Raw genomic sequence first — 111738 nt, forward strand, 5'->3', positions numbered from 1 at the left:
CGAACCATTGAGGCCTGTGATAGTGGGTCCTGGCTCCAGTGCGCAATTGCGCACCAGGCCAGGACGACAGGGTCAGCTCGCCTCCGCCAGCAGCGACAATTGCCGCGGCTGCGGCTCGGTCTGGGTCTGGTCGGTGAGGTGGGTCGGATAGGCGCCGGTAAAGCAGTGATCCGAGAATTTCGGATTGGCCGGGTCGCGGCCGGGTTCGCCCATGGCGCGGTACATGCCGTCGATCGAGAGGAAGGCGAGCGAGTCGGCGCCGATGATCTCGCGCATCTCATCCAGCGAATGCGTCGCCGCCAGGAGGCCGCCGCGGTCGGGCAGGTCGATGCCGTAATAATCGGGATAGAGGATCGGCGGCGAGGCGAGGCGGAAATGCACTTCCTTGGCGCCGGCATCGCGCATCATGCGCACGATCTTCCTTGAGGTGGTGCCGCGCACCAGCGAATCGTCGATCAGGATGATGCGCTTGCCTTCGATCGCGGCGCGGTTGGCCGAATGCTTCATGCGCACGCCGGATTCGCGGATCGCCTGCGTCGGCTGGATGAAGGTGCGGCCGACATAGTGATTGCGGATGATGCCGAGCTCGAACGGCACGCCGGAATGCTGGCTGTAGCCGACCGCGGCAGGCACGCCGGAATCGGGTACCGGCACGACGACGTCGACCGGCACATGGCTCTCGCGCGCGAGCTGCGCGCCAAAGGCCTTGCGCACCTCGTAGACCGAGCGGCCGTGGACGATGGAATCCGGACGGGAGAAGTAGATGTATTCGAAGATGCAGGGGCGCGGCGCGATCGGCGGGAACGGCTTGTGGATGTCCATGCCGTTCTCGTCGAACACGATGACTTCGCCGGCCTCGATGTCGCGGACGAAGCGCGCGCCGATGATGTCGAGCGCGCAGGTCTCCGACGTCAGGATCGGACAGCCGTCGAGATCGCCGAGCACCAGCGGGCGGATGCCGCGCGGGTCGCGGGCACCGATCAGCTTCTTGTTGGTCAGCGACACCAGCGCATAGGCGCCTTCGATCTCGCGCAGCGCGTCGACATAGCGCTCGATGAAGCGGCTGCGCCTGGAGCGTGCGACCAGGTGCAGGATCACCTCGGTGTCGGTGGTCGACTGCATCATCGCGCCGTTCTTCACGAGCTCGCGCCGCAGCGTCAGGCCGTTGGTGAGATTGCCGTTATGGGCCACCGCGAGGCCGCCGGCATTGAGCTCGGCGAACAGCGGCTGGACGTTGCGCAGGATGGTGGCGCCGGTGGTGGAATAGCGGACATGGCCGACTGCGACAGTGCCGGGCAGGCGGTCGATCACCTCGCGGCGGGAAAAGGTATCGCCGACGAGGCCGAGGCGGCGTTCGGAATGAAAGCGGTTGCCGTCGTAGGAGACGATGCCGGCGGCTTCCTGGCCGCGGTGCTGAAGGGCGTGGAGGCCGAGCGCCGTGATGGCGGCGGCGTCCGGGTGTCCGTAGATGCCGAATACGCCGCACTCCTCGCGCAGCGTATCCCCTTCCAGATCGTCCTGAAGCTCCAGCGCGGCCGGGCTCAAGCCGGCCTTTGGATCGAGATCACGCTGGGCGTCCTGATCAGGGTTTCGCATCTCGTCCGCGCCTCTCTGTTGGGGCTAAATCAACGCGCCGCAGGTTTCTCGATCAGCTTTTTCAGGCTGTCACGAGCCGGTTTGCTGTATCCGTCGCCACTGCCCGAAGGCTGCTGCTCGGAATCAGTTTGCTCTTCATCTGGTTTGTTTTTCTTGAATCTCTTCAAGATGGTGTTCTCGGGGTCATCCGGCAAGAGGGCCATCAGCCAATCCCCGGTTCCCTGGAGCACCACGCGGGATTTCGCCCCCGCGACCCAGTCCGGGCGCTGCTTGTCCGGCACCAGCCAGGTGAAGAACAGGAAGGCGACCACGACGATCAAGAGCCCGCGGGCCAGCCCGAACAGGAAGCCGAGGGTGCGGTCCAGCGCGCCGATCCGCGAGTCCAGGATCATGTCGGAGATCCGGACCGTGATCACGGAGACCACGACCAGGGTACCGACGAACACACCGGCGACCACCACCACGCTCGCGACCGTGTCGTTGTTGAAGTAGGTTTTTGCGGTCGGCAGCAGCTTCGAGAACGAGTACAGCGTCACGACCGCCGCCGCGCCCCAAGCCGCGATCGACAGGATTTCACGCATAAAGCCCCGGACCATCGCGAGCAGGCCCGAGATCAGCATCACACCGAGCAGGATCAGGTCGAGGAGGGTAATCGGCATCGGCTGGTCTGGTCCGCTCGTACTCTCAAAGGTGCTCGGCGAATCGGTGTTTGGCCGCCGCCCTAACAGAAGGGCAGACGGCGCTCCCGGCAAGGCCGTAACCACGCAATCCCGTGCTGCTTTTGTGACGGCTGTATAGCGGTGGGGGCGGGGGACGTCACCTCCACCTAACCCTCTCCACGGCGGAATCTTGGCGGTGTGGCATTTTTCTCCGCGGGCGCGCTCGATTCGCCCCGGCGAGAGCCGCGAGCGGCTATTTCCGCCACCAGGGTCGTCAGGCTGTTGATGGCGTTGAGCGAGAGCCCGGCGTCGCCGCCGACTTCGCCCCGGGCCGATTCGGGCAGCACGGCGTGCTGGAAGCCGAGTTTGGCCGCTTCCTTCAGACGGGCCGGGGTCTGCGCCACCGGGCGGACCACGCCGGAGAGCGATATCTCGCCGAAATAGACCGCATCGGTCGGTAACTGCGCATTAACCAGAGACGACACCAGCGCGGCTGCGGCGGCGAGATCGGCGGCCGGCTCGTGGATGCGCAGGCCGCCTGCCACGTTCAGATAGACGTCGTGGCCGGACAGCTTGACCCCGCAATGGGCCTCCAGCACCGCGAGCACCATCGAGAGCCGGCTTGGATCCCAGCCGACCACGGCCCGGCGCGGGGTGCCGAGCGAGGTCGGCGCCACCAGCGCCTGCAATTCAACCAGGAGCGGCCTTGTGCCCTCGATCCCCGCGAACACCGCGGTACCCGGCGTGCCGAGGTCGCGCTCCGACAGGAACAGCTCCGACGGGTTGGTGACTTCGCGCAGGCCAAGGCCCGTCATCTCGAACACGCCGATCTCGTCGGTCGGGCCGAAACGGTTCTTCACGGCGCGCAGGATGCGGAATTGCTGCGAGCCTTCGCCCTCGAAAGACAGCACCGCATCGACCATGTGCTCGACCACGCGGGGGCCGGCGATCTGGCCGTCCTTGGTGACGTGGCCGACCAGGATGATGGCCGCGCCGGTCTTCTTGGCGAACCGGATCAGGGCCTGCGCCGAGGCGCGCACCTGCGTCACCGTGCCGGGGGCCGATTCCACCGTGTCGGTCCACATCGTCTGGATCGAGTCGATCACGATCAGCCGGGGGACGGCGCCTTCCGACAGCGTCGAGACGATGTCTTCCACCGACGTCTCGGCGGCCAGTTGCACTGGCGCATCCGACAGCCCGAGCCGCTCGGCGCGCAGGCGTACCTGGGCGATGGCCTCTTCGCCCGAGATGTAGACAATGCGATGTCCGGCGCGCGCCATCAGGCTCGTCGCCTGCGTCAGCAGCGTCGATTTGCCGATGCCGGGATCGCCGCCGACGAGCAACACCGAGCCGCGGACAAAGCCGCCACCGGTGACGCGGTCGAGCTCGGTCATGCCCGAGGACAGGCGAGGCGCGTCCTGGGTTTTTCCGGACAGGCTCTCCAGCGCAAACGTCCGTCCCTTGCGCTTGGAGCGGATCGACACCGGCACGCTGCCGGTCGTGTCCTCCTCGGCGAGCGTATTCCACTCGCCGCAGGACTCGCACTTGCCCTGCCAGCGGTTATAGGCCGCGCCGCAGTTCTGGCAGACGAAGGAAAGCGTGTTCTTGGCCATGGGAAAGGGATTCGAGGAGCTCGGATTTGCTGATAGCACGGAATGGAAGGTCGTGAGGGGATCACCAGCGCCTCACTTATTGCAATTCATCGCGACATCCGCGTTGGGGCCCCGGCGCCAGGAACGCCGCTTCCAATCCGGCGCCCAATATCGGAATTGGAGGCACTCATGCGACATTCAATTGTTGCAGCTGCCGTTGTGCGACCTGTCAGAAGTCGCGATGGCACAAAGATGGCAGGCGGGCTTCCTCGATATGCAGCATACCGCAAGACTGGCTCCCGACAAGGACGGGATCTGCAGCGTGCGCCGGCGATAGCGGTGTTCCAGCGTACTTGCTCTATGTCTTCACATCGAGACGCCTGCGAATGTCCCGCAGAAACCGGGTGAGCCCCTCATCGGCCGTCGTGCCGTCAGGCGCGCCGACGGTGGTGATGCCCCAGTTCGCCAACACCGCCTCCTGCACCGGGTTGGGCTGAGACACGAATGCGAATGATCTTGGTCGGTCCTGGCGGTGCCCCGATTCCTCCCATGTCTGCCAAATGCGGTGCAGCAGGAGGCGGATGTTCGGATCCGACATGCTGTAGCCGATGAACAGGAGCGTGCTTGCCAGGGCGTCGGCGCGAAACCGGACATCAAGCGGAGAATTGAACGCGAGCCGATTGAGGAAATCGGTCTCGGTCAGGACAAGCGAGGTATCATCGTCGAAGTCGCCATGAAATTTGATGATATGCGTAACGCCGGCGGTCGCGCTCGCAATCTCCTTTGCGTTGCTAATCTTGGCATAGGGCTTTCCCAGGACATCGAACGCGGTCTCGAGATTGCGGTCGTAGTTCGTCGTATAAACCGTTGGAAAATCGAGCTCGACGATCAGCTTATGGAGCTTCGAGGCTGCGATCTTCCCCGGATCGACCCGCCAGTTGCGGTCCAACCAGCTCCGAAGTGGACCAATGCCGCCGCGCTTCAGCCGGTAATACTCCGCCAGTGTCTGATAGCCGCCATGCATCCCCTCGATGACGTCGCGTTCGAGACCAAGATCATCCAGCAGATGGTCGATAAGGGATTGCCAGGATGGCAGGCCAACGGCCATCGAGACTCCTGCGCCGACGAACAAAATGGCGCGGCGCTGCCGTATCGCGGCGGCCAGAATGTCCTGAGGCGGCCCCTGCTGATCTGCAAGCCCTGTCGGCTGTTCGTCCATTAATCTTGAATGATCGGATGATAAGAGAGTTCCTAACGGCCATTCGCCGCCCGAGCCAAGCGCCATTACGTCTGCGTCGCGGTCCAGAGCATCGAGAGGCCGGCTGCGATCATGATCGCATCCATCACCATGCGGAACATCTCGGGTTTCAGGTGCATGACGAAGCGCTTGGCGACGAAAGCGCCGGCCATGAGCGACGAACCTGCGATCAGGCCCTTGATGAAGACATCCTGCGTCAGCGCGCCGAAACGTTCGAAGGTCACGGACTTCGCGAAATAGAGGCCGAGCGAGGCGGCAGCCTCGGTTGCGAGGAATGCGCCCTTGCTCAGGCCATAGAAAAGGAACAGCGGCACGCTGAGCGGGCCAGTCGAGACCACGATGCCGGTGAGATAGCCGATGATTGCGCCGCCGATGGCGAGATGCCAGAGATTGGCCTTGAGGTGGTGGCGCGCCAGCCAGTGCCGCACCGGCACCATCGCGATCAGGAAGATGCCGATGGCGAGATCGACCGCATGGGAGGGCAGCGCCAGCAGCGTGCGCGCGCCGAGCACGGCGGCCGGAATCCCCGTCACCGAATAGGCCGCGCAGGCCCGCCAGTCGACCTCGCGCCACCAGGCAAGAATGCGCGAAAAGTTCGCCATGACGGAAGCCACGGCCATGATCGGCACGGCTTCCTTCGGCCCATAGGCATAGACCAGCACCGGCATCAGCATGATCGACGAGCCCGTGCCGACGATGCCCGAGATGGTGCCGGCGACGAGGCCGACGGTGAGAACGAACAGGAAGGCCAAGGGAGTAGGGGGCAAGTCTTCGATGATAGTATCGTGCCGGTGTTTTGCCCGCCAAGTCAAACCGCACTCGCGGACATGCGTAAGGTATTGATTCGACTACGGTCGTCTACTGTGCATGGGGTTGTTTTTCATATTTTGGATTGTCGGCTGGCCGGGGGCCGCAGCGCATTTTGAGCGCGCAGGGCGGCGGCGCGCACTGCTGACAGCATGTTGGCAGCAGCCACCGGCTACGACCACCTCCTGACAAAAGTGGAGGGTGCGAGTCATGCCAATTGAGGCAAGCTGTCATTGCGGTGAGACCGTGTTCGAGGTGACGGAGGCGCCGGCGAGCGTGACACGCTGCACCTGCTCGCTCTGCGCCAAGCGGGGCGCGCTGTGGGCCTATTACAAGCCGGCGCAGTTCCGCCTGCTGTCGCCGCCAGAGAACGTCGCGACTTATCTCTGGGGCAGCCGCACCGTCAAACATCATTTCTGTGCAAGCTGCGGCTGCGGCACCTATTCGGAGTCGCCGGACTGGTCGACCGGCAAGCCCGATTTCGACAATCCCAAAATCGGCGTCAACGCGCGCCTGTTCGACGATTTCGATCTGGATGCGGTGCCGGTGAATGTGATCGATGGCAAGAATTTGTGGTGAGCGCGGTCACCGCAGCACCACCCACGCCGGCGCGTGATCGCTGGCGCCGTCCTCGCCGCGGACCGTCTTGTCGACGCCGGCTTTGGCCAGGCGCGAGACGAGGGCAGGGCTGAGCAGGAGATGATCGAGCCGCAGGCCCGCATCGCGCGGCCAGCGGTTTCGCTTGTAGTCCCAGAAAGTGTAGATGCGCTGGTCCGGATTGAGCTCACGGATCGCGTCGCACCAGCCTTGCGCGACGAGCGAGGCGTAGGCCGCGCGGCTCTTTGGCTGGATCAGAGCATCATTGTCCCATGACCGGGTTGGATAGATGTCGATCGCGGTCGGCGCGACGTTGTAGTCGCCAGCGAGCACCACAGGCAGATCCTGCCTGACGAAGGTTTTGGCGTGGCGCTTGAGACGCGCGAACCAATCGAGCTTGTCGTCGAATTTCGGCCCCGGCTGCGGGTTGCCGTTGGGCAGATAGATGCTGGTGACGATGATGCCGCGCACCGCGGCCTCGATGTAGCGTGCTTCGTGATCGCCAGGCTTTCCCGGCAACCGGTCGCGCGTCAGCACGGGCTCGGCGTTACGGGCGAGGATGGCGACGCCGTTCCAGGTCTTTTGTCCACGCCAGACTGCGCCATAGCCGGCCTTCTCGATCGCCGCCGCCGGAAATTCGCCATCACTTGCCTTCAACTCCTGGAGCGCGACGACATCGGGCTTTGCTGCGCGCATCCATGCCAGCAGATTGGGCAGGCGGCGGTTGATGTTGTTGATGTTGAATGTCGCAATCTTCATGTAGAGCTGACCGCCTCGCACGTTCCGACACCGGAGAGACAATGTCCAAGTTGAACTTTGCCGCTATCGCATTTGCCGTCGCTTTCTCCGGGGCCGCTTTTGCACAATCGGCCGATCCGCGCGGCGCGTGCAAGGCGGACTACGACAAATTCTGTGCCGGCCTGGCACCGGGCGGCGGCATCCTCGCCTGCCTCAACGGCAAGCGCGACCAGCTCAGCGCGACCTGCAAGGCGGCGCTGGACAGCAGGAAAAAGAAGTAAGCGGTGAGCTTCTAGCTCGGCAGCGGCGGCGGGCTTGCCGGCTGCTCGGCCGGCGGGGAAGATGACTGCTCGGCCGCCTGCACGGCAACCGGCCGCTCCAGCGGCTCCACCACATTGCCACCCTTGTAGATGCGTGCGTAGCGGCGGCCGAGGCTGGTCAGCACCTCGTAGCCGATCGTGCCGAAGTGATGCGCGAGCTCGTCGACGGTGATGCCGTCGCCGAGCAGCGTCACCAAATGGCCGCGCCGTGCCGCGTTCGGCGGCAGATCGGTGATGTCGATCGCGATCAGGTCCATGGACACGCGGCCCGCAACGGGGCAGCGCCTGCCCGCGACGATCACCTCGGCGCCGCGGGTGCCGTCATTGGAGCTGGCGGCGCGGAAATAGCCGTCGGCATAACCGACCGCGATGATCGCGAGCTTGGTCGGCCGCCGCGCCGTCCATGTGCCGCCATAGCCGACGCCCTCGCCACGCTCGACATTGCGGGTCTGCACGATCCGCGCCTTCAGGTCCACGACCGGCTGCATCGGATTGTCAGCCTCCGGCGTCGGGTTGACGCCGTAGAGCGCAGCGCCGGGCCGTACCAGATCGAACTGGAACGGCGCACCGAGGAAGATGCCGGAGGAATTGGCGAGGGCCGCCGGTACGCCGGAGAATTCGCTGGCGATGCCGCGGAAAGCCGCAAGCTGCTTGGCGTTGACGGGGCTGTTGAGCTGCTCGGCCGAGACCAGATGGCTCATCACCAGCGTGATGCCGTGATCGCCAGCGTTGATGCGGGGGATGATCGCCTGCGCTTCCGCAAGCGTCAGGCCGAGCCGGTTCATGCCGGTGTCGATGTGGATCGCAGCTCCTCCGGACCATCCGGTGCGGCGGCAGAACACGTCCCACTCGGCGAGCTCGTTGAGATCGCCGATCACCGGGCGGCAGTTGATTTTTGCATAATGCTCGCCGGTGTTCTGGAAGTAGCCGCCGAGCACGTAGATCGCGGCTTCCGGCGCTGCTGCGCGTGCGGAGCGGGCCTCCTCGATCGTGGCGACGAAGAAGGTCTTGCAGCCGGCCTTGTTCAGCGCGCGTGCGACCTGCTCGGTGCCACAGCCATAGGCGTTGGCCTTGATCACCGCCGAGCATTCGGCAGGCACCGCCGTCTTCTCGAGCTTGCGCCAGTTGGCGATGATGGCGTCGAGATCGACGGTGAGCACGCCGCCATAGGCTGCGAGCGCGGCAGCCTGATTGGCCTCCGCGGAGAGAAGGCCGGTTTGTGGAATCATTTTCGGGTCGGACGCCATTGTCATGGCGCCGTTTTACGCAAGAGCCCGGCGTGGTTCAACCCAGGGAACCTGCCAAGGGACCTAGTACTCGCTGCGGTCCGGCAATTGGCTCCCCTCGGCGAGATCGCCGAAACGGGTGACCATAGAATCGAATTGTAATGGAACAGTGCCGGTTGGACCGTGACGCTGTTTGCCGATGATGACTTCGGCCTTACCTAGCGCACGATCCATCTCCATCTGCCACTTGTGATGCTCTTCGGTGCCAAGGTTCGGCTGCTTCATAGCCAGGTAGTACTCTTCGCGGTACACGAACAGCACGACGTCGGCGTCCTGCTCGATCGAGCCGGATTCACGCAGGTCCGAGAGCTGTGGCCGCTTGTCTTCGCGGGATTCGACCTGACGCGAGAGCTGCGACAGCGCGATGATGGGGACGCTGAGCTCCTTGGCCAGAGCTTTTAGGCTGGTCGTGATCTCCGTGATTTCCTGCACGCGATTTTCGCTCCGCTTGCCCGAGCCGGACAGCAGCTGGATGTAGTCGATCACGATGAGATCGAGGCCCTTCTGCCGCTTCAGCCGGCGCGCCCGCGCCATCAGCTGCGCGATCGACAGACCGCCGGTCTCATCGACGTAGAACGGCAGCGACTGCAGCTCGACCGAAACTTCGCGGATCTTCTCGAATTCGACATCCGAAATGCCGCCGCGGCGGATGTGGGAGGACGGAATGCCGCTCCTTTCGGCCAAAATACGGGTGGCAAGCTGATCAGCCGACATTTCGCAGGAGAAGAAACCAACGACGCCCCCGTTGGCGGCCTTCATGGTGCCGTCGGCCTGGAGTTCCGGAACATAGGCCTGGGCGACATTGTAGGCGATATTGGTCGCAAGCGAGGTCTTGCCCATGCCGGGACGGCCCGCCACGATGATGAGGTCGGAGTGCTGCAAGCCGCCCATCTTGGTGTCGAGGTCGCGCAACCCCGTCGAGATGCCGGACAGCTTGCCGTCACGCTGGAATGCTTTCGCCGCGAGATCGACCGCGACCGTCAGCGCCTGCGAGAACTTCTGGAAGCCGCCGTCATATCGGCCGGACTCGGCGAGCTCGTAGAGGCGGCGCTCGGCGTCCTCGATCTGCGCCCGCGGCGCGAAGTCGACCGGGGCGTCATAGGCGACATTGACCATGTCCTCGCCGATGCCGATCAGGTCGCGCCGTAGCGCCAGGTCGTAGATGGTGCGGCCGTAGTCCTGGGCGTTGATGATCGTGGTTGCTTCGGCGGCGAGGCGCGCCAGATACTGCCCGATGGTCATGCCGCCGACGTCGGTATCGGCAGGCAGAAAGGTTTTCAGCGTGACGGGCGTCGCGATCTTGCCCATCCGGATCAGGCTGCTGGCGGTCTCGAAGATTGTCTGGTGCAGCGGCTCGAAATAGTGCTTCGGCTCCAGGAAGTCGGAGACGCGATAGAAGGCGTCGTTGTTGACCAGGATCGCGCCCAAAAGGCTCTGTTCCGCCTCGATATTATGCGGCGCGCTCCGGTAGGCCGGAGTTCCGGCATCGGGCGCGAGTTTGAGGACGTTCGAATCAGTCAGGGCCATGGTCAGACGTGCTTAACAATTTTTTTGGGCGGAGGCGGGGCGGCGATAAAGCGCCGACTGCGGCGGAAGCGGAAGCGAAAGCTCACCGCTATCAACCGCTCAGTTAAAATGGTGGATGACTAGTGGTCGCAGCATGCGCGGCGCTTGACGGATTTTCGTGGAATTCGCCGGGGCTGCACTGGCCGCTGCCCAGCCACGGAAAAATCCGGATTAGGTGAACCTTATGTGTCGGCGCGCCGACCTACCAGAAGCGCGCGCAACTCGGGCGCGCTGGTGGCTTTTGGCGCGGGTTCAGACCAGCAGGAGGTAGACCAGCGCAATCAAGGCCGCGCCGACGCCGGTGGCGATCAGCGCGTAATCGGTGCGGAGGTCGTCCTGCACGTCGAATGAGGTTTGTCTCTCTTTGCTCATGGCGACGGTCTAGGCCAGGGCCGACCAGACTTATGTGAAACAGATCACATCTCTCCGGATTCTTTCGGGGGTTACGACCGGAACACGCAGGCGGGCAGAGGGTTGTTCCGCGGACACTCGCTGTCAGGGAGACGAGGGCAAGGCGATGCGGCCAGAACGGCAGCACCAGATGTGGCGCAGCGAGGCGGGCAGCCGGCTTTGGCTGTCGGGGCTGATCGCCGCCATGGAGCAGGCCGCGCGGCCCGAAATCCGGCGCGAGCCAGTCGAAACCGAAACCCTCGCGCGGCTGCGGGCGCATCTGGCTGCCCCGGCCGCCTTCCGGCTTTTCCCGGTCTCGCGCTGGCGTCATTAGGACCTATAGGACCTATTCACCCGCCAGCTTCAACCTGGGCTTGGCGTCGCCCTCGATGGCGCGCAGCCGGGCTTCTTCACGCGTAATGTAGTCGCGCGTCATCGGGATCACACCCTGCCGCCTGGTGAGCTGGATCTGGAAGTTCATCATGCCCTGCTTGCGGAATGTCATCTCGCTGGCCGCAAGATAGAACTCCCACATCAGTGCGAAACGCTCGTCGTAGAGCTGCACAGCCTCCTCGCGCCGCGCCATGAACCGGTCCCGCCAAGCCTTCAGCGTCTCTGCATAGTGCAGTCGCAGGATCTCGATGTCGCAGATCAACAACCCCGCACGTTCGATCGCCGGGAGGACCTCCGACAGCGCGGGGATGTAGCCGCCAGGGAAGATGTATTTTGCGATCCAGGGATTGGTCGAGTCCGGGCCTTGCGAACGGCCGATCGAGTGCAGCAGCATGACGCCGTCCTCGGCCAGGAGCTCGGCGCAGCGCTTGAAGTATGCGTCGTAGAAACTGGCGCCGACATGCTCGAGCATGCCGACCGAGACGATGCGGTCGAACCGCCCATCGACGTCGCGATAATCCTGGAGCAGGAATTTGGCCGATCCGGCCAGCCCCTTTTCGGCGGCTCGCGCATTGGCGACCTGCAGCTGCTCGGTCGACAGCGTGACGCCCGTGACGTCGCCGCCCGTAATCTCGGCGAGATAGAGGCCGAGGCCGCCCCAGCCCGAGCCGATATCGAGCACGCGGTGGCCGGGTCTGACGAGGAGCTTTGCTGCGATGTGACGCTTCTTGGCGAGCTGCGCGTCGTCGAGCGAGGTCTCCGGCGCCTCGAAATAGGCGCAGCTATATTGCCTGTCGGCGTCGAGGAAGAGCGAATAGAGCCGGCCGTCGAGATCGTAGTGGTGCGCAACATTTCTGCGGGAGCGCGAGGGCGGATTGAATTGCTTCAGGTGCCGCGTCAGATAGCGAAGGTGCCACCAGGGTTTTGCCCACTGCGGCAATAGGTCGGGTTGATCGAGCAGGATCGCGAGTGCATCGGCTATGCTGCCGCGCTCGACGACGAACTCGCCGTCCATGTAGGCTTCGCCAAGCCCAAGCTCGGGATTGACGAGGATCTTGCGTTGCGCATCCGCGGTGGCGAAGCGGACTTCCACCGGCTCTCCGGTACCGTCGCCAACGGTAAACTTCCAACCGCTCGCGCAGGTCACCGTCATCGATCCGCGGCGGATAAATTGAGACAGGAATTTAAGCAACAAACGGTTCATGGACTCCTTCCTCTCGAGCGAACCCGAAAGACACGACTAATCCGGCCTCCACATATTTGACGCCAAGGCGCCCGGTCGGTTCCTATGCGTTTGCATCTAAATCTAGGCGCTGTGTGTTTTCCCGCCATTGCGTTGTGTTCAAAGCCGATATTCCAAAATGGACAATCACATCCTTGCGCGACGAGCCTGCTTCCATTCGCAGCTCAATCCGCTAAAAGGTGACCCGCCGCCGCACCCGATGGCGGCTGCACCCCTCGGATTTCAATGGAGATAATGGGAATGTCGAGCCGAGCGCTCAGCCTCGCAACGGTATTGCTTCTGATCGGCTTCGGCGCGGCCGATGCCGTTCTTGCGCAGGCGACGAACCTCGAGGCCGGCAAGGCTCCATCCCAGCTCTTCGGGCAGACCTGCAATGCCTGCCACAAGAGTCCGAGGGGGCTGTTGAAGACGGTAGCGCCGGGCTCGCTGCCCGGTTTCCTGCGTCAGCACTACACGACCAGCTCCGACATGGCCGGGGTGCTCGCCGCCTACCTCGTCTCCAACGGCGCCACCGACACGCGCTATCAGTCCAAGGACGGCAAGGACAAAAAGGACGGCGCCAAGGAGAGGGAAGCTGCAACCAATCCGGCACAGTCTCCTGAACATCAGGGCCGTCGCTCGCGGTCCCAGGAGGCTGCCAAACCGGAGGGTGAGGGTGCAGCTCCGGCGCCCGAGGGTCGCCAGAAGCGCGTGGCGCGGCCGAACGAGGAGGCCGCAAAGGATGGCGCCAAACCCGAAGGCCAGGCCACCAACGAACAATCGCCCGAAGGCCGCAAGGCCAAGCGGCTGAGCAAGCGCGGCAAGTCGGAGACCGAAGAAGCGCCGAAGACCGGTACCGCTGCGCCGTCGTCGGGCGAGCCCAAGCCTGAAACCGCGAAGGTCGATTCCGGTCGTGACGAGTCCAAGCCGGACAGCGGCAAGGCGACTGAGAAGGCGACCGAGAAACCGGCCGAGGTGAAGCCGGAAAGCGCCAGGGTCGAACCGAGCGGCAGCGAGGCTCCGGCGCTGCGGTCGGACCCGGTGCCGGCCGTGACGCCGGCTCCGCCAGCGGCTGCCGCGAAACCGGCCGAGCCGGCTGCGCCCAAACCCGCGGACGCGGCTGCTTCCAAGCCAGCCGAGCCTGCCACCAACAGCAGCGCTGAACCGGCGGCCAAGCCGCCGGAGCCGCCACCGTCTGCAACTGCTGCAGCCCCGGCGCCGCCCGAGTCCTCCGGCCCCCCGACTCCCCCGATTTCGCGCTAGGCCCAATCTTCTGATCGGTTACGGAGACCTCATCATTGCGGCCTCCGCATCGTCTTGACCGATATTAGAGTGTTGCTCTAGAGTAATGCTCTAGGAGGTGCTGATGTCGGCTGGCGTGCGTGACGGACTATTGGCGGCAGGGCTTGCGGTGTTCGATCGCGTCGGCTTCGAAGGCGCGACGGTCGCGGCGATCCGGGCTCGGGCGCGCGCCTCCAACGGCAGCTTCTTTCATGCCTTCGGGTCGAAGAAGGAGCTGGCGGGTGCGCTGCTCCTGGAGGTGCTGCAGCACTATCATGCCGCGATGCTGGCTGCGCTCGATCCCGCGCCCGATGCGGGGCAAGGGATCGATCGCCTGATCCGTGCCCATCTCGATTGGGTCGTCACCAGCCGGCGCGAGGCGCGCTATCTATTCGAAATCTCGCGCAGCGAATGGAGCGAGGACGTCCGCGACGCCCAGCGCGCGCAGAATGCGCGCCTTGCCGAAGGCATCGAGCGCTGGCGCCGGCCGCTGGTTGAGCGCGGCGACCTGCTGTCCATGGCGCCGGTGATGTTTATCAGCCAACTCATAGGCCCGGCGCAGATCTTCTGCCGCGCGTTCCTCTCAGGACGCGATCGCGCCGATCCACGCAGCGAGGCCGACACGTTGATCGCTTGCGCCATCCGTGCGCTGCGGCCGCCCGAACGCATCAAGAAATAGGGAGTTGCGTTATGAGCAACGAAGCCGACCCCGAATTCGCAGCCGTCGCCGAGCGCATCCACGCCAATGTCGGTCGGCAGGGTTTTATGAACCTGGTCGGTGCCGAGCTGTCCGAACTGTCGCGCGGTGCCTGCACGATTGCCGTGGAGCGCCGGCCGGAGCTGCTGCAGCAGCACGGTTTCTTCCATGGCGGCGTCACCGCGTTCCTGGTCGACAATGCCACGACGATCGCGGCGGCGACCTCGCGCGGCCAGCCGGCGCTGACGGCGGAGTACAAGCTGAATCTTTTGTCGCCGGCGATCGGGGAAAAGCTGATCTGCCGGGCGAGGGTGATCAAGCCGGGCCGTCAGGTCTCTGTGGTCGCGGCCGACGTGTTCTGCGTCAGCGACGGTATCGAGAAGCATACCGCAACGGCGCTCGCCTCGATCGCGATGCTGAACGAGGACGTTGCCGCCAAAACGAAAAGCCCGGCCGCTTGAAACGGCCGGGCTGATCCATCTCTGTCGTCGTTGCCGGGCTTGACCCGGCAATCCATCTTCTTGAGCAGGACTCTTTTGATGGATGCGCGGGTCAAGCCCGCGCATGACGAGGCGTATTTACTTCTCGGTCTCTTCCGCAGCCGACGCCGGCTCGACGTCCTCCTGCTGGGCTTCCGGATCGAAGAATTCGCCGGCGGCGGCGATCGCCTCGGCGGCAGCATCGCGATCTTCGTTGCGGGTCGAGATGTCCTCGCCGCGGTTGATGCGCTCGGCCTCGTCCTGGCTGCGCGCAACCGTTACGGTGACCTCAACCTCGACTTCGGGGTGAACGGCGACGATGATGGCGTGCTTGCCGATGGATTTGATCGGCGCGTCGAGCTGCACCTGCGGGCGCTCCAGCGCAACGCCGTCGGCTTCGAAGGCCGTGACCACGTCGCGCACCGTGACCGAGCCGAACAGCTGGCCGGCTTCCGAGGCCTGACGGATCACGATGATGTTCTTGCCCTGGATCTTCTCTGCGACCTTGGACGCTTCGCCCTTGCTCTGGAGGTTGCGGGCCTCGAGCTCGGCTTTCATGCCGTCGTACTTGGCGCGGTTATCGGCGGTGGCGCGCAGCGCCTTGCCACGCTTGAGCAGGAAATTGCGGGCGTAGCCGTCGCGAACCTTCACGACTTCGCCCATGTGGCCGAGCTTGTTGACGCGTTCCAGCAAAATGACTTCCATATTCGTTCTCCTTTGAAGTGCTCTGAGTTTCAGTTTTCGGGGTCGGACTTAAGAGGTTGGCAGCGGCGGCGGCTGCCGGTTGCGCAGAAAGCGTTGGCGGAAGCCAAACACGGCATCCGCCAAGCCCAGGATCACCATCGCGATGACCGGCCAGCCGAATACGACGACGACGGCGTAGGTCGAGCCGAGCCAGAAAGTGCGACTCTTCAGCGCGAGAGTCAGCGTATGCAGCACGGCGAAGCCGGTCAGCGCGTAAGCCATCATCAGCGCCGCCGTCGCGATCTGCGCGATGATCGCGAGCAGCCCGCCGGTGAAGCAGAAGGCGAGCGCGACGCAGAGCGCCGCGAGCGTCATCGGCGGCAGTTCGGCCGTCATCATGTCCGGCCAGGGACGGCGCAGCCGGCCCGACGTTGCCGTGACCTTGGCCGAGAGCCAGAGATTGAGGGTGAGCGTCATCATGGCGACGATGGTGGCGCCGGCCGGCGCGATGCGGACCAGCGCGTCGACGAACGGGCCGGCCTCGCTTGCGGCCTGCGGATCGGTGGTGCTTAGGACGCGCATCAGGCCGCGCCGCAGCGTGCCAAGGATGCTGTCGGCATCGGTGCCAAGCGTGAGCAGCGCTGCGATGGTCGTCAACGTGGCGAAGCCTGCGATCCACAGCAGGATGCGTCCGACCGGATACCACTCTATCTCGGGCGCGGCCGGCGGCTCGGTGGCGGGAGGTGTGGCGCTGGCCACGTGCCGGCCAAGCAACACCAGATGGCCGAGCCACCAGGCCGGCAGCGCGACGGTGACAGCGAAGGCAATGCAGTAGGGCAGGCCAAACAGGGCGCCAAGACCGAGCGCAGCCGCGATCCCGCCCAGGCTCGCGCAAAGCGGTCCCCAGCCGATCGAGGCCACCATCAGCGGCAGCGGTGCGAGATAGAACAGGACGAGCGAGATCAACGCGCCCGAAACGATCGAGGCGAACATCAGGGCCGACGCAGCGCCGGCGATCAGGGCTATCAGTCCAAAGGCCATCATCAGCTGTCCCGCTCCTTCCGAGCGGTTAGAGGCATCTCGCCCCAACCATCGGCGACCGGACGACCCGGAAGCCTTATGAGTTCAGAAATTGACGATCGGCGGCGTGTCGCCGCCGATCGTATTGGTCTTAGCGAATGACGTAGGGCAGCAGACCCAGGAACCGCGCGCGCTTGATAGCGCGGGCGAGCTCACGCTGCTTCTTCGCGGACACCGCGGTGATGCGGCTCGGCACGATCTTGCCGCGCTCGGAGACGTAACGCATCAACAGCTTGGAGTCCTTGTAGTCGATCTTCGGAGCATTCGCGCCCGTGAACGGGCAGCTCTTGCGGCGACGGAAAAACGGACGGCGTGCACCAGCTTCAGCCATTGATCTTACTCCGCATCCGTCGTGGTTTCAGCTTCGTCGCGCGGACGGCGCGGGCCGCGGTCACCGCGGAAGCCGCCTTCGCGGTCGCCACGGAAGCCGCCTTCACGCTCGCCGCGGAAGCCGCCGCCACGGTCGTCACGCTCGCGATCGCGGTCGGCCTTGCGCATCATCGCCGACGGGCCTTCCTCGAGTTCCTCGACGCGGACGCTGAGATAGCGGATCACGTCTTCGCTGATGCGCTCCTGGCGCTCGACCTCAGCGATCGCCGCGGACGGCGCGTCGATGTTGAGCAGCACGAAATGCGCCTTGCGGTTCTTGCTCATGCGGTAGGTGAGGGAGCGTACGCCCCAATTCTCGGTCTTGGTGATCTTGCCGCCGAGACCTTCGACAATGCCGGTCATCTGTGCGGTCAGCTCTTCGACCTGCTGCGTGCTCGCGTCCTGTCGCGCGAGAAAAACATGCTCATAAAGAGGCATGGACGTCCTTTCCTCATGTTGGCGCATCGCCCGGCGTCAAGCCCTTAAGAGACCTTCGGAAAGGACTCTGGGATTAAGCTCAGAAGGCGGAAACACGGGACGACGGGCCGACTGGCCCTGCCACACCAAAATCACGAATGATTTGCTGAGACCGTCCGTTCAGCTCCCGGCCGGGGTCTGCGGATGACGCGCTTTATACGGCTTTTGGCCGGCTTGGCAAGGTTGCAGGGCCAGGTTTCAGCCCGAATGGTCATTGTGGGGGTCTTGGGATCGAACGGCTTGATTTATTTGTTTGTATATCATACAAGTAAATCAAGGGAGGACCATGATGGCGAAAAGGTCGGTTGAGGCGCCATTTGAGGCAGCGGCAGGCGATCCCAAGCATGCGGCGCGGGCGACGCGGTCCGCCGGCCGAAAAATGCGTTCGCTGCTGCTCGACGCGGCGAGCCCTCTGTTCAAGGAACGGGGAGTATCCGGCGCCTCGATCGCCGACATCGCGACCGCCGCCAACGCATTCCCGAGCCAGATCACCTATTATTTCCGCACCAAGGAGGCGCTGTTCGTCGAATGCGCCTGCCGCGATCTCCTGTACCTGGCACGCGCGACCGAGCAGGCGGCGCTGAAGGCGCGTTCGCCGCAGGAGTATACGCACGCGCTCGCTGAGACGGTGACGGCGAGCGATTCGATCGCCTTCTTCGCCGAGGCGCTGACGCTGACACGGCGGCGCCAGGATCTGGCGCCACTGGTCGAGCGCACCATCGAACGCCTGCACGCCGAAGGGACACGCGCCTATGCGAGCCAGGTCGCTCGCCACGGCTGGCGTTCCCTGCGTGCACCCGATGAGAGCTCGCGCAGGTTCTGGGCCATCGCCGTCGGCGTCATCCTCGAAGGCTACGCCATGGGCCGCTCGCCTGACGAACTCTGCGGCGAGATGCTGCGCGCGCTCGGCGAGCAGGCGAAATCCACGGGCGAGACCGCGCGCCTGCGCCTCGTCGACGACCGCGACCCATCAACCACTTCGGATGAGGAGAATTAGGCCATGACCGCGCTTCGCATGCGGGCTCGCGACTTCCTGACCGAGGATCAACTCATCGACGTGCGTCAGCGCGTCACGTGGAAGGGTATTGCGCTGATCGCCCATGCCTGGGGGTTGATCATCGGCGCGATCGCGCTGGTCGCATGGTGGCCCAATCCGCTGACTTATCTGCTCGCGGTCGGGATCGTCGGCTCGCGTCAGCTCGGGCTCGCGATCCTCATGCATGACGGCGCGCATGGATGCCTGTCGGCCGACGAGAGGACCAACCTGACGCTGAGCCAGTGGTTCTGCGCCTATCCGATCTTCGCGGAGACACGCGCCTACCGGCGCTATCATCTGCAGCATCATGCGCGTACTCAACAGGAGGACGATCCCGACCTCGTGCTGTCGGCGCCGTTCCCGATCACGAAGCTGAGCTACCGCCGCAAGTTCATCCGCGACATCACCGGGCAGACCGGCTATCAGCAGCGCAAGGCGCAACTGCTCAACGCACTCGGTCGGAAGGACTGGCCGTGGCGGCAGCGTGCCGCGCATTTTTGGGAGAAGCTCGGACCCCAATGCATCTTCAACGCCATCCTGTTCGCCGCGCTGACGGCGGCGGGTGTGTGGTGGGCCTATCCGCTGCTATGGCTGGTGCCGCTTCTGACCTGGATGATGGTCATCACCCGCATCCGCAACATCGCCGAACATGCCGTCGTCCCCGACAGCAGCGATCCCCTGCGCAACACCCGCACCACCCACGCCAATTTTCTCGAGCGCCTGTTCATCGCGCCTTACTACGTGAACTATCACCTCGAGCATCATCTGCTGTTCTACGTCCCCTGCTACAATTTGCCGAAAGTCCACCGCCTGCTCAGCGAGAGCCGGCACGCCGGCCGCATGGAGGTGCAGCCGGGTTACGCCGCGGTGCTGCGGCTCGCGACCGCAAAGCCGAACCGCGACGACCGGCCGGGACAATTGGCGAGCAGTGCGCGCCGTGCGCGGGCGGGTGCCGAGGTCGGTGCAGATCAGAAGGCGGGAGGATTTTGAAAGGCCGCATCCCCGGTTGAATGCCGGTCCAAGGTTCCCATCTTGGCTTGACATCGCCGCCCCGGACAGTGTCTACGGCCCCCTTTGAGGCATGATCCGGAACCATAGCCTAGGCCGCGCGTAGTCGGCTGCCGGTTCGCGCGGGCATCATGCTCGACAAGCAGGGAGCGCCGATGACGGCAGCATTCACGTTTCCGGGGCAGGGTTCCCAGGCCATTGGCATGGGCAAGGCTCTGGCAGATGCCTTCCCAATGGCGCGCGCCGTGTTCGACGAGGTCGATTCGGCGCTGGGGGAGAGGCTGACGTCGACCATCTGGGATGGTCCGGCCGAAGCCCTCCAGCTCACCGAAAACGCCCAGCCGGCGCTGATGGCGGTGTCCATGGCGACCCTGCGCGTGCTGGAGGCGGAAGCCGGTTTTTCCGTGGGACGGGACGCAGCCTTCGTCGCAGGCCACTCGCTCGGTGAATATTCGGCGTTGGCTGCGGCTGGCAGCCTGACCATTTCCGACACCGCGCGCCTCCTTCGCACCCGCGGTCTCACAATGCAGAAGGCCGTGCCCGTCGGTATTGGCGCGATGGCCGCGCTGCTCGGCCTCGACTACGAAGCGGCCGTGGAGGTCGCCAACGAGGCGGCACAGGGCCAGGTCTGCCAGGCCGCCAACGACAATGGCGGCGGGCAGGTGGTGGTCTCTGGCGACAAGGTGGCGGTCGATCGCGCCGTCGACATCGCCAAGGCCAAGGGCGCCAAGCGGGCGATGTTGCTGCCGGTGTCCGCGCCGTTCCATTGCAAACTGATGCAGCCCGCGGCGGACGCCATGGCGGAGGCGCTGTCCAAGGTCACCATCAAGGCGCCGGCGGCGCCGCTGGTATCAAACGTATTGGCGAGCGCCATTACCGATCCCGACGAGATCCGCCGCCGCCTGGTGGAGCAGGTCACCGGAACGGTGCGCTGGCGCGAATCGGTTGCCTATATGGCAGGGCAGGGCGTCACCCGTTTCTTCGAGATCGGCGCGGGCAAGGTGCTGACCGGTCTGGTCAAGCGCATCGCGGACGGTGCCGTCGGTGTCGCCGTCGGCGGGCCGAACGACATCGCCGCCGCCAAGGATGCATTGGCCGCTGCGAAGCAGGCCTAAAAGTTTGTGCACGATCTTTCCGGAAATCCGCTGCACACTTTTCCGGATCGTGCTTTGAAGGAGTTATCGATGTTCGATCTGACTGGCAGGAAGGCGCTCGTCACCGGAGCGACCGGCGGCATCGGCGGCGCGATTGCGCAGGCGCTGCACGCGCAGGGCGCCACAATTGCCATTTCGGGGACGCGGAAAGAAGTGCTGGATGAGCTTGCAGGCAAGCTCGGCGAGCGCACCCACGTTTTGCCTTGCAATCTCTCCAAGGCCGACGAGGTCGAGGCGTTGGTGCCCGCCGCGGAAGCGGCGATGGGGCAGGTCGACATCCTCGTCGCCAATGCCGGCATCACGCGCGATAATCTGTTCGTCCAGCTCCGCGACGAGGATTGGGAAGAGGTCATCAATGTCAACCTGACCTCGACCTTCCGCCTGGCACGCGCTGCCACGAAATTGATGATGCGCAAGCGCTTCGGCCGCATCATCGCAATTACCTCGGTCGTCGGCGTCACCGGCAATCCGGGGCAGGGCAACTACACTGCGTCAAAGGCGGGCCTGATCGGCATGATCAAGACGCTCGGCGCCGAATACGCCAAGCGCGGCGTCACCGCGAACTGCATCGCGCCCGGCTTCATCAAGACGCCGATGACGGATGCGCTCAACGACAAGCAGCGCGAAACGATTCTGACCAAGGTTCCGGCTGCCCGACTCGGCACTCCCGAGGATATCGCGGCGGCTGCCGTTTACCTGAGTTCGAACGAAGCGGCCTACGTCACCGGCCAGACAATCCACGTCAATGGCGGCATGGCCATGATTTGAAGGCTCGTTCCGCGCCTGGGAAGGGGGCGGTGCGGGATACGGCAAACGGCCGTTTCCGAAGGAAAATGAGGCTTGTAGTCAAGGCAATTGAAGTATGATAACCGGACCTTCAACGGATGGGCAAAGAACGCCATTGCAGGTTTTTGAAACCCTGTATATTGGCGATGCGGAGCCTTGGCCGTCGTTCGCCGGGCCCCGCTTCGGTTAGGATGGGGTCAATCAAAGTTCGTAAGCGAAGGCAATAAACGACCACGACGGCTCGTATCGTCCCGGGGGGTCGGGTCTACAGGGAACAACACGAGGTTAAAGCAATGAGTGACATTGGCGAACGGGTTAAGAAGATCGTGGTCGAACACCTTGGTGTTGAACCCGAGAAGGTTGTCGACGCTGCGAGCTTCATCGACGACCTCGGCGCCGACAGTCTGGACACCGTCGAACTGGTGATGGCGTTCGAAGAGGAATTCGGTTGCGAGATTCCGGACGACGCCGCGGAAACGATTCTCACCGTCGGCGACGCCACGAAGTTTCTCGAGAAGAACGCAAAGAGCTAAGCTCTTTAATTTCGCGGGGACAACATTGAAACCGGACGGGCCGCCTACCGGCGGTCAGCCGGTTTCTTGTTATCGGCCGTGAATCTTTCGAAGCGGAGTTTTCGGATATGAGGCGGGTTGTCGTCACGGGCCTCGGCATGGTGTCGCCACTCGGCTGTGGCGTCGAGCCGACCTGGAAGCGCATCCTCGACGGCGAAAGCGGGGCGCGCAAGATCGAGAGCTTCGACGTCTCCGATCTTCAGACCAGGATCGCCTGCACCGTGGTGCGCGGCGACGGTTCGAACGACAGCTTCAATCCCGATCTCTGGATGGAGCCGAAGGACCAGCGCAAGGTCGACGACTTCATCATTTTCGGCATGGCCGCTGCGGGCCAGGCGCTCGACGATGCCAACTGGCATCCCGAGACCGAAGAGGACAAATGCGCGACCGGTACCATGATCGGTTCCGGCATCGGTGGCCTGAACGGCATCGCCGATACTGCGGTCCTGTTGAAGGAACGCGGGCCGCGCCGGGTGTCGCCGTTCTTCATTCCGGGCCGCCTGATCAATCTCGCCTCCGGCTATGTCTCGATCAAGCATGGGCTGAAGGGGCCGAACCATTCGGTGGTCACGGCCTGTTCGACCGGCGCGCATGCGGTCGGCGACGCCGCGCGTCTGATTGCGCTGGGCGATGCCGACGTCATGGTCGCCGGCGGCGCGGAATCGCCAATCGGCCGCATCGGTATTGCCGGCTTCAACGCCGCGCGCGCGCTGTCGACCGGCTTCAACGAAACGCCCGAAAAGGCCTCGCGTCCGTACGACAAGGAGCGCGACGGCTTCGTGATGGGCGAGGGCGCCGGTGTCCTGGTCCTGGAAGAACTCGAGCATGCCCGGCGTCGTGGCGCGAAGATCTATGCCGAGGTGATCGGCTACGGCCTGTCCGGCGATGCCTATCACATTACCTCGCCTTCGCCCGATGGCGACGGCGGCTACCGCAGCATGGTGGCCGCGCTGAAGCGCGCCGGCCTCTCGCCGTCCGATCTCGACTACATCAACGCGCATGGCACCTCGACGCCGCTCGGTGACGAGATCGAACTCGGTGCGGTCGAACGGCTGCTCGGCAATGCCGCTTCCAGAGTCGCGATGTCCTCGACCAAATCATCGACCGGTCATCTTCTTGGCGCGGCCGGTGCGATCGAGGCGATCTTCGCCATCCTCGCGATTCGCGATAATGTCGTCCCGCCGACTATCAATCTGGACAACCCCTCGGTCGAAACTGCGATCGATCTCGTACCGCACACGGCGAAGAAGCGTGAGGTCAATGTCGTATTGTCGAATTCTTTTGGTTTTGGCGGTACCAACGCGTCGGTGATCTTCCGCCGCTTGGCCAGTTAGCTTGCGTTTGAACCGAATCCACCGATTTGCCGCATTCGGCGATAGTCATACATGTGGGCGCGTGCATTTGGCTGGACAAACGATTGTCGGGCCGCATTTGAACCGGCAGGATTCAGGTTGCTTCGATGAGTGAAAGGCCGCCCATTTCGCCCCGGAGTCCGCGGGCAGCGCTCGAGCCCGAGCAGGTCCCGCCGCCGCCAAAGCGATCGGACCGGGCGCGCAATCCCTTCGTGATCGTCGGCAACGCGATCATCACACTGCTGCTGATCGCCATGATCGGTGCGGGCGGCGTGTATTATTACGGCCGGCAGGTGCTTGAGGCCGCAGGTCCCCTCAAGGAAGACAAGATCGTCAACATTCCCCAGCGCGCGGGCAAGCGCGACATCGCCGAAACCCTGAACCGGGAAGGCGTGACGGACGTCAATCCGTGGGTGTTCATCGCCAGCGTGGCAGCGCTGAAGGCGAGTTCGGACCTGAAGCCCGGCGAATATTCGTTCCAGAAGAACGCGTCCTTGCGCGACGTCATCGGCACCATCGTCGAGGGCAAGGTGGTGCAGCACGCCGTCACGATTCCCGAAGGCCTGACCTCCGAGCAGATCGTGGCGCGGCTTTCCGACAACGACATCTTCATCGGCAGCGTGCGCGAGCTGCCGCGCGAGGGCACGCTGCTGCCGGAGACCTACAAGTTCCCGCGTGGGACCCCGCGCGAGCAGGTGGTCCAGCGCATGCAGCAGGCGCACAAGCGCGTGCTGGCCGAGATCTGGGAGCGTCGCAGCCAGGACATTCCGGTCAAGACTCCGGAGCAACTGGTGACGCTGGCCTCGATCGTCGAGAAGGAGACCGGCAAGCCGGATGAGCGCAGCCGTGTCGCCGCCGTGTTCGTCAATCGCCTGAAGCAGAGGATCAAGCTGCAGTCCGATCCCACGATCATCTACGGCATCGTCGGCGGCAAGGGCACGCTAGGCCGCCCGATCAAGCGGAGCGAGATCACGCAGCCCTCGCCCTACAACACCTATGTGATCGAAGGATTGCCGCCGGGTCCGATCTCCAATCCCGGCCGCGCCTCGCTGGAAGCCACCGCCAATCCGGCCCGCACCCGCGATCTCTATTTCGTCGCCGACGGTACCGGCGGGCACGCCTTCACCGAGACCTACGATGCGCACCAGAAGAACGTCGCCAAGCTGCGCGCGATGGAGAAGCAGATCCAGAACGACACGGTCGAGCCGGCCGATGATGCGCAGCCCCCGGCCGCCGCGCCGCCCGCCGCCGCCGATACGCCCACCGCGACCACGCCGGCGCGGCCCAATCAGCAGAAAAAGCCGCCGGCGCGGCCTGCCAATCCGGCTCCTGCCCGGCAAGGCGCCGTGCAGCCGTCGCCGCCGGTGGTCCAGCGCTAGCGGCCGCCCTGACCTGCGGTCTAGCGGATTCCACTTTCCTGCAAAAAAGTCTTAAGATTCGCGTGCCCTGATGGCCTCGCGAATCTCATTTGTCCGGAGAAACTGACCCGATGGCGCTGTCGTCCATGACCGGCTTTGCCCGAAGCCACGGCGCTAGCGGGCCGTATACGTTCGAATGGGAATTGAAGTCGGTCAACGCCAAGGGCTTTGACCTGCGGGTGCGGTTGCCGCAGGGGTTCGACGAGCTCGAAGCCCACGCCAAGAAGCGCGCCGGCGAGGTGCTGTCGCGCGGCACCGTCTATGCCAATCTCACCGTCAAGCGCACCAACGCGGCCGCCTCGGTCCGCGTCAACGAGGACGTGCTCAACGCCGTCCTGAAGGCCGCCGCGGTGATCGCCGGCAAGGTCGATGCGGTGGCGCCGAGCGTCGACGGCCTGCTCGCCATCAAGGGCGTGATCGAGGTCGCCGAGCCCGAGGGCGACGAGGACGAGGACAAGGCCGCGCGCCTCGCCGCAGCGGACGCCTTCGACAAGGCGCTCGCCGAGCTCGTCGAGATGCGCAGGCGCGAGGGCACCTCGCTCGGGCAGATCCTGACCCAGCGGGTCGACGAGGTCGAGCAACTGGCGAGAAAGGCCGAGGCCGCGCCCGGACGCAAGCCGGAGACGATCAAGGCCAGACTCGCCGAGCAGATCGCGGCATTGCTCGATACGTCGGACCGTTTCGATTCCGACCGCCTGATGCAGGAAGCGATCCTGATCGCGACCAGGGCCGACATCCGCGAGGAACTCGATCGCATCGCCTCCCATATCGCCCAGGCGCGCGAGCTGATCGGCAAGGGCGGCCCGGTCGGGCGCAAGCTCGACTTCCTGGCGCAGGAGTTTCACCGCGAGGTCAACACCTGTTGCTCGAAGTCCAACGATATCGAGCTGACCAATACGGGGCTCGCCATGAAGAACGTGGTCGAGCAGTTCCGCGAGCAGGTCCAGAACCTGGAGTGATCGATGACGACGGGGCATGGTACTGACGGTGTCGAGCGGCGCGGGCTGATGTTCGTGCTGTCCTCGCCGTCGGGCGCGGGCAAGACGACGCTGTCGCGTCTCCTCATCGAACGCATGCCCGGCTTGAGAATGTCGGTCTCGGCGACCACGCGGGCGATGCGGCCCGGTGAGGTCGATGGCAAGGATTATCTGTTCGTCGACAAGGCGCGGTTCGAGCAGATGGTCACGGGCGACGAGCTGCTAGAATGGGCGACCGTGTTCGATAACCGTTACGGCACGCCGCGCGCTCCGGTCGAGGCCGCGCTGTCGGCGGGGCAGGACGTCCTGTTCGACATCGACTGGCAGGGCACGCAGCAGCTGCGCGAGAAGGCGCGCGCCGACGTCGTCAGCGTGTTCATCCTGCCGCCGTCAGCCGGCGATCTCGAGAAGCGGCTGCATTCGCGTGCGCAGGATTCCGACGAGGTGATCCGCAACCGCATGAGCCGCGCCAGCCACGAGATGAGCCACTGGGCCGAGTACGACTACATCGTCATCAACCACGACATCGACGAAGCCTTCGCCGAGGTGCAGTCGATCCTGAAGGCCGAGCGCCTCAAGCGCGAGCGGCGGACTGGCCTCGTGGGCTTCGTGCGAAGTCTGCAAAGCCAGCTTCAGGCGTAGGCCGCGACAGCCGCGGCCCTTGCTTCGCCAGCCGTTCCAGCATCGTCGTGATGACGTCGATATCGACCGCATCCTCATCGCGCGAATTTTCAGCGTGATCGGCCGGCTCTTCGTCATGGGGATGGTTGGCCGCAAGCTGTAGCGCCGATGCTTCGATCTCGAACTCCCCGTCGAATGCCTCGATCTCGGCCTCGTCAGGTTCTGCTGCTTTGGCCGGGGAGGAGGCAAGTGAGGAGACAAGGGCGGACGGTTGGTGCGCCGCCACGACAATACCGATCTCGTCGGCGAACGCTGCGAGTGTTGCAGCCTGGGGACGTCGTTGTTGGGGACGCGTGGCATCGAAATCCACCGGACGTGGCTGCGCGCGCGGTGTCGCATTGAGCCAGGGGGCGCGGCTGCCGCGCTGATCCTGCGGCTCCCAATCGTTCCAGTTCACGCGGCGGTGGTCACCCGCCTGGACGCGGACGCGTCCGCCGGCGAAGCGGTAGACGACGCTGGCGAGCAGGCCTGCGAGCGCCAGCGCGCCGCCGACGACGAGCAGGAGCGTCTGGAGCGAGCCGGTCGGCTTGTCGGCGGGCGCATCGGCCGCGGCGGGCGCCACTGGAGCAGCGGATTTTGCCGGCTTGGCGCTCGGCGGGGCCGCGGCCGTTGCGGGTGGGGCCACCGGTTGCGGCGCGGGCGAGGCGGAGGCGTCCGGCCAACGCGCAGCGACGGCAGGCTGTTGCGCATTGCTGTCATTGGCGCTCGGAGATGGAGGCGCAGCCGACGGTGCGATCACCGCGGGCTGAGCGGGCGCGCTCTGCGGCGCCAGATATTCGGCGCGCGCGTTCTGCACTGAATACGGCTGCGTCGTTGCTGAATTATTCGCGTCGGGTGTTTCTGTCGAGTTCTGCGCGATCTGTGCGGTGGCCTTATCGGTGTCCTTGCCGCTTTCGGCGCGCAGGTACCAGCATTGCCGCTTGGTGCTGCGATCGAGGCGATAGTGCCAATGCTGTCCTTGCGGCGCGGTGCTCTTCGGCGAAGCGAGGCAGTCGCTCGCGGCGTTTGCAGCGCTCGACGCGCTCGGCGCGTTCTGCGACACGGCGGCCAGCGGCGCGCCGGCAACGATGCTGGCGACAAGTGTTGATATGAACTTGGCGGATCGGTTGCCCATCCTGGTCTCCCGGTAACGCATAACGCAACGCTCTAGCTTCCCTTTCTCGTCAAAGAGTTGGGTGGCAATGAGCCGCAAATCCGGAGAGGATGTGGCCTGAATCGGGCCCGCGGCGCGTTCGTTCCGCCGCGAAATAAGGCTTTTTTGGCGCGTTGTGCTTTGCCCGACGCCTCGCGGCAAGGCCAACCTCGACCTCCGCACGTCATTCCGGGGAGCGCGCAAGCGCGAGCCCGGAATCCATTGCGCCGCAGAATACGCAGCCCGAATCCCGATGGTCAAATTCGCAATACCGCTGACCAGTTGCTGGCAGGAGCTTGACTCCCGCCATCCCGACCTCTAATAGATTTCGGACTAACTGGTCCATAAAAATGGCGCGACTGAGAGAATTCGACTACGAGCAGGTGCTGGACGGCGCGCTTGGGTTATTTTGGCGCGACGGCTATGAGGCAACTTCGTTGGACGGAATGCTTGGCGAGGTGGGGCTGAGCAAGAGCAGCTTTTACGGCGCGTTCGGCAGCAAGCATGACATGCTGCTGGCGGCGCTCGACCGCTACATCGAGACCGTGCTGCAGGCCAACATCGAAGACCTGCGGCGCGGATCTCCGCGCGCGGCGATCGTGCGGCACTTTGATAAGATTCTTGGCTTTCAGCCGGTCTCGAAGACCTGCTTCCTTCAGGTTTGCGCTGTTGAACTGGCGGCGCACGACCAACTCGTCAGGATGCGGGTTCGCCGCGGTGTCGAACTGCTCGAGGAGGCTTTTCGCGACGCCATTGCGCGCGGGCAGGCGGCCGGCGAATTTGCCGCAGACGGCGATGCGCGCGCATTCGCGACGTTTCTGGTGGCGAACGGTTACGGCCTGCAGATGCTCGGGCGAGCTAATCTCGCGGCTCATTCGAGAAAGAAAACCCTGAGCATCATCCTCAAGGCGCTGGAATAAATTTTTTGCTTCAATGTGGACCATTTCGTCCACAATAACGGGGAAAGCCATGGCGACCGATAGTTTCACTGCCAAGCAGCGTTGGGTGCTAGCCCTGACCGCAGGCGCATCATTCATCGCCGTCATGGACGGCATGGTGGTCACGACCGCGCTGGATACGATCCGTCTCAGTCTTTCCGCGCCCTTGTCGGCTCTGCATTGGACGATGACAGCCTACAGTTTGAGCTTTGCCGCACTGCTGATGGCCGGCGCCGCACTGGGCGATCGTTTCGGGCGCCGGTCCATGTTCATTTGCGCGCTCGGACTGTTCGCCCTCGCGTCGGTCGGCTGCGCGGCAGCGCCAACGATCGGCTGGCTGATCGCTGCGCGCACCTTGCAGGGCGCCGCGTCCGCCTTGCTCGTACCAGTAGCCATGACGCTGCTCGGGACGACTGTGACACCGGCTCAGCGGCCGCGCGCGATGGGACTGTTCAGCAGTCTTACCGGCCTTGCCGTGCTGTCCGGGCCCGTGATCGGCGGCCTCCTGGTCGATAGCCTCGGTTGGCGCTGGGTGTTCTGGATCAATGTGCCGCTCTGCGCCGCGACCGCGTTTCTGGCGAGATGGCGCATCGATAACGCCGACCGCATCACCTCTCAGATCGATTGGCGCGGCGTCGCGTTGCTGACGGCGGCGATGACGGCGCTGGTCTGGGGCCTGTCGCAAGGCAACGGGTCAGGCTGGTCGAGTCCGGCGGTGGTAGCGGCGTTCGCAATCGGAGCGGCGGCGGGTCTTTTGTTCTTCGCCTCGCAGCGCAACGTTCCGCACGCGCTGGTGCCGAGCCGCTTGCTTGGATCGGGCCAATTCCGGGCCGGCAATGCGGTGTGCCTGCTGATGTTCATGAGCATGATGGGCACTCTGATTTTCATGGCGCAGTATTTCGAGATCGCCGAACAGGCGAGTGCCTCAGGTGCCGGCTGGCGAATGATGCCCTGGACCGTATCGCTGTTCGCCGTCGCGCCGCTTGGCGGCATTGCGGCGGGCCGCCTCGGAGAAAGGGCCCCGGCGATGGCGGGCCTCATTCTGCAAAGCGCCGCGCTGGTGTGGATGTCGCTGCTCTCGAGCGGAGCTTATCCCTACGGCGCCTGGATCGCGCCGCTGGTCCTGGCCGGGGTCGGCATCTCCATGGCAATGCCGGCGGTGCAGAGCGCCGTGCTCGGCGCCGTCAGTCCCGCCGACATGGGCAAGGCGTCGGGCGTCTACAACACGATGAGACAGTTGGGGTGGGCGTGCGGCGCGGCGGCCGCGGTCGCTGTGTTCAGCGGCTTCGGAAATCTCGCGACCGCAAAGGCCATGGGCGCCGGCTATTCCTCAGTCCTCCTATGGACCGCAGCATTATCGGCGATAGCGGCAATCCTGTCGTGGAGCTTGCCGAGCGCCGCCCGGACCGACTCCAAAGCATCCGCCGTGATCGCCGCTTCCGCTGCGAGCGATCTGAAGCAGCCAATCGAAACCGCTTGATCCCACTTGAAGCGACAAAGATGCCGCGTTGGCATTCAGCAGGAGAAATCAAACATGATGATCGATCGACGAACCATCGGAGCAACGCCGGCCGCTGCCGGCGCGGTGCCGGGCCAAGCAGCGGAAGACAGCCGCGAGAGCAATAAGCGAACGGTGCTGGCATTTTACGAAACCGCATTGAATCGGTCCGATTTCGATGAAGCGGCGGTACATTTCGGGCCGCACTACATTCAGCACAATCCCATGATCAAGGACGGCATCGGGGGTTTCCGCTCGTTCCTGCAGGATCTCAAGGCGCAATTTCCCGAGCTCCGCAGCGAAATCAAGCGCGTCTTCGCCGATGGCGATTACGTGATCCTCCACGTTCACGCCAGGCGCACGCCCGAGGAACTGGGCCTGGCGATCGTCGATATTTTTCGTCTCGAGCACGGCAAGATCGTCGAGCACTGGGATGTCCGCCAGCCGCTCACCGAGACGTCCGCAAACACCAATGGCATGTTCTAACCCGCGGCTCTCATGGAGTTCGAGTGGCAGCGGCGCCCAAAGACAGACAATCGAAGGCGAGATACCATGGAACAATGGCTTGTTCGAACCAAAGCGGACGGCGAACAGATCGAGGCGTCGCTAGAGCACGCAACCGTCGACATCGAACCGGGCGTCAGCCTTCATTATGTCGTCGCTGGCGGCGGGCCTCGCACCGTTGTCTTGCTGCACGGCTTTCCCCAGACCTGGTGGGCCTGGCACCGCACGATACCGCAACTTGTCGATGCAGGCTTTCGGGTTGTAGCTCCCGACTATCGCGGCGCCGGCCGTTCTTCGAAGCCGCTTTCCGGCTACGACAAGCGCACCATGGCGAGCGACATCCATCGGCTGCTCCATGAGCATCTCCAGCTTGCGGAACCGGTCGCGCTGGTAGGGCACGATGTTGGTCTCATGGTGGCGTATGCCTATGCCCAGTCCTATCGCGACGACGTCACTCATCTAGTCGCCGTCGATGCGCCGCTGCCGGGAACGGCCATCTTCGATCAGTTACGGGCCAACCCGCGGAACTGGCAGTTCTCTTTTCACAACGTCCGGGATCTTCCCGAATTTCTGGTTTCGGGCAAAGAGCGCGAATACCTGCAGTGGTTCTTCAATTTCCGGATGTCCAATCCGGCCGCCATTACCGATGCCGACTTTCAGGCTTATCTTACAGCATACACGATGCCCGGCGCGATGCGTGCGGCGTTCGAACTTTATCGGGCGTTCGATCAGGATACCAAAGATAACCGCGACTTCATTGCGGCCAACGGAATGCTGACGATTCCGGTTCTTATCGCGGTTGGAGAGACCAGTCCCACCGCGCCGTTGGTGCGCGGGATGATCGAAGAAGTCGCTAGCGCGACAACGGTGCTTGCGGTCGCCGGCGCCGGGCACTGGATCGCCGAGGAGAACCCGCACGCCTTTGCCGCCGGACTGATCGAGTTTCTGGGCAGGACCAATAATTACGAGCGCACCACGTCGCAGAGCCACGAGGACACTCTTGAGGAGTCCCAGCTTTCAGCAGCACTGGCAATCTAGAAGGCTCCTCAGGCTTCATGGAGCTTTTTTGCATTATAGCTTGCCCCGTCGGCGGTACGATCCGGGAGCGAGACCAAACTCCTTTTTGAAGGCATGGGCGAACGCAAACTCCGATGAATATCCGACCCGACCGCAGATGTCGGCGATGGGGGCGTCCGTCTCGCGCAACCAACGCGCCGCGATCGTCATCCGCCACCAGGTGACATAGGTGACCGGCGGTTGGCCAAGGAGCTCGGCGAAACGGCGGGCGAAGCTTGATCGCGACATGCCGGCTATCTCGGCCATGGCTTCCAGGGTCCAACGGCGTTCAGGGCACTCATGGACATGCTGAAGCACGGCCATTGTGCGGGGATCGTTGAGCGCCGCGGTCCAGCCTGTACGTGTGCCCTCGATCCGCTGTCCTGCGATCCAGTTGCGAAGGATGTAGATCAGGAGGAGCTCAACGATGGCCGCAATGGCAGCGGTCGAACCCGTCCAGTCGTGCTCAAGTTCCGCGCCCAAGAGCTCGATGGCCGATCGCAGCTCAGGGTGGCTCCCGACACGCGAGACTATTCGGAATACATCTGGCAACTCGAGCAGGAGCGGGTGCAACCGAGCCCGATCGAAAAGGTATGCGCCGCACAGCAAAACGGTCGAGGCGGTCGCGTGCGACGCAAGGCCTGAGTTGGGCGCCGAGCTATTCCGAGCTCGCGCGTCAGCCAGCGGCAGCGCAGCGTCTATCAGGGGCGTCGAGAGCTGATCGGCAAGCGCGTGGGTGCAACCGCGCGACAGGAAGACCAGATCACCCGCATTGAGAAGGAAGGGTTCGCCCTCCGGCGGATGGAGCCAGCAGCTTCCCTGAAGAACGATATGGAATCCAGCGGCTGCGCTGCTTGGGAAGCGCCAGCCGAAAGGCGTTGCGTGCGCCACGCGGCGCGAGTGCGGCGCCCCGACACGCATTGCCGCCATTACATCGGTGAGTACGTCCATCGCCGCGTTGGACACTCCACATTGGGATGATCACGTATAGATTCGCCGCTTCTACGCATTGATCATCCAGAGACGAGCGTCGAACATGCAGTCCCTTGTGTCAAGTGGCGCCGACGATGGAGGAGTGCGAGCAATGAGGATCGGGGTGGTCGGGGCAAATGGCTTCCAGGGTGCGATGACTGTGGCTGAGCTCATTCGGCAGGGGATTGAGCCCGTGCTGATCGGGCGTGACCCAAACCGGCTGGCGGCGACAGCTGCCGGGTTGGGGCTTACAACCGCCCAGCAACGGATCGCGGACATCGAAGACGGGGAAGCGCTGATCCGCGCGTTCAGCGGCTGCGCCGCCGTGATCAACGCGGCGGGACCGTTCACCAGTCGCGGCGCCAGAGTGGTGGAGGCCGCGGTGGCGGCGCGGTGCCACTATGTCGACACCTCGGGAGAGCAGCTCTACATCAAACACATCTTCGATGCCTTCAGCGGCAAGGCGAAGGAAGCTGGCGTCGCTGCGATACCGGCTACGACGGACGGCGGGGCACTGGGCGACCTCATGGCAGCGCTGCTCTCCCGCGATCTCGGCAAGATGGACGAGCTCTTCGTCGCCCATCGTATCAGAGGCGGAGGCATGCCCTCGCGGGGCACCCTGCGCTCGGCCGTCGAGACGAAGGACCTCATCGCCCGCGGCGGCCTGACCTATGTTGACGGGGACTGGTGCTCGGATGTCCCGCTTGCGCGCCCCTCGTTCCGCTTTCCCGGCGATGCGGAGGACACCGCGGTGTTGGCGTTCCCGTTGCCGGAGGTCGTTAGCGTGCCGCGGCATGTGCGCGTTCAGCGAATCTCCGGCGTAACTGAGGCCGCCTTAGGCGAGAGGCTTTCCATCCCGATGCCGATGGAGGCGATCGACCAAATGCAGCAAGGGCCCTCCGCCGAACAGCGCGCCGCGCAGGAGTTCATGATTGTTCTCGAGGGTACGACGGCTGATGGGCGGTCGCGTCGGGGCGTGGTTGAAGGCACGGACACCTATGATACGACGGCCATCATTTCCGTTGAATTCGCTCGGCGGCTCGCGAGCGGGCCGTCCCAAGCCGGCGTCTTGACGCCAGCCCAGAGTTTTGAGCCTGAGGACGTGCTGAGGTCGCTCGCGCCGCGAGGCGTCCGGTGGCGATCCGGGTGAGGACAATATTTTTACATGTCACCGGCGTCCCAATGCGGAACCCGGCTTGGGTCCAATTCCGAATCAAGGCACGGGCGACCAGACATGCATCGCGCCGCCAAGCCTGTCTGATTTTCCTGCGCCTCAGTTCTTGAGCACGATGCGGCCGACCACCTTGCCTGCGCGCAGCTCGTCGATCCATTTCTGGACGTCGCCCATCGGCTCTTCGCGCATCGGCGTCGGCTTGATCTTGCCGGCGCGGGCGAGTGCCATCAGCTCTTGAGCCTCGGTGAGCGTGCCGACCATGAAGCCTTCGATGGTCATGCGCTTGTAGACCCATTGCACCATCGGCAGCGTGAACTGGCCGCCCATCAGCCCGGACACCACGATCTTGCCGCCGCGCGCGGCGACCGCGACCGCAAACGCCATCGACTTCTCGTTACCGGCGAAATCGACGATCTCGTCAAAACCGCCGTCGGTCTCCTTGAGAATGCGCTTGATCACGTCGGGCTCGGCCGGGTCGTAGGCACTGGCTGCGCCGTTCTTCAGGGCGGTGTCGCGCGCGGCCGGGCTGAGATCGGCGACCGTGATCGGCTGCTTGAACATGGCTTGTGCGAACGACAGGCCCATCATGCCGACGCCGCCGAGGCCGATCAGCAGCAGGTTGCGCTGGCGCGGACGATCGACCAGACGCTTGAGTGCGCCGTAAGCCGTCACGCCGGAGCACATCAAGGTCGCGGCCTGGTTGACGGGCAGGGGATCGTAGTCGAGCAGATATTTCGCATCGGGCACCAGCACGTGGCTGGCGAAGCCGCCATCGATCGAGACGCCGAGGAAGCGCTGCTTGGCGCAGAGATTCTCGTCGCCATTCTTGCAGTCACGGCACTGACCGCAGCCGATCCAGGGAAACACCGCTTTCTTGGCGCCGACGAGGCTATGCGGCACATCGGGGCCGACTTCGTCGACGACGCCCGCGATCTCGTGGCCGAGCGTGAAGGGCAGCGACATGCCGCGCGTGGTGTCGAGCTTCTTGCCGCCGCCGAGATCGGCATAGCCGTCCTGGATGTGCAGGTCGGAATGGCAGAGGCCGCAGCGCTCGATGCGCACCAGCACTTCCGTGCCCTGCGGCTTGGGCGTGTCGATGATGGTCTCGCACAGCGGCGCATCGAACTTGACCAGGGACTGGCGACGCATCAACGCCATATTTCTTCCTCCGAAATTTCCTCTAAAGCGCTATGCGCTTTAGCTCATTGTTTGAGCATGATCTCTTTCGGAAAACCGCTTCACACTTTTCCGGATCATGCTTCTTCGCTGCGTATATCCGCCAATTCACGCGCCATGGCAACAAAGCCGGAGATCGGGATGGTCTCCGCGCGCCGCGTCGCATCGACGCCGGCCGCCGCCGCAAGTCGCGCCGGATCCGCTTGAAGCGATTTCAGGCTCTGCCGCAGCATCTTGCGGCGTTGGCCGAAGGCGGCGGCCGCGACCTGTTCGAGCAGCCGGCGATCGCAGGCAAGCGGGTTTGCGCGCGGCACCAGGCGCACCACGGAGGAGGTGACCTTCGGCGGCGGCACGAAGGCGGACGGCGCGATGTCGAACAGGATCTTGGTTTCCGCGCGCCAGTTGGCGAGCACGCCGAGCCGGCCATAAGCCTCGTCGGTCTCGCGCGCCACGATGCGCTCGCCGACCTCGCGCTGAAACATCAAGACCATCATCTCGTACCACGGCGGCCATGGCTCGGCCGTGAGCCAACCGATCAGGAGCTGGGTCGCGATGTTGTAGGGCAGGTTGGCGACGATCTTGGCCTTGCCGCCGTCCAGCAGCGGGCGCGGGTCGAAGGTCATGGCGTCGCCATGCACGATATCCAGCCGGCCGGGATAGCGTGCGGAAATATCCTGCAAGGCGGGGATCGCGCGTTCGTCATGCTCGATCGCGATGACGCGCCTGGCGCCGAGCGCGAGCAGGGCGCGCGTCAGCCCGCCCGGGCCGGGGCCGATCTCGACGATGGTGGACTCGTCCAGCGGCGCCGCCGCGCGCGCGATGCGCGCGGTGAGATTGAGGTCGAGCAGGAAGTTCTGGCCCAGCGATTTGCGGGCCGACAACGCGTGCTGGCGAATGACCTCGCGAAGCGGCGGGAGGTCGTCGATCGCGCTCATCAACTTGTCGTCGCCGTCATGCGGCTCGCAAGCTGGAGCGCCGCGATCAGGCTGGCAGGGCTCGCCTTGCCGCTGCCTGCGATGTCGAACGCGGTGCCGTGGTCGGGCGAGGTGCGGATGAAGGGCAGGCCGAGCGTGACGTTGACCGCGTCGTCGAAGGCGACCGTCTTGATCGGGATCAGGGCCTGATCGTGATACATGCAGACCGCGCAGTCATAGGTGTCTCGCGCAGCTTCGTGGAACATCGTATCGGCCGGCAAAGGTCCCCTGGCCTCGATGCCGTCGTTGCGCAGCGCCTTGAGCGCCGGCGCGATGATGGTCTGCTCCTCGTGTCCGAGCGAGCCGTCCTCGCCGGCATGCGGATTGAGGCCGGAGATCGCGATCCGCGGCCGGGCGATGCCGAAGCGGGATTTCAGCTCGGTGGCGACGATGTGCACGGTCGAGACGATCAGATCGCTCGTGAGCTGGCTCAGCGCCTCGCGCAGCGAGACGTGGATGGTCACCGGCACCACGGCGAGTCGCGGCGACCACAGCATCATCACCGGCTGCGGCGCACAGCCGTCTTGCGCGGCAAGCTCGGCGAGGAATTCGGTGTGGCCGGGATGGCGGAAGCCTGCGCGATAGAGCACGCTCTTGGCGATCGGATTGGTGACGACGGCGCCGGCGCGCCCGTCGCGGACATCGGCGACCGCCTGGCGGATCGAGGCGAGCGCGGCCGGCGCGCTCGAGGCGTCGGGCTTGCCGGGTTCGGCCGTCGCGGTCTCGCCGGTCGCAACCACGGGCAGGGCGTCGGCGAAGGCGGCCGCAGCCTCGTGCGCGCTCACCTCGGCAATGCTTATGCCGGCGCCGAGCGCCTTGGCGCGCCGCGCGATCGTGCCCTTGTCGCCGAGCAGATAGAAGGCGGGCAGGTTCAATTCACGGCGCCTGAGCCAGGCTGCGATCGTGATGTCGGGGCCGATGCCGGCGGGCTCTCCCAGGGTCAGGGCGAGGGGCTTTGCGGAAGGCTCTACGGAAGGCTCTGCGAAGGGCTTGGCCATCAGCGGTTGCGATATTCGATCATCGCCGCCTTGCGGATCTCGTCGAGATAGGCCTTTTGGGTCTTCTCGTATTTCTCGGTGTACATCTTCTCGCGCACCTCGCGCTTCTTCGGCGTGTCGATCATGGTCGGCTTGCGCGAACAGAGCACGACCATTTCGATACCCGCCTTGGTCACCTCGGGCGCGGTCAGATGGCCGATCGGGGTGTCGTCCAGCACCTTGCGCAGGGCGTCGGGCAGCTCCGCGCTGGTCTTGGTGACGGCTTCGCGGATGGTGGCGTTCGGCGTCGAGCGGAACAGCGAATTGGCTTCCTCGCAGCTCGCAATGCGCGAGCGATAGGTTTCGGCCTCCTTCTGGCGCGTCTCCAGGAAGGCCGGGGACGATCCGCGCGGCATGATCAGCACGATCGGCTGCATCTTGTATTCGGTGCCTTCGACCTGGAGCTTCTGTCCGGTCTCGGCCTCCACAGCCGCGGCGACGTCACGCTCGCCGACCTGGAGGCGCTCCTTGTAGCGGCCGCGCACGAGGCTGGTCCAAACCATCTCGGACTTCATGCGGCTTTTCAGGGTATCAGGGCGGACGCCCTTGCTCTCGAGTGACTTGGTGAGCTGCTCCGGCGTCAGGCGCAGGCGCTGCGCCATTCCGGCGTAGGATTGGTCGATATCGGCGACACCAGGATCGACGCCGTATTTCTTGCCTTCCTTGATCTTGATCTTGTCGTTGATCAGCTCGTTGATGACGTCCTGCCGGCTCGGAGTCTTCTGCGTCGTCAACTGGTCGAGCTTGGAGCGCTGGTCGATGTCGAAATCGGTGATGGGATCGCCGTTGACCATGACGACGATGTTCTGCGCCCGCGCCGGCGTGCCGATCAGAATCAAGGCAGCGAAGACGAGAAGGAGGCGCAGGGCAGGTAATGGATTCGTCATGGTTGTCGCTCGCATGTCAGCCGCGGTGAACCTGCGATCGGGAATACGCGGCCGTCACTTCAAACCGTTCACTGGATACCGCTGGCGGAACTGCTGCTCGCCGACGTGGTCGCCAGCGTTCGCAGCCCGATCTGGAACATGAACGCGTGGCTCAAGACGGGCGGTGTCGAGCCCGCGGAATAGGTATACGAAGTTACATAGTTCGCCGCCAGCACGAAGCAATCGTCGACATAGCCGGCGCCGAGCACATATTGGTTGATCTTGTTGGCCTCGAGGTCCCAGCGCGCTGACCCCGTGACCACCCAATTGGTCGCGACCTTCAGCGACCCGCTGGTCAGGATGCCCGCACGACGGGTCAGATAGCCGAGCTCCGGCTGCGCCGCGTAATTGCCGTACATCATACTGACCGACCAGCGATTGAAGTTGGCGCGGCCTTCCGCCTCGAAGCGCTGAACGTTCAAGGTCTGCTCGTCCATGCGGGAGCGGACGCTGAACGTATAGGTGCTGTTGGGCGAGTAGCTGGCGCTCGCGACGTAGTCGGAACGCGGCTTGTCCAGGCCGGTATCAAGACCGGTATTGATGGAGTCCTGGACCGCATAGGAGTTCATGCCGAACAGCTGGTAGGACTGGCCGAACAGCACCTTGACGGCGCCGCCCCTGTCGAACTGCGTGGTGGCCTGCACGCCGACATTGGCGCGGCCGCCGCCCTCGACGCGGTCGTAACCGGAGAACTTGTCGACGCTGAACAGGTTCGAGGTGTCGAACACCATGCTCTGCGCATCCTCGTTCGGAAGCTTGCCGGCATAGGTCTCGTTCGGCCGGATGATGATCTGCGCGATCGGCTCGATGGTGGTCGAGCCCCAGGGCTGAACGTTGATGAAAGGATAGCGGTATTCGAGACCGACAGTCGGCATCAGGCGGAACGCCTGGGTGTCGCCGACGGGCAGGTAGTTCGACACGCCCGGCTGGTTGGAGACCGAGGAGTTGATGGCGTCGGCGCGCAGAATCGCGAACGGCGTCCATATCTCGCCGAACGGATCGGTGAAGGACTTGCGCCACTGCGCTTCCGCGCTCAGGCGGGTGTAGGTGCCGGGGAAGCCGCGCAGCAGGCACTGCGACGGCGTGCGCGCGAGCGGGTCGGCCGACGCCGTCGTGCACAGGCTGTTGGTGTTGGCGAGCGTCGTGGTCGGATCGAACGCCGCGCTGTCACGCGACAGGTTCACGAAATTGGTCTTGTAGCTGAACTCGCCGCCGAACACCGGATAGTTGAGGACGTTCGAATAGTCGATCACGGGGTAGACGACCGGCACCTGGCTCTGGTTGCCCGAGAAGCTCAGCCAATACATCGTGCGCGCGTCGAAGAAGCTGCGATTGCCGACGCCGGTCAGATAAAGCTGCGACAGCGCATCCGTCGGCAGGCTCAGGAACGATCCGAGCGGATCGCGGTAGGCCGACAAGCGGTAATCCGACATGAAATAATAGTCGGAGAGCAGGACGCCGTCCCAGCCCCAGACCCATTTATCGTTGAGCGCGAACTGGCCCTTGGTTTCGACGCCGCCACGGAATTGGCGCTCGCCCGGCAGGCCGGCGAACTTGCTGGGGTCAAGCTGGTCGATGCCGTAAACGCGGATCTGATAGGCGCCGTCCATCAGACGCTGGCGGAACTCGGCCTGCAGCAGCACGCCCTGCTTGGACGTGATACGCGGGCTGAAGGTCGCGTCCATATCGGGCGCGATCGCCCAGTAGAACGGGACTTCTAGGCCGTAACCGAACGCCGAGTACGAGGTGAAGCCCGGCATCAGGAAACCGGTCTTGCGCTTCACGGTCGGGTCGGGCGTCGAGAAGTAGGGCATATAGGCCAGCGGCACGCCGAAGAATTCGAGCTGGGCGGTCTCGAAGTACAGCATCTTTTCCTGCTGGTCGTGGATGATGCGGGCACCCTTGACCTGCCACAGCGGCGGCTTCTTCGGATCGTCCCTGCACGGCGCGCAGGCCGTATAGACGCCATTCTCGAACACCGTGTAGTTGCCGCTGGAACGGTCGGCGCGGCTCGCGGCCATGCGGGTCTGGTCGGCAGTATCCACGCGCAGCGAATCGACGAAACCGTCGCGGTAGTCGTCGGAGAGATCCATGATCTCGGCATAGGTGATCTTGCCGTCGGCATCCGTCATGCGGATGTTGCCTTCGGCATGCAGGCGCTTGGTCTTCTGGTCGTAGATGACCCTGTCGGCCTCGACGCTGGTGCCGTTGTAGAACAGCTGGACGTTACCGACCGCGGAGACGCGCGAGTTGTTGTAGTCGTAGTCGACCTCGGTCGCCTGCACCAGCATCTGGTTGTCGTTGGCGACCTTCGGCGGCTTCGGACGCGGCGGCAGCGGATTGTAGGTGAAGCTCTGCGCGCCGACCGGCGTCACGGCGGCAACGCCGATCAGACCGCCGAGCGATGCCGCGGCGACGATGGCCAGCAGGAGCCTGCGGATGGACAAGCCGCACCCGTTCGCGCGCACCACGGTGCGCCGCGTCAAACGAGACACGGGTCCTTGGCGGACGGCCGTCACTATCCGTCCTCCTGATACAGCAAGGCCAAAAAGCCGGTGAGGCCGCCCACCACTGCGGGCAACCACGCCGCAGCGATCGGATGCATCAACTCAGCCTTGCTCAAGTCTTCAGTCACTTTCGACAGAACGTAGAGCAGAAAGCCTGCGCCCACGCCACTCAAAACCATCTTCTGTACGCCGCCCATCCGGAAGAAGCGCAACGACACGGATGCCGCCAGCATCACCATCGCTGCGAGCAAAAACGGCTGCGCCAGAAGCTTGTGATACTGGAGTCGATATCCGGCTGTCGCGAAGCCCGAGCTCTCGGAGGAGCGGATGTAGCTCGGTAGTTGCCAAAAGGACACAGTCTCGGGTGTGGAAAAGCTGTTGCGGACCTGTGCCTCGGTCAACGTCGTCGGAATCTCCAGCCGCGCCTGGTCGACCGGCGGCGAGTCCAGTGTGAAGCGCCGCACGGTCTTGAACTGCCAATGGCCGTCCTCCAGCGCCGCCTCGCGTGCCTCGATCCGCTCCTTGAAATGCCAATCCGTATCGAATCGGAACAGCGTCAGCCCGGTCAGCCGGATGCCCTGCTGCTCGCTGCGCGCCGCGTTGATGATGACCTGGCCGTCATCGGTGACCTGATTGAGCCAGAAGCCCGAGGCGTCCTGGATGCCGCCGCCGGGAGCCGAGCCGAACAGCTCGGCCTCCATGCGCTTGGAGAGCTCGCGCAAATTCGCCGACATCGGATTGTAGGCGAGCGTGGCGATCACCCCGATCAAGAGCGCGCTGCCGAGTGCGGGCGAGATGAACTGCCACGCGGAGATGCCGGCTGCGCGCGCGACCACGAGCTCGAGCCGGCGGGAAAGGGCGAGATAGCAGGTCATGGCGCCGATCAGCATGCAGAACGGCGTCAGCTTCTCGAGCAGTTGCGGCACGCGGAACAACGAGGTCTCGGCCACCATGATCGCGGAGGCGGACGCGAGGCCGGACGTCTTGCGCACCATCTCGATGTAATCGACCAGCACCAGCAGCAGGAAAATGCTCACGAACACGCCGAGCGCGGCGACGACGAAACGGCCGGCGAAATAGCGCCCGAGTGTGTTGGTGAGCATGCTCATGCGGTGGCCGGCCGTCCGAACATCCGCGCGATTCGCGCGTTCGACCTGTTGATGGCCTCCATGAGACGGGCGGGCGGTTCGACCACGATGCCGCCGACGATCAGCCAGATGCCGGCGCCGATCGCGGTCGCCAGCATCGCGTATTGGACGAGTGCCGCGAACGGCGATTTCACGGCCATCACCGAGCAGGCGAAGCCCGCCATGCGCAGGCCGAACACCGCGATCACCGAGCCGCCGATCGAGAAATTGCGGCTCTGGCGCGTGGTGCGCGGCGCGCCGAGGAAGGCGAAGGTCAGCGCCGCAAAGGCGAACGGATAGAGCGGCGCCATGATGCGGTCATGCAATTCGGAACGGAACTGGCCGGGGACCGCTTTGTAGACCGGGTCGTCCTCGGGCGGTGCGAACAGTTCCCAGAGATAGCGCTCGCGGATGCCGAGGGTGACATCGTGGCCCTGGCCCGAGAATTTCGACATGTCGAAGCCGTAGCGGCCGAACGCCACCAGCGCAGGATCGCGCTTGCCGACCTCGAAGCGCTGGAGATTGCCGTCCTTCAGTACCAGGAACGATCCGTTGTCGTTCTTCACGACCTCGCCATGCTCGGCGACAATGGAGACGCGCTCGTTCGGATCGCGGCGGTCGTCGATGAAGATGCCAGCGAGGATGCCGCCGGGCTGGCGCTCGCGGATCCGGATCGTCAGGTTCTTGTCGAGCTGGGCGAAGCGGCCGGGCTGCAGGATGTTGGTGAGAACGTCGGCGGTGATCTCGGCGTCCCACTGTTTGATCCGCCGCATGCCGTCGGGGGCCAGATAGGCGGCGATGAAGGCGACCAGCAGCGCCACCACGCAGGTGGCGTAGAAGAACGGATAGAACAGCCGGAACGGCGAGAAGCCAGCGGCATTCATCACGATGATCTCGGAATCGGTCGCCAGCTTGTTCAGCGTGTGCGAGATCGCGATCATCAGCGCGATCGGCGAGATGATCAGGACCAGCGCCGGGATGACGAGGCTGGTGATGCCGAGGAAGGTGAGGATGGTCTGACCCTGGCTCGTCATCAGGTCGATGCCGCGCAACGCCTGCGTAATCCAGATTACGCCGGTGAGGCTGACCAGGACCAGCGCAAACGACGCCAGCGTCGTGCGGAAGATATACCTGTCAATCGACCCCATGCGCTACCGCACGATCCCCACCAAAACCCCAATGCAGTCACGGGAATTTCCGGCTACCCGACCCATCCCAAAAGGGATCCCCAGGGTCGTGCAGCCATCTCGTCCGCCGGCTTACTTTCTCACTACCATCCCTTTGATCCGTCAACAAAATGGCTGCCCCATGGCACCCTCAATATATGGTTAATATTTCCCTCGTTGTTGCCTGGCGGCCACGGGGGGTGCTTGGCATCTGCCGGCCCGGTGGCCCATAGTGCGCAAAGTCTGCTGAATCGCCGTTGAGGTCCCGGCCCTTGGGCTGACCTGCCGAACGGCAAAAGCCCCATGTTTTTGAGGAGTTACCCCATGTCCGATGCCATTAAGGTCGGCTTTGCCCCGTTGTCTGCCGCCCCCCGTGGCATCATGGTCGTGTTCTGCGACGACAATCTGAAGGTCGGCCCGGCGACGGCCAAGGCGCTGGGCGGCGCCAACGAACTCGTGAAGCGGGCAGCCACCGCCGCCGCCTTCAAAGGCAAAAGCGGCGCCGTCCTGGACATCCTGGCGCCGGAAGGGGTGAAGGCCACCCGTCTGATCGTGATTGGCGCCGGTAAGGCCGCAAACCTGAAGGCCAACGACTTCCTGAAATTCGGCGGCGTGGCGGCGGGCAAGCTTGGCGCCGGGTCCGCTGTCATGACCATCTTGGCGGAACTGCCCGATGGCGCGTTGGCAAGCGAGCAGGCGGTCGCGATCGCCTCAGGCCTGCGGCTGCGCGCCTATAAGTTCGACCGCTACAAGACCAAGAAGAAGGACGGCGAGGAGGAGGGCTTACGCGCCGACGTCTCGTTTGCGGTCGGCGACGTCGCCGCGGCGAAGAAGGCGTTTGCATCGGCCGGTGCGATCGTGGACGGCGTGATCATTGCGCGCGACCTCGTCAACGAGCCGCCGAACGTGCTGTATCCCGAAGAATTCGCGCGCCGCGCCAGCCAGCTCCGCAAGCTCGGCGTCAAGGTCGAGGTGCTCGACGTCAAGGCGATGGACAAGCTCGGCATGGGCGCGCTGCTCGGCGTCGGCCAGGGCTCGGCGCGGCCGAGCCGCACCGTGATCATGCGCTGGGACGGGGCTAAGAAGGGCGAGGCGCCGGTTGCCTTCGTCGGCAAGGGCGTTTGTTTCGACACAGGGGGCATTTCGATCAAGCCGGCCGGCAGCATGGAGGACATGAAGGGCGACATGGGGGGAGCCGCCTGTGTCGTCGGCCTGATGCATGCGCTCGCGGCGCGCAAGGCCAAGGTCAACGTCGTCGGCGCCATCGGCCTCGTCGAGAACATGCCCGATGGCAAAGCGCAGCGTCCGGGTGACATCGTCACCTCGATGTCGGGCCAGACCATCGAGATCATCAACACCGACGCGGAAGGCCGCCTGGTGCTTGCCGATGTGCTCTGGTACGTCGCCAAGAAAACTAAGCCGAAATTCATAGTGGACCTGGCGACGTTGACCGGCGCGATCCTGGTGGCGCTCGGCACCGACCATGCCGGCATGTTCTCCAACAATGACGAGCTTGCCGAACGTCTGCTGACGGCCGGACTCGAGAGCGGCGAGAAGGTCTGGCGCATGCCGCTCGGCGCCGAATACGACAAGCTGATCGATTCACAATTCGCCGACATGAAGAACACCGGCGGCCGCCATGGTGGCTCGATCACCGCGGCGCAGTTCCTCCAGCGTTTCGTCGACGGCACGCCCTGGGCGCATCTCGACATCGCTGGCACCGCGATGGGCGCGCCGAAGACCGACATCAACCAGAGCTGGGGAAGCGGCTATGGCGTCCGGCTCCTGGACCGTCTGGTGGCAGATCATTACGAGCGCAAATGACCCGAAATGACTGAAGTGCTGTTCTACCATCTGCAAAACATGACGGTGGAGAACGTCTTGCCGTCGCTTCTGGAGAAATCGCTGGAGCGCGGCTGGCGCGTCGTGGTGCAGGCGACCTCGCCCGAGCGCGCCGATGCGCTCGATGCGCATCTATGGAGCTATCGCGACGATTCCTTCCTGCCGCACGCGACATGGCGCGTGAACGACGCCGCCGAGCAGCCGATCGTACTGGCGATCGAGGAGGACAATCCGAACGGCGCCCAGGTCCGCTTCCTGATCGACAACGCCGCAATGCCGCAGAACTGCCAGAGCTACGAGCGCATGGTGCTGCTGTTCAACGGCGAGGATCCCGACGCGCTGGCCTTGGCCCGAAGCGCCTGGACGGATTGCAAGGCGCGGGGATTTGTTGTCACCTATTGGCAGGCCGACGAGCGCGGCCGGTGGCAGCGGCGGAATTAGCCGTCGTTCGCAATTAATGATAATTTGTACTTTTCGGGTCAGGTTAGCTTCGGTCACCTTGATGCCGCAAAGTGATGTTGGGACAATTGCTTAGGGCTGGTCCTTCACGCGGGGAATTTGGTTTATCGTGCGACATCAAAAGCTTCCCAGGTCGCTCATATTTGCGTTGGCTGCCGTAGCACCGCTGATCGCGGGCTGCTCGAGCGCCCCCGACCTGCTGTCCAAGGATGCCGAATGGTTTCAGAAGCCCGGCCGCCTGTTCATCAAGAACATCTCGATCGAATCGCCGCCGCTGACCCCCGACACGCCCGTGAGGGCCGACGATCTGGTCAGCGCTGATGGCGCCTGTCCCGGTATGGCGCCTCCCGGGCCGGCTGATGCCAACGCGTCGACGACTCCGCCGGCTCCATCCAGCGGCACGGTCGCGCTCGGCCATACCGAATGCGACGTGGTGCGCGGCATCGGCGCGCCCTCGAACGTCAACCTCTCCAACGATGCTGCCGGCCGGCGCGTCGCCGTGGTGACCTGGACCACCGGTCCGCGTGCCGGCATCTATACGTTCACCGCCGGCCGTCTGTCCTCGATCGAGGGCACGCCGGAGGCACCTGTGATGCCGAAGGCCGCCAAGCCGAAGCCGAAGAAGAAAGCGGCGACCTGATAAGGCGCGCGGGACGGCTATTGCCTCCGTTCATTGCACCTTCGAACGACAGGATCTGACCGCTCGGTCCCCGGAATGTAGTTTTCTGGGGGCCAAGTCGTCTCTGCGCGAGAACAAGTCGTCTCTGCGCGAGAAATGGGATGATAAACGCAATGGTCGCGGCGAACGCTGCAAGCAGGGCCGCTCCCAACAGGCGCATTTGCCGCTGAAAACCGCATATCCAGCAGTTATCCACTGGCTATCGACAACGGGCGAGTCTACCCCGCCGCCTCATCATACTCCGTACTGGCCTCGAGCCATTGTTCCTCCGCGCGCGCCAGCGCGTCGGCCGCATTCGCGCGCGCCTTTGACAGTTGCGCGGCCTGCTTGGGGTCGCGCGTAAAAATGTCAGGGAGGGCCAGCGCGGTATCTATCTTGGCGATGATTTCGCCGACGCGGGCGATCTCGGCTTCGGCTTCCGCGATGCGCTTCTTCAATGAGCCGCGGTTATCTGATCTCGGGCGCTGCGGCTTTTCGCTCGGGATGCTGCGCTCGCGCGGGGAGGCTTCCGCGTTGCGCGACGACAGCACCAGGCGGCGGTATTCGTCGAGGTCGCCGTCGTAGTTCGTCACGGTGCGATCGGCGACGATCCAGAGCCGGTCGGCGCAGGCCTCGATCAGATAGCGGTCGTGCGAGACCATGATCACCGCGCCGGGAAATTCGTTGATGGCCTCGGCGAGCGCAGCACGGCTGTCGATGTCGAGATGGTTGGTCGGCTCGTCCAAAATGATCATGTTGGGGCCGAAGAAGGTCGCAAGTCCCAGCAGGAGCCGCGCCTTCTCGCCGCCCGACAGTTTGCCGACCTTGGTGTCGGCCGCCTTGCCGGAAAAACCGATCGCGCCGGCGCGGGCGCGCACCTTGGCCTCGGGCGCATCGCCCATCAGCTTGCGCACATGGTCATAGGCCGAGCCGTCCTCGTTCAACTCGTCGAGCTGGTGCTGCGCGAAATAGGCGATCGACAGCTTGTCGGCGCGCGTCACTCTGCCGGAGAACGGCGCAAGGCGCCCCGCAAGCAGCTTGACCAGCGTCGACTTGCCGTTGCCGTTGGCGCCGAGAAGCGCGATGCGGTCGTCATTGTCGATGCGCAAGGTGACGCGGCCCAGCACCGGCGTATTGGGATCGTAGCCGACCGAGGCATTGTCGACGGCGATGATCGGCGGCGACAGGATCTTCTCCGGCGCCGGAAAGCTGATCTCGCGCACGTCCTCGGTGACCAGCGCCGTGATCGGCTTCAGCCGCTCCAGCATTTTGACGCGAGATTGCGCCTGGCGCGCCTTCGATGCCTTGGCCTTGAAACGGTCGACGAAGGCCTGGAGCCGCGCGCGTTCGGCTTCCTGACGCTTGACCTGCTTGGCATCGAGCAGCTCGCGCGCGGCGCGCTGCTCCTCGAAGGAGGAGTAGGATCCGCGGTAGAGCGTGAGCTTGCCACGCTCCAGGTGCAGGATCTGGTCGACCGAGCTCTCCAGCAGGTCGCGGTCGTGGCTGATCACGATGACCGTGCGCGGGTAATGCGCCAGATGATCCTCGAGCCACAGCGTGCCTTCGAGGTCGAGATAGTTGGTGGGCTCGTCGAGCAGCAGCAGATCGGGGGCTGCAAACAGTGTCGCAGCGAGTGCCACGCGCATCCGCCAGCCGCCGGAGAATTCGGCGCAGGGGCGAGCCTGATCGGCCGCGGAAAAACCGAGGCCTGAGAGAATCGCTGCGGCCCGGCTCGGTGCCGAATGGGCGTCGATGTCGACGAGCCGGGTCTGGATCTCCGCGATCCGGTGCGGATCGATCGCGCTTTCGGCTTCGTGCAGCAGCGCGTCGCGTTCGAGATCGGCCTTGAGAACGACCGAGATCAGGCTTTCGGGGCCGTTCGGCGCTTCCTGGGCGAGGCTGCCGACGCGCCAGCGCGGCGGCAGCGTGACGGAGCCGTGTTCGGCTGCAAGCTCGCCGCGGATGATCTTGAACAGCGTCGACTTGCCGGTGCCGTTGCGCCCGACCATGCCGACCCGCGAACCGGGCGTGATCTGCACGGAACTCTGGTCGATCAGGAGACGTCCGGCGAGGCGGACCGAAAGGTCGGTGATGGAAAGCATGCGGCCTTGTCACCGCAAGGCGCCGCGAACGCAACCCGTTTTTGCGTCTGCCCGTTAGTGCGAGCTGTCCTCGCGGTCGCGCTTCTCCAGCTCGCTCATCAGCTGTTCGAGATGCGTCGGGAGCCGGGACTCGGGGCGAAGATATTGCTGGAGCCGCTCGCCCACGGCATCGCGGATCGAGCGGCTGGTGCGCCGGTCGATCTTTTCGCTGTCATCGGCGAAGAGGCCAGTCATTGGCGAGGTTCCATTGCTTCACAATAAAGACACCCTACCAAGTCCCTGACCGTAAAATTGTTTCGCCCCTCAGCGGGCTGCCGGGCATTCTAGTAAAAATTGTATAAATTTAGTCGTGCAGGCCAACGGCCGCCCAACGCAAAGCCCCGGCGGGGGCACGCCGGGGCTTCTCTTGGAAGGTACCTGGGGGACGGTAGGTACCCTTGGAAGGTGCTGTCGCTCTCAGTAGCAGCGGTTGATCAGCCGCCAGCGGGGTCCCCAGGGGGTCGGGACCAGCCGGCGCACGTAGCAGCCGCCATAGCCGTAGGAGACGGGGCCACCGGCGTAGAAGCGCGGTCCACCCCAGCCGTGGCCGTGATGCCAACCGCCGCCGTGCCAGCCCCAGCCGCCATGCCAGTGAGCGGAGGCGGAGGTCGGCGCCAGCGCGGCACCCAGCGCGAGCGCGGCAACTGCGGCAAGCGAAAGTTTCCTCAACATGGTGATCTCCTCAGAACTGTCGGCGCGGGCCTGCGCGTCGATGGAAAGGCCGCCGAAACGGTTTGCCTCATGATCAGGCATTCGTTTCGATAGGCGACACCTTATGCCGGCGCGGCTGAACCAAACCCTGATGGCGGGTTCAGATTGGGTTCATCTGGGTGAAATTGCTGTAACCCGGGTAGAATCTTGGACCTTGGCCCTGCGGCGAAGCGCCCGTGAGGCCGTTCCGGCGGTCGCTTGCCGTTCGGCAACGGCGCCGATATAAGCCGCGCAACTCCGAACCACCGCTTTCTCCTCAAGGACAAGATCATGGCCATCGAACGTACTTTCTCGATCATCAAGCCCGATGCGACCGCGCGTAACCTGACCGGCGCGGTGAACGCCGTGATCGAAAAAGCGGGCCTGCGCATCGTCGCGCAGAAGCGCATCCGCATGACCAAGGAGCAGGCCGAGACCTTCTATGCCGTCCACAAGGAACGCCCGTTCTTCGGCGAGCTCGTCGAATTCATGACCTCGGGCCCGGTCGTGGTCCAGGTGCTGGAAGGCGAGAACGCCGTCGCCAAGTACCGCGAGGCGATGGGTGCGACCGATCCGTCCAAGGCGGCCGACGGCACCATCCGCAAGCTCTACGCAAAGTCGATCGGCGAGAACTCCGCGCATGGCTCGGACGCGCCGGAGACGGCTGCGATCGAGATCGCGCAATTCTTCTCGGGCAACGAGATCGTCGGCTGATTCAACAGCCGATAAGTTAAGGCGGCGGGGCGAAAGGACGCATTGTGAACTGGCTTTGGCAGATGTTCGATCCCGCTACGATCGGGGCATTCTTCACCCAGTTTCGCAATGAGATGGCCGAACCGACCTTCTGGATCGCGGTCGGCAAGATCATCTGGATCAACGTCCTGCTCTCCGGCGATAATGCGCTGGTGATCGCGCTCGCCTGTCGCGGCCTGAAGCCGCGACACCGGCTATGGGGCATGGTGCTCGGCGCCGGCGCCGCGGTGCTGCTGCGGATCATCTTCACCGGCATCGTCGCCAGCCTGATGGGGCTGCCGTACCTCAAGCTGGTCGGCGGCCTCGCGCTGATCGTGATCGCGGCAAAGCTGCTCGTGCCCGAAGAGGAGGGCGAGGACGACGTCGAGTCGGCCTCTCATCTGTGGCACGCCGTGCAGATCGTCGTCGTCGCCGACATCATCATGAGCCTCGACAACGTCATTGCCGTGGCCGCCGCCGCCAATGGCAGCATGCCGCTGCTGATCCTCGGACTTGCCATCAGCGTGCCGCTGATCGTGGCCGGTGCGGCGCTCATCATGGCGCTGCTTGCGAAGCTGCCAGTCCTTGTATGGGCCGGTGCGGCGCTGCTCGGCTGGATCTCGGGCGAAGTGATTGCGACCGATCCTGGCATCGCGCCGAAGCTGCACACGCTGTTCGACGGCCCGCTCGGCGCATCGCTTGATTCGATCCTCGCTGCCTTGCGCATCCCGCCGCAATTCACCCATGGCGGCGGAGGCGGCGAATATCTCTGCGCAGCACTCGGTGTTGCCGTCGTGCTGGTGGTCGGCACCATCTGGCGCCGCCGCAGCCTGGGCCAGGCGGCGCTCGAGGCTTCCGAGCGACACGCCAAGGTCTCGGTGGAGTAAGGCTTATTTCTTGAGCATGATCTTTTCGAAAGACCGCTTCGCAGTTTGCGCTAACGCGGCCCTTCGGATCCGGATCATGCTTTAGTGCCGTACGATCGAGCCGGCGCGGCCGATCAGGCGGGCGAGTTGGCGGAAGCGGCTGCCGACACGGTCGGCGACGAGATCGCCGAGGCGGTGCTCGAACACCAGCATCAGCTTGCGGCTCCCGCTGCGGAAATGCGTGGCAGGCAAGACGCCAGGGCGCGCCGCCGAGATCAGATGCGCGACGCGGAACGCAGCGCCCAGCAGACGGGCGCGTTCGATCTGCGCCGGCGTCAGCAGCTCCTGCATGGCCACCGGCGGCTGGTTTTCCTCGCTCAGCCCCGCATAACGATAGAACACCGACAGGCCGACGAAGGCGCGTTCGGTGTGGGTGATCGCGCCGAAATTGCCGTTGACGACCAGGCTCAGCGTCTGCTCGCCGCGATGGTCGGGATGCACGCGCCAGCCGATGTCGGAGAGCAGGCAGGCGGCGTGGCGTAAGCGGCGGTCCTCTTCGCTCTCGCGCAGCTTTACCACGCGCGCGAGCCGGTCGGTCCAGGCGATCAGCTCGCGGGCGTGGCGTGCCGAGCGCGACAGCAGCTGGTTGAGCTCTTCCGCCGCGCAGACCAATCCGTCCTTGCTGCGCTCGGTCTGCGACAACTTCTCGTGCAGCAGGCCTTCGCGAACGCCGAAGGTCGAGAACACGATGGTCTTCGGTTTTGCCACACGGATGATGTGCTCGAGCACCAGCGCGGCATAGGTGAGGAGAGGGCGGCGCGCGTCGGCGACGATCTCGATGTCGGCCAGCATGTTGGCGGCCGCGAGACGGCGCAGACGACGCGAAAAGTCGAGCGCCTCGGCGGCCGAAATCGAATAGCCGTGCATCACCTGGAGCGGATAGCCGCTCTGGATGATGTGGATGCGGGCAAGCGCGCGCCAGGTGCCGCCGACCGCATAGAAGGAGCGGCCGCTGCCCGCCTTGAGCTGCGGCACCCCGTCGAGCGCCTCGCGGACGATGCGGTCGGCCCGCTTGAGCGATTTGTGGGCGAGGTCCTGCAGCGCGAGACCGCCCAGTGGCAGCGTCACGCCGCTGCGTACGCTGTTCCTGCGCACGTCGATCAGTTCGAGCGAGCCACCGCCGAGATCGCCGACGATGCCGTCGGGATGGTGAATCCCCGAGATCACGCCGAGCGCCGACAGCCGCGCCTCGCGCGGTCCGGACAGAATCTCGATCTTGACCGCGCAGATGCGCTCGGCTTTCGCGATGAAGTCGGGGCCGTTGGAGGCGTCACGGCACGCCGCTGTGGCGATCGCGAACACGCGCCCCACCTGCATCACCCGGCACAGCGCGCGGAATCGCTTCAGCGAGGTCAGCGCCTTGTCGACGGCGTCCGGCGCAAGCAGGCCCGTGCTCTGCACCTCGCGGCCGAGGCCGCACAGCGTCTTCTCGTTGAAGATCGGAATAAGGCTCCGCGCCAGCGCCTCGTAGACGACGAGACGCACCGAGTTGGAGCCGATATCGATGACAGCGACGCTCGAGCCGCGCTTGCGCGGTTGCGTCACGTCAGAAATCCCCGATCAGGGTTGATGGCGTTCGTTCCGGCGCGTGAGGCGGCGCGGCGAGGATTCCTTGAGCGACTTTCCACGGCCAGACAGACTCGGATTTGTCATGAAGTAGTTGTGGACGTTGAAAGGCTCCTCGCCCTTCGCGGTCTTCATACGCGTTGAGGACCCGTCCGGCAACAATTGCCAGCTCTGCTCATTATCCTTCAGGTTCGCGACCATGATCTGTTCGAGAACCTGCTGATGCACCGTGGGATTTTGCAGCGGACACAGCACCTCGACGCGACGGTCGAGGTTGCGTGGCATCATATCGGCGGACGAGATATACACAGCCGCTTTCGCGCTCGGCAGGCCCTGGCCCATACCGAAGCAGTAGATTCGGCCGTGTTCCAGGAAGCGTCCAATGATCGACTTGACGCGGATGTTCTCCGACAGGCCGGGAATGCCGGGCCGCAGGCAGCAGATGCCTCGCACCACGAGCTCGACCTGGACGCCGGCCTGTGACGCTTCGTAGAGCGCGTCGATGATGTCGGGGTCGACCAGCGCATTCATCTTCATCCAGACCGCGCCCGGCTTGCCGTGCCGGGCATGCTCGGTCTCGCCCTGGATGTGCTGGATGATGCGCTTGCGCAGGGTCAGCGGCGACACCGCCATCTTTTCGAGATCACTTGGCGCCGCATAGCCGGTGATGAAGTTGAACACGCGCGCGGCGTCGCGGCCGATGGTCGGCTCCGAGGTAAAGTAGGAGAGGTCGGTGTAGATGCGCGCGGTCACCGGGTGATAGTTGCCGGTGCCGGTATGGACATAGGTGGTGAGGCTGCCGCCTTCGCGACGCACCACCATCGACAGCTTGGCGTGGGTCTTGAGTTCGAGGAAGCCATAGACCACCTGGACGCCGGCGCGTTCGAGGTCGCGCGCCCAGCGGATGTTGGCCTCTTCGTCGAAACGTGCCTTCAGCTCGATCAGCGCGGTGACCGACTTGCCGGCTTCTGCGGCTTCCGCGAGCGCACGCACGATCGGCGAGTTGTTGGAAGTGCGGTAGAGCGTTTGCTTGATCGCGACGACGTCCGGATCGCGCGTGGCCTGCTGGAGGAACTGCACCACCACATCGAAGGATTCGTAGGGGTGATGGACGACCAGGTCCTTCTGCCGGATCGCGGCAAAAATGTCGCCGCCGTGCTCGCGCACGCGCTCGGGATGGCGTGGCACGTAAGGCGTGAATTCGAGGTCGGGCCGGTCGAGGCGGGTGAGCTGGGACAGCTCGTTCATGGCGAGCACGCCGTCGACCAGAAACACCTCGTCGTCAGCGGCCGACAGCGCGTGCTGCACGAAGCTGCGCAGCTGCTCCGGCATCTTGGCGTCGATCTCGAGCCGGATCACCGAACCGCGGCGGCGACGCTTCAGCGCAGTCTCGAACAGGCGGACGAGGTCTTCGGCTTCTTCCTCGATTTCCAGCTCGGAGTCTCGGATGATGCGGAAGGCGCCCTGGCCGTGCAGGTTGTAGCCGGGGAAAAGGCGATTGATGAACAGGGAGGTCGCCTGTTCCAGCGTGATCAGCCGCACCGTACCGTCGGCCGGCAGGCGGATGAAGCGGTCGATCTTGCCGGGCATGCGGATCAGCGCGTTCATCTGCTTGCCGTCGGCGGCGCGCGTGAGCTGGAGCGCGATGGTGAAGCCGAGGCTCGGAATGAACGGGAAGGGATGGGCCGGGTCGATCGCGAGCGGCGTCAGCAGCGGGAACACGTTGGCGAGGAAGTAGTCCTCGATCCAGGTCCGCTCCGCCTTGGTGACCTCCTTGCCGTCGACCAGCACGATGCCGACGTCGGCCAGCGAGCCGCGCAGGCCGCGCCAGATCGCCTGCTGGTCGGAGGCCAGCTTGGAGACAGTCTGGTTGATCAGGGCAAGCTGCTCGGACGGGGTCAAGCCGTCCGGGCTGCGCTCGGCAATACCCTCGCGCACCTGGGCCTTGATGCCGGCGACGCGGACCATGAAGAATTCGTCGAGGTTATTCGCCGAAATCGACAGGAATCGCACCCGCTCCAGCACGGGGTGGCTGGGATTGACCGATTCCTCCAGGACGCGCCGGTTGAAATGCAGCCACGACAGCTCGCGGTTGATGAACCGCTCGGGGCTCGAAGCGATCGCCGGCTGGCCTTCGAATTCTTGAGCTTTTTCTTTAATTTCAATGGCTTGCGCAGAGTCCATCAGAAGTCGATCCATCCTGTTTCGCCTCACTTTGCGACTTAGGCGCAAAACCGGAGCGAGCATGTGTGAGTGCGATGACGTTTCAATGACATTGACGTTCCGCCGCCGCGCCCCGTCAAGCGCTGTGGATAGGAAGACAGGTCAGGCGTCACGCAGCAGCTCGGCGGCGAGCGCCCTTGTAACGGGACGGCCGAGCCGCAGCGCCTCGCTGTCGAGCAATTCCACAGCCTGGCGGGCGGCGGCCGAGGACCGCTCGAGGCGGGTGGCGAGGTAGCTGACCACGGTCTCGTCAACGGCGAGTTGGTGGTCGGCGCAGAACTTGATGATCAGGCCGCGGAACAGCTGGTCGTCCGGCGGCAAGAGCGAGATCACGGGAACAGCGCGCAACCGGGAGCGCAGGTCGCGCAGTTCGATATCGAGCGCAGCGGGCACCTCGCGTCCGGTGAAGAGGACGTAGGCGCCGTCTTCACGCGCGAGGTTCATCAGGTGGAAGACGGCGCGCTCGTCGAATTCCTTTGCCTTGAGATCCTCGACCACCAAGGCGCCGGTCGCGAGCGCGCCAGGGACGCTCGCGGGGATCAGCGCATTGGCCGTGGTCGAGCGGGCGCCGGCGTCCTCGGCCCAGATCGCGGCGAGATGGCTCTTGCCGCTGCCTTCGGGGCCAGCCAGCCACATGATCCGGTTCGGCCATTCCGGCCAACTGTCGATCAGGCCGAGACCGGCCGCGTTGGAGGGGCCTTCGAGGAAATTGTCCCGGCTCAGGCTTTCCGCATGCGGAAGCGAAAACGCCAATTGTCGGGGATGAACGCGGCCTGCCACGCTTGCTTTGCTCCATGCCGGTCGGCCGGCCTCGGTTGAGAGTAGACGTATCGAGCGCGAGTTGGCCTTTTGCGGGGCCTCCAGGCTCATTTGGCCTCGATGGTGCTCATGTGCCGCAGCCACTCGACGAGATAGAGCGACACGGAGGAGAGCGTGAAGACGGTGACGAGACCCATCAGGATTATATCATAGGGCTGCGCCTTGAAGCCGAAGGCAAGCGAGGCCAATACCAGCGCCGCGAAGGCCACCTGGGCCACAGTGTTGAGCTTGGACACCTTCGACGGCTTCATCTCGACCGGCTTGTCGAACAGCCAGGAGACGATCACGGCCGCCACGATCATGATGTCCCGCGACACCACCAGGATCACGATCCAGCGCGGGATCGCGCCCCAGATGCCGAGCGCCATGTAGATCGAGACCAACAGCGCCTTGTCCGCAAGCGGGTCGAGCAAGGCGCCGAGCTCGCTCGTCATGTTGAACCGCTTGGCGAGGAAGCCGTCGACGGCATCGCTTATGCCGGCGATCAGGAAGACGGCGAACGCCACCTCCATTTGGCTCGACACGATGGCCCAGACAATGATCGGGACCAGCATGATGCGGCCCAGGGTAATGATGTTCGGAATACTCACGCGGCGCTTCCCGGCACCCGGCCTGACCTCGAATCCGGCCCGTTTGAAGGCTGAACCGGTTGATATCTACATAGTATAGGGCAGCGCGCCATGCGAGCCATTGCGTGTCCCCGGAATTCGACGTAACCAGCCGGAAACCCACTGGAAATCGGGCATGACCGACCGCAAAAACGGCCTCACTTACGCCGATTCAGGCGTCGATATCGATGCGGGCAACCGCCTGGTCGACCTGATCAAGCCGATGGTGCGCGCCACCGCACGCGCGGGTGCCGACGCCGAGATCGGCGGCTTTGGCGGCCTGTTCGACCTCAAAGCGGCCGGTTTCAAGGATCCCATCCTGGTCGCCGCCACCGATGGCGTCGGCACCAAGGTCAAGATCGCGATCGAGACCGGCCTTCATGGCGGCATCGGCATCGACCTCGTCGCCATGAGCGTCAACGACCTCGTGGTGCAGGGCGCCGAGCCGCTGTTCTTCCTGGATTATTTTGCCTGCGGCAAGCTCGATCCGGAGGCGACCGCGGCGATCGTTGCGGGCGTTGCCGAGGGCTGCCGGGAATCGGGCTGTGCCCTGATCGGCGGCGAGACTGCCGAAATGCCCGGCCTCTACAAGGACGGCGATTATGACCTCGGCGGCTTTGCCGTCGGCGCCGCCGAGCGGGGCACGCTGCTGCCGCGCAAGGACATCGCCGCGGGCGACGCCGTGATCGGGCTGGCCTCGTCGGGCGTGCATTCCAACGGCTTCTCGCTGGTGCGCAAGATCGTCGAGCAGTCCGGCCTCGGCTTCGCCGCACAGGCCCCGTTCGCGCCGGTCATGACGCTCGGCGGTGCGCTGCTGACGCCGACGCGGCTCTACGTCAGATCCTGCCTGCGCGCCATCCGCGAGACCGGTGCGGTCAAGGGCCTCGCCCACATCACCGGCGGCGGCTTCACCGACAACATTCCGCGCGTGCTGCCAAAGCACCTCGGCGTCGGCATCGATCTGTCGCGCCTGCCGGTGCTTCCGGTGTTCAAATGGCTGGCCGCACAGGCCGGCGTCGCCGAGCTGGAAATGCTGCGGACCTTCAATTGCGGTATCGGCATGATCGCAATCGTCGAGCCGGATAAGGTCGACCAGGCGGTGCAGGTCTTTGCAGACGCGGGCGAGACGGTCGCCGTGCTCGGCCAGGTGATCCCGGCCGAGGGCGACCATCGCGTCGTCTACAACGGCAACCTCGATCTGGCCCTGTAGCCCCATGAAGCGCCGCGTCGCCATCCTGATTTCGGGCCGGGGCTCCAACATGGCTGCGTTGATCAAGGGCGCGGCCGCCCCGGATTTTCCGGCGGAGATTGCGCTCGTGATCTCGAACAAGGCCGATGCGCCGGGACTCGAAAGGGCCAGGACGAGTGGGGTGAAGACGCTGGTGATCGAAAGCAAGCCGTTCGGCAAGGACCGCGCCGCTTTCGAGGCGGTGCTGCAAGCCGCGCTCGATCAGCACGGCATCGAGCTGATTTGCCTGGGCGGCTTCATGCGGCTGTTTACCGCCGAGTTCACCAGGTCCTGGTATGGCCGGATGCTCAACATCCATCCGTCGCTGTTGCCGTCCTTCCCGGGCCTCGACCCGCACGGCCAGGCCTTGCGCGCCGGCGTCAAGCTGTCTGGCGCGACGGTTCACTTCGTCATCCCCGAGACCGATGCCGGCCCGATCGTGATGCAGGGTGCGGTGCCGGTCAGCGATAACGACACGGCGGATACGCTCTCGGAGCGCATCCTCGAAGTCGAGCACCGCATCTATCCCGAAGCGCTGCGGTTGCTCGCCACCGGCAAGGTCCGGATCGAGGGCGATGTCTGCAAGACCGCGGGAAGCGGGCCGTCGGAGAATTTTCTGGTCGCGCCGGTCGTGAGCTAGGGTAGAGCCGCGCGGCTATTCAATATAGTTTGCCGGATAGTTTGCCGGATAGTTTGCCGGATAGTTTGCCGGCTCCCCCTTTGCGAACATATCCGAGAATGCGGAAGCCTTCGGCAGGGTGGTCGGAGGGCTCGAGTTGGAGCACTGCCTCTCGCAACTCAAGCCATTTGGTGTCATTGGCAAACCGAAAAGTAGCCTGATGGCTGAATCATCGATCAGTTCGCTTAAGGCGCGGAAAACGGATCGAGCAATGATACGCCGGCGGCTGCGATATCGGCAACGTTGCGCGTCACCAATGTTAGGCCGTGTACCTTGGCGGTAGCGGCGAGAAGACTATCAATGAGGGGCAAAGGATTGGGAATTCCAAGGAGCGCCCAGGTCTCAGCGACGGTCTCGTCGATCGGCAAAACGCGGTCTGCGAGTCGGGTCCGCATTTGCGCAAACCATCGATCCAGCGATTTCGCCTGTTGCGGATCGTTGCGCCTTTTTAGTTCGATGCCTCGACGAATCTCGGCCAGCACCAGGACGCTCGTTCCGATATCCTCTACCGGAGTCTGGTTGACCCAACGAATGACGTTCGGGTCGGCTCGTTCGCGCTTGCGGATTTCGGAAATAACGTTGGTGTCGAGCAGGAATCTCACAAATCGACCTCGCGCCAGGCGTCCCGCCGTGGCTGATCGAATACGCCGCTAAAGGCTTCGTCAGGAAGGTCGGAGCCAAAGACATCGAAGGCGGTCTTGATCTCAGGATTGAGGAGAGCGTTGGCCAGAGTCGATCGAAGTGCGTTAGCCTTTTCGGACTTGTCGCGCAGCGTTTCAGCCAGAGCGCGGATTAGCTCCGCATCTTTCCTGGGCGTTTGGACTTCCACGCGTACCAAGCCGCGCGCCGCAGCGCGGCGCCGGTGGGTGCGAGTAGCTTTCCGCTGTGATTTGGTCGCCACTGATCTTGCCTCCATCGCTATCCGGTTATATAACCGGAAATTGAGCCAAGTGCGATCCTAAAATCTCTCTCGCCGCCACAAACAAAACCCCCGGCAGAGCCGGGGGCAACGTCATGATCTCTCGCGTGTAAGGTGAGAGAAATCAGGTGACCTTGAGGTTCTCCGCGGACGCCTTGCCGCGGTTCTCCACGAGGTCGTATTCAACCACCTGGTTTTCGTTGAGGGTGGAGAGTCCGGCGCGCTCGACGGCAGAGATGTGGACGAACACGTCCTTGTCGCTGCCGTTCGGCTTGATGAACCCATAGCCCTTGGTCGGGTTGAACCATTTGACGGTGCCCTTTTGCGGCATCGGTAGTCTCCTCCGCTAGATACAAAAAAGACGCGGCCGCTTTTCGCGTGCCACGCCACAAACGGGCTTCCGGAAGTCTGTTCGAGTCTTGAATCTCAATGTCGCGAAACGCACAGCCGAGCGCCAATTCCGATTGTGTCCGATATTGCAACATGAAAATCGCGCGTTAGCAAGCCGTACGCGAATTTCAAGACCAGGTGGGCCGCATCGAGATGCAATTTGCGACCTGTGGCAGCGGAACCACAATCGAGGGCAATCGCCCTTGCCTGAGGGCTTGAACCGATTGACGCTCCCTGGCGGTTCAGCACAAATCGCCACACGCGCTGCAAGCGCGTGTTGCATTTTTGTGCGCCGCTTTTTTGCTTCAGGATTTGTCGTCATGTGCTGCCCATCGGAGCCCTCCGGGACACGGCAGACGATCGGATTGGGCCGGGTCCGCCGGATCGCGACCGCGATTGCTGTAGGCTTGGCATTCGTTGTGGTGGTGTCGGGGGCCACGCCCGGTTATGCGCAAAGTCCGACACCCACTCCGACACCCACTCCGACCCCGACGCCCACGCCGTCACCGATCCCGGTTCCGATGCCGACCTCGACCAACTACGACCGGTCGGCCGGCAATGCTACGCTCAACCTCGGTTCAGGGTTCTTGGAGCGGCTCGGCAACCAGGCATCGGGCGGCGTCAACCGGGCATTCCGTACCAATCCCGGTGGCGGCGGCGCCTCCGAGGGCACGGAGGATCCGCGCTACCGCACCTGGTTCGAGGGCTACGGCATCTCGGTCCGGTCCGATGCGCAGGGTGATTTCGTCGGTGACAAGCGCAAGACCTTTGGCGGCGTCGCCGGCTTTGGCGCGCGGCTGGCGCCGGGCGTCAATATCGGCTTCTCCGTCGACCAGAGCCACACCGACATCGACGTGCCGCTCGCGCTCCAGTCGGCAACGCTTGACCTGACCCAGCTCGGCTTCAACGGCTCCGTCGACAAGGGGCCGTGGACCTGGGCTTTCGCGGTAGTGCATGGTTTCGGCAAGGTCCGTTCCAGCCGGGACACCGGCTTTGGCCTGGCGACGGCGGGCTATCGCGCGTCCATCGACGGCGCGCTGACCGAGGTCAGCTATTATTGGACCAAGGATCAGATGCGGATCGTGCCAAAGGGGGCGCTCGAATATGTCCGCGCCACCAGCGCGGCATTCCAGGAGGCCGGCGGACTTGATCCATTGAACGTCGGCTCGACCGCGCTCTCGCGCGCGCGCGTCATGATCGGAGCCGAGATCGGGCGTTACTTCATCTTCGACCGGAAGATTCTGGACCTGTCAGCCTATGGCAAGTTCGTCGACAATTTCTATCAGAACCTGGGCGCGATCCAGGTCAGCCTGGGAACCGAGAGCATCGTGGTGCCTGGCATCGGCGAGAGCCGCTACGGCATGGATGCCGGGGCCTCAGCCTCGCTCAGCCTGACCAGCACCGCGCGGCTCTACGTCAATTACGATGCCAAGTTTCGTAACGAGCTGAGGTCGCATCAAGGCACGGTCGGTTTCGAATATCGCTGGTGAGGCGAAGCCCGGCTACAGAAGCCCGCCTATATCGGCGTCGCCGCGACATACCCGGTCAGGCCAAAGCCATCGCGCGCGGCCGTCATCATCGGCACCAGCGCGTTCGGATGGATGAACTCGTCGCGGAAGCAGGGATAGGTCTTGGGATCGAAGATCTTCTTCAGCCACTCGACCACGATCTTGTGGCGCTCGGAGGCGCGAAACTCCTTGTGATAGGTGAGCCAGAGATCGGCGTGGTGGCTGACGCCGAGATCGACCGCAACGAGCGAGGCGCCGAGCGCGATCGACACCGTTGGCAGGAAGCCAATGCCGGCGCCGCGCTCGACCGCATAGAGTGCACCCACCGAGGAGTTGGTCTTGATCCCGACGATGCCTTCGAGCGACGTCAGTCCGAGGATGCGGGCGTAGGCGGTGTCGTCGACCTGCGGCGCGGTCTGCTTCACGATCCTGTGGTTCTTCAATTCGGCAAGCGTCGCCGGCACGCCGTAGAGGGTTTCGTAATCCTTGGAGACGAAGGGATAGATGTGGAGACGACCGAGCTTGGCGACGATGAGATCGGGATTGGTGGGCGGCTCGAGCTGGATGGCGATATCGGATTCCAGCCGCGCGACGTCGGCCTGCTCCATGGCGCAGCGCAGATCGACAGCGATCTTGCGGTAGGTCTTCTGAAAGTCGATCAACCGCGGCAGGATCCAGAAATTGCCGGGGCCTTCCGTCACCGCGATGCGCACGGTGCCGGCCGTATCGTTCGAGGAGCGCGAGGCGCGGCGAAACACGTTGAAGGCGTGACGCTCCATGTGCGCGACGTCGGCAATCATCGCCGTGCCTTCGTCGCTGAGCGTAAGACCGCTCTGGTCGCGCAGGAACAGCTTGCAGCCGATGCTTTCTTCGAGCCGGTCGATTCGGCGCATCAGGGTGGTGCTGGTCTGCCCGAGCTCCTCGGCGGCGTTGCGGAAACTTTTATATTTTGCGCAAGCTAAAAACAGTTTCAAATCGTCCCAGGATGCGCCCAGGGCTTCTTCACGGTGCTGCATCATCGCAGCACCCCGGTGCAATAGTTGCTGCATACTCCTGATCCCCAACCGCTAAGCTCCTCGGCAAAGCGGGGCACGAAAGCGTCAAACGATAGAGGGGCGGCATCGGTATGGAAAGAGGCTGGTTTGCCGCAAGGCATGATTTCGACGCGCTGCCGCTCAGTCCGGACATTGAGGTCCGGTGCGCGAGATTTTCCGAAATTGACGCGCTTTCCGACATGGCGCGCCGCCTGGTGCCGGGGGTCCAGCTCGGAACGGCGGAGCTTGAAAGCTACTTCACGTTCGATCCCGAGAGCATCCTGACCTTCAGACGGAGGGGCGATCTGCTTGGCGGCATGGCCTTTTTGTTTCTGAACGATCGCGGACACGATGCACTGCTGCTCGACGAGATCTGCCTGACCGCGCCCGAGACGCGCTACCTCGCTTCCGCGACGGAGGCGGTTGCAGCTGTCTATATCTGGGCGATCGCGGCGACGGGACGCGGCGTCGCCGGCCTCGGCAAGGCGGCTGCGCATCTGCGCCAGGCGCGGTTTCGCGGCGCCGATTGCTATGCACAGCCTTCGACCGCAGCCGGACGCGACATCATGAGGGCGACCGGCTTCCAACCCGTGCCGAGCTTCCAACCCGACCTCTGGTGTTACGAGCGGCCCTGGAACCGGCGGCCGATGCGCTTGCCGGGCTCCATCATCCAAGCAAGGAGTTTTGCAGATGCACGGCACTAGAATTCCTCTCGCCAAGCCGGACTCCCGCGCCATCAGCATCAGGATTGCGCGCGATCCCAGCGATCTCATGCTCGTCACCGCCATCCGCTCCGCGGTCTATCTCGCAGAGCAGGATTGTCCGTTCGACGAGGAGTTCGACGGCAACGACATGGTGGCCGCGCATTTCATCGGCTTCGTCGGCAACGAGCCTGCGGGCTGCCTGCGGGTGCGCTTCTTCGGCGATTTCGCCAAGGTGGAGCGGCTCGCGGTGCGCCATCAATATCGGCGCTCGCGCGTCTCGTTCAAGCTGGTGCAGGCGAGCGTCGATTACGTGAAGCGCAAGGGGTTCCGCAAGATTTACGGCCAGGCCCAGGACCGGCTGGTCGACTTCTGGGCCCATTTCGGCGCCAAACCGCTCGGCCACAACCGCAAGATCACCTTCTCCGATTTCTCCTACACGGAGATGGTGCTGGAGATCGAGCCGGGACCGGACGCGATCACGCTGGACAGCGATCCCTATGTGATCATCCGCCCCGAGGGCGATTGGGACCGGCCGGGCGTGCTCGATGCCTCGGCGGGACGGGCCGTGACGTCACCGTTGAGGGACGTCGCGCTCGCCGGTCGTTGAAACTGGTGCAGCCGCGCGCAAGATAATGCTGGTTTCCATTCACGACGATCCGCCAATCCTGGTCTGCGCGGATCTCCAGGTCGAATATCTGACCCAGGGGCGTCGCCACGTCATCCTCGATGGCGACGCCGCCACGTCGCGTTGCCTGGAACTGCTGACGCTGTGGCGCGGCCGTCTCTGGCCGGTGATGCATTTGAAGCGCATCGCGCAGGCGGCGTGGTTCAATCCGGCATCGAGGCTGACCGATTGGATTGCCGAGGCGAAGCCGCGACCGGGCGAGATGACGTTCGAGCACCCGTTGCCGTCGGCCTACAGCTCGCCGCGGTTCGTGGACTACATGTCCAATATCCGCAACACGCGCTGCGTGCTGACGGGCTTTTCCCTGGACGAGACCATCCTGGCCACGGTGGTCGAGGGGTTTCACCGCAGCCATCGCTACCAGGTGGCAGGCGACGCCGTGGCGTGCCGGCAGCCCAATGAGGGCGATCCGGCCGCCTACAAGCAGGCAGTGGTGAATGTCATCGGCAATTTTGCTACAATCCATTCCAGCGCCGAACTGATTAAGACCAGCGGCGCCGTCGCGGTGTAGGCGGACGCGATCGGCGGATGGACAGGGTGATACATTGTCGCGGGGCGAAGAGCTGAAGGAGCTGGCGGCCGACTTGTTGCGCGCCATCGAGAGGGCACGCCGTGTCGGCCTGCCCACCACTGTCTATCTGCTCGCGATGGCGCTGGTCGAGGTCAGGGAAGCCGCCGACGCCGCCGACGGCGAGGACGACGGCGCAGCCTGAGGCCGAACCCGAATCTGAACCCGAATCTGAACCTCAGTCCTGGCCTCACGTGTGCCGCTTTGTGCAACGCTGCTGGGCGTTTGCTGCCGACGAATTGGCGTTGCAACTTGTCCGCTCTCGCAATAGCCAAGTGATGACGCCGGCTACGTGACGACTTAAGGATCCCCGCAAATGTCCATGCTGCCCAATTCGCAAGAGGCCCGGGATGTGGCCTACCAGCTCCATCCCTACACCAACGCGCGCACCCACCAGCAGGCTGGTCCGCTGGTGATCGAGCGCGGCGAGGGGCCCTACGTGTTCGACGCGTCGGGCAAGCGCTATTTCGAGGCGATGGCGGGGCTGTGGAGCGTCGGGCTCGGTTTCAACGAGAAGCGGCTTGTCGAGGCGGCGCACCGGCAGATGCAGGCGCTGCCATTCTATCATACGTTCTCCGCGAAATCGCACGGCCCCTCGATCGATCTCGCCGAGAAGCTGGTGGCGCTGGCGCCGGTGCCGATGAGCAAGGTGTTCTTCACCAATTCCGGCTCGGAGGCCAACGATACCGTCCTGAAACTGATCGCCTATCGCTCCAACGCGCTTGGCCAGCCGCAGCGCAAGAAGGTGATCAGCCGCATGCGCGCCTATCATGGCGTCACGATCGCCTCGGCAAGCCTCACCGGCCTGCCGAACAACCACCGCTCGTTCGACCTGCCGCTGCCGAACATCCTGCACACGGGCTCGCCCCATTTCTACAAGGACGGCGCGCCCGGCGAGAGCGAGGAATCGTTCGCGACGCGGCGGGCCGAGGAGCTCGATGCGCTGATCCAGAAGGAAGGGCCGGACACGATCGCGGCCTTCTTCGGCGAGCCGGTGATGGGGGCGGGCGGCGTCGTCGTGCCGCCGGCGACCTATTGGGACAAGATCCAGAAGGTCTTGAACAAGTACGACATCCTGCTGGTCGCCGACGAGGTGATCTGCGGCTTTGGCCGCACCGGCAAGATGTTCGGCTGCGAGACCTACGGCATCAGGCCCGATGCGATCGTGGTCTCCAAGCAGATCACGTCGAGCTATTTTCCGCTGTCGGCGATCCTGCTGAACGACCGCATGTTCGAGCCGATCGCGGACGAGAGCAACAAGATCGGCGTGCTCGGCCACGGCTTCACCGCGGGCGGCCATCCCGTCGGCTCGGCCATTGCGCTGGAGAACCTCAAGATCATCGAGGAGCGCGGCCTGGTCGCGCATGCCGCCGAGCTCGGTGCTTACATGCAAGGCAGACTGCGCGATCTCGCCAGCCATCCGCTGGTCGGCGAGGTCCGCGGCGTCGGCATGATCGCAGCCATCGAGCTCGTGCTCGACAAGCAGCGCAAGACCGCGGCGGCGACGCCGGGTGCCGTCGGCGGCATCGCCAGCCGCATGCTCCAGGAGCGCGGCGTGATCTCGCGCAACATGTTAGATGCCATCGCCATCTGCCCGCCGCTGATCGTTACCAAGGCCCAGATCGACGACCTCGTCGCCGCGATCTCAGGTGTGCTGGATGACATGAAGGGCGAAGTGGCCAAGCTGACGCCGGCGTAAATGCGCGGCCCAATTCCATCGCCGTCACCCTGAGGCGTGAGCCGGCGGCGCAAATGCGTCGCTGGGCGAGCCTCGAAGGGCGACGGTCCGACTGGCAGCGACAGGGGCCGTTCATCCTTCGAGGCTCGCCACGCAGCGCTCGGCGCGCTACATGGCTCGCACCTCCAGCGACAGCGGGTTTGCCGCTGCGCGGGGATGACGGTGCAACATTGTATTCGCGTTGGCAGCAAGCCGCGCCTTACGCCCGCTGGACGCCAACCACCCGGCCTTTTTCGATCGCCAGCGCCAGTTCACCGCGCTTGAGCTTCAGCGCGGCGTCGCCGAACAGTTCGCGGCGCCAGCCGCGCAGGGCCGGCACATCGGCCTCGTCGTCGCCGGCGATCTCCTCGAGATCATCGACGGTCGCGATCACCTTGCTCGCCACGGCATGCTTCTCCGCGGTCATCCGCAGCAGCACTTTCAGCAGCTCGACGATCGCGGCGCCGTTAGAATTGTTGCGCGGCTTGTCCAGCTTTGGCAGCGTGGACAAGTCCCGTGCCAGTCCGCGCTCGACCGCCGCGACGATGTCTGCGCCCCATTTGGACTTCTCGAAACCCTTCGGCACCGAGCGCAGGTGGGCAAGCTTCTCGATCGTGTTCGGGGCGTGGGTTGCGATGTCGCTGATGGCTTCGTCGCGCAGCACGCGGCCGCGCGGCACGTCGCGGCTCTGCGCTTCCTGCTCGCGCCAGGCTGCGACCTCCATCAGCACCGCGAGGTCCTTCGGCTTGCGCACCCGCGTCTTCAGCCGTTCCCAGGCGCGCTCGGGATGGAAGTCGTAGGTCTTGGGCGAGGTCAGGACCTCCATCTCGATCGAGACCCATTCGCTGCGCCGTCGTTTCTTGAGGTCGGCGTCGAGCGCGGCGAACACGTCGCGCAGATGGGTGACGTCGGACACCGCGTAGTGCATCTGCTCCTTGGTCAGCGGCCGGCGCGACCAGTCGGTGAAGCGGTGGGTCTTGTCCGGCCGGTGGCCGGTGACCTTCTCGACGAGCTGGTCGTAGGCAATGCTGTCGCCATAGCCGAGCACCATGGCGGCAACCTGGGTATCGAACACCGGGTGCGGGATGATGCCCGCCTGGTGCCAGATGATCTCGATGTCCTGGCGGGCGGCGTGGAACACCTTGAGCACGCTCTCTTTGGCCATCAGCTCGAAGAACGGCTTAAGGTCGATGCCTGCAGCCAGTGTGTCGATGACGATGGCTTCTTCCGCGCTTGCCATCTGCACCACGCACAACAGCGGGTAATAGGTGGTTTCGCGCAGAAACTCGGTATCGACGGTAATGACGGGGTGCTTGGCAAGCCGGCTGCAGGCAGCCGCTAGGTCAGCGGTGGTGGTAATCAAATCCATGAACGGCCCTTGACACGTATATCAGCCGTTCTGCCGAAAGCGCTGTGATGTCAAGGGGCTCGATGCAAATTCGAGCCCTGCATTTGGGCCGAAATCGTCCTTTTCCAGCGAAATGCTATTCGTAGCGGACCCGCTGCGAGGGTTTTCGGGCGCAGGGCAGCGCCACCACGATTACGCACATGGCGACCAGCGCCAGTCCCAGGAACTCGAAAACCAACAGATCCACGGCAAAATCCCCCCGAAAGAACGTTAGACTTGTCGCGGGCGCGTTGAGGGTCTGTTAATCGTCGTGGTTACCGGCGGTGGGACCGGCGGGATGGTGGACAGAGGGTTAACGAGTTGCGGCCGCCCAAAATGCATTCGGCGCCCCGCAGAACGGAGCGCCGAAGCTTGTTGTTTGCCTATGTGACCTGCCTCAGGGCAGCTTCAGCGACGTCTCCGCGTTGTACGGCTTGAGCGTCTCGTCCGCGGCCTTCTGCGCGGCGACGAGGGCCTCCTTGGGCTGCTTCTTGCCATTCAGGACCAGCATCACCTCGTCCTCCAGCGTCTTTCGCACCGGCACGGTCTTGTAGGTCGCGAACCATGGCTTTGCGACGTTGAGCTGCTCGACGGCGGTCTTGGCGTCGGGGTTCTTGCTCAGGAATTCGACCATGTCCGGTGTTTTGTAGGCGGCCATGTTCGGCGCGAAATAGCCGGTGGCGCGGCTCCACCACGCGCTCTTCTCGGGCGAGGTCATCCACTTGATCAGCGTCCAGGCGGCCTTCTGCTTGTCAGCCTCCAAGCCAGCCGGAATGATCAGCGAGGCGCCGCCGATCGGCACGGCGTTGCGGACGTTGCGTGGGATGAAGGCGACCTTGTAGGCGAACTTGGCGTTGTCGCGCACATAGGTCAGCGAGCCCGTCGACAGCATCATCATCGCGGCATTGCCGGAGATGAAGGAGGTGCTGACGGCCGGACCGGGGGTCGCGCCGGGCGGATGCACCTTATGCTTGGTGACGAGGTCGTTCCACCAGGTCAGCGCGCCCTGCATCGAAGGCGTGTCATAATAGACCTCGCCGCCGAACTCCTCGTTGTAGTAGCGCCCGCCATTGGTCATGGTGAGCGTTTCCATCATCCAGCCGCAATAGTCGTAGGCGCAGGGGATCGCGATGCCCCAGCGGGTGACCTTGTCGCCTTCGCGCTTGGTGAGCTTCTTGGCCCAGTCGGTGAGCTCCGCCCAGGTCTGCGGCGGCTTGTTCGGGTCGAGGCCGGCTTCCTTGGCCTGGTCGGCATTGATGTAGAGCAGCGGCGTCGAATTGTGGAAGGGCACGCCGTAGACGGAGCGGTTGATCACCGCGTTGCCCTGGAGCGCCGGGAAGAACTGGCCAAGGAACTGGTCCTTGCTGGTGCCATCGGCGGCGATCAGGGAATCCAGGTTGGTCAGCTCGTTCTCGATCTGCATGTCGAGCAGGAAGTTGGCCGACATGATCACGGCGGCCGGCGGCTTGCCGGCCTTGATCGAGGCGCGCGTCTTGATCAGCGTGTCGTCATAGGAGCCGGTGTAGACGGCGGTCGCCTTGATCGCGGGATGGGTCTCGTTGAACTCCTTGATCAGCGTGCCCATGTCGCGGGCGAGCTTGCCGTCGACCGGAACGGGGAAGAACAAATCGATCTCGGTCGGGCCTTCGGCAAGCGCCGGGAAGGCGAGGGCGCCTGCCATGGTACCTGCGATGGCGAGGCCAAGCATGAGCCTGCGGGAAAACAGCATCGAAGAATCTCCTATTTGATGCCTGAGGTGACGAAAGAGCTGATGAAGCGCTTCTGGAAGATGAGGAAGGTGATGAGCAGCGGCGCGATCACCATGAGCGTGCCGGCGGCGATGGTGCCCCAGGCCTGAGTGCCTTCGGCCGTCTTGGTGAACACGGACAGCCCAACCGTGAGCGGACGCTTGTCCGGCGAATTGATCACCATCAGCGGCCACAGGAAGTCGTTCCAGTGGCTGGTCACGGAGATGATGGCGAAGGCCGAGAAGCTCGGCATCGACAGCGGCACGTAGATGTGGCGGATGCGCTGAAACAGGCTGGCGCCATCGATCAGGGCTGCGTCTTCGAGCTCAGTGGGGATGGCTTCAAAAGCCTGGCGCATCAGGAAGGTGCCGAAGGCAGAGGCGAAGAAGGGCATCATCACGCCGGCGAGCGTGTCGTAGAGGCCGAGTTGCGCCACCAGGCTCAAGTTCGGCACGATCAGCAGCACCGGAACCAGCATGAGCTGCATCAGGAACAGATAGAAGATCAGCGTCTTACCCGCGAAGGCGAGGCGCGCGAACGCAAAACCCGCCAGCGTGATCGTGACGAACTGCACCAGCAGGATGCCGGTGCAGATGATGGTGGTGTTGAGGGTGTAGCGCGGGAAGTCGCCGATCTCCCAGGCATCCCTGATGTTGTCGAGCGTGGGCTTCAGGCTCGGCATCAGCTCGGCCATGGTGTTGATGCCGTCCGAAGCGGGCCTCAGCGTCGCCACGCCCATCCACAGGAACGGGATGAGCCAGACGATCGCGAGCAGCACGGTCAGCGCAAAACCGAGCTTTGGCGTGATCTCGCCGCGGGTGGCGAGCGGCGCATCCTTGAACAGCGCGTCGAACGGCCTCATGCCCCGCCCTCGCGGTTCGCCATGGTGCGGAAGGAGAGCGCGGTGAGGCCCATCAGCGCCGCCAGCGTCAGCAGCGTCGCCGCCGAGGCCTTGCCGATGTCGTAGTGCTCGACTGCCTGCTGGTAGATGTAGAACAGCACGAGATTGGTAGCGTTCGATGGGCCGCCCTGGGTCAAGACGAAGACGTGGTCGACCTGCGTCACCGCATTGAGCGTTGCGATCACCGTGACGAACAGGAAGGTGGGCTTGAGCTCAGGCAGGATGATGTAGCGCAGCCGCTGGAACGGCCCGGCGCCGTCCAGATGCGCCGCTTCCATCACGTCCTCGGGCACCGCCTGAAGGCCGGCCAGGAAGAACAGCATGTAGTAGCCGGCGTTCTTCCAGATCGTGATGATCATGATCGCATAAAGCGCGATGTCGGAATCGCCGAGCCAGTTCGGCAGCACCGGAAGCAGCCGGCCGATGTAGTAGTCGAGCAGCCCGACATTGGGCAGGAAGATGAACAGGAACAGCGCGGAGGCCGCGACCATCGGGATCAACACCGGCAGGAACAGCGCGGCGCGCAGCACGCTGGTCACGGCGTTGGTTCGCGACAGCGCCAGCGCGAACAATAGCGCAAGCGTGATGCTCGGGATCGCCGTGCCGACGGCATAGATCAGGTTATTGACGACCGCGCCGGTGAAGGCGGGATCGGCAAGCACCGCATTGATGTTGTCGAGGCCGACAAAGCGGACCGGCGCCTTGGGCGTGGCGCGCTGGTAGAGCGCGTCGACGAGCACGCGCCCCATCGCGCCATAGGTGAACAGCGCGAGAAAGATCAGCGAGGGCAGCAGTAGCAGATAGGCCGGCAGCGAGGTTTTGAAGCCGGTCGTGAACCGCTTCAGGATGTGCAGCCGCGGTGGTGCCGACGTCGTGACAGGAAGCGCCGCGGGCTCGGCGAGGCTCATCTCACCGCGCCGGGAAGTTGAGCGCATATTCGCGGTCGTCCATCCCCGCCGGTGCGGCGAATGGGAACCGCAGGCTGGTGTCGAGGAAGTCGTGGCTGTGCACGACCAGGTTCTCCTGATCGATCAGCACCACGCCATAGGCGGGCGGCTCGTGGCTCGCCAGGTGCGGCGCGCTCGCATCGAGCTCGAACCAGACCTGGTGGTTGGTGCCGCGCAGGGTGGAGAAGGGAATCTTGCCGTAGCTGCCGAAGATCGGCCGGTGCACATGGCCGAAAAAGAGGTGGCGGATGCGGGAGCGATAGGGCCCGATCACCTCGGTGAATTCGGCGCTCTGCTTCAGCGCGATCTCGTCCATCGCGTGAACGCCGACCGGGAACGGCGGATGATGCATGAACACGACGAACGGCATATCGGCCGGTGCGGCGGCGAGCGTGCTTTCCAGCCAGCCGAGGCGCTTGGCGCACATCTCGCCGGCGTGGCTGGTCTCGTCCAGCGTGTCGAGGAAGACCAACAGGCCGTGCTCGGTGGTTCGGGTGCCCTGCACGAAGCCGTTTGAATCGCGCGGCGCGGCGTTCAGGCGGTCGAGGCAGGCAACGCGGCGGTCGTGATTGCCGACCATGGCGATGTAGGGAATTTTCAGCGCCGCCATCGCCTCGGCGAAATTGGCATAAGCCGCAGGCTCGCCCCAATGCGTGAGGTCGCCGGTCACGACCGCGAACGCGGCGTCGACGTGGTGCTTGTTGATGTCGGCAATGGCAGCATCCAGCCGGGCGCGGGGATCGAGGCCATAAAGCTTTTGTCCGGGGCCTGCGAGATGCGTGTCGGTGAGGTGGATGAATTTGAAGGGCATGGCGCGCTTGTCGTTGGAGGATGGGCGCCTCCGGCAAGACGGCCCTGATAGGCCGTTAGAGCGCGAGTGTTTCAGTTTGATGACAGAGGTTCCCGCGCGGAGGTGCGTCCACAAGCACAGCCGCGTAGGGTGGATTAGCCGAAGGCGTAATCCACCACTTTGAGCCAACCTCAAGTTGTGCTAATTGCTGCTTTATGTCCGACTACCGCCGCGCCTTCGTTCCCGGAGGCTGCTGGTTTTTCACGGTGAATTTGCTTGATCGGCGGAAGGCTCTGCTGACCGACCAGATCGAGATCTTGCGTGCGGCGGTCGCGGCAACACGTCGGAACCATCCGTTTGTGATCAACACATATGTAGTCTTGCCCGATCATCTTCATGCAATTTGGCAGCTACCGCCTGGTGATCACGATTTCTCGGTCCGTTGGCGGCTAATCAAGACCCGCTTTGCCAAAGCTCTGCCCGCGACCGAGCGGCTAAGCGCGGTTCGTGCCGCGCGGAAAGAGCGTGGCATTTGGCAACGCCGTTTTTGGGAACACCTGATCCGCGACGAAGCCGACTACGCCCGTCATGTCGAGTACTGCTACTACAATCCTGTCAAGCACGGGCACGTCTCGAAGGTGTGCGACTGGCCGTACTCGTCGTTTCATCGCGATGTCCGCGCCGGATTGTTGGCGGAGGATTGGGGCGGTGACGCCAAGGTTATCGGCGAGTTCGGAGAGCGAGGATGAGCCGGTTGGTGGATTACGCCTTCGGCTAATCCACCCTACGATTCCGGCGTTGCCTCACGTCCCGCAGAACGTCTGCAACACGCGCTGATCCGGTAGCGGCGGATCGGCGTAGGCCGCATGTTCCGGCTGGTCCTCGTACGGCTTGGCCAGCACCTTCACCAATTCCTCGAACGGTGCGTAGTCGTCGTTGTTCACTGCCGCCTGAATGACGGCTTCGACGCGGTGGTTGCGTGGGATAAACATCGGATTGACGGCGTTCATCGCAGTCCGCCGCTCGGCTGCGGTCTGCGGCTCCAACGCCGTGCGCTCGCGCCAGCGCTTGGCCCACTCATCGAAGGCCGCGGGGTCCATGAACTGCGCGCGTGCGTCATCCGCTGCGGGATCCCCTGCAGCGTCACCCAGCCTGCGGAAGGTGAGGGTGAAATCGGCCTGGTTCTTCGCCATCGCGTCGAGCAGGTCCTGGATCAGCGCATCGTCGCCATCGCGTTCGGTGAACAGGCCGATCTTGCGACGCAGGCCGGCCTGATAGGCCTTGCTGAAAATATCCGGAAAGGCGCCCAAAATTTCCTGCGCCTGTTCGATCGCTTTCTCCTGCTCCTCGCCGAACAGCGGCAAGAGGCACTCGGCCAGCCGGGTCAGATTCCACAGCGCGATGCGCGGCTGGTTGGCATAGGCATAGCGACCCATCTCGTCGATCGAGGAAAACACCTGCGCGGGATCGTAGGTATCCATGAAGGCGCAGGGGCCGTAATCGATGGTCTCGCCGGAGATCGAGCAGTTGTCGGTGTTCATCACGCCATGGATGAAGCCGACCAGCAGCCAGCGCGCGACGAGATCGGCCTGCCGCGCGACGACGCCCGCGAGCAGTGCATGATAGGGGCGCTCGTTGCCGAGCAGCTCCGGATAATGGCGGGCGATGACATGGTCGGCGAGCTGGCGGATCGCGTCGGTGTCGCGGCGAACCGCAAAGAACTGGAAGGTGCCGACGCGAATATGGCTCGAGGCAACGCGGGTCAGCACCGCGCCGGGCAGCGCGGTCTCGCGGATGACGTGCTCGCCGGTGACGACGGCAGCGAGCGAGCGCGTGGTCGGGATGCCCAGCGCGAACATCGCTTCGCAGACAATGTATTCGCGCAGCACGGGACCCAGCGCGGCGCGGCCGTCGCCGCGGCGGGAGAACGGGGTGGGGCCCGAGCCCTTGAGCTGGATGTCGCGGCGGACGCCGTCCTTGTCGATGACCTCGCCGAGCAGGATCGCCCTTCCGTCGCCAAGCTGGGGAACAAACTGTCCGAACTGGTGGCCGGCATAGGCCATGGCGATGGGGTCGGCGCCCTCGGGGACGCGCTTCCCGGCCAGGATTTCCGCACCCTCCGGGGTCTCCAAAAGGTCCGGATCAAGCCCAAGCTGGACCGCCAGCGCTCGGTTCAGCTTGATGAGCCGGGGAGCCGCCACCGGGGTCGGCGCGACGCGGGCAAAGAAGCTGTCCGGCAGCGCCGAATAGGAGTTCTGGAAGGGGAAATGGACCGTCATGGCCTAAAGATAGGTGCGGAATGCCTGATGGCAAAGGCTTCAGTCCTGTTGGGCCAAAAATGGGCGGTTAGGACCCAAAACAGGGCGTTCCCTTGGTTGCCGCCTTGGGTTGCCGCTTTGGGCCTCGTCGGCTAAACCCTGCCGCAACTTCGGACCGGCCACCTCAGTCGTCCGATTCGACCCCTCCGACATTGAATTTGGGACGACCATGCATCGCTACCGGTCACATAAATGCGGCGATCTCCGCGAGAGCAATATCGGCGAGACGGTTCGCCTCTCAGGCTGGGTCCACCGCGTTCGCGACCATGGCGGCGTGCTGTTCATCGATCTGCGCGACCATTACGGCCTGACCCAGTGCGTGGTCGATCCGGACTCGCCGGCATTCTCGCAGGCCGAGAAGCTGCGTTCGGAATTCGTGGTTCGGATGGACGGCAAGGCCCGTCGCCGCCCCGAAGGCACCGATAATGACGATCTGCCGACCGGCAAGGTCGAGGTCTATGTCAGCGAGATCGAGGTGCTGGGACCGGCCGGCGACCTGCCGCTGCCGGTGTTCGGCGACCAGGAATATCCCGAGGACATCCGGCTGAAGTACCGTTTCCTCGATTTGCGCCGCGAGAAGCTGCACCAGAACATCATGACGCGCGTCGCGATCATCGATTCCATGCGCAGCCGCATGAAGGGGCAGGGCTTCTTCGAGTTCAATACCCCGATCCTGACCGCGTCCTCGCCGGAAGGCGCTCGCGACTTCCTGGTGCCCTCGCGGATCCATCCCGGCAAGTTCTATGCGCTGCCGCAGGCGCCGCAGCAGTACAAGCAGTTACTGATGATGAGTGGCTTCGACCGCTACTTCCAGATCGCGCCTTGTTTCCGCGACGAGGACCCGCGCGCCGACCGCCTGCCGGGCGAGTTCTACCAGCTCGACGTCGAGATGAGCTTCGTCACGCAGGACGACGTGTTCGCGGCAATGGAGCCGGTGATCACTGGCGTGTTCGAGGAGTTCGCCAAGGGCAAGCCGGTCACCAAGGGCTGGCGCCGGATTCCGTTCGCGGAAGCCTTGCGCAAATACGGCAGCGACAAGCCGGACCTGCGCAATCCCATCGAGATGCAGGACGTCTCCGAGCACTTCCGCGGCTCCGGCTTCAAGGTGTTCGCGCGCATGCTCGAAGACCCCAAGAACCAGGTCTGGGCGATCCCGGCGCCTGGCGGCGGTTCGCGCGCCTTCTGCGACCGCATGAACTCGTGGGCGCAAGGTGAAGGCCTGCCTGGGCTCGGCTACATCATGTGGCGCGAAGGCGGCGAGGGCGCCGGTCCGCTTGCGAACAATATCGGGCCTGAGCGCACCGCCGCGATCCGCGCGCAGATCGGAGTGAAGGAAGGCGATGCCGCCTTCTTCGTCGCCGGCGATCCCGACAAGTTCTGGAAGTTCTCAGGGCTCGCCCGCAACAAGGTCGGCGAGGAATTGAACCTCACCGACAAGGAGCGGTTCGAACTCGCCTGGGTCGTCGACTTCCCGATGTACGAGTACAACGAGGAGGACAAGAAGGTCGACTTCTCGCACAACCCGTTCTCGATGCCGCAGGGCGGCCTCGATGCGTTGAAGGGCCAGGACCCGCTGACCATCAAGGCGTTCCAGTACGACATCACCTGCAACGGCTACGAAATCGCCTCGGGCGGCATCCGCAACCATGTGCCGGAAGCGATGGTGAAGGCGTTCGAGATCGCAGGCTATGGCGAGCAGGAAGTGGTCGAGCGATTTGGCGGCATGTACCGCGCCTTCCAGTACGGCGCGCCGCCGCATGGCGGCATGGCCGCGGGCGTCGATCGCATCGTGATGCTTCTGTGCGGGACCAACAATTTGCGCGAGATCTCGCTGTTCCCGATGAACCAGCAGGCCATGGACCTGCTGATGGGCGCACCGTCGGAAGCAACCACCAAGCAGCTCCGCGAACTGCATGTGCGGGTGAACCTGCCGCAGAAGTAAAGGGCTTCGCGCTTGTCCCGCCGAAGCAATGGCGAAGGCAGATGCGGGGAGGGGCTGCATCCACATCGTCATTGCGAGCGCAGCGAAGCAATCCAGAGTCCGTCCGCGGTAACAGTCTGAATTGCTTCGCTGCGCTCGCAATGACGGAGAATGAGGACCGTTCGCGACTCTAATCCTCACCGCTCCCGCGGACACATCCCCTATAACCCCGTCGATGCCTCGATCCGGAATTGCGCCAGCGCGCTCTCCGGGTCGGCTTGCAGGAGCTGCATCAACTGCATCAGCGGCACCTTGGCGCGCGGTGTGACCTTGATGACGAGCGTCTGGCCCGGCGTCTCGACGAAGCTTGCGATTGCATCCACGGCCGTGCCCGCCTCCGGATTGGCGGCGACGACTTCCGCGCGATGTACCCTGACACTGTCGGCGAGCGCCTGGTGCGCGGCCTCGCGGCTGACATTTTTCCCCCGTGCATACTGCATCGCGACCGAATCGACTCCACCACTGTCGCGCAGCGAAAACTCGACGGTGCCGGCCTCGACCTGGGTGGCCTGGCTCATGAGCTGCGCCGGGTCGGCCGAGAACAGTCCGCGCAGCACGTTGCCGAGTGCGATGCGCAATTTCGCTGTTGCGATCCCACCGATGTCGAGGGTCGCCGGCGCCAGCACGAAGCTGTTGGACGACTCGGTCCATCCCGCGCCGAGATCCAGGTCGATCGCGAGCTTGTCGATGCCGCCGGCGATCAATGGAAGCTGTTTTGGATCGGATGGATCGGTTGGCGTGACCATTTTGGCGACGACATGCGCCTTGGTCGGGATCGAGCCGACCATTTGCCCCCAGTCCACACTCAGCGTGTCGATTGTAACCAGCTTCTTGGTGTTCTTGAAAGGCGCGACGACGCCCTTGATCTCGGCGCCGTCGAGCACCCGAAACAGGCCCAGCATATGATCGGGCGAGGGCCGCTGGCCGGGATCGGAGAAGCCTGCCGCCCAACGCAGCAGGTTCGCCACGCTGAACGATTTGAGGGCGAAGCGCTCCATCTTGATCTGGCCTTGTGGCGTGGGCGCATCGAGGCCTTCGAGGGCGAGTTCGCCCTGCCGGTATCTGATCGCCTTCAGCTTCGGCGTCCCCTGCGGGGTCGTCATCGACAGATTGCCGATGTCGATCCTGCCGACGCGAATGCCCTCATAGAATCGCGCGAGCTTCTCCATCATCTCGCGCGATTGCGCCGGCGTCGGAAGTGACGTGCGATCGGTGGCCGGCAGCACCGCGAGGACCTCGGCCAGCCGGAATTTCGACGGCTGGAGCGCGATGTCGTCGATTGCGATCCCGTCGACCTGCACCCGTATGCCCAGTGTCGATGTCGCCACATATGGTCCGGTCGAGATCTGCCCGTAGGCTCGGTGATAGCTGTCGTCGTCCGCCTTCTGCGGATCGAGCGCGGCGGTAATCGCGGTCACGTCGATATCATTGACGGCGATGGTGGAGAGTTCGCCGGTCAGCTTGTCCGCCTTGCCCACCGACTGCACGTTGATCGTGAAGTTGACGCGGTCCGTCTTCATGGCGTCGATCTTGCCCCGCTTCAGATTCTGGATCGCCAGCCCGGAATAGGAGATATCGCCGCTGCCGGCGGCACCGCCGCCTCCATCGAACGTGAAGGTCAGCGTCGGGGCCGTGACGGAAGATGCCGTCACACTGGCATATTGTTCGAGCGCGTAGCGGTACATGTCGATCGATGAACCGCCCGTTGGCACGTTCAGCGCGCGGAGAGGGCCGGCATAGTCCCTCATGGTCAGCTGCGGAATCTTGTATGAGCCTTTCAGCTTCGCCGGGCCAATTTCGCCAAGCGCAAGTTCGAGGCCCGCGATGTCGATGCTGTCGGCCGAAAGGCGCGCCTCTTCGAGGAGGCGGACGCCCGTGCCCTTGATGCCGGCGATCTTGATCTGCGCTTGCGATTCGCTGCCGGGAGTGACCGCGATGTCCTCGACCGTCAGCGTCCGGCTCATCACATCGAACGCGATCTTGCCGTGGCTCGCCTTGCCGCCTTGCTTGCGGATCTGCTCGAACGCCGCCTCGACCTCGGCGGTGGCGCGATGTTTTGCGTAGAGATCGAAGCCGAACCATCCGGCCGCTCCGAGCACTGCGAGTAAGATCAGGCCGATCAGGATCCGCTTCATTCCCAGCTCCAGTTGCTCGTTTTGCACTGCGCAACCTGCCATATTCGCGAAACGCCGTGCGGTCCAGGGAAAGCTATGGTTTTCAAATATTTGACTGCCCGCCCTGTTGATGGGGCCGCATTCGGATGTTGCCACCGGGGCGCCGGCCGTGCTTCATCCCGTTTCCATGACCCGGAATACCGCGACCCGCGACAGGCCGGTCAGGACAACGTAATTTGAGGCCGGTAACGCGAGGCGAGGGACCGCATGTCGTCTTATTCTGATGATCTTCACCAGGCGGCGCTGGCCTATCATCGTGTGCCGCGCCCCGGAAAGCTCGAGATCCAGGCAAGCAAGCCGCTTGCCAACCAGCGCGATCTCGCACTTGCCTATTCTCCGGGTGTCGCCGCCGCCTGCATGGAGATCGCCAAGAACCCGGCGGAAGCCGCCTCATTGACGATCCGCTCCAATCTTGTCGCGGTGGTCTCGAACGGCACCGCGGTGCTCGGCCTCGGCAATATCGGTCCGCTGGCGTCGAAGCCTGTCATGGAAGGCAAGGCGGTCCTGTTCAAGAAATTCGCCGGTATCGACGTGTTCGACATCGAGATCGCGGCCGACACCATCGACCGCGTGGTCGAGACGGTGGCGGCGCTCGAGCCGACCTTCGGCGGCATCAATCTCGAAGATATCCGCGGACCGGAATGCTTCGAGATCGAGGCGCAGCTGAAGGAACGCATGAAGATCCCGGTCTTTCATGACGACCAGCACGGCACCGCGATCATCGTTGCAGCCGCCATCACCAACGGTCTGCGGCTGAATGGCAAGAAGCTGTCGGACGTCAAGATCGTGGCGTCCGGGGCAGGGGCCGCAGCGATCGCAACCCTGAACCTCCTGGTGTCGATGGGCGCACAGCGCAAGAACATCTGGGTCTGCGACATCGACGGCCTCGTGCATGAGGGCCGCAACACCACGATGGATCGCTGGAAGGCGGTCTATGCGCAGAAGACCGACAAGCGCACGCTTGGCGATGTGATCGGCGGCGCCGACATCTTCATCGGCCTCTCGGCACCGGGCGTGCTCAAGCCCGAGATGGCGAAGGCGATGGGCGACAAGCCCTTGATCATGGCGCTCGCGAACCCGACGCCGGAGATCATGCCGGAGGAGGCGCGCAAGGCGCGCCCGGACGCCATGATCTGCACCGGGCGCTCCGACTTTCCCAACCAGGTCAACAACGTCCTCTGCTTTCCCTTCATCTTTCGCGGCGCGCTCGACGTCGGCGCCACGGCGATCAACGAGGAGATGAAGCACGCCGCCGTCGAGGCCATTGCCCAGCTTGCACGCGAGGCGCCGTCGGATGCGGTGGCGCAGGGGTTTGATACCGGCGAGACGCAAGGGTTCGGCCCGGGCTCGTTGATCCCGAGCCCCTTTGATCCACGGTTGATTTTACGCATCGCGCCGGCCGTGGCCAAGGCTGCGATGGAGTCGGGCGTCGCGACGCGACCCATTACCAATTTCGACGAATACACCGCGCTGCTCGAGCGCTTCGCCTTCCGCTCCGGCCTGGTCATGAAGCCGATGTTCGCCAAGGCGAAGACCCAGCCGGTGCGGGTGATCTACGCCGAAGGCGAGGACGAGCGCGTGCTGCGCGCCACGCAGGTGGTGCTGGAGGAGAACGTGGCGCGGCCGATCCTGGTCGGCCGTCCGTCGGTGGTGGAGGCGCGCATCAAGCGCTTCGGTCTCTCGATCCGGGCCGGCAAGGACTTCGATCTCATCAATCCCGAGGACGATCCGCGCTATCGCTCCTATGTGCAGTCCTACGGCGAGGTCGCGGGCCGCTGCGGCGTGACGCCGGATGCGGCGCGCACGGTGGTGCGTACCAACAACACGGTGATCGCGGCGCTCGCAGTGGTGCGTGGGGAGGCGGACGCCATGCTCTGCGGCGTCGAGGGCCGCTACATGAGCCATCTGCGCCATGTCCGCGAGATCATCGGCTTTTTCCCGGGCGTCAGCGACTACGCTGCGCTGGCACTGCTGATCACCAGCAAGGGCGCCTTTTTCATCGCCGACACGCAGGTGCGCCCCAATCCGAGCGCGGAGGAGCTTGCCGAAATCGCTTCGCTGGCAGCGGTCCACGTTCAGCGTTTCAACATCAAGCCGAAGATCGCTTTCGTCTCGCATTCGGATTTCGGCAGCTATGACACCGAGTCCTCGCGCAAGATGCGCCGGGCGACTCAGCTGTTGAAGGACAAGCATCCCGAGATCGAGGCCGACGGCGAGATGCAGGGGGACACAGCGCTCTCGGCCGCCGCCCGAAGGATGGTGCTGCCGCACTCCCAGCTCGAGGGCGAGGCCAATATCCTGATCATGCCGAGCCTCGACACCGCGAATGTCGCCTATCAAATGATCAAGTCGCTCGCGGACGCGCTGCCCGTCGGCCCGATCCTGATCGGCCCCGCGCGCCCGGCCCACATCCTCACTCCATCCGTTACGGCGCGTGGCATCCTCAACATGACCGCGGTCGCGGTGGTGGAAGCGCAGGAGTGCGCGGCGCGGCAGCAGCCGACGTTGTTTACGTAGCGAGCCGCTGCACCGCGGGTGGTGCAAATCCTTCTCCCCTTGTGGGAGAAGGTGGCGCGAAGCGCCGGATGAGGGGTTGTTTCCGCGAGTCGAAATCCCGCGAGTTTTCCGTGCCGATAGATACCCCTCACCCGTCTCGCCACTGCGCCATAGCCGATGCGAAGCATCGGCGTTCTTAGGACGGCGGCCGAAGGCCGCCTATGCCACCCTCTCCCACAAGGGGAGAGGGGAAGAACGCGGCCGACTTTGAATAACTTGCAGTTCTCCATTTCCCCGTTTGTAAACCGCGAGCGGACTCTTCATAATCTCCCGAAGCGTCTCGCGCTCAGAGTTTTGCCAAGAGGCCGATCATGCCAGCGTTCGTGACTTTCGGGCGGATCCTGTTCGCCGTGCTATTCATCTACACGGGCGCGACCAAGCTGCTCGATATTCCCGGCACCGCTGAGATCATCGCCAGCAAGATCACGGTGCCCGACATCGTCGCACCTTATGCCCAGCAAGCCGAGCAGGCGACCGGCAAGACCACATCGCAGCTGCTGGCGATCGCGGTCGGCGCGCTTGAGATCATCGCAGGTCTGATGATCGCGCTGAATTTCGGCGCGCGCTTCTTCGCGATGCTGCTGATCGTCTACGTCGCGGTCGCGACCGTGCTGTTCGATGATTTCTGGAACCAGGTGCCGCCTGACAACGGCAAGGTGCTGGTCGACGCGCTCAAGAACCTCTCGATCATCGGCGCACTATTCATGATCATGGGCTACGGCCGTGCCACGCGCCCGGCCGAGGCGGCGTACGGGGACGTGTAGAGGTCCTATGGGCGCCGCTCAAGGCATCCTGGCCGGCGGCGCATTCTACTTTGCATGGGGTTGTTTTCGCGATTTTGAGAAGGTGAGCCGGGTGGCGAGGTTCAACCCGCCCGGCGCCACGGCGTGACGGTCACCTCATGCGCCGCGTCAAGCAGGAACGGCGCGCCCGGCTTCATGCCGTGTGAAGCAAGAACCTGGTGCGGGGTCCGTGCCGGCACGCCGACAAAGCAGCCTTCGCCGCCGGGCAGACGGACGTGCGGGGCCTCCGACAGCCAGAACGTGTCGTAGAGGTCCATGAACATGTTGAACACCACGGGGCCGCCGATGATCGCGAGGGTACCGGAGGCGACATCGGCGAAGGCGCAGGCCTCCTCGAAGCTCGCATGGTCCGGATTCCACAGCGTCGCGTTCGGCATCTCCGGATCGACGGTGAGGGCCTTGATCTTGCGGGTTGTGATCAGCCGTTTGCGCTTCGGCGAGTTCGGCTGCTGCTCGTGCGAATGGCGGCCGTGCACGATCAAGGCGGCGCGATCGAGCGCCTGCTCGAAGAACAGCTTGTCGCCTTCGAACTTCAGGCTGTCCGGCATGACGTGATCCGCGTCGGCGAGCATGCCGTCGGCGGAGACGATGACGTAGCCTTCGATGCGCAAGGACAATGGCAACGGCTATTCGGAGACCGTCGTCACGACGCTGTTGACCGGCCGGTTGCTGACCGTCGGCAGCTTGACGTCCTTGAGCAGCTCCTGGTCATACTCCGGCAGCGTCGTGGCTGGGAACTTGGCGCGCATCGCCACCACCTTGAAGCCACCGGCCTTCAGGCGGTTCAGAAGTTCGGGAAGAGCCTCGGCCGTATGCTTCTGGAAGTCGTGCATCAGGATGATGCCCTTGCCGAGCTTGTCGAGCTTCTTCATCACGGTCTCGATCACCTTCTCGGGCTTGGAGGCCTTGAAGTCGAAGGAGTCGAGATCGCAGGAGAAGATCGCGATGTTGCGGTTGCCGAGATAGGTGACCATTTCCGGCGGATGCTGGAGCGCCGGGAAGCGGAAGAACGGCGAGGGCGAGATGCCGCCGAGCGCCCATTTCACCGCGGAAAAGCCCTTCTCGATCTCGTCTTTCTTCTGCTGATCGGTCAGCTTCTTATTGTTGAGGTTGGCGTGCGACCATGTGTGCGCGCCGACGGTGTGGCCGGCTGCGTAGACCTGCTTCAGAATCTCCGGCTCATAGGTCGCGTGCTTGCCGATCGGGAAGAAGATGCCGGTGGTGCACTGATCGGCTAGCGCCTTGAGCACAGCCGGCGTGTTGCGCGGCCAGGGACCGTCGTCGAAGGTCAGCACCACCTCGTGGTCGCGCAGGAAATCGAGTTCCTTGAAGTGCTCGAAGCCGAAGCCGGGGCCGCCTGTCGTGTCGATCTCGACGGTGCGCGCGACGCCGAGCGCGTTCGGGTTGTTGCAGGCAGCGCGCGCCGGTTGCGCGGCCTGTTGCGGCGGGGTCGGTTTTGCCGCAGCCTGTGGTGCGGGCGCTGCTGCCGCAGGGACTGGACCTGCCGGCGTTGCGCCCGGTACTGCCTGCGTTGCGGCTGCGGGCTTCGCGGCCGGGGTCTGCGACCATGCTGCGCCCGTCATCGCAACAGCCATCGCGCTTGCCAAAATCAGTCCTGCCGCCACACGCATGGTGTTGTCCTCGAGATTGATCCCGTTGTTCCGCCGCGGCTTTTCGCCTCCGGCAAAACCATCCTGCCCCTTGTGATCCTAGCCTAGATGGTGGCGCATCGCCATTGCAACGGCTGTTTGGCGCTTCGCCACAATTGTGCCCAACGCGTTGGGGGGCGACACGTCAACTGTCGGCCAGCGCCTTGGCGACCGCCGTCTTGATCCGCGTGTCGGTCGGCTCAACGGCGGATGCAAACACCTCGGCGATAGAGCCGTCGCGGCCGATCAGGTACTTGTGGAAGTTCCAGCGCGGAACATCCCAGGGCCGTGCCTCCGCCGCCCATTTGTAGAAGGGATGCGCCTTCGGCCCCACCACGGCAGCCTTGGCTGCGATCGGGAAGGTAATGCTGTATTGGTGATGTGCGGTCTGCGAGATCGCGCTCGCGCCGCCGGGCTCCTGGCTACCGAAATCGTTGGAGGGCACGCCGATGACGGCGAGCCCGCGCTCCCTAAACTCGCTCCAGAGCTCTTGCAGCCCCACGTATTGTGGAGTGTAGCCGCAAAGCGAGGCGGTGTTGACCACCAGCAGCGGCCGACTGGTGAAGGCCGCGAGACGGATGTCATCGCCGGACAATGCGGGGAAGGAGAAGGCGTAGGCCGAGATCCGGCTCATGCCGCCGTCGGCCTGCACGCGTGTTGCAGATGCGGCCGTGGCGAGCAGCGCGGCGAGCATGGTCCTGCGGGTCAACATGGCGACGTCCCCCCGACGTGATCCGCCAAGCACTCTACTCCGTCAATGCGATCGGCCTGCTCAACACCGCGTTATCTGACGCGGCGACGCGCACTAGTGCAGGCGGACGATGAAGTCGGTGCCTTCGCCGGTCTCGCCCTGGTTGAGGCCCTGGTCGGACACGATGATCGAGCCGCCGCTGGTCAGCATCTCGTTGACCTGGGCCATGGTGTCGGCAGGGATCGAGATCCGGTCGAGCGCCTCAGTCGGGCTGTCCGGTGTGACGACAGGCTTTGCCGCAACGGGGATCACGGCGGCCGTGCGCTGGCGGCGCGTCATGCGGCCGTCGTCTTCGCGCTCGGCGGAGCGGACGGAGACGGGCAGGGATACCACCGACCAACGCAGCGCATTGGCGTCGGTCTTGTCGACCTCGGCGGTGAAGACGTGCGTGCCGAGCGGCCTGTCGCTGGCTGCGATCGCGACGGGCACCTCGAACAGCGGCGCAAAGTTCTGCCGCACGTAAAGCTTGGAGTCCTTGCGGCTGATGAAAACCGCAATCTGGCCGGCCCGCTTCGGCACGTCCGGCTTCGCGGCGGGCGCGGGATCGGCGACGCGGGTCTGGTCCTTCTTCGCCTCAGGCGAGGCGGCCTGCGCGGGAGTGGTTGCCGTCGCTGTTGCGTCAGGCTGCTTCGCGGTTTCGGCCGCTTCGGGCTTGGTCGGCTCGGTCTTGGCGGCCTCCGCCTTCTCGACTGGCGTTTCATCGGCGGTCATCGCCTTGGGCGATTCCGCAGCATCGACGGGATGCGCTTCTGCGTTCGCGCTGTTGGCGGACTTAGCGGCTTCTTCGGCTTGAAGCGTCGCAGTCTTGGCAGTATCGGTCTTGACGTCGGACTTGACGTCGGACCTGGCCGCATCGTCGTGCGCCGACGCGTTGCCCGTCGTCGCATCTGACATTACGGCGTGGCCGACCGTCGAGCGCAGCTCCAGCACGGTGTCCACGCTGGCGGTCTTCGTCTCTACCGGGTTGGCTTCAGTGAGCTTGGCTTCAGTGAGCTTGGCGTCAGTCGCGCCCTTGTCGCCGACAGTCGTCGTCGGTTGCAGGCTCGCCGCGGGCTGTGGCGGCACGCGCACGGCGGCGAGCAGGGGATGTGAGAAGTCTTGCGGGGTCATCTGGCCGGGCGTGACGATCACGCGCGCGCCCATTCTGGTCCAATTCCACATCTTGACCGCGAACGCCATCGGCATGCGGATGCAGCCGTGCGACGCCGGATAGCCCGGCAGCACGCCGGCATGCATGGCGATGCCGGACCAGGTGATCCGCTGCATGTACGGCATCGGCGCGCCGCTGTAGATGTTGGAGTGGTGGAATTTGTGCTTTTGGATGACGCTGAACACGCCCATCGGCGTCGAATGGCCCTTCATGCCGGTCGACACCGGAGATTCCGCAAACACGCCATGGGTGTCGTAGACGGTGACCTTTTGACGGTCGATCGAGACGACGATGACGAGCGGCCCTTGCGGCTTCACGCCGGCTTCCTTTTCGGCGACGACCTCTTTCTTCCCGGTCGCACCACGCTTCTGCGGCTTTTGCCGGGGCCCCTCGATATGGCGCTCCTGCCGGCCGTAAGACCCGTCGGAATAATCCGCCCAATAATAAAACGCTGCTTCGGCCTGGCTTGCCGTACCGATCGCACCCGCCGCCGTCAAAATGGCGACCTGCCAGAGCCGCGCCGGCTTGGCAGAAAAACCAGACCCGTTCACGCTATTCATCCTCGAATCCATAATCCAAATCAGACGTTAGTCTCACAGAGGGGATACGCGTTCACCAGCACGGCAGTTCTGCCATCAGCTACATTTGTCCAAGCCGTAGCAAAAAAGCCTCACGGAGCGGTAAACGGCGGCCGTGATAGGGGCGCTTGTTGCCTTCCTGGCCGGCGTTCGCGTGCCTACATTGCGGTGAGTTGCTATCGGAGAACTTCATGTCATCCCGTTTCCCCGCTCTTTCCGACATCCGTTTGAAAGATATCGCTTTATTGCTCGTGCTGCTGGTCGTTCCTGTGGCGTCCGCGTCCGCTGCGGATGAGCCGGATCTGATCTTCCGCCGCTCTACCGTGTTCAAATGGGTCAGCCCGAACGACAAGCTCGCGACCTACGGCCTCGACGATCCCGAGGTCGAGGGCGTGGCCTGTCATTTCACCGTGCCGGAGAAGGGCGGCTTCAAGGGCTGGCTGGGCCTGGCCGAGGAGGTGTCGGACATCTCGCTTGCCTGCCGCCAAGTCGGGCCCATCAAGTTCAAAGACAAGATGGAGCAGGGCGACGACATGTTCCGCCGGCGACGCTCGCTGTTCTTCAAGAAGATGCAGATCGTGCGCGGCTGCGACGCCAAGCGCAACGTGCTCGTCTACATGGTTTATTCGGACAAGCTGATCGAGGGATCGCCGAAAAATTCGACCTCGACCGTGCCGATCATGCCGTGGGGACCGGCTGACGCCAACGTCCAGAAGTGCGGTGATTTCTTCACTCAGTGACGCGTTAGCGTTCACTCAGTGACGCGTTTGCGGCTGACGCGGGATTTCGCGAGATGCGAGCCGGTCAGTCGCACGAACGCCTGTGGCGCGGCCTCAAAGCCGCGGCTCGATTGCATTGCCATGTCGCCAGCCGAAGTCGTGCCGTCGCGAACGGGGCGTTGATCTCCGCGCTCGGTCCGCTGGCCCGCGTCGCGCGCCGTTGCGCGATCTCTCGCCATCATGATGGCCTTCCCTCACGTGAACCCGCCCGGTGATCCGGGCTTGTCGGTTTCGATGGCTTGGGTCGCGCCCGCCGCGCTCCCGGTTCGACGAGCCCAGCCTCGTTCGGGTCTCTTCAGCAGAAAAGCGTAAAATCCATGTGAAGCGTGGAAGGCACGAATGTGACCGTGCTCCGGCGCAGCACGTTCCCGGACCTGAAGGGAGCTTGCCGGACCGCTTTGAGCCGCGGCGCGACCCATCTGAAATGTTTGGGGTTCCCCGCCGTATGTTTCGTCGCGAAGGGCGCGACGAAACAATTCTCACGAACACGAAACCATTTTCAGCTTTTGGCGCATCACGCGCGAAACCGCCCATGGTTATCAACTTCACAACGACGACGGCCCGCGGCCGGCCACGGAACCTGGGGACAAGTCCATGCGCGCGCTTAGCTTCATCCTTGCTTTTGGGTTCGTATTCGCCGGTTCCTCGTTCGCAGGATCGCCCGACGGCAATCTGCCGGGCGTCGGCACATTCCAGTATAGCGGCTCGCCGGTCACCCCCACGGCACCGCAGGCAATCGTGGTCGCAGCGCGCTTCTGATCGCCAACAAGAAAATTAGCCGGTGAAGGCCACCATGTTTGTTCGTCTCTGCGCCGCAGCGTTCATTTCATTTCTGACGATCAGTTCCGCCCAGGCGCAAGTGCGCTCCCCCAGCCGACTACCCGATCCTCGCACCGAGTTCGTGCGCCAATGCGCGCCGCGCATGCTCGGGCGCTGGGAACATCCCGAGGAAGTCTGCGGCTGCCTGCATGATCATGCCGCCGCAGTCGTCGAGGATCGCGACCTGCGCGAGGCGCTGCTGCGCGGCATCAGCGAGACCGGCGTGCCGACGATCGAGACCGATTGGGTGCCGTCGTCCAAGCAGAGCGAGATCGGCCCAACCTTCACCAAGATCGCCAAGCCGACGTTGCAGTGCATGTTCGATCCGGCGAAGCAGGGCTCTTAAGCCCGGCTATTTCGATTTCGGACCGAACCGCGGCACGCAGGTGCTCGTTCGCGAGATCCCCTTGTCGGTCATTTTCGCGCCGCGCACTTCCTTGACCTGTCCGGCGGGGCAGGTTCCGTCGTCCACCTGCACACGCTGGCCGAGCTTGAGATCAACGATGTCCTGTTCGCGCCCGACGGTGCCGGCGCGTGCCGTCGTGGCGAACGCGAGGCACATCAGGAGCGAGAGGCAGGTCGCGCGGCGTTTCAGCATGGTGTGAGATCCCGGCATTGATGCTGCAATGTAGGGAGCGGCAAGCGATTCTGACAGGAAAGCTTCGTCACGCCCGCCGAGCAGATTGGCCCCTCGCGCGCAGGGCGGCGCGCGATTCGCGCGCGAGGCGCCCGGCTGATGCCACCAGTTGCGGAACCGCATGGCCGGAAAATCCCAGCACGAATCCGGGCAAGGGACGTGCCCGCGCGTAGGTGTCGGCCAGCAGCCAACCTTCCACGCCGGCGGCCCGTTTTGCCTCTGCCGCAACCGCGGGGGCCACCGAGGGATCGAACCGCGCGACCAGATGCAGGCCCTGCGACGGCACCGGCACCGACAGCGCACCATCGGATGCCGTTTCCAGCGTTTGGGCCAGCGCATCGCGGGCCTCGCGATAGAGCTTTCGCACCCGCTTCAGGTTTGCGGCGAAGGCGCCGGAATTGAGCATGTCGGCAACGGCGCCTTCCATCAGCGTGCCGGGAAAGCGGTCGAGTGCAGCCCGCGCCGCGGTGACGTCCGCGATCAGGCGTTCGGGCAGGGCGCAATAGCCGATGCGCAGGCCCGGAAACAGCGTCTTGGCGAACGTGCCCATGTAGATCACCCGCTGGAGATGATCGATGCCGGCAAGCGACATCAGCGGCGCGCCGTCATAGCGAAACTCGCTGTCGTAATCGTCCTCGAACACGAAGGCGCCGGCCTGCTTCGCCCAGTCGAGAAGCTCGAGCCGCCGCGGCATCGACATCTGCACGCCCAGCGGAAACTGATGCGAAGGCGTCACGTAGGCCGCACGCGCGGATGGTGCCGCGGCCCGACCCTTGGCGACGTGCAGCCCATGCGGATCGACGGGAATGGGGACGGTGCGATAGCCGCATTGCGCGATGGTCCTGCGTGCAATGGGATAGCCGGGATCCTCGCACCAGACCTGATCCTTCGCCTTCAGGATCGTGCCGAGCACGATGCGCAACGTGTGCAGCGTGCCTGACGTGAGCATGATCTGGTCGGAGTCGCAGCGCAGTCCCCGCGCCGACAAGAGATGATCGGCGATCGCAACCCGCAGCTCGCGGCTACCGCGCGGATCGCCGTAATGCAGATGTTCGGCGCCGAAAGCGCGCATGCGCCGGCCGACGATGGCGCGAAAGCGCTGCACCGCGCGCTCGTCGATATGGGTGCAGCCGAGCGACAGCGCGCCTTGCCTGGGCGCTTCGACCACGGCCATCGTTTTCTTTGGCTCAGCGGATCGGGCCGGGATGCGCGCGGCGACGAAGGTGCCGGAGCCGACGGTGGCTCGCGCAAAGCCGTCGGCGATCAGTCGTTCATAGGCGGTCACGACGGCGTTGCGGCGAAATCCCGTCTGTTTGGCCAACGTCCGCGACGGCGGCAACGGTTCGCCGGGTTTCACGAGGCCTCCGACGATCATTTCGCACAGCGCCTGATACAGCCGGTGCGCGGCGGAGGCGCTAGCGGTGATGTGCGGGCCGGTGAGGTCCAGCGGCAGCTCGGCCTTGGCCGGTGAGGGGGTAAAATTGGTCGGAATATTTTGCATGGAATTGGCACTATCGCAGACCAAATTGGCGCCTACAAGTGTGATGGCATTCTTTCAACGCCTGCAGGAGCGGCCGTGAGCCAAAATTCCTATCCGACATCAGCGCGCAACCAAGTGAAGCGCCGTCACGACCGCGGCTTCTACGACCACGAAACGGTTCACCGCATCCTGGATTCCTCGATGCTCTGCCACGTCTCCTATGTGATCGACGGCCAGCCCTATTGCACGCCGACCTTCTTCTGGCGCGAGGGGACGCGCCTTTACTGGCATGGCTCGAGCGCCAGCCGCATGCTGCGCAACCAGACGAGGGGTGAGCGGGTGTGCCTGACGGTCGCCCATCTCGACAGCCTGGTGCTGGCGCGCTGCGGCTTTAATCACTCGGCTGACTACCGCGCCGTGATGGCGTTCGGCACGGCCTATCTCGTCACCGATCCCGAGGAGAAGGAGCGCGCGGTGATCGCGATGGTCGACCGCTTCTTCCCGGATCGGACCGCGAGCCTGCGCCAGAGCAACACGCAGGAGATCAAGGCGACCTCGTTCATCGCGATGGAGATCGAGGAAGCCTCTGCCAAAGTCCGTGCCAAGGGTGTCGCCGACGATGATGAGGACTATGCGTTGCCGATCTATGCCGAGCGCATTCCGGTGCGTACCGTGCTCGGCGCGCCGGAACCGTGCCCGCGCCTGCTCGACGGCGTGACTCGGCCTGCGACGTTGAACGGCTATTCGGAAGGCCGCCTGCTCGAAGATGCATTACGGGATGCCTATTTTGCAGAGTACCCGAACGGCTGAAATCGGCTAGCTTGCGCTCCTTCGATGAATTGAATGCCCGATTGGAGTTGCCTGATGAATGCCGAAACGCAGCAGAGGATTCTCGACGCCGTCGATGCCGGCTTTGAAGCCCAGCTTGCGACCACAAGCGACTTCGTCGCGATCCCCTCGACCCGCGGTGCGGAGGGCCCTTGCCAGGACATGATCGGCGACCTCCTGCGAGAGCGCGGCTACGAGGTCGACGACTGGCATATCGATGTCGACGATTTGAAGGATCTGCGCGGCTTCGGCTCGATCGCGCACGACTTCTCCAAGGCGCGAACTGTGGTTGGCACCTACCGCCCGCAAACCAACGGCGGCAAATCGCTGATTCTCCAGGGCCATTGCGACGTGGTGCCGGCGGGTCCGCTGGAATTGTGGGACACGCCGCCATTCTCGCCTGTCATCAAGGACGGCAAGATGTTCGGCCGCGGCGCCTGCGACATGAAGTCCGGCACCATCGGCGCGCTCTATGCGCTGGATGCGATCAAGGCTGCGGGCTTCAAGCCGACGGCGCGGATCCATTTCCAATCGGTGATCGAGGAAGAGAGCACCGGCGTCGGCGCGCTCTCGACGCTTCAGCGCGGCTATCGCGCCGATGCCTGTTTCATCCCCGAGCCGACCCGCGGCAAGATGGTGCGCTCGCAGGTCGGCGTGATCTGGTTTCGCCTGCGGGTAAAGGGCCATCCGACCCACGTTGCCTTTGCCGGCTCCGGGGCGAATGCGATCATGGCGGCGTATCATTTGATCCAGGCGATCCAGAAGCTCGAGATCGAATGGAACGAGCGCGCGAAAGCCGATCGCCATTTCAAGACGCTCAACCATCCCATCAATTTCAATCCCGGCATCATCAAGGGCGGCGACTGGGCCTCCAGCGTGCCGGCCTGGTGCGACGTCGATTGCCGCATTGCTGTCCTGCCGGGCTGGTCGATCGCCGAGCACCAGAAGGAAATTCTGGCCTGCGTCGCCGCCGCCGCGCGCAACCATCGCTTCCTCGCCAACAATCCGCCGGAGATCGAATGGTCGGGCTTCCTGTCGGAAGGCTATGAACTGACCGACGCCGCAGCGCCGGAAGCGGCGTTCGGCAAGGCCTTCAATACCGTCTATGGCGGGGCGGTCGATGACCTCGTCTTCACCGCGCTCACCGATACCCGCTTCTACGGCCTCAACTACGGCATCCCCAGCCTCTGCTTTGGCGCCAGCGGCGGCGAGATGCATGGCTTCAACGAATACGTTGACCTGGAGTCGCTGAAGAAGACGACCAAGGCGATGGCGCTGTTCGTCGCGGAGTGGTGCGGGGTGGAGAAGGGTTAGCGAGAGGCTCCGCTTTCTCCACCTTCATTGCGAGGAGCCCTTGCGACGAAGCAAATCCAGACGACCGCCGTGGAAAGACTGCGGCCCGTGCCCGAAACGCGGGCGGCGCGAGATACTTTAAGCTTAAAATGAAGACTAGGATGTCGGACCTGCCGGTGGCAGACTGCCCGCGATCGCAGGCCGAGTCCTCGGGGAGTAACGATGCGCGATTGGGATGATGCTTACGCCAATTCGGCCCATATCCCGGGCTCGGACAAGCTTCCGGCGCTGTGGACGGAGCGGGCGGCGGCTTATCGAGCCGCGCTGACGGGTTTTCGCCCCGACATCGCCTACGGTCCTGGCGAGCGCCAGCGCCTCGACCTGATCGTGCCCGACGGCGACAGCAAGGGCCTCGTCGTGTTCGTCCACGGCGGCTATTGGATGCGCTTCGACAAATCGGCATGGACCGATCTTGCCGAAGGCGCCCGCCATCACGGCTGGACCGTCGCACTGCCGAGCTACACGCTGACGCCCGCTGCGTGTATCTCCGACATCACCGCCGAGATCACTGCGGCCATCGCCAAGGCGGCTTCGCTCGTCGCAGGGCCAATCCGGCTCGCCGGCCATTCCGCGGGCGGGCATCTCGTCACACGCATGCTGTGCGATGACAGCCGGCTTGAACTTGCCGTCTACAACCGCATTGCCGGAACGCTCTCGATCAGCGGCCTGCACGATCTGCGCCCGCTCTTGAAGACGAAGATGAATGAGACGCTGCGGATGACCATGGAGGAGGCGACGCTCGAAAGCGCGGCGTTGCATCTGCCGCGCGGGCATTCGCCAGTCACGGCCTGGGTCGGCGGCGGCGAGCGGCCCGAGTTCATCCGCCAGTCCGATCTGATGGCCAATGTCTGGACCGGATTCGATGTGCCGACGCACCTCGTCATCGATCCCGGCCTCAACCATTTCACCGTGATCGACGGGTTGAAGGACCCGTCGTCGCCGATCACGGCGCGCTTGGTCGGTTTCGACTGACCGTGGCGGGAAGGATGATCGATCGAGAGGGCCTGTCATGACGTCCAGCGATTACGATCCTGCAACCGAAGGCGCCGAGACCGATTTCGCCCGGCGCATGTCGTACGGCAACTACCTGGCGCTGGATGCGATTCTCGGCGCGCAGCATCCGCTCTCGGAAGCGCATGACGAGATGCTGTTCATCATCCAGCATCAGACCACCGAGCTGTGGATGCGGCTCGCCATACACGAGCTGAGTGCTGCCCGCCGCGCCATTGCGCACGACGAGGTGGCTCCCGCCATGAAGATGCTGGCGCGGGTGTCGCGCATCTTCGAGCAGCTCAACAGCGCCTGGGACGTGTTGCGTACGATGACGCCCAGCGAATACACGCGCTTTCGCTCGCAGCTCGGCCAGTCCTCCGGCTTTCAGTCGCGCCAGTACCGGCTGATCGAATATCTGCTCGGCAATCGCAATCACGCCATGCTCAAGCCGCACGCGCACGACGCCGAAGTGACCAAGCTGCTGGAGGCCGAACTCGCGACGCCGAGCCTCTATGACGAGGTGCTGCGGCTCGCGGATCGCAATGGGCTCAAGATGCCTGCAGCGGTGCTGTCGCGCGATGTTCGCGAAACGCACAGCTTCAACGAGGGTGTGCTGGAAGCTTGGCGACACGTCTACGAGGCGCCCGAGACGCACTGGATGCTGTACGAGGTCGCCGAGAAGCTGGTCGATTTCGAGGATTATTTCCGCCGCTGGCGCTTCAACCACGTGACGACGGTCGAGCGCGTCATCGGCTTCAAGCGCGGCACCGGCGGCACTGGCGGCGTCAGCTATCTCAAGCGCATGCTGGAGATCGAGCTGTTCCCCGAGCTCTGGCGCGTTCGCACCATCCTCTAGAGATGACCAAAGAGATGTCCACTTCCAAGACCAAGCTGCGCGTCTATGACGACACAAAGTCGCTGTTCCATCTTCCCGCCGGCGTGATCTATCTCGACGGCAACTCGCTCGGCGCGCTGCCGCTGGGCGTTGCCGAGCGCGTCAATCGTGTGATCACCGCGGAGTGGGGCGATGAGCTGATCCGCGCCTGGAACAGTGCAGGCTGGTACGTGCAGCCGCGCCGCGTCGGCGACCGTATTGCGCGGCTGATCGGCGCCGAAGCCGGCTCGGTGATGATGGGCGACACGCTGTCGCTGAAAGTCTATCAGGCGCTTGCCGCCGCGCTCGACATGAACGGGACGCGCAAGGTCGTGCTGTCCGACACCGGCAATTTCCCGACCGATCTCTACATGGCCGAAGGCCTGATCGCGACGCTCGGACGCGGCCATCAATTGCGCCTGGTGGCGCCGGAGGAAATCGAGGCGGCGCTGTCGGAGGAGATCGCCGTCCTCTACATCACGGAAGTCGATTACCGCACCGGCCGCCGTCATGACATGGCGAGGCTGACCGCCAAAGCGCATGCGCTCGGCATCGTGACAGTCTGGGACCTCGCGCATTCCGCCGGCGCGCTGCCGGTCGATCTCGCCGGCTGCGGCGCCGATTTCGCCGCGGGGTGCACCTATAAATATCTCAACGCCGGCCCCGGCGCGCCGGCCTTCCTCTACGTCGCGCCGCGCCGTGCCGACAGTGCCCGCGCCGCGTTATCCGGCTGGATGGGCCACGCAAAACCGTTTGCCTTTGAGCTCGCCTATGCGGCCGCTGGCGGCGTCGAGCGCATGCGCGTCGGTACCCCGCCGGTGCTGGCGATGGCAGCGCTGGAGGCCTCGCTTGACATCTGGGACCGTGTCGACATCGCGGAGGTCCGGGCGCGGTCGCTCGCTTTGGCCGATCTCCTGATCAGCGAAATCGAACGCCGCTGCCCGTCGCTCGAGCTGGTGACGCCGCGCGCCCACGAGCGCCGCGGCTCGCAAGTCTCCTTCGCCTTCAACGGCGGCTACGCCGCCATGCAGGCGCTGATCGCCCGCGGCGTCATCGGCGATTTCCGCGCACCTGACATCATGCGCTTCGGCATCACGCCGCTTTATATCGGCGAGGCCGAGGTGCTGACGGCGGCCGGGATCATCGAGGAGGTGATCGTGGGCGAGGTTTGGCGCCGGCCGGAATATCAGGTCGTGAATGCCGTGACGTGAGGCCCAGACGTCATTGCGAGGAGCCCTTGCGACGAGGCAATCCAGAATCCGTCCACAGAGGCATTCTGGATTGCTTCGCTTCGCTCACACCGACAATGGAGGGATCAGAAGCGCGTTCCCGCACAAGGCCGTCACGATCGCGTCGAGCGCAACCGCCGGCCCGATGTCACGCTGGCCATTACCTCGAACGTCATTGCTTTGCGGCGTCGGGCAATTCACGTTGAGATCACAACCAATTGGGAGGAGATCCGATGACGCCGCTTGAGAAACTTAAAGCGATGAGAATGCCGTTTGCCGAGCTCAAGGGCGTCGAATTCGTCGAGGCCGAGAAGGATCGCGTGGTGGCTAGGATGACGGTCAGGCCCGATCTCTGCACGCTTCACCACACCGTCCACGGAGGCGCGGTGATGGCGCTGGCCGATTCCGTCGGTGCGGCCGCCACCGTGATCAACCTGCCCGAGGACGCGAAGGGCACGACCACGCTGGAGAGCAAGACCAATTTCATCGGCGGGGCCAAGGAGGGAACCACCGTCATCGCCACCGCGACCCCAGTCCACCGGGGCCGGCGGACGCAGGTCTGGACGACCCGGCTCGAGACCGAGGACGGTAAGCTGGTTGCCGTGGTCACCCAGACCCAGCTCGTCCTCGTATGATTATGGGGCGTTGATTTTGTTAACGATTTAGTCGCTTTCGGTGCCTCTAACTTGGGCAGGTTTCCGTCTTGAAAAATATGCTGCGACGCACAATATTGGGGGCCTAGGGATTCGAACGCCTCCTCGAGGGACACCAAGAGGAGTTTTGACGTGGTACTTGAAGACATCACCCGCACGCCGTCCGGCCCAAAGTCTGTCCGGGGCTATGTGCGGACCTTGAGCCAGCAGGAAGAATTGCCGCTTTTGCGCGACCACCTGTTGCGGCTCGATGCCGAAAGCCGGCACGACCGTTTCAACGGCTTTCTCGACGACAGTTTCATCGAGCGTTACGCCGCCCGCTGCGCAGAGGACGGCACCGTGATCGTCGCCTATATCGTCGACGGCGTCGTCCGCGGTGCGGCCGAACTGCATCCGCCGGAGCAGGGGTCGCTCCCCGAGGTCGCCTTCAGCGTGGAAGCCTCCGCGCGTCGGCAGAACGTCGGCACCGTGCTGTTCAGCCGTCTGATCGCGGAAGCGCGCTGGAAAGGTTTCAAGCGGCTGCGCATCACCACGGGCGCGGAAAATCACGCCATGCGCGCGCTCGCCAGGAAGTTCGGCGCGCACCTGCAATTCCGCCATGGCGAATCGACCGGGACCATCGATCTGGCCAAGACGCCCGAAGCCGAACTCGCCGAACTCGCAGCGACGCCGTTCACGGCCAGCCGCGCCTTGCTCAGCTTCAACTCGACTTGCTGGAAGCTCATCTCCAGCATGTACGGCAACCGCGCCGCCTGACGCATGATGCGGACCCAAAGGGCCGCGCTAGCGCAAAGTGCGCAGCGGTTTTCCCTCGCGACAAACGCGGAACGCGTTTGCGCGGAGATCATGCTCAAACGGCGGAATCAAAAAGCGGACCGGCAAGGCCGGTCCGCTTTGAAATCAGGGTTAACGAAATAGCGCGTTCAGGTTCCGGTGCGCTTGTCGTTGCCGAAGCGGCGGACAACGCGGCGTTCGACCACGACCGAGCGCTGTGCGCCCTGTTCGCCGGCGATCACGCGGGTCGCGGTGATACGACTGTTGGTGCGGGCCTGTTTCTTGACCTCGGCCTGCACGACATCGAGCGGCATCCCCATCAAGGCTGCGGCGATCTCGGCCTGCTGCTCCTGGTCGTCGGTGATGCCGACGGCGGCGAAAATCGCCTCGTCCAGGGTGGGCGGATCGTGGCGGACGCGCCGCGTGCCGTATTTGGTATTCCAGTCTGCGTTCATAGGTGCCTCGTTTCGATGCCGGGATACCTAGTGCTGCCAATGTTGCATTGCAATATGAAATTGGTGTGGCATCTCAGCTATGCGCACAAAGCTTCGCGAGCCTGGTGGCATCGTAGAGGTCGAGCGTCGTCGGGCTGTCACACTCCCAGTCACCACGATCATGCGCTTCCCCCTGTGCCCGTCGCTAGGGCAGTACCGCCTCGCGTGCGGTGTCTCCGACCGGCGCTTGCGGCCAGCGCTTGAGCGCCGCGTGGCCGGCGTCCGTCAGTCCATAGATTCCGCGCTCGGCGCGTTCGAACCAGCCATAAACATTGTGCAGCAGGATCTTGCCTGCATCGGGGCAGCGCTCACGCAGTTCGCGCACCGGCCGCGGGCCGGCGGCAAGCGCGGAGGCGCAGGCCAGCGCCTGCTGGCGATAGGCCGTCATGATCGGCGCGCGCGTGCTGCCGCCGAGCACGGGATCGCCCAGGCGGCGCTGATGTTCGGCAACCAGCCGTGAGCGCGTCTTCGGCTCGCGGCGCGGCGCCGCCGTCGGCGGCTTGACCAACACCTCGACCTCGCCGCGGTCGGTGACCCCGAGCATTCCGAAGCCGAGCCGCCGGCAGAGATTGCGATAACGGGCATCGCTCTCGCGCCCCTTGCCGCGCACCGACATTTTTGCAGCGATCCAGATCTCGTCGCTGGCCGGCGCGCGGTCGACGGCCTGAAGGATCAGTTCCAGATTGAAGGCGAGCTTGAGCTCGCCGATCACCACCACCGGCGGATCGCCGGTGCTGAGGCCTACGAGATCGCAGCCGCCGATCTCCCCCTTGACCGAGAAGCCGAGCTCTTCGAGGAAGCGTTTGACGGGCAGGTAGAGCGCGGTTTCCACAGGCTTTCCGATCGGAGAATCAGTTGCAGGTAGTCTAGAGCCTTCTCGGCCCGGGTTGAATCAAAGCCGACGCTGGGGCAATCGGATCGGTATGCGGCTACACTCGCCCGCTCACCGGGATCAGTGCTCCGGTGACGCCGCTCGCGGCATCGCTGGCGAGGAAGAGGATGACCTCCGCGAGTTCCAATGGCGTGACCCATTTGGAAAAATCTGCATTCGGCATGCTGATGCGGTTGGCGGCCGTGTCGATGGTCGAGGGGAGGACCGCATTCACGGTGACCTTGCCCTTCCACTCATTGGCCAGCGCCTCGGTGAGGCGATGTACGCCTGCCTTCGATGCTGCGTAGGGGCCCATGCCGGCGCTTGCCTGGAGTGCGCCGAGGGCGCCGATATTGACGATGCGACCGGTCTTGGAGGCGGCAAGATGCGGTAGCGCCGCGCGCGAGGTGTTGAGCGCGGTCAGCACGTTGAGCGCATACATGCGCTGCCACGCCCTGGTATCGCCGTCGCCGACGGTCTCGAAGGCAAAGCCACCGGCGATGTTGATCAGCGCATCGAGCCTTCCGAAATGTTTTGCCGCAGCCTCGATCGCCGTCGTCGCCTGCGCCGCATCGGACAGATCGACGCCGCCAATCTCGATACGCTCGGGCGTGGCAGGGACTTGCGAGGGCGCGTGATCGACGCCGGCAATGCGCGCGCCGCGCGCCAGCGCGACGTCCGCGAAAATCTTGCCAAGTGCGCCGAGCGCGCCGGTCACGACAATGACTTTTCCCTGCACGATACTCTCCGTCGTTTCAATTCGCGCCGACTATTGCTCTGGCCGAATCGTACTTGCAATGGCGGCCAGTTCCAAACTGGGCTATAGATGCAACTTTAGATCGTGGAGGAGGTTGTTTCATGTCCGACAATTTGCCGGCCCTTGAGTTTCCCGCTGCGATCGTCGATTTGCAGTATTCGCTGGAGAATTTCAGGAAGGCATTGGGCGGAAAGGGCCCCGTGCGCATCGTGGCGATGGGGTCGTCCTCGACCGCCGGACTCGGCAACGTCGTTGCATATCCCGCGCGGCTCGAGCTGTATTTGAGAAAACACTACAAGGATGATGATCTTCATCGGGACATCCGAATTGACGTGTTCAACCGCGGCAAGGGCGGCGAAGAAGCACCGCAGGAAGTGGCTCGGTTCAACGAAGACATCTTTGCTGACACTCCTTCGCTGGTGCTCTGGCAGGTCGGAACCAACGCCGTGTTTCGCAAGAACGAATTCAATTTCGATGAGGTGGTCGCGAAGATCGCAGAGGGATTGGCGCTCCTGCGCGATCACCCGACCATGGATGTCATTCTCATCGACCCGCAATACGTGACGGCCATGCTCGACGACAATGCCGAGCTCTCGGAGAAGATGGTTTCGGCGATCCGGACCGCGGCGCAAGGCGCCAAGGTCAATTTGTTCCAGCGCTGGGCGCTGATGCGGCATTGGCACGTGTACAACAATGCGTCGTTCGAGCAGCTGCTCGCTCCGGACGATGAGTTGAAGCTGCACCAGAGCGACTGGAGTACTATGCAGGTCGCCCGAGCTCTGCGTTCGGCGATCCTAACGGCGACCGGCGTGACACAAAGATGCCCGTGTCTGATTACGACTTGAGATAGCGCTCCTTCAGCGCGGTCCGCTCGGGCGCACCGAGATTGAGCCCGTCGCGCAAATAAGTTTCGAGGTCGCCATATTCGCTGCCGACGGCTTCGAAAGCGGCCGCAAGATACGAGGCCTCGACTGAACCGATGGCGTCGAGAACCTCGGCGGGAAGATCGGAGGCGCTTGAGGCATCGCGCTTGTAGTACCTGTTGGTCAGCAGATAATCCTCGGCAATGACGTCGTCGGGCACGCCGAGCGCATGCAGGATCAGCGCGCTGGCAAAGCCGGTGCGGTCCTTGCCCGCCGTGCAGTGGATCACCAGCGGCGCGCGGTCTTCGAGGAGGTGGCCGAACAGCGTGCGAAAGCTGTGCGTGTTATGCCGGACATAGTTGCGATAGGATTCCCGCATGATATCGAGCGCGACCGGCGCGGTCAGAGAGCCGCGAGCGAGCTCGGCGCGCAGCGCAGCCACCACCGTCGGCTCGATCGGCAGCGAGTGCACGGTGATCTCATTCACGACGCAGACGCCGGCTGCGCGCTCCTCCAGCCCACGAAAATCGAACGCGCTTCTGACGCCGAGCGCGCGGACGATCTCGATGTCATCAGCCGTGAGCTGGCCGAGATGATTGGAGCGGAAGATGTGCCGCCAGCGCGTGGTGCGGCCGTCGGCGGTCGGATAGCCGCCGAGGTCGCGAAAATTGCTGGCGCCTTGGAGGCTGAGGTGGCGGGCAGGGGAGTCTGACATCGGATCAGCTTGGGTCATGTTCTTGAGTTATGTTTCGTGCGGACGCTCTTGCTACGCGTCGGTGAGTCGATTACGGGGGCAATCATGGACCTGCACAAGACCATTCTTTTGGCCATCACCATGCTGGCGGGCGGAATTCTCGGCGAGCGGCAGGCCGGTGCCCAGACGTTCCAGACCTATCGCTGTACCGATGGTACGCAGTTCAACGTCGGGTTTTATGACGACGACAAGCGCGCCTTCCTTCAGATCGATGGCGAGCCGGTCACGCTCGCCAAACGGCTGACGGTCTCGGGCACACGCTATTCGGGAGCGGGGATCACGCTGACAATCGGCAAGACCGGAACCACCACGGTCAGGCATCTGAAGCGGCCCGCGACGGCCTGCGCGGTGGTCTAAGTTCAGCCTTCGAAAGCAAGAATCTCAACGAGAATTAAAAAGGGCCGAAACTTCGTTGTTTCGACCCTTTTTCAGCTGCCGCCGGGCGCTTCGGAGAGCGCGCCGGTATCAAACCAACCACAGGCATCAGCGATCCCATTTCGGCTTGGCTTCATCGACTGCTTCCTGGTGGTACCAGCTCTCGCTGCAGATCGTCTCGTTCACGGGGGACGAGGCGTGGTTGGCGGGAAGGCGGGTCTCACCGTAGCGGCGTCCGGCGAGAGCCGAGCGGCCCCCGACGGGGAATTGGTAGATCTGTGCAGATCCGTGACTCAGTCCATTGTTCATCATTGCGGTATCTCCTGAGATCGCAGCGCTTGGCCTCCATGGTGCGCCCGACTCGTTGGCTTGTGGTTACTGGAATCCCCATATCGGCCGTGCATTCCCAAATGCAAAGTGCTGAAAAGGAAATCAGCATTGGCCTATTTTGTAGGCAGCTTGCATTCTGCTTCCCCCGAGGCAGAGCTTCAGTGACTAACGCTTGGGCCATTGCGAAGGTTGCGAGCGTGGGCGGCAGACTTGGCGAATATTGCCGGACGTTGATGCGCGTTTAGTCGGCAACTCCAGGCTGGAGCTCACCTGCACCAGAATCGGGCGTTTTCCGCGGAATTTTTGCGGTGCAGCTTCACGGAATGGTGCGCGGCTATGACGCACGCCGCTGTCGGCCTTGGCCTCTTCGCCGGTGAAGACCGGGGCGGTGGAAAACCTCCCGCGCTGCGGCCTTTTGGCACGCAAAATGCTTGGAAAGCGCCGGCCGATGGTGGCCGGGTACAAACGTGCGGGGACTAGCCGCCCCGAGCTTTCGCATCATCTACAGAGAGGCTCAATGACCAAGTACAAGCTCGAGTACATCTGGCTCGACGGATATACGCCGACTCCGAACTTGCGCGGCAAAACACAGATCAAGGAATTCGCGTCGTTCCCGACGCTCGAGCAGCTTCCGCTCTGGGGCTTCGATGGCTCCTCCACCCAGCAGGCCGAAGGCCACAGCTCCGATTGCGTGCTGAAGCCGGTCGCGGTGTTCCCGGACGGCGCCCGCACCAACGGCGTGCTCGTGATGTGCGAAGTCATGATGCCTGATGGCAAGACGCCGCATTCGACCAACAAGCGCGCCACCATCCTCGACGACGAGGGCGCGTGGTTCGGCTTCGAGCAGGAATATTTCTTCTACAAGGACGGCCGTCCGCTCGGCTTCCCGGCCTCCGGTTATCCGGCGCCGCAGGGCCCGTACTACACCGGCGTCGGCTATTCGAACGTCGGCGACATCGCCCGCAAGATGGTGGAAGAGCATCTCGACCTGTGCCTCGCTGCCGGCATCAATCATGAAGGCATCAACGCAGAAGTCGCGAAGGGCCAGTGGGAATTCCAGATCTTCGGCAAGGGCTCCAAGAAGGCCGCTGACGAAATGTGGATGGCCCGCTACCTGATGCTGCGCCTGACCGAGAAGTACGGCGTCGACATCGAGTTCCACTGCAAGCCGCTCGGCGACACCGACTGGAACGGCTCGGGCATGCACGCCAACTTCTCGACCGAGTATATGCGCACGGTCGGCGGCAAGGAGTACTTCGAGGCGCTGATGGCTGCCTTCGACAAGAACCTGATGGACCACATCGCCGTCTACGGCCCGGACAATGACAAGCGTCTGACCGGCAAGCACGAGACTGCACCCTGGAACAAGTTCAGCTACGGCGTTGCCGACCGCGGTGCCTCGATCCGCGTTCCGCACTCCTTCGTCAACAACGGCTACAAGGGCTATCTGGAAGACCGCCGTCCGAACTCGCAGGGCGACCCATACCAGATCGCTTCGCAGATCCTGAAGACGATCGCGTCCGTGCCGGCCGACAAGAAGGCCGCTGCCTAAAGATCCTCCCGGCCCGGGCTGGGGGCTGGCCCGGGTTGGCTCTTGATCCGCCGGAGTCGAAAGGCTCCGGCGGATTTTTTGCATTCTGATGGCGGCCGTTTCTGAAGTCCGCGGGCCTGGATTGCGCGAAACTTGTCCATCGCGGCCGAAAGCGGGGTAGACTGCGCCCGGATGCGCGTAGGGCCGGGGACGGCTGGTGTTTGAAGGCTTCTACAAGGTGAGATTTCAGCTCGGCGACGCGGTCGGCCGGAGCGTGATGCATGCCGGCAATGGCAAGATGCTCGGCGGCAATTCGGCCTTCGCCCATATCGGCACCTACGAAAAAACCGATGACGGCGTCGACATCGTGATCAAGACGGTCCGCCATAATCCCGATCCGAACTATCGCGCCATGGCCGGCACCGACGATGCGACCTTGATCGCAAAGGGCTGGGCGGACGGCGATCTCTACCGCTTCGAGGGAGAGCTGAAGGAGCTGCCCGGCGTTCCCTTCCAGTCGGTGATGACTCCGATCGCGGAGGACGAGGTGCCGATCGCGGGCGGTATCGGTGAGGGCGGCATTGCCGACGGCCTCTATTCGATCCATCTGCGCATGCTGGACGGCCTCGACGGCGGCCTCACCGGGGTGATGCTGCTGAACCGGGGGCACATTCTCGGTGGAGATGCGTCGTTCTACTATCTCGGCAGCTACACCGCTGCGAACGGACGCTGGAAGGGGCAGATTCTCAATCAGGAGCACACGCCGGCCAAGGACGATCCGGTCTTTGGCGGCCACGAGGTCGGCATCGGTTTCTCCGGCACCTATGACGAGGCCCAGGCCGTGCTGGAGGCAACGGCGCTTGCCGGCAAGCGTAGCCTGCGCCTGACTGCGGCGCTCAAGCTGATGCACCGCGCCTGACCGCGACCCCCGGGATCACACATGGAAATCACGCATGGAAAACGTCGTTCGCATGCTCTCGACGCTCGGCCTGATGGGCGCGATGCGCAGCCTGTCCTCAGCCTATGAGGCCGCAACGGGCGTCCGCATCGACGCCGACTTTGCGCCGACCCAGGCGCTGCTGAAGCGGATGCGCGACGGCGAGGCCGCCGATCTCGTGATCCTCACCCGTGAGGGCCTCGACGAAGTCATCGGCGAAGGCCGCGTGGTCGCCGAGACCGCGACCGATCTGGCGCGCTCCTATGTCGGCATCGCCGTGCGGGCAGGGCAGCCAGATCCCGACATCGCCAGCGGAGCCGCGCTACGTCAAACGCTGCTCGCGGCGCGGTCGGTCGCCTATTCGCGGCAGGGCGCGAGCGGAATCTATTTTGCCCAGTTGATTGTCCGGATGGGCATCGCGCCGGAGATCAACGCCAAAGCCACCATCGTCGAGCAGGGCTTTACCGCCGAACGTCTCGTGAGCGGCGAGGCGGATCTTGCCGTGCAGCAGATCAGCGAGCTGAAGCAGGTCGACGGCATCGAGGTGATCGGCCCGATCCCGCATGACTTGCAGAGTCCGGCAGTGTTCTCCGCCGGCCGCATGGCAGATGCGAAGCACGCTGTGGCCGCCGATCGCTTGCTGCGCTATCTGGCATCGCCCGAGGTCGCACCCGTGCTACGGCAATCGGGACTCGAGCCTTGAATTCGCCGGGACGGCGACGCAATTTGAGGTCCATGCGAACCACTCTCTGCGCCATCCTCTTCACGCTGGCCCTCCTCACGCTTGCGGCACCGTTGCCGGCGCATGCGCAATCGGCCGACCTCGTCCTGTGCGATCGGGTGGCGGCCGACCCCAGCGATCCTGACAAGCCGGCCGATGTGAGGGGCGTGACGGAGCTCGCAGCCTCCGATATCGCCACCGCCATCAAGTTCTGCAAGCAGGCCGCAGCGTCGTCGCGCCGCGCGATGTTCGCGCTCGGGCGCGCCTATGCGGCCAACCGGCAGACGGTGGACGCGATCGCCGCCTGGCGCAAGGCGGCCGACAAGGGCTCGAGTGCGGCCATGGTCGAACTCGGTGTGCTCTACGGCACCGGTTCGGGCGTCGCGAAGGACGAGGCGCAGGCGCGAAAATTGTTCGAGAAGGCGGCGCAGGCCGGCAACCCCCGCGGCGTCAGCAATCTTGCGGCGCTCGGCGGCGCCGGCGGCGCCGATCCTGCACAAGCCCGCGCGCTGCTGGGCAAGGCCGCCGAAACCAACGCGGAGGCGCAGTACCAGCTCGGGCTCATGCTCTCCGACGGCACCGGCGGTGCCAAGGACGACGTCGCGGCACGCGCGCTGTTCGAGAAGGCCGCGGCGCAAAACCATCCCGGCGCGCTGGAGCGGATGGGCGCCTTCGTGCAGGAAGGCCGCGGCGGGCCGAGGGACAAGGACGCCGCGAAGGCCTATTACGAGCGCGCCGCAGCGCTCGGCGACGATGACGCCAAGAAGGCGCTGGAGCGGCTGCGCTGCCCCTATGCGATCAAGGACAAGCAAGGCAAGCTCGTCACCACGCTGTGCTTCTAGCCGGCCGCGAGGCCGTGATGGAACAGACCTCGCGCGAAGATGGTTGATTCCGAAAGCACGGCAGGAGCGCAACCATGATCCGCAAACTGGCATCCGGCGAATACCGCCTCTACTCACGCAAGGTGAATCCGAAGACCGGCAAGCGCCGCAACCTCGGCACCTTCAAGAGCCGCTCGGCGGCCGAGAAGCACGAGCGCGAGGTGCAGTATTTCAAGCGTCACTAGCGCCTGGCGCACGCGGTCCGGGCGCGGCAACCAAAAAGCGCGAAAACAACCCCATGCACAGTAGCTAAGGCGCTGAAATAGCTGAGATGTTGAAATCGCATCTTGCGGATTTGGCGAAATCGTTGCTCCGTCGGGCAAAACAGGAGCATGATGGCATCGTGGCGCGGAAGGTCCCGCCATCGGCTCCTGCGCGGAAAAGGCGGATGGCCTCCGTGCAGCAGCAGTGCTAGGTCACTCACGATTCCTTTTGATTTTGCAGGTTTATTGCGTTGCTGGACGGACTTTACAAGGTTGAATACGGCATCGACGGCGCCTTCGGCCGCAGCATCATGTGCATGCACAAGGGCACGATGCTGGGCGGCAATTCCGCTTTCGCGCATCTTGGGAGCTACGAGGTCAGGGACGGCGTGATCGAGGCCGAGGTCATCACCGAGCGCCACAATGACGATCCCAACTACAAGCCGCTGATGGGCGCTGACGTCGCTGCGATCAAGGTGCGCGGCAGGACGGAGGGATCGATGATCCTGTTCGAGGGCAAGGCGGATCCGATGCCGGGCAGCGTGTTCTGGGCAAACCTTACCCCGCTCGACGACGGGGCGCCGCCGCCGCGTGGAACGATCGGGCCGGGCGCGATCGTCAACGGGCTCTACGCCATCCATCTGCGCGCACTCGATGGCGTCGATGCCGGGCTCTCCGGCGTGATGCTGCTGATGGACGGCCGCATCCTCGGCGGCGACGCGTTCTTCTATTATCTCGGCTCCTACTCCTCGGCGGATGGCCGCTGGAAGGGCGAATTGCTCAACCAGGAGCACACGCCGGCGAAGGGCGAGAACCCCGTGTTCGGCGGATACGAGGTCGGGATCGGCTTCTCCGGGACCTGCACGGAAGCTAGCGGCGAGCTCGAAGGCATCGCGCTCGCGGGCAAGCGCAGCCTGCGCCTTGCGGCTTCGCTCAAGCTGATGCGGCGGGCCTAGGGCGTGTACTCATAAATTGGCGGCAATCCACGCGTGGGACCAACTTTGCTTTTACCCTCGCGTCCACATCGGCTAGACTGGTCTGGCTGGCAGTATGGGGTGACTCATGGACATCCCACCGATCACAAGGCGATTGGCTGCGATTCTGGCGGCAGATGTTGCTGGCTACAGCCGCCTTATGGCTGCGGACGAGGAAGCGACGCTGCGGACCCTGGACGCGTACCGTCGCACGATTTCCGATCTCATATCTGAACACGCCGGGCGCATTTTCGGATCCGCCGGAGACAGCGTGATTGCAGAGTTCAGCAGCGCGGTGCAGGCCGTCCGCGCCGCAGTCGCTATCCAGCGCGCGCTCCATCGCCACAATGCCGATCTTCCGAGCGACCGGAGAATGGAATTTCGAATTGGCGTCAATCTCGGAGACGTGATGGTGGACAGTGACAACCTGCTCGGCGACGGAGTAAACGTTGCTGCACGGTTGCAAGGCGTTGCTGAGCCGGGCGGCATTTGCATCTCTGGTGCAGTCCGCGATCAGATCGAAGGCAAGCTGACCTTTCCCCTTATGCCAATCGGACAGCGATCGCTAAAGAACATCAGTCGTCCAGTTTCGGTCTATTCTGTGGACTGGCGGCTCCAGCATCCGGCGGCCACGGGCGTTTTGGGTGGCGAGCTTGCGCTGCCGGACAAGCCATCGATTGCGGTGCTCCCTTTCTCCAACATGAGCGGCGATCCCGAGCAGGAGTATTTCGCGGACGGCATTACGGAAGACATCATTACCGCCCTGTCTCATCATCGATGGTTCTTTGTCATCGCCCGAAATTCGACCTTCGTCTACAAGGGGCGAGCCGTCGATGTGAAGCAGGTCGCTCGCGAGCTCGGCGTGCGATACATCCTCGAAGGGAGCGTAAGACGGGCCGGTCAGCGGGTGCGCATCACAGGCCAGCTGATCGAAGCGGAAACCGGAAACCACCTGTGGGCCGAGCGATTCGACCGCGACATGACCGATATATTTGCCATCCAGGACGAGATCACACAGAGCGTAGTCGGCACGATTGAGCCGGAGATGCTGCTGATGGAAGGCAGACGAGCCTTTCGCAAGAGCGTCGGCAATTTGAACGCGTTCGACTGCTGCATGCGCGCGATGTGGCATTTTTCACAGAAGACCCCCGAGAACCATAATGAGGCCGTTGCTCTGTTGCGGCGGGCGATCAGCCTCGATCCGACTTTCGCGCAGGCACATATGGCGCTTGCACGCACGCTGAACAGCCGGGTGTGGGAGGGCTGGAGCGGCGATCTCGCAAACGACGCATCTGAAGCTCATGCGGCTGCGGCGCGCTCGGTCGCGATCGATGACCGCGACCCCTATTGCCACTACGCGTATTGCTGGACGAGTTTGGTGAAGCGAATGCACGCGCAGGCGCTTGCGGAGGCGCAGCGTTCAATCGACCTCAACCCGAATTTCGCGCTTGGGTTCTTCGCCCTTGGCCTGGTTCGGGTCTATATCGGACACTTCAGAGAAGCTCTCGACGCCCTACTGCGCGTCCTCCGTCTGAGCCCGAACGATCCTCAAGCCGGCGCCTTTCTCGGCTTCGTCGCGCTGGCTCATTATCACCAGGAGAACTACGAGGAGGCTGTCCATTATGGTCAGCTCGCGATCGGCACGCGGCGTGTCTACCCGGGGCTCAGGCCCCTTCTCGCAAGCCTTGGCCAACTCGGACGGGTGGAGGAAGCGCGGCCGTTGCTGCATGACTTCCTCTGCCGTCCGGCGGACCCGCAGCAGCTGTTCGACATTACGACCCCCTACCTTGACGCGAGATACCGGGAGCACCTTGCAGACGGCTTGCGTCGCGCAGGCGTAATCAACCTGCGGTGACAGTCGTTCGGTCGAATGGCTTGTCCAACCCTCTTGAGGCAACGGCTCTCTACCACGAGGGAGAAGCAGTCGCCGCGAACCGCCTGCTCTGGTAAAGGGGAAATCCGTCGGGCGGCCGAAGTCGCCTAAGGGTCAAAAGCGTGAATCGAGGATCGCGGGACAGAGGTCCGATCTATTCCTGATAGCGGACCCAGCGCGACAATCCCAGCTTCTTCGCCTTGGGGCCGATAGGCGACATGCAGCAGGGTATTACTCTATGTACAGCAGCCCCCGCTTCTTATCGCCGTCGAACGTATTTACAGCGTCGAACAGCCGCTTTCGCTCGACTAGCCATGGCTGGAAGTCGAAATTGACATCGAGCACGAAAACTAGGTCCTCGGCTTCGAGATAGCCCCCAATTGGGGAATGATGTCCACCACCAGCACCAAAAATTCGAGCACGATCGAAATTCACGATGTAGCGTCGGCCCGGATCGTTGGAGCGACGCAGATGTTCTAGAAACTGGTTCTCGCTGAGATCGCGCAAGACCGTGACTTTCCGGCTCGTGTTGGTCCGGGCGACTTTGGCCAGCTCGTCAAGCGTGAGACCCATTATGCATACGCCTGTCCAGCAGCTCCCTGTGCCGGCCAACACCTTGCCCTCCGTGCTTGCCGCCTCGCCAAGCGACCGGTACGCATTCGCAACAGCGGCGGGTCCGCAACGAGAGCCATTTGACTGCCAATTAAGTTGTCTGTGGAATGTGGCTGCCACTGGCAGGTGCCACGCGCGCTCCATAAGCTCCGGAGTACGTGTTACCGATGACGCTATGGCTTCTGATGGCACGTGCGACTGGTCGACCACCAGGGCCCCGGCACCCACCAGACCCACAGCGACAACCATGCTGATGATACTGACGTAGTGCCATCGCTTCATGGGTCAGAACTTTAGCGGCAATGACGACAGTGGCCTGGCAAGATTATATTCTCAAGCTAACTGGCGGGAAGGAGATTCCATGTGAACGGCCGTTGAGGGTCAAAAGCCGTCGATGACCACCAAGCGGGGCGGCTTCCGCTGTACGCTTGGAGGCCGACGTTTAGTTTATGAGTACTCGCTCTGGCGCCTGCGTCACGGCGAGGGGCAGGCGGCTCCGGTCTTGACCCAGGCCTCGACCAGCGCGCCGGCGTGTTCCTGTGTGCCCGGCGCGGGCGAGCGGCCGAAACCGGGCTTCCAGGCCCAACCGACCAGCGTGTCCTTGCCGATGTGGTCGATCAGCTCTTCCACCTTGCGCCCGCCATTGCGCGCGAGGTCTTTTGATTTGCGCGCAGATCTCGCCGGCGGTCTTGCCCTCCCAGGCCATTTCGCAAAACGCGATTGGGTCGGCGGCGGAGGCTTTCCCGCAGGAGCGATTGTTCAAGCCATTGGGTATGACCAGCGCCGTTCTCGAATCCGACCCATCGGGCACATTCCTCGGCGAAGCCTTTCTGTACGCCAATGCGCATGATTGGGCGCGTTTCGGTGAATTTCTGCGCCTCGGCGGAGAATGGAATGGCCAACAGCTTTTGCCGCCTGGTTTCGTCGATTACATGCGCTCGCCAGCGCTTGCGTCCGATGACGGCCACGGTCCTGTGTATGGTCGTGGTCAGCTTTGGCTGGCTTCGGGCCTCGGGTTTGCCCTTCCCGCCGACACGTTCATGTTGAACGGGCACTTGCGCCAGACAATCACGGTTATCCCCTCGCGCAAATTGGTGGTCTTGCGCATGGGGTTAACGCGTGAAGATATTGGCTATAGCAACGCAAAACTGCTGCACGCCATCGTCGCCGCAGGTTTCTGAACCTTTTTGGATGATGACAAGTTCGGACCGCCGATTGGCGCCCCAGATTCCGCTCGGCCGCCCCAATGGCGAGAACCCCGTCTTCGGCGGCAATGAGGTCGGCATCGGCTTCTCCGGGACCTGCACGGAAGCTAGCGGCGAACTCGAAGGCATCGCGCTCGCCGGCAAGCGCAGCCTGCGCCTTGCGGCCTCGCTCAAGCTGATGCGGCGGGCTTGAGGCGCGTGCTAATAAATTCGTGGTGTCCGTTGTTGCGGGAAGCGGGCCTCATGCGTCGCACCCGGCAATGTCAGCAGGTGACCCATAGCAGGCGTGCATCGCGCAGGGGCCTAGTGCGAGGGACTGCAGTCCAGCTCCTTAATCCTCCCGGTGGCGTCAAACGCAAAAAGCGCACTCATGACACCAGTACTTGTGACGTAAGAGATAATGGTTCCGTCGTCGGAGTGATTGAGATCGTCCAACGTGCCTGCCGGATATTCTCGGAGGCGATCGAGCCAATAGGCACGAAGTGCCTGGCGGCCAGTAATGGTTTTGACGCCGCCGCAGCCGCAGTGAACCACGGCATCTTCGGCATACATTTCCAGGATCGCTTCGATATCGCCCGCGCGGTAGGCATCGAGCCAATCAACCGCAACGGCCATCGGGTCAAAGGACATATTCACCATGCCGTCCAAACCTGAGATTTAGGTCGGGTTAACCCTGCTAAACCCCTTTCTCCAATCGATTAATTGTACTTTAATACCCTGCAACCGGCCGCGGCCATATGCCGAAGGACATAAATGGCCGGGCCGGGGCTGAGTCCATGTTAGACGTGTCTGCCAAGCAGGGCATACTCAAGCGCATCCGACTTGTGATCGTCGATCGACAACCGATCGTTCTACAGGGACTGAAGTCGGTACTCGGGACACAGCCGGACTTCGACGTTGTCGCATCGTCCAGCGATGGGACAAGCTGCCTCGAAGCAATTCGGAATTTGACACCCGACCTCGCGCTTATTGCCGACTCCCTGCCAGATCTGACGGTCTCCGAGATCCTCGCGATTGTGAAAGCTGAGAAGCTTTCCACGCGCCTGGTGTTCTTTACCGAGTCCGACATCGACCACGATCTGACTGCAGCTATCGCTGCCGACGCCTGCAGCGCAATTTCGAAGTATGCCTCTCCCGCTACTATGCTGCGATCGCTGAGGCTGATGACGAAGAGCGGTGTGTCGCTGGAGCAGTCCGATCTCTCGCCAATCGGCAAGGAAGCGGACGGCGGCGGCAAAAATGATAAGATGCTGGAGCTATTGACGCACCGGGAAGGTCAAATTGCACGACTCGTGTCGGAAGGAATGTCGAACAAGGAGATCGCACGCCAGCTAAACCTTTCCCAAGGGACAGTCAAAGTCCACCTGCACAATATTTTCCAGAAGCTTGAGATCACCAACAGAACTGTGCTCGCGACCATCGCACTGTTGCAACGCCCCTCCGGCTTCGGCACGCTCTCGCTGGCCTTCCTGGCGTTCGCAATTGCGGACGAACTCAAGGCGTCGGAAACGAACGACATCTTTCCGGATGACAACAGCATCGGCCACGCGGGCGAGCACGCCGAGTATGAGCCCTGGAAAAAAGCTATTCTCCGGCACCTCATCGTCTGGGAATCCGGCGAGACGCTCACGCTCACCCAGAGAGACTTTTTCGCCAAGGCGAGCCAAATCACGAACCCGGCGGCGGCAATGGAAGCGCTGCGCGCGGCCGAGCAATCCGTAGGCTCGAAACCGTGGAAACACTACGGTCCTGTTGGATCGAGCGCACCCAATCTTCCTGCGCCTTTACTGCGAGGAACAAACGACACACAGATCGGAGATGACCCGGCCCCAGAACACCAATTCCCGCGGCTTGCTTCCAATCCGATATTGACCCACGGAGGGTATGGCACCTTCGCCACTCTCGCTGGTGCGTTGATCTACGCACTGAACGACCCCCATCTCGCCGTGCAGTCGCATGACGCGGATCAAGCTTCGAACGACAGCTTCCTGGCCGTCACCGGAGAGAATGCGACCACAAAACTGGCCGCGATCACCCATGCTGACGCCAATCGTGCAGACAATTCAGCCCCAGGTTTCCTTTCGCACGATTTGCGCCCGTCTTCCACCGTTGTGACCACTGGAAACGACAACGTCGCTCAAGAAGGCCACGATGCCAGTATTGGCGGATATAGCCGCGATCAACTGATAGGTGGCAACGTTAAAAACGTTGTTTATCGCTCCCCGATCGATTCCAAGTCTACCTCTTCCGACTCTGTCTTCGATTTCGCATCTGGGCCGAGCAGGATCAATCTTGCGGCTTTCGGAGCGCTTGCTTGGCTGCATATAACAGCGGCAAGCAAGTCTATACCGCCACATACACTCGCGTGGGTCTACGACTCCGCAAGCAATCAAACGATCGTCTATGTGAATCCGACCGATCATATCCTTGATATCGGGGATCGCGGCCTGCTGGAAATCCATCTGCAGGGCAGTGTAGCCATTACGGAGGCGGATGTCGTCTCCGAGCCAGATGGCGGGGCTGTCGCCACCACCTTGGAGCAGCTCGAAGCAGCGCTGATATCGGCGACCGCAACCGATGAGACTGTTCTCAGTGCGGACAAGATCCATGCCATTGACGATACGAGCGAGAGCACAATTGGGACGGCTGGAGTTTGGACCGTTCTGGCCGACGACGGCTTGAGGTTCCAGTTCGGGGAGACTCGGACCGGCTTGGGGGCGTCGACGAGATTCAGAACCTTCACGAGCGATTCGGCGGATGCGACGGAAGAGGGCGCTGGTGCGTCTGGCTTGCCGGCTCACGTATCATCAATCGCGCTTGCTCATACTGCGACGGTTCCGGCAGTTGAAAGTCTCACATCGAAGAGTGAGCCGATCAATGCGGACACCGGCGTTTTGTCGACCCAGCAGAACGAGATCGTCAACCCGGGCGCCGCAACGGCTGCCAATGCGGACCGCGATAACTCGCAGCACGCTTCGGAGCCAGGGTCTGCAAAGGCGGCCACAGAGCCGGCCGAAGCGAAGTCCATGCCGGGCAACGGCGTCGGCAATGACAATGAGCATCATTCCCAGGCTTCGGACGGTTCGCCGGGGTCAGCGAAGACGGTAGAACCAGACGGTGTGGATCACAGCAATTCGGGGCACCCAAAAGCACCGGAAGTAGCCGAGAGCGTCGAAACGGCCGGTAAAACGGACCGGGGTAACTCGCAGCCCGCTTCGGAGCCAGGGTCTGCAAAGGCGGCCACAGAGATGGCCGAAGCGAAGTCCATACCGGGCAACGGCGTCGGCAATGACAATGAGCATCATTCCCAGGCTTCGGACGGTTCGCCGGGGTCAGCGAAGACGGCAGAACCAGACGGCGTGGAACACAGCAACTCGGGGCACCCAAAAGCACCGGAGGCAGCCGAGAGCGTCGAAACGGCCAGTAAAACGGACTGGGGTAACTCGC

At 63.8% G+C, this 111738-nt stretch carries 112 protein-coding genes and 2 pseudogenes (1 of these 114 cut by a window edge); 59 read left to right on the top strand and 55 right to left on the bottom strand.

Annotated elements, in window-relative coordinates; genetic code table 11:
* Positions 1–72: 72 nt before the first annotated feature.
* The 5 genes from purF to GWG65_RS10145 form a co-directional block, all read right to left on the bottom strand.
* Complete coding sequence (purF, locus tag GWG65_RS10125) at positions 73–1596, bottom strand: amidophosphoribosyltransferase (RefSeq protein WP_275195377.1); 1524 nt, start codon at positions 1594–1596, stop codon at positions 73–75.
* A 29-nt stretch (positions 1597–1625) separates the two neighbouring features.
* A complete protein-coding gene (locus GWG65_RS10130; protein WP_148743071.1) occupies positions 1626–2255 on the bottom strand; it encodes a CvpA family protein in 630 nt (209 codons plus the stop codon).
* Positions 2256–2422: 167 nt separating this feature from the next.
* Positions 2423–3868: a DNA repair protein RadA gene (gene radA / locus GWG65_RS10135; protein ID WP_275195378.1), complete on the bottom strand. Its 1446-nt coding sequence runs from the start codon at positions 3866–3868 to the stop codon at positions 2423–2425.
* 337 nt (positions 3869–4205) lie between these two features.
* The gene (locus tag GWG65_RS10140) at positions 4206–5066 is read right to left on the bottom strand and encodes an SIR2 family protein (RefSeq protein ID WP_275195379.1); all 861 of its coding nucleotides are present in this window, start codon (positions 5064–5066) and stop codon (positions 4206–4208) included.
* Between the two features lie 65 nt (positions 5067–5131).
* Positions 5132–5857: a sulfite exporter TauE/SafE family protein gene (locus GWG65_RS10145; RefSeq protein WP_275195380.1), complete on the bottom strand. Its 726-nt coding sequence runs from the start codon at positions 5855–5857 to the stop codon at positions 5132–5134.
* A 265-nt stretch (positions 5858–6122) separates the two neighbouring features.
* On the opposite strand from GWG65_RS10145, the gene GWG65_RS10150 reads away from it, so the two are divergent.
* Positions 6123–6491, top strand: a complete 369-nt coding sequence (locus GWG65_RS10150) for a GFA family protein (RefSeq protein WP_247383909.1) — start codon at positions 6123–6125, stop codon at positions 6489–6491.
* 6 nt (positions 6492–6497) lie between these two features.
* Here the strand turns inward: GWG65_RS10150 and GWG65_RS10155 are convergent, their stop codons facing one another.
* On the bottom strand, positions 6498–7268 hold the full coding sequence (locus tag GWG65_RS10155) for an exodeoxyribonuclease III (RefSeq protein WP_275195382.1): 771 nt from the start codon (positions 7266–7268) through the stop codon (positions 6498–6500).
* Between the two features lie 41 nt (positions 7269–7309).
* Between GWG65_RS10155 and GWG65_RS10160 the strand changes: the two genes are divergently transcribed.
* Positions 7310–7528 (top strand): hypothetical protein, encoded by a 219-nt coding sequence (locus tag GWG65_RS10160; RefSeq protein ID WP_275195384.1) that lies wholly within the window; start codon positions 7310–7312, stop codon positions 7526–7528.
* Between the two features lie 11 nt (positions 7529–7539).
* On the opposite strand, the gene alr is transcribed toward GWG65_RS10160, so the two are convergent.
* Entirely contained in the window at positions 7540–8814 is a 1275-nt protein-coding gene (gene alr / locus GWG65_RS10165; protein WP_275195530.1) for an alanine racemase, read from the bottom strand.
* A gap of 63 nt (positions 8815–8877) precedes the next feature.
* The gene (locus tag GWG65_RS10170; RefSeq protein WP_275195385.1) at positions 8878–10380 is read right to left on the bottom strand and encodes a replicative DNA helicase; all 1503 of its coding nucleotides are present in this window, start codon (positions 10378–10380) and stop codon (positions 8878–8880) included.
* A 580-nt stretch (positions 10381–10960) separates the two neighbouring features.
* On the opposite strand from GWG65_RS10170, the gene GWG65_RS10175 reads away from it, so the two are divergent.
* Positions 10961–11143, top strand: a complete 183-nt coding sequence (locus GWG65_RS10175) for a transcriptional regulator (RefSeq protein ID WP_275195386.1) — start codon at positions 10961–10963, stop codon at positions 11141–11143.
* Between the two features lie 12 nt (positions 11144–11155).
* Here the strand turns inward: GWG65_RS10175 and GWG65_RS10180 are convergent, their stop codons facing one another.
* On the bottom strand, positions 11156–12406 hold the full coding sequence (locus tag GWG65_RS10180) for a cyclopropane-fatty-acyl-phospholipid synthase family protein (RefSeq protein ID WP_275195387.1): 1251 nt from the start codon (positions 12404–12406) through the stop codon (positions 11156–11158).
* Between the two features lie 279 nt (positions 12407–12685).
* Between GWG65_RS10180 and GWG65_RS10185 the strand changes: the two genes are divergently transcribed.
* The 3 genes from GWG65_RS10185 to GWG65_RS10195 all read left to right on the top strand — a co-directional run bounded on the left by GWG65_RS10185 (position 12686) and on the right by GWG65_RS10195 (position 14863).
* Complete coding sequence (locus GWG65_RS10185; RefSeq protein WP_275195389.1) at positions 12686–13687, top strand: hypothetical protein; 1002 nt, start codon at positions 12686–12688, stop codon at positions 13685–13687.
* Between the two features lie 103 nt (positions 13688–13790).
* Complete coding sequence (locus GWG65_RS10190; RefSeq protein WP_275195390.1) at positions 13791–14384, top strand: TetR/AcrR family transcriptional regulator; 594 nt, start codon at positions 13791–13793, stop codon at positions 14382–14384.
* Between the two features lie 11 nt (positions 14385–14395).
* A complete protein-coding gene (locus GWG65_RS10195) occupies positions 14396–14863 on the top strand; it encodes a PaaI family thioesterase (protein WP_275195391.1) in 468 nt (155 codons plus the stop codon).
* 117 nt (positions 14864–14980) lie between these two features.
* On the opposite strand, the gene rplI is transcribed toward GWG65_RS10195, so the two are convergent.
* From rplI to rpsF, 4 genes are all read right to left on the bottom strand, one after another.
* Positions 14981–15586, bottom strand: coding sequence for a 50S ribosomal protein L9 (gene rplI, locus GWG65_RS10200; RefSeq protein ID WP_275195392.1), 606 nt, complete (start codon positions 15584–15586; stop codon positions 14981–14983).
* 48 nt (positions 15587–15634) lie between these two features.
* Positions 15635–16609, bottom strand: a complete 975-nt coding sequence (locus GWG65_RS10205; protein WP_275195393.1) for a hypothetical protein — start codon at positions 16607–16609, stop codon at positions 15635–15637.
* A gap of 127 nt (positions 16610–16736) precedes the next feature.
* Positions 16737–16976 (bottom strand): 30S ribosomal protein S18, encoded by a 240-nt coding sequence (rpsR, locus tag GWG65_RS10210; RefSeq protein WP_007592020.1) that lies wholly within the window; start codon positions 16974–16976, stop codon positions 16737–16739.
* 5 nt (positions 16977–16981) lie between these two features.
* Positions 16982–17452 carry a 30S ribosomal protein S6 gene (gene rpsF / locus GWG65_RS10215; protein ID WP_148743051.1) on the bottom strand — a complete coding sequence of 157 codons (471 nt, stop codon included), beginning with the start codon at positions 17450–17452 and terminating at the stop codon, positions 16982–16984.
* Between the two features lie 328 nt (positions 17453–17780).
* Between rpsF and GWG65_RS10220 the strand changes: the two genes are divergently transcribed.
* The 9 genes from GWG65_RS10220 to gmk all read left to right on the top strand — a co-directional run bounded on the left by GWG65_RS10220 (position 17781) and on the right by gmk (position 26436).
* Positions 17781–18488: a TetR/AcrR family transcriptional regulator C-terminal domain-containing protein gene (locus GWG65_RS10220; protein ID WP_275195394.1), complete on the top strand. Its 708-nt coding sequence runs from the start codon at positions 17781–17783 to the stop codon at positions 18486–18488.
* A 3-nt stretch (positions 18489–18491) separates the two neighbouring features.
* Positions 18492–19517, top strand: coding sequence for a fatty acid desaturase family protein (locus GWG65_RS10225; RefSeq protein WP_275195395.1), 1026 nt, complete (start codon positions 18492–18494; stop codon positions 19515–19517).
* A 173-nt stretch (positions 19518–19690) separates the two neighbouring features.
* On the top strand, positions 19691–20650 hold the full coding sequence (fabD, locus tag GWG65_RS10230; protein WP_275195531.1) for an ACP S-malonyltransferase: 960 nt from the start codon (positions 19691–19693) through the stop codon (positions 20648–20650).
* A gap of 69 nt (positions 20651–20719) precedes the next feature.
* A complete protein-coding gene (gene fabG / locus GWG65_RS10235; protein WP_275195396.1) occupies positions 20720–21457 on the top strand; it encodes a 3-oxoacyl-[acyl-carrier-protein] reductase in 738 nt (245 codons plus the stop codon).
* A 311-nt stretch (positions 21458–21768) separates the two neighbouring features.
* Positions 21769–22008 carry an acyl carrier protein gene (locus tag GWG65_RS10240; RefSeq protein ID WP_008130699.1) on the top strand — a complete coding sequence of 80 codons (240 nt, stop codon included), beginning with the start codon at positions 21769–21771 and terminating at the stop codon, positions 22006–22008.
* A gap of 107 nt (positions 22009–22115) precedes the next feature.
* Positions 22116–23381: a beta-ketoacyl-ACP synthase II gene (gene fabF, locus GWG65_RS10245; RefSeq protein ID WP_275195417.1), complete on the top strand. Its 1266-nt coding sequence runs from the start codon at positions 22116–22118 to the stop codon at positions 23379–23381.
* 125 nt (positions 23382–23506) lie between these two features.
* Positions 23507–24778 carry an endolytic transglycosylase MltG gene (gene mltG / locus GWG65_RS10250; protein WP_275195418.1) on the top strand — a complete coding sequence of 424 codons (1272 nt, stop codon included), beginning with the start codon at positions 23507–23509 and terminating at the stop codon, positions 24776–24778.
* 110 nt (positions 24779–24888) lie between these two features.
* Complete coding sequence (locus tag GWG65_RS10255) at positions 24889–25776, top strand: YicC/YloC family endoribonuclease (RefSeq protein ID WP_275195419.1); 888 nt, start codon at positions 24889–24891, stop codon at positions 25774–25776.
* A gap of 3 nt (positions 25777–25779) precedes the next feature.
* Entirely contained in the window at positions 25780–26436 is a 657-nt protein-coding gene (gene gmk / locus GWG65_RS10260) for a guanylate kinase (protein ID WP_275195421.1), read from the top strand.
* Here the strand turns inward: gmk and GWG65_RS10265 are convergent.
* Positions 26369–27589, bottom strand: a complete 1221-nt coding sequence (locus GWG65_RS10265) for a hypothetical protein (protein WP_275195422.1) — start codon at positions 27587–27589, stop codon at positions 26369–26371. The genes gmk and GWG65_RS10265 overlap by 68 nt on opposite strands.
* Positions 27590–27957: 368 nt before the next feature.
* On the opposite strand from GWG65_RS10265, the gene GWG65_RS10270 reads away from it, so the two are divergent.
* The 4 genes from GWG65_RS10270 to GWG65_RS10285 all read left to right on the top strand — a co-directional run bounded on the left by GWG65_RS10270 (position 27958) and on the right by GWG65_RS10285 (position 31585).
* On the top strand, positions 27958–28527 hold the full coding sequence (locus GWG65_RS10270; protein ID WP_275195423.1) for a TetR/AcrR family transcriptional regulator: 570 nt from the start codon (positions 27958–27960) through the stop codon (positions 28525–28527).
* Positions 28528–28576: 49 nt separating this feature from the next.
* Entirely contained in the window at positions 28577–30025 is a 1449-nt protein-coding gene (locus tag GWG65_RS10275) for an MFS transporter (protein WP_275195424.1), read from the top strand.
* A gap of 54 nt (positions 30026–30079) precedes the next feature.
* The gene (locus GWG65_RS10280; RefSeq protein WP_342760638.1) at positions 30080–30529 is read left to right on the top strand and encodes a nuclear transport factor 2 family protein; all 450 of its coding nucleotides are present in this window, start codon (positions 30080–30082) and stop codon (positions 30527–30529) included.
* Between the two features lie 66 nt (positions 30530–30595).
* Positions 30596–31585 carry an alpha/beta hydrolase gene (locus tag GWG65_RS10285; protein WP_275195425.1) on the top strand — a complete coding sequence of 330 codons (990 nt, stop codon included), beginning with the start codon at positions 30596–30598 and terminating at the stop codon, positions 31583–31585.
* 33 nt (positions 31586–31618) lie between these two features.
* On the opposite strand, the gene GWG65_RS10290 is transcribed toward GWG65_RS10285, so the two are convergent.
* The gene (locus tag GWG65_RS10290; RefSeq protein ID WP_275195426.1) at positions 31619–32554 is read right to left on the bottom strand and encodes an AraC family transcriptional regulator; all 936 of its coding nucleotides are present in this window, start codon (positions 32552–32554) and stop codon (positions 31619–31621) included.
* A gap of 133 nt (positions 32555–32687) precedes the next feature.
* Here GWG65_RS10290 and GWG65_RS10295 point away from each other — a divergent pair, with 133 nt between their 5' ends.
* Entirely contained in the window at positions 32688–33725 is a 1038-nt protein-coding gene (locus GWG65_RS10295) for a saccharopine dehydrogenase NADP-binding domain-containing protein (protein ID WP_275195427.1), read from the top strand.
* A gap of 123 nt (positions 33726–33848) precedes the next feature.
* On the opposite strand, the gene GWG65_RS10300 is transcribed toward GWG65_RS10295, so the two are convergent.
* The 7 genes from GWG65_RS10300 to lptF form a co-directional block, all read right to left on the bottom strand.
* Positions 33849–34907, bottom strand: a complete 1059-nt coding sequence (locus GWG65_RS10300) for an alcohol dehydrogenase (RefSeq protein ID WP_275195428.1) — start codon at positions 34905–34907, stop codon at positions 33849–33851.
* Positions 34908–35002: 95 nt separating this feature from the next.
* Positions 35003–35860, bottom strand: a complete 858-nt coding sequence (rsmA, locus tag GWG65_RS10305; RefSeq protein WP_275195429.1) for a 16S rRNA (adenine(1518)-N(6)/adenine(1519)-N(6))-dimethyltransferase RsmA — start codon at positions 35858–35860, stop codon at positions 35003–35005.
* On the bottom strand, positions 35860–36897 hold the full coding sequence (pdxA, locus tag GWG65_RS10310; protein WP_275195431.1) for a 4-hydroxythreonine-4-phosphate dehydrogenase PdxA: 1038 nt from the start codon (positions 36895–36897) through the stop codon (positions 35860–35862). Before pdxA ends, rsmA begins: the two co-directional genes overlap by 1 nt.
* Positions 36897–37823, bottom strand: a complete 927-nt coding sequence (locus GWG65_RS10315) for a SurA N-terminal domain-containing protein (RefSeq protein ID WP_275195433.1) — start codon at positions 37821–37823, stop codon at positions 36897–36899. The genes pdxA and GWG65_RS10315 overlap by 1 nt, the downstream gene beginning before the upstream one ends.
* 68 nt (positions 37824–37891) lie before the next feature.
* On the bottom strand, positions 37892–40381 hold the full coding sequence (locus tag GWG65_RS10320; RefSeq protein WP_275195434.1) for an LPS-assembly protein LptD: 2490 nt from the start codon (positions 40379–40381) through the stop codon (positions 37892–37894).
* Positions 40381–41478: an LPS export ABC transporter permease LptG gene (gene lptG, locus GWG65_RS10325; RefSeq protein ID WP_275195435.1), complete on the bottom strand. Its 1098-nt coding sequence runs from the start codon at positions 41476–41478 to the stop codon at positions 40381–40383. The genes GWG65_RS10320 and lptG overlap by 1 nt, the downstream gene beginning before the upstream one ends.
* The gene (gene lptF, locus GWG65_RS10330; protein WP_275195436.1) at positions 41475–42644 is read right to left on the bottom strand and encodes an LPS export ABC transporter permease LptF; all 1170 of its coding nucleotides are present in this window, start codon (positions 42642–42644) and stop codon (positions 41475–41477) included. The genes lptG and lptF overlap by 4 nt, the downstream gene beginning before the upstream one ends.
* Before the next feature lie 342 nt (positions 42645–42986).
* Between lptF and GWG65_RS10335 the strand changes: the two genes are divergently transcribed.
* The 3 genes from GWG65_RS10335 to GWG65_RS10345 all read left to right on the top strand — a co-directional run bounded on the left by GWG65_RS10335 (position 42987) and on the right by GWG65_RS10345 (position 45603).
* Entirely contained in the window at positions 42987–44486 is a 1500-nt protein-coding gene (locus GWG65_RS10335) for a leucyl aminopeptidase (RefSeq protein WP_275195437.1), read from the top strand.
* A 6-nt stretch (positions 44487–44492) separates the two neighbouring features.
* Complete coding sequence (locus GWG65_RS10340; RefSeq protein ID WP_275195439.1) at positions 44493–44945, top strand: DNA polymerase III subunit chi; 453 nt, start codon at positions 44493–44495, stop codon at positions 44943–44945.
* A 166-nt stretch (positions 44946–45111) separates the two neighbouring features.
* Positions 45112–45603, top strand: a complete 492-nt coding sequence (locus GWG65_RS10345; protein WP_275195441.1) for a hypothetical protein — start codon at positions 45112–45114, stop codon at positions 45601–45603.
* 257 nt (positions 45604–45860) lie between these two features.
* Here the strand turns inward: GWG65_RS10345 and GWG65_RS10350 are convergent, their stop codons facing one another.
* The 3 genes from GWG65_RS10350 to GWG65_RS10360 all read right to left on the bottom strand — a co-directional run bounded on the left by GWG65_RS10350 (position 45861) and on the right by GWG65_RS10360 (position 48434).
* Positions 45861–47723, bottom strand: a complete 1863-nt coding sequence (locus GWG65_RS10350) for an ABC-F family ATP-binding cassette domain-containing protein (RefSeq protein WP_275195442.1) — start codon at positions 47721–47723, stop codon at positions 45861–45863.
* Positions 47724–47777: 54 nt separating this feature from the next.
* Complete coding sequence (locus GWG65_RS10355) at positions 47778–47957, bottom strand: hypothetical protein (RefSeq protein WP_275195444.1); 180 nt, start codon at positions 47955–47957, stop codon at positions 47778–47780.
* 222 nt (positions 47958–48179) lie between these two features.
* Positions 48180–48434, bottom strand: coding sequence for a sulfur globule protein precursor (locus GWG65_RS10360; protein WP_275195445.1), 255 nt, complete (start codon positions 48432–48434; stop codon positions 48180–48182).
* 309 nt (positions 48435–48743) lie between these two features.
* Between GWG65_RS10360 and ndk the strand changes: the two genes are divergently transcribed.
* Together ndk and GWG65_RS10370 are read left to right on the top strand one after the other, a co-directional pair.
* Positions 48744–49166 (top strand): nucleoside-diphosphate kinase, encoded by a 423-nt coding sequence (ndk, locus tag GWG65_RS10365; protein WP_275195446.1) that lies wholly within the window; start codon positions 48744–48746, stop codon positions 49164–49166.
* Positions 49167–49210: 44 nt separating this feature from the next.
* Positions 49211–50071, top strand: a complete 861-nt coding sequence (locus GWG65_RS10370; protein WP_275195447.1) for a TerC family protein — start codon at positions 49211–49213, stop codon at positions 50069–50071.
* 81 nt (positions 50072–50152) lie between these two features.
* Here GWG65_RS10370 and ppx read toward each other — a convergent pair whose 3' ends face one another.
* From ppx to GWG65_RS10390, 4 genes are all read right to left on the bottom strand, one after another.
* Positions 50153–51655 carry an exopolyphosphatase gene (ppx, locus tag GWG65_RS10375; RefSeq protein WP_275195449.1) on the bottom strand — a complete coding sequence of 501 codons (1503 nt, stop codon included), beginning with the start codon at positions 51653–51655 and terminating at the stop codon, positions 50153–50155.
* Between the two features lie 15 nt (positions 51656–51670).
* Complete coding sequence (locus GWG65_RS10380; protein ID WP_275195533.1) at positions 51671–53860, bottom strand: RNA degradosome polyphosphate kinase; 2190 nt, start codon at positions 53858–53860, stop codon at positions 51671–51673.
* A 141-nt stretch (positions 53861–54001) separates the two neighbouring features.
* A complete protein-coding gene (locus tag GWG65_RS10385) occupies positions 54002–54679 on the bottom strand; it encodes a DnaA/Hda family protein (RefSeq protein ID WP_275195450.1) in 678 nt (225 codons plus the stop codon).
* An 86-nt stretch (positions 54680–54765) separates the two neighbouring features.
* Entirely contained in the window at positions 54766–55308 is a 543-nt protein-coding gene (locus tag GWG65_RS10390; protein ID WP_275195451.1) for a CDP-alcohol phosphatidyltransferase family protein, read from the bottom strand.
* A 154-nt stretch (positions 55309–55462) separates the two neighbouring features.
* Between GWG65_RS10390 and purM the strand changes: the two genes are divergently transcribed.
* Positions 55463–56536: a phosphoribosylformylglycinamidine cyclo-ligase gene (gene purM, locus GWG65_RS10395; protein WP_275195452.1), complete on the top strand. Its 1074-nt coding sequence runs from the start codon at positions 55463–55465 to the stop codon at positions 56534–56536.
* Positions 56537–56540: 4 nt separating this feature from the next.
* The gene (purN, locus tag GWG65_RS10400; RefSeq protein ID WP_275195454.1) at positions 56541–57194 is read left to right on the top strand and encodes a phosphoribosylglycinamide formyltransferase; all 654 of its coding nucleotides are present in this window, start codon (positions 56541–56543) and stop codon (positions 57192–57194) included.
* Positions 57195–57418: 224 nt separating this feature from the next.
* Here purN and GWG65_RS10405 read toward each other — a convergent pair whose 3' ends face one another.
* The 3 genes from GWG65_RS10405 to GWG65_RS10415 form a co-directional block, all read right to left on the bottom strand.
* On the bottom strand, positions 57419–57835 hold the full coding sequence (locus GWG65_RS10405) for a type II toxin-antitoxin system VapC family toxin (protein WP_275195455.1): 417 nt from the start codon (positions 57833–57835) through the stop codon (positions 57419–57421).
* Positions 57832–58134 carry a hypothetical protein gene (locus GWG65_RS10410; RefSeq protein ID WP_275195456.1) on the bottom strand — a complete coding sequence of 101 codons (303 nt, stop codon included), beginning with the start codon at positions 58132–58134 and terminating at the stop codon, positions 57832–57834. The genes GWG65_RS10405 and GWG65_RS10410 overlap by 4 nt, the downstream gene beginning before the upstream one ends.
* 142 nt (positions 58135–58276) lie before the next feature.
* Complete coding sequence (locus GWG65_RS10415) at positions 58277–58483, bottom strand: cold-shock protein (RefSeq protein WP_275195458.1); 207 nt, start codon at positions 58481–58483, stop codon at positions 58277–58279.
* Between the two features lie 379 nt (positions 58484–58862).
* On the opposite strand from GWG65_RS10415, the gene GWG65_RS10420 reads away from it, so the two are divergent.
* Positions 58863–60032, top strand: coding sequence for an autotransporter outer membrane beta-barrel domain-containing protein (locus GWG65_RS10420; protein WP_275195459.1), 1170 nt, complete (start codon positions 58863–58865; stop codon positions 60030–60032).
* A gap of 26 nt (positions 60033–60058) precedes the next feature.
* On the opposite strand, the gene GWG65_RS10425 is transcribed toward GWG65_RS10420, so the two are convergent.
* Complete coding sequence (locus GWG65_RS10425) at positions 60059–61099, bottom strand: LysR family transcriptional regulator (protein WP_275195460.1); 1041 nt, start codon at positions 61097–61099, stop codon at positions 60059–60061.
* A 77-nt stretch (positions 61100–61176) separates the two neighbouring features.
* On the opposite strand from GWG65_RS10425, the gene GWG65_RS10430 reads away from it, so the two are divergent.
* The 5 genes from GWG65_RS10430 (at position 61177) to GWG65_RS10450 (ending at position 64740) form a co-directional block, all read left to right on the top strand.
* Positions 61177–61788, top strand: coding sequence for a hypothetical protein (locus GWG65_RS10430; RefSeq protein ID WP_275195461.1), 612 nt, complete (start codon positions 61177–61179; stop codon positions 61786–61788).
* Positions 61775–62395, top strand: a complete 621-nt coding sequence (locus GWG65_RS10435; RefSeq protein ID WP_148740934.1) for a GNAT family N-acetyltransferase — start codon at positions 61775–61777, stop codon at positions 62393–62395. The genes GWG65_RS10430 and GWG65_RS10435 overlap by 14 nt, the downstream gene beginning before the upstream one ends.
* Positions 62396–62420: 25 nt before the next feature.
* Complete coding sequence (locus GWG65_RS10440) at positions 62421–62984, top strand: isochorismatase family protein (RefSeq protein WP_275195462.1); 564 nt, start codon at positions 62421–62423, stop codon at positions 62982–62984.
* Positions 62985–63018: 34 nt separating this feature from the next.
* Entirely contained in the window at positions 63019–63186 is a 168-nt protein-coding gene (locus GWG65_RS10445) for a hypothetical protein (protein ID WP_275195463.1), read from the top strand.
* Positions 63187–63357: 171 nt separating this feature from the next.
* Positions 63358–64740, top strand: coding sequence for an aspartate aminotransferase family protein (locus GWG65_RS10450; protein ID WP_275195464.1), 1383 nt, complete (start codon positions 63358–63360; stop codon positions 64738–64740).
* 238 nt (positions 64741–64978) lie between these two features.
* Here the strand turns inward: GWG65_RS10450 and rnd are convergent, their stop codons facing one another.
* The 5 genes from rnd to GWG65_RS10475 form a co-directional block, all read right to left on the bottom strand.
* On the bottom strand, positions 64979–66127 hold the full coding sequence (gene rnd / locus GWG65_RS10455) for a ribonuclease D (RefSeq protein ID WP_275195465.1): 1149 nt from the start codon (positions 66125–66127) through the stop codon (positions 64979–64981).
* Between the two features lie 415 nt (positions 66128–66542).
* Positions 66543–67874, bottom strand: a complete 1332-nt coding sequence (locus tag GWG65_RS10460) for an ABC transporter substrate-binding protein (protein ID WP_275195466.1) — start codon at positions 67872–67874, stop codon at positions 66543–66545.
* Between the two features lie 11 nt (positions 67875–67885).
* Positions 67886–68755, bottom strand: a complete 870-nt coding sequence (locus GWG65_RS10465; RefSeq protein WP_275195467.1) for a carbohydrate ABC transporter permease — start codon at positions 68753–68755, stop codon at positions 67886–67888.
* Complete coding sequence (locus tag GWG65_RS10470) at positions 68752–69702, bottom strand: sugar ABC transporter permease (protein ID WP_275195468.1); 951 nt, start codon at positions 69700–69702, stop codon at positions 68752–68754. The genes GWG65_RS10465 and GWG65_RS10470 overlap by 4 nt, the downstream gene beginning before the upstream one ends.
* Position 69703: 1 nt before the next feature.
* The gene (locus tag GWG65_RS10475; protein ID WP_275195470.1) at positions 69704–70552 is read right to left on the bottom strand and encodes a phosphodiesterase; all 849 of its coding nucleotides are present in this window, start codon (positions 70550–70552) and stop codon (positions 69704–69706) included.
* 194 nt (positions 70553–70746) lie between these two features.
* Here GWG65_RS10475 and GWG65_RS10480 point away from each other — a divergent pair, with 194 nt between their 5' ends.
* Complete coding sequence (locus GWG65_RS10480) at positions 70747–71280, top strand: transposase (protein WP_275195473.1); 534 nt, start codon at positions 70747–70749, stop codon at positions 71278–71280.
* Between the two features lie 54 nt (positions 71281–71334).
* On the opposite strand, the gene GWG65_RS10485 is transcribed toward GWG65_RS10480, so the two are convergent.
* The gene (locus GWG65_RS10485; RefSeq protein WP_275195474.1) at positions 71335–72810 is read right to left on the bottom strand and encodes a YdiU family protein; all 1476 of its coding nucleotides are present in this window, start codon (positions 72808–72810) and stop codon (positions 71335–71337) included.
* Positions 72811–73018: 208 nt separating this feature from the next.
* Between GWG65_RS10485 and aspS the strand changes: the two genes are divergently transcribed.
* Positions 73019–74791 carry an aspartate--tRNA ligase gene (gene aspS, locus GWG65_RS10490; RefSeq protein ID WP_275195475.1) on the top strand — a complete coding sequence of 591 codons (1773 nt, stop codon included), beginning with the start codon at positions 73019–73021 and terminating at the stop codon, positions 74789–74791.
* A 200-nt stretch (positions 74792–74991) separates the two neighbouring features.
* On the opposite strand, the gene GWG65_RS10495 is transcribed toward aspS, so the two are convergent.
* Positions 74992–76965 carry a hypothetical protein gene (locus tag GWG65_RS10495; RefSeq protein ID WP_275195476.1) on the bottom strand — a complete coding sequence of 658 codons (1974 nt, stop codon included), beginning with the start codon at positions 76963–76965 and terminating at the stop codon, positions 74992–74994.
* A gap of 246 nt (positions 76966–77211) precedes the next feature.
* Here GWG65_RS10495 and GWG65_RS10500 point away from each other — a divergent pair, with 246 nt between their 5' ends.
* On the top strand, positions 77212–79521 hold the full coding sequence (locus tag GWG65_RS10500) for an NADP-dependent malic enzyme (protein WP_275195478.1): 2310 nt from the start codon (positions 77212–77214) through the stop codon (positions 79519–79521).
* Positions 79522–79871: 350 nt separating this feature from the next.
* Positions 79872–80324, top strand: coding sequence for a DoxX family protein (locus tag GWG65_RS10505; protein WP_275195479.1), 453 nt, complete (start codon positions 79872–79874; stop codon positions 80322–80324).
* A gap of 101 nt (positions 80325–80425) precedes the next feature.
* Here the strand turns inward: GWG65_RS10505 and GWG65_RS10510 are convergent, their stop codons facing one another.
* The 4 genes from GWG65_RS10510 to GWG65_RS10525 all read right to left on the bottom strand — a co-directional run bounded on the left by GWG65_RS10510 (position 80426) and on the right by GWG65_RS10525 (position 84473).
* Positions 80426–80980, bottom strand: a complete 555-nt coding sequence (locus GWG65_RS10510; protein ID WP_275195534.1) for a dihydrofolate reductase — start codon at positions 80978–80980, stop codon at positions 80426–80428.
* A 9-nt stretch (positions 80981–80989) separates the two neighbouring features.
* Positions 80990–81994, bottom strand: coding sequence for a polysaccharide deacetylase family protein (locus tag GWG65_RS10515; protein WP_275195480.1), 1005 nt, complete (start codon positions 81992–81994; stop codon positions 80990–80992).
* Positions 81995–82157: 163 nt separating this feature from the next.
* The gene (locus tag GWG65_RS10520) at positions 82158–82724 is read right to left on the bottom strand and encodes a glutathione peroxidase (RefSeq protein WP_275195481.1); all 567 of its coding nucleotides are present in this window, start codon (positions 82722–82724) and stop codon (positions 82158–82160) included.
* 93 nt (positions 82725–82817) lie between these two features.
* Positions 82818–84473, bottom strand: coding sequence for a L,D-transpeptidase family protein (locus GWG65_RS10525; RefSeq protein WP_275195482.1), 1656 nt, complete (start codon positions 84471–84473; stop codon positions 82818–82820).
* Positions 84474–84682: 209 nt separating this feature from the next.
* Between GWG65_RS10525 and GWG65_RS10530 the strand changes: the two genes are divergently transcribed.
* The gene (locus tag GWG65_RS10530; protein ID WP_275195483.1) at positions 84683–85231 is read left to right on the top strand and encodes a CreA family protein; all 549 of its coding nucleotides are present in this window, start codon (positions 84683–84685) and stop codon (positions 85229–85231) included.
* Between the two features lie 11 nt (positions 85232–85242).
* On the opposite strand, the gene GWG65_RS10535 is transcribed toward GWG65_RS10530, so the two are convergent.
* Positions 85243–85452, bottom strand: a complete 210-nt coding sequence (locus GWG65_RS10535; protein ID WP_275195484.1) for a hypothetical protein — start codon at positions 85450–85452, stop codon at positions 85243–85245.
* 412 nt (positions 85453–85864) lie between these two features.
* Between GWG65_RS10535 and GWG65_RS10540 the strand changes: the two genes are divergently transcribed.
* Together GWG65_RS10540 and GWG65_RS10545 are read left to right on the top strand one after the other, a co-directional pair.
* Positions 85865–86029: a hypothetical protein gene (locus GWG65_RS10540; RefSeq protein WP_275195486.1), complete on the top strand. Its 165-nt coding sequence runs from the start codon at positions 85865–85867 to the stop codon at positions 86027–86029.
* Positions 86030–86063: 34 nt separating this feature from the next.
* Complete coding sequence (locus GWG65_RS10545) at positions 86064–86435, top strand: hypothetical protein (RefSeq protein WP_275195488.1); 372 nt, start codon at positions 86064–86066, stop codon at positions 86433–86435.
* Positions 86436–86441: 6 nt separating this feature from the next.
* Here GWG65_RS10545 and GWG65_RS10550 read toward each other — a convergent pair whose 3' ends face one another.
* Positions 86442–86687 carry a DUF6719 family protein gene (locus GWG65_RS10550; protein ID WP_275195490.1) on the bottom strand — a complete coding sequence of 82 codons (246 nt, stop codon included), beginning with the start codon at positions 86685–86687 and terminating at the stop codon, positions 86442–86444.
* A gap of 67 nt (positions 86688–86754) precedes the next feature.
* The gene (locus GWG65_RS10555; RefSeq protein ID WP_275195491.1) at positions 86755–88227 is read right to left on the bottom strand and encodes a PLP-dependent aminotransferase family protein; all 1473 of its coding nucleotides are present in this window, start codon (positions 88225–88227) and stop codon (positions 86755–86757) included.
* A 75-nt stretch (positions 88228–88302) separates the two neighbouring features.
* On the opposite strand from GWG65_RS10555, the gene GWG65_RS10560 reads away from it, so the two are divergent.
* The 7 genes from GWG65_RS10560 to GWG65_RS10590 all read left to right on the top strand — a co-directional run bounded on the left by GWG65_RS10560 (position 88303) and on the right by GWG65_RS10590 (position 94892).
* Positions 88303–89016 (top strand): pyridoxamine 5'-phosphate oxidase family protein, encoded by a 714-nt coding sequence (locus GWG65_RS10560; RefSeq protein WP_275195492.1) that lies wholly within the window; start codon positions 88303–88305, stop codon positions 89014–89016.
* A gap of 54 nt (positions 89017–89070) precedes the next feature.
* Positions 89071–90348, top strand: a complete 1278-nt coding sequence (locus GWG65_RS10565) for an ArgE/DapE family deacylase (RefSeq protein ID WP_275195493.1) — start codon at positions 89071–89073, stop codon at positions 90346–90348.
* Positions 90349–90549: 201 nt separating this feature from the next.
* Positions 90550–91359 carry an alpha/beta hydrolase gene (locus GWG65_RS10570; RefSeq protein ID WP_275195494.1) on the top strand — a complete coding sequence of 270 codons (810 nt, stop codon included), beginning with the start codon at positions 90550–90552 and terminating at the stop codon, positions 91357–91359.
* A 37-nt stretch (positions 91360–91396) separates the two neighbouring features.
* On the top strand, positions 91397–92236 hold the full coding sequence (gene kynA / locus GWG65_RS10575) for a tryptophan 2,3-dioxygenase (RefSeq protein WP_275195495.1): 840 nt from the start codon (positions 91397–91399) through the stop codon (positions 92234–92236).
* Between the two features lie 14 nt (positions 92237–92250).
* On the top strand, positions 92251–93465 hold the full coding sequence (gene kynU, locus GWG65_RS10580; protein ID WP_275195497.1) for a kynureninase: 1215 nt from the start codon (positions 92251–92253) through the stop codon (positions 93463–93465).
* 251 nt (positions 93466–93716) lie between these two features.
* Entirely contained in the window at positions 93717–94118 is a 402-nt protein-coding gene (locus GWG65_RS10585; protein WP_275195498.1) for a PaaI family thioesterase, read from the top strand.
* Between the two features lie 150 nt (positions 94119–94268).
* Positions 94269–94892 (top strand): GNAT family N-acetyltransferase, encoded by a 624-nt coding sequence (locus tag GWG65_RS10590; RefSeq protein WP_275195499.1) that lies wholly within the window; start codon positions 94269–94271, stop codon positions 94890–94892.
* A gap of 167 nt (positions 94893–95059) precedes the next feature.
* Here GWG65_RS10590 and GWG65_RS10595 read toward each other — a convergent pair whose 3' ends face one another.
* The 3 genes from GWG65_RS10595 to GWG65_RS10605 all read right to left on the bottom strand — a co-directional run bounded on the left by GWG65_RS10595 (position 95060) and on the right by GWG65_RS10605 (position 97014).
* Positions 95060–95365: a hypothetical protein gene (locus tag GWG65_RS10595; protein WP_008129897.1), complete on the bottom strand. Its 306-nt coding sequence runs from the start codon at positions 95363–95365 to the stop codon at positions 95060–95062.
* A 184-nt stretch (positions 95366–95549) separates the two neighbouring features.
* The gene (locus GWG65_RS10600) at positions 95550–96236 is read right to left on the bottom strand and encodes a DUF2161 family putative PD-(D/E)XK-type phosphodiesterase (RefSeq protein WP_275195502.1); all 687 of its coding nucleotides are present in this window, start codon (positions 96234–96236) and stop codon (positions 95550–95552) included.
* A gap of 97 nt (positions 96237–96333) precedes the next feature.
* A complete protein-coding gene (locus GWG65_RS10605) occupies positions 96334–97014 on the bottom strand; it encodes an SDR family oxidoreductase (protein WP_275195503.1) in 681 nt (226 codons plus the stop codon).
* A 119-nt stretch (positions 97015–97133) separates the two neighbouring features.
* On the opposite strand from GWG65_RS10605, the gene GWG65_RS10610 reads away from it, so the two are divergent.
* Positions 97134–97877, top strand: a complete 744-nt coding sequence (locus tag GWG65_RS10610) for an SGNH/GDSL hydrolase family protein (RefSeq protein WP_275195504.1) — start codon at positions 97134–97136, stop codon at positions 97875–97877.
* On the opposite strand, the gene GWG65_RS10615 is transcribed toward GWG65_RS10610, so the two are convergent.
* Positions 97867–98610: a tyrosine-protein phosphatase gene (locus GWG65_RS10615; RefSeq protein WP_275195505.1), complete on the bottom strand. Its 744-nt coding sequence runs from the start codon at positions 98608–98610 to the stop codon at positions 97867–97869. The two genes, GWG65_RS10610 and GWG65_RS10615, sit on opposite strands and share 11 nt — an antisense overlap.
* Before the next feature lie 84 nt (positions 98611–98694).
* Between GWG65_RS10615 and GWG65_RS10620 the strand changes: the two genes are divergently transcribed.
* The gene (locus tag GWG65_RS10620; RefSeq protein ID WP_275195506.1) at positions 98695–99006 is read left to right on the top strand and encodes an MliC family protein; all 312 of its coding nucleotides are present in this window, start codon (positions 98695–98697) and stop codon (positions 99004–99006) included.
* Positions 99007–99132: 126 nt separating this feature from the next.
* Here the strand turns inward: GWG65_RS10620 and GWG65_RS10625 are convergent, their stop codons facing one another.
* Positions 99133–99336, bottom strand: a complete 204-nt coding sequence (locus GWG65_RS10625) for a DUF2735 domain-containing protein (RefSeq protein WP_275195507.1) — start codon at positions 99334–99336, stop codon at positions 99133–99135.
* A gap of 535 nt (positions 99337–99871) precedes the next feature.
* Between GWG65_RS10625 and GWG65_RS10630 the strand changes: the two genes are divergently transcribed.
* From GWG65_RS10630 to GWG65_RS10660, 7 genes are all read left to right on the top strand, one after another.
* Positions 99872–100906: a glutamine synthetase beta-grasp domain-containing protein gene (locus tag GWG65_RS10630; RefSeq protein WP_148740899.1), complete on the top strand. Its 1035-nt coding sequence runs from the start codon at positions 99872–99874 to the stop codon at positions 100904–100906.
* Between the two features lie 196 nt (positions 100907–101102).
* Positions 101103–101804 (top strand): GrlR family regulatory protein, encoded by a 702-nt coding sequence (locus tag GWG65_RS10635; RefSeq protein WP_275195508.1) that lies wholly within the window; start codon positions 101103–101105, stop codon positions 101802–101804.
* A 34-nt stretch (positions 101805–101838) separates the two neighbouring features.
* Positions 101839–102525, top strand: coding sequence for a substrate-binding domain-containing protein (locus GWG65_RS10640; protein WP_275195509.1), 687 nt, complete (start codon positions 101839–101841; stop codon positions 102523–102525).
* Positions 102526–102557: 32 nt separating this feature from the next.
* Complete coding sequence (locus GWG65_RS10645) at positions 102558–103385, top strand: tetratricopeptide repeat protein (protein ID WP_275195511.1); 828 nt, start codon at positions 102558–102560, stop codon at positions 103383–103385.
* Between the two features lie 74 nt (positions 103386–103459).
* On the top strand, positions 103460–103609 hold the full coding sequence (locus GWG65_RS10650; RefSeq protein WP_275195512.1) for a hypothetical protein: 150 nt from the start codon (positions 103460–103462) through the stop codon (positions 103607–103609).
* 269 nt (positions 103610–103878) lie between these two features.
* Entirely contained in the window at positions 103879–104583 is a 705-nt protein-coding gene (locus tag GWG65_RS10655) for a GrlR family regulatory protein (protein WP_275195513.1), read from the top strand.
* A 106-nt stretch (positions 104584–104689) separates the two neighbouring features.
* Entirely contained in the window at positions 104690–106456 is a 1767-nt protein-coding gene (locus tag GWG65_RS10660) for a tetratricopeptide repeat protein (RefSeq protein ID WP_275195514.1), read from the top strand.
* Between the two features lie 249 nt (positions 106457–106705).
* Here GWG65_RS10660 and GWG65_RS10665 read toward each other — a convergent pair whose 3' ends face one another.
* Positions 106706–107368 (bottom strand): phytochelatin synthase family protein, encoded by a 663-nt coding sequence (locus GWG65_RS10665; protein WP_275195515.1) that lies wholly within the window; start codon positions 107366–107368, stop codon positions 106706–106708.
* Positions 107369–107560: 192 nt separating this feature from the next.
* Positions 107561–107795 (bottom strand): annotated as a pseudogene (locus tag GWG65_RS10670) (Isoquinoline 1-oxidoreductase subunit); the annotation flags it as partial.
* Between GWG65_RS10670 and GWG65_RS10675 the strand changes: the two are divergent.
* Positions 107746–108267 carry a hypothetical protein gene (locus GWG65_RS10675; RefSeq protein ID WP_275195536.1) on the top strand — a complete coding sequence of 174 codons (522 nt, stop codon included), beginning with the start codon at positions 107746–107748 and terminating at the stop codon, positions 108265–108267. The pseudogene GWG65_RS10670 and the gene GWG65_RS10675 overlap by 50 nt on opposite strands.
* Before the next feature lie 67 nt (positions 108268–108334).
* Positions 108335–108484, top strand: a pseudogene (locus GWG65_RS10680) (GrlR family regulatory protein); the annotation flags it as partial.
* A gap of 110 nt (positions 108485–108594) precedes the next feature.
* Here the strand turns inward: GWG65_RS10680 and GWG65_RS10685 are convergent.
* Positions 108595–108921, bottom strand: a complete 327-nt coding sequence (locus GWG65_RS10685; RefSeq protein WP_342760640.1) for a nuclear transport factor 2 family protein — start codon at positions 108919–108921, stop codon at positions 108595–108597.
* 146 nt (positions 108922–109067) lie between these two features.
* Between GWG65_RS10685 and GWG65_RS10690 the strand changes: the two genes are divergently transcribed.
* Positions 109068–111738, top strand: the 5' portion of a protein-coding gene (locus GWG65_RS10690) for a LuxR C-terminal-related transcriptional regulator (protein ID WP_275195518.1). Its footprint extends 848 nt past the window's final position; the window shows 2671 of its 3519 coding nt (coding positions 1–2671); its start codon is at positions 109068–109070; its stop codon lies off the right edge, out of view.

Source organism: Bradyrhizobium sp. CSA207 (assembly GCF_029051685.1).
Taxonomy (GTDB): Bacteria; Pseudomonadota; Alphaproteobacteria; order Rhizobiales; family Xanthobacteraceae; genus Bradyrhizobium.

Bases quoted from the DNA above. Each gene is read 5' to 3' on its own strand.
- purF (WP_275195377.1), bottom strand. From the start codon at position 1,596: ATGCGAAACCCTGATCAGGACGCCCAGCGTGATCTCGATCCAAAGGCC.
- GWG65_RS10130 (WP_148743071.1), bottom strand. From the start codon at position 2,255: ATGCCGATTACCCTCCTCGACCTGATCCTGCTCGGTGTGATGCTGATC.
- radA (WP_275195378.1), bottom strand. From the start codon at position 3,868: ATGGCCAAGAACACGCTTTCCTTCGTCTGCCAGAACTGCGGCGCGGCC.
- GWG65_RS10140 (WP_275195379.1), bottom strand. From the start codon at position 5,066: ATGGACGAACAGCCGACAGGGCTTGCAGATCAGCAGGGGCCGCCTCAG.
- GWG65_RS10150 (WP_247383909.1), top strand. From the start codon at position 6,123: ATGCCAATTGAGGCAAGCTGTCATTGCGGTGAGACCGTGTTCGAGGTG.
- GWG65_RS10155 (WP_275195382.1), bottom strand. From the start codon at position 7,268: ATGAAGATTGCGACATTCAACATCAACAACATCAACCGCCGCCTGCCC.
- GWG65_RS10160 (WP_275195384.1), top strand. From the start codon at position 7,310: ATGTCCAAGTTGAACTTTGCCGCTATCGCATTTGCCGTCGCTTTCTCC.
- alr (WP_275195530.1), bottom strand. From the start codon at position 8,814: ATGGCGTCCGACCCGAAAATGATTCCACAAACCGGCCTTCTCTCCGCG.
- GWG65_RS10170 (WP_275195385.1), bottom strand. From the start codon at position 10,380: ATGGCCCTGACTGATTCGAACGTCCTCAAACTCGCGCCCGATGCCGGA.
- GWG65_RS10175 (WP_275195386.1), top strand. From the start codon at position 10,961: ATGTGGCGCAGCGAGGCGGGCAGCCGGCTTTGGCTGTCGGGGCTGATC.
- GWG65_RS10180 (WP_275195387.1), bottom strand. From the start codon at position 12,406: ATGAACCGTTTGTTGCTTAAATTCCTGTCTCAATTTATCCGCCGCGGA.
- GWG65_RS10185 (WP_275195389.1), top strand. From the start codon at position 12,686: ATGTCGAGCCGAGCGCTCAGCCTCGCAACGGTATTGCTTCTGATCGGC.
- GWG65_RS10190 (WP_275195390.1), top strand. From the start codon at position 13,791: ATGTCGGCTGGCGTGCGTGACGGACTATTGGCGGCAGGGCTTGCGGTG.
- GWG65_RS10195 (WP_275195391.1), top strand. From the start codon at position 14,396: ATGAGCAACGAAGCCGACCCCGAATTCGCAGCCGTCGCCGAGCGCATC.
- rplI (WP_275195392.1), bottom strand. From the start codon at position 15,586: ATGGAAGTCATTTTGCTGGAACGCGTCAACAAGCTCGGCCACATGGGC.
- GWG65_RS10205 (WP_275195393.1), bottom strand. From the start codon at position 16,609: ATGATGGCCTTTGGACTGATAGCCCTGATCGCCGGCGCTGCGTCGGCC.
- rpsR (WP_007592020.1), bottom strand. From the start codon at position 16,976: ATGGCTGAAGCTGGTGCACGCCGTCCGTTTTTCCGTCGCCGCAAGAGC.
- rpsF (WP_148743051.1), bottom strand. From the start codon at position 17,452: ATGCCTCTTTATGAGCATGTTTTTCTCGCGCGACAGGACGCGAGCACG.
- GWG65_RS10220 (WP_275195394.1), top strand. From the start codon at position 17,781: ATGGCGAAAAGGTCGGTTGAGGCGCCATTTGAGGCAGCGGCAGGCGAT.
- GWG65_RS10225 (WP_275195395.1), top strand. From the start codon at position 18,492: ATGACCGCGCTTCGCATGCGGGCTCGCGACTTCCTGACCGAGGATCAA.
- fabD (WP_275195531.1), top strand. From the start codon at position 19,691: ATGACGGCAGCATTCACGTTTCCGGGGCAGGGTTCCCAGGCCATTGGC.
- fabG (WP_275195396.1), top strand. From the start codon at position 20,720: ATGTTCGATCTGACTGGCAGGAAGGCGCTCGTCACCGGAGCGACCGGC.
- GWG65_RS10240 (WP_008130699.1), top strand. From the start codon at position 21,769: ATGAGTGACATTGGCGAACGGGTTAAGAAGATCGTGGTCGAACACCTT.
- fabF (WP_275195417.1), top strand. From the start codon at position 22,116: ATGAGGCGGGTTGTCGTCACGGGCCTCGGCATGGTGTCGCCACTCGGC.
- mltG (WP_275195418.1), top strand. From the start codon at position 23,507: ATGAGTGAAAGGCCGCCCATTTCGCCCCGGAGTCCGCGGGCAGCGCTC.
- GWG65_RS10255 (WP_275195419.1), top strand. From the start codon at position 24,889: ATGGCGCTGTCGTCCATGACCGGCTTTGCCCGAAGCCACGGCGCTAGC.
- gmk (WP_275195421.1), top strand. From the start codon at position 25,780: ATGACGACGGGGCATGGTACTGACGGTGTCGAGCGGCGCGGGCTGATG.
- GWG65_RS10265 (WP_275195422.1), bottom strand. From the start codon at position 27,589: ATGGGCAACCGATCCGCCAAGTTCATATCAACACTTGTCGCCAGCATC.
- GWG65_RS10270 (WP_275195423.1), top strand. From the start codon at position 27,958: ATGGCGCGACTGAGAGAATTCGACTACGAGCAGGTGCTGGACGGCGCG.
- GWG65_RS10275 (WP_275195424.1), top strand. From the start codon at position 28,577: ATGGCGACCGATAGTTTCACTGCCAAGCAGCGTTGGGTGCTAGCCCTG.
- GWG65_RS10280 (WP_342760638.1), top strand. From the start codon at position 30,080: ATGATGATCGATCGACGAACCATCGGAGCAACGCCGGCCGCTGCCGGC.
- GWG65_RS10285 (WP_275195425.1), top strand. From the start codon at position 30,596: ATGGAACAATGGCTTGTTCGAACCAAAGCGGACGGCGAACAGATCGAG.
- GWG65_RS10290 (WP_275195426.1), bottom strand. From the start codon at position 32,554: ATGGACGTACTCACCGATGTAATGGCGGCAATGCGTGTCGGGGCGCCG.
- GWG65_RS10295 (WP_275195427.1), top strand. From the start codon at position 32,688: ATGAGGATCGGGGTGGTCGGGGCAAATGGCTTCCAGGGTGCGATGACT.
- GWG65_RS10300 (WP_275195428.1), bottom strand. From the start codon at position 34,907: ATGGCGTTGATGCGTCGCCAGTCCCTGGTCAAGTTCGATGCGCCGCTG.
- rsmA (WP_275195429.1), bottom strand. From the start codon at position 35,860: ATGAGCGCGATCGACGACCTCCCGCCGCTTCGCGAGGTCATTCGCCAG.
- pdxA (WP_275195431.1), bottom strand. From the start codon at position 36,897: ATGGCCAAGCCCTTCGCAGAGCCTTCCGTAGAGCCTTCCGCAAAGCCC.
- GWG65_RS10315 (WP_275195433.1), bottom strand. From the start codon at position 37,823: ATGACGAATCCATTACCTGCCCTGCGCCTCCTTCTCGTCTTCGCTGCC.
- lptG (WP_275195435.1), bottom strand. From the start codon at position 41,478: ATGAGCATGCTCACCAACACACTCGGGCGCTATTTCGCCGGCCGTTTC.
- lptF (WP_275195436.1), bottom strand. From the start codon at position 42,644: ATGGGGTCGATTGACAGGTATATCTTCCGCACGACGCTGGCGTCGTTT.
- GWG65_RS10335 (WP_275195437.1), top strand. From the start codon at position 42,987: ATGTCCGATGCCATTAAGGTCGGCTTTGCCCCGTTGTCTGCCGCCCCC.
- GWG65_RS10340 (WP_275195439.1), top strand. From the start codon at position 44,493: ATGACTGAAGTGCTGTTCTACCATCTGCAAAACATGACGGTGGAGAAC.
- GWG65_RS10350 (WP_275195442.1), bottom strand. From the start codon at position 47,723: ATGCTTTCCATCACCGACCTTTCGGTCCGCCTCGCCGGACGTCTCCTG.
- GWG65_RS10355 (WP_275195444.1), bottom strand. From the start codon at position 47,957: ATGACTGGCCTCTTCGCCGATGACAGCGAAAAGATCGACCGGCGCACC.
- GWG65_RS10360 (WP_275195445.1), bottom strand. From the start codon at position 48,434: ATGTTGAGGAAACTTTCGCTTGCCGCAGTTGCCGCGCTCGCGCTGGGT.
- ndk (WP_275195446.1), top strand. From the start codon at position 48,744: ATGGCCATCGAACGTACTTTCTCGATCATCAAGCCCGATGCGACCGCG.
- GWG65_RS10380 (WP_275195533.1), bottom strand. From the start codon at position 53,860: ATGGACTCTGCGCAAGCCATTGAAATTAAAGAAAAAGCTCAAGAATTC.
- purM (WP_275195452.1), top strand. From the start codon at position 55,463: ATGACCGACCGCAAAAACGGCCTCACTTACGCCGATTCAGGCGTCGAT.
- purN (WP_275195454.1), top strand. From the start codon at position 56,541: ATGAAGCGCCGCGTCGCCATCCTGATTTCGGGCCGGGGCTCCAACATG.
- GWG65_RS10415 (WP_275195458.1), bottom strand. From the start codon at position 58,483: ATGCCGCAAAAGGGCACCGTCAAATGGTTCAACCCGACCAAGGGCTAT.
- GWG65_RS10420 (WP_275195459.1), top strand. From the start codon at position 58,863: ATGTGCTGCCCATCGGAGCCCTCCGGGACACGGCAGACGATCGGATTG.
- GWG65_RS10425 (WP_275195460.1), bottom strand. From the start codon at position 61,099: ATGCAGCAACTATTGCACCGGGGTGCTGCGATGATGCAGCACCGTGAA.
- GWG65_RS10430 (WP_275195461.1), top strand. From the start codon at position 61,177: ATGGAAAGAGGCTGGTTTGCCGCAAGGCATGATTTCGACGCGCTGCCG.
- GWG65_RS10435 (WP_148740934.1), top strand. From the start codon at position 61,775: ATGCACGGCACTAGAATTCCTCTCGCCAAGCCGGACTCCCGCGCCATC.
- GWG65_RS10440 (WP_275195462.1), top strand. From the start codon at position 62,421: ATGCTGGTTTCCATTCACGACGATCCGCCAATCCTGGTCTGCGCGGAT.
- GWG65_RS10450 (WP_275195464.1), top strand. From the start codon at position 63,358: ATGTCCATGCTGCCCAATTCGCAAGAGGCCCGGGATGTGGCCTACCAG.
- rnd (WP_275195465.1), bottom strand. From the start codon at position 66,127: ATGGATTTGATTACCACCACCGCTGACCTAGCGGCTGCCTGCAGCCGG.
- GWG65_RS10460 (WP_275195466.1), bottom strand. From the start codon at position 67,874: ATGCTGTTTTCCCGCAGGCTCATGCTTGGCCTCGCCATCGCAGGTACC.
- GWG65_RS10465 (WP_275195467.1), bottom strand. From the start codon at position 68,755: ATGAGGCCGTTCGACGCGCTGTTCAAGGATGCGCCGCTCGCCACCCGC.
- GWG65_RS10470 (WP_275195468.1), bottom strand. From the start codon at position 69,702: ATGAGCCTCGCCGAGCCCGCGGCGCTTCCTGTCACGACGTCGGCACCA.
- GWG65_RS10475 (WP_275195470.1), bottom strand. From the start codon at position 70,552: ATGCCCTTCAAATTCATCCACCTCACCGACACGCATCTCGCAGGCCCC.
- GWG65_RS10480 (WP_275195473.1), top strand. From the start codon at position 70,747: ATGTCCGACTACCGCCGCGCCTTCGTTCCCGGAGGCTGCTGGTTTTTC.
- GWG65_RS10485 (WP_275195474.1), bottom strand. From the start codon at position 72,810: ATGACGGTCCATTTCCCCTTCCAGAACTCCTATTCGGCGCTGCCGGAC.
- aspS (WP_275195475.1), top strand. From the start codon at position 73,019: ATGCATCGCTACCGGTCACATAAATGCGGCGATCTCCGCGAGAGCAAT.
- GWG65_RS10495 (WP_275195476.1), bottom strand. From the start codon at position 76,965: ATGAAGCGGATCCTGATCGGCCTGATCTTACTCGCAGTGCTCGGAGCG.
- GWG65_RS10500 (WP_275195478.1), top strand. From the start codon at position 77,212: ATGTCGTCTTATTCTGATGATCTTCACCAGGCGGCGCTGGCCTATCAT.
- GWG65_RS10505 (WP_275195479.1), top strand. From the start codon at position 79,872: ATGCCAGCGTTCGTGACTTTCGGGCGGATCCTGTTCGCCGTGCTATTC.
- GWG65_RS10515 (WP_275195480.1), bottom strand. From the start codon at position 81,994: ATGCGTGTGGCGGCAGGACTGATTTTGGCAAGCGCGATGGCTGTTGCG.
- GWG65_RS10520 (WP_275195481.1), bottom strand. From the start codon at position 82,724: ATGTTGACCCGCAGGACCATGCTCGCCGCGCTGCTCGCCACGGCCGCA.
- GWG65_RS10525 (WP_275195482.1), bottom strand. From the start codon at position 84,473: ATGAATAGCGTGAACGGGTCTGGTTTTTCTGCCAAGCCGGCGCGGCTC.
- GWG65_RS10530 (WP_275195483.1), top strand. From the start codon at position 84,683: ATGTCATCCCGTTTCCCCGCTCTTTCCGACATCCGTTTGAAAGATATC.
- GWG65_RS10535 (WP_275195484.1), bottom strand. From the start codon at position 85,452: ATGATGGCGAGAGATCGCGCAACGGCGCGCGACGCGGGCCAGCGGACC.
- GWG65_RS10540 (WP_275195486.1), top strand. From the start codon at position 85,865: ATGCGCGCGCTTAGCTTCATCCTTGCTTTTGGGTTCGTATTCGCCGGT.
- GWG65_RS10545 (WP_275195488.1), top strand. From the start codon at position 86,064: ATGTTTGTTCGTCTCTGCGCCGCAGCGTTCATTTCATTTCTGACGATC.
- GWG65_RS10550 (WP_275195490.1), bottom strand. From the start codon at position 86,687: ATGCTGAAACGCCGCGCGACCTGCCTCTCGCTCCTGATGTGCCTCGCG.
- GWG65_RS10555 (WP_275195491.1), bottom strand. From the start codon at position 88,227: ATGCAAAATATTCCGACCAATTTTACCCCCTCACCGGCCAAGGCCGAG.
- GWG65_RS10565 (WP_275195493.1), top strand. From the start codon at position 89,071: ATGAATGCCGAAACGCAGCAGAGGATTCTCGACGCCGTCGATGCCGGC.
- GWG65_RS10570 (WP_275195494.1), top strand. From the start codon at position 90,550: ATGCGCGATTGGGATGATGCTTACGCCAATTCGGCCCATATCCCGGGC.
- kynA (WP_275195495.1), top strand. From the start codon at position 91,397: ATGACGTCCAGCGATTACGATCCTGCAACCGAAGGCGCCGAGACCGAT.
- kynU (WP_275195497.1), top strand. From the start codon at position 92,251: ATGTCCACTTCCAAGACCAAGCTGCGCGTCTATGACGACACAAAGTCG.
- GWG65_RS10585 (WP_275195498.1), top strand. From the start codon at position 93,717: ATGACGCCGCTTGAGAAACTTAAAGCGATGAGAATGCCGTTTGCCGAG.
- GWG65_RS10595 (WP_008129897.1), bottom strand. From the start codon at position 95,365: ATGAACGCAGACTGGAATACCAAATACGGCACGCGGCGCGTCCGCCAC.
- GWG65_RS10610 (WP_275195504.1), top strand. From the start codon at position 97,134: ATGTCCGACAATTTGCCGGCCCTTGAGTTTCCCGCTGCGATCGTCGAT.
- GWG65_RS10615 (WP_275195505.1), bottom strand. From the start codon at position 98,610: ATGTCAGACTCCCCTGCCCGCCACCTCAGCCTCCAAGGCGCCAGCAAT.
- GWG65_RS10620 (WP_275195506.1), top strand. From the start codon at position 98,695: ATGGACCTGCACAAGACCATTCTTTTGGCCATCACCATGCTGGCGGGC.
- GWG65_RS10625 (WP_275195507.1), bottom strand. From the start codon at position 99,336: ATGATGAACAATGGACTGAGTCACGGATCTGCACAGATCTACCAATTC.
- GWG65_RS10630 (WP_148740899.1), top strand. From the start codon at position 99,872: ATGACCAAGTACAAGCTCGAGTACATCTGGCTCGACGGATATACGCCG.
- GWG65_RS10640 (WP_275195509.1), top strand. From the start codon at position 101,839: ATGGAAAACGTCGTTCGCATGCTCTCGACGCTCGGCCTGATGGGCGCG.
- GWG65_RS10645 (WP_275195511.1), top strand. From the start codon at position 102,558: ATGCGAACCACTCTCTGCGCCATCCTCTTCACGCTGGCCCTCCTCACG.
- GWG65_RS10650 (WP_275195512.1), top strand. From the start codon at position 103,460: ATGATCCGCAAACTGGCATCCGGCGAATACCGCCTCTACTCACGCAAG.
- GWG65_RS10660 (WP_275195514.1), top strand. From the start codon at position 104,690: ATGGACATCCCACCGATCACAAGGCGATTGGCTGCGATTCTGGCGGCA.
- GWG65_RS10665 (WP_275195515.1), bottom strand. From the start codon at position 107,368: ATGAAGCGATGGCACTACGTCAGTATCATCAGCATGGTTGTCGCTGTG.
- GWG65_RS10685 (WP_342760640.1), bottom strand. From the start codon at position 108,921: ATGTCCTTTGACCCGATGGCCGTTGCGGTTGATTGGCTCGATGCCTAC.